The following is a 115,343-nucleotide window of genomic DNA, read 5'->3' as shown; positions in this document are numbered from 1 at the left end:
ACATCCTGATTCCCTTCATCGATCGTCTGCGTCCCCTCATCGACATGAGAGAACAGGTGGTGTCGTTCCCACCTCAGCCCGTAATCACCGAAGACAACCTGGTTGTCTCCATCGACACCGTCGTGTACTTTCAGGTGACGGATGCCCGTGCAGCCACGTACGAGATCAACAACTATTTGGGGGCAGTTGAGCAGCTGACCACCACCACGCTACGTAACGTCGTCGGTGGCCTCAACCTTGAAGAGGCCCTCACCAGCCGCGATAACATCAACGGCCAGCTGAGAATTGTGCTGGATGAGGCCACGGGCAAGTGGGGAATCCGAGTGGGACGCGTCGAGTTGAAGGCCATTGACCCGCCCATATCCATTCAGGACTCCATGGAGAAGCAGATGCGTGCCGAGCGAGACCGCCGTGCCCTCATCCTCACCGCGGAGGGAACAAAGCAATCGGCCATTCTCACCGCCGAGGGAGCCAGGCAGGCCTCGATTCTCGAGGCCGAAGGATTCGCCAAAGCTGCCGTGCTCCGCGCACAGGGCGAGGCGGAAGCAATCACAACCGTCTTCAAGGCAATTCACGACGGGGATCCCGATCCGAAGCTGCTGGCCTATCAATACCTGCTTACGCTGCCTAAGCTCGCCCAGGGCAGTGCGAACAAGCTCTGGATTGTTCCGAGTGAACTCACCGAAGCCATGAAGGGCATCGGCAACGCTTTTGGCCCGAAGGGTGGTGCGCCGGAGTCCCCCGGGCGCGTTCCCCCCGCGCCTCCGGCGTAGCGGGTGTCCGCAGGTGCCCCGTCCCGCTTTCTCGCGCAGCCGGGAACACGCATTCTCGCCCACCGCGGCTTGGCGCGGGAGGCCCCGGAGAATACACTCCTCGCATTCCTGTCTGCCCTGGCGTCTGGGGCGACCCATCTCGAAACGGATGTCCACGCCAGCAGTGATGCTGTGGCCGTCATTAGTCATGACCCTGACCTGGCACGTCTCGGTCTGAAAACCCGCATCGATCAGTCAACCGTGGCGGAGCTGAAACGCTGTGGCCTCGGCAACGGGCAGTTCATGCCCTCCCTGTCTGAGGCTCTCGACGCCTTTCCGGATGCCCTCTTCAACATTGATATCAAGGCCGACGACGCGGTGGTCCCCACGGTCACGGCGATTTTGGAGGCACGGGCCATACCTCGGGTGCTGATCACGTCTTTTTCTGAGGAGCGGCGCCATCGCGCGTGCGATCTCTTGCCCGGCGTTGCCACATCCGCCTCCTCGCTGCGTGTTGTGAAAGCGGTTCTCGCCGCGACGCTGGCTCCCACGGTCATGGTTCGTCGGTCTCTGCGTGGCCTTGCGGCCGTCCAGGTGCCGGAGACTGCTGGCCCACTGCGGATTGTCACCCCGCGGTTCGTTCGCCGAATGCATGATGTTGGTGTCGAGGTACACGTGTGGACCGTGAATGATGTGTCCACCATGCGCCGTCTACTCGACATCGGAGTCGATGGACTCGTCACGGATCGCACCGATATCGCCGTTGCGCTGGTGGCAGAGCGCGGTTAACAGGTCTAACCTGAGAGTTGCCCCCTAAAATGGGGGAACTGGAAAGGTAACGCCCAGCTTGATGGTTTACAACTGGGAATGCATCGCGAGAACTGTGATTGCATCGCGAGAGGAGACCACACGATGGCTGACCGCAGTTTACGTGGCATGAGATTAGGCGCACAAAGCCTGCAGAGCGAAGAGGGCGTCACTTTTTCCGCACGAGTAACGCACACCTACCGGTGTGCAACGTGCAGCAAAGAGACCGTCATGATTTTTTCGGCCGACGCCGAAGCCCCCGACGAATGGGAGTGCAAGTACTGCTCCCGAGTCGCCACCCGACTTGTGGACTCGACACCGGTGATCGTTGATCACTCCGGTGAAAAGATCGCCCGTAGTCACTGGGATATGTTGCTGGAACGCCGGACGCGCGCCGAACTCGAGGAACTCCTTCAGGAGCGCCTCACAGTTCTGCGCGAACGTCGCGGCCAGCAGAAGATTGGTGCCTAACCGCACCACTGTGACGCACTAACGAGCGGTCCCGAGCCTCACGGCTGCGGGACCGTTTCTTGTTAACGCTCGGGTGACGACAACCTCTGTCGACTGAGCCGGGTTCCGAGTGCGCAGAGAAGAAACCCCGCTAGTCCCAGCCCCGAGACAAACCATTCAATCTGGCGTCCGCCGGCCATTGCCGGGGTGATGGTGGAGCTGAGTGGCACCGTCTGCACCATGGCACCCGGCTCCCAGGTAGGCAGACGATCGATGGTTTGACCGTCAGGCCCGATGATGGCACTCGTGCCCACCGTGGAGATGTTCACGACCGTACGGCCAGACTCAAGAGCACGCAGCCGAGCAATGGCCAGCTGCTGAACACTCTCGTCGGTGTACCCGAAGTCCGCGTTGTTTGTCTGGCCGAGAATAATCTCGGCGTGATCATCAATCATGTTGTGAATGAGCTGATCATCGGCGATATCAAAGCAGATCGCGATGCCCGCTATGACGCCGTCGATGTCAAAAATATTGTCGCGCGTGCCGATGCCATAGTCGCGGCCGATGAGATCAATGAGATCAGGTGCAAACGGACGCCAAAATGCCCGGTCGGGCATGTACTCCGCAAATGGGACCGGATGTACCTTGTCGTAGATATCGACTGCGCCCTGGTCCGCCTTCCAGAGCAAAGAACTGTTGAAGTAGGTTCCGTCCTGAAGGGTGATCGTTCCAGCAAGGACCGGTGCGCTCATTTCCCGGCTGATGTAATCGAGCACCCGGGCAGCCTGCGGGTAGCGCAAGGGGTCGATATCACTGGCGTTTTCTGGCCACACCACAAAATCAACGTCCTCGCCAATGATGGGAAGGGTGGCCGAGACATGGTCATTGAGAATCTGCCCGGGCTCATACTGGGCGTTCAGCCCTGCATCCGAGGCGCCCTGGATGGCGGCAAGGCGGGTTGTGCCACTCTCCAGTACCGGAAATGCAGGAACGAGGAGGAGGAGCAGAATGGTGGCGACGGCAATGGCGGCGTGTTGAACGTGGTCGAGCTGCACGCTGCGGAGAAGCTGAATCGTGAGGGCGCTCAGGAAAACAATCAGAAAGCTAAGGCCGGACATTCCCACCCAGGCCACCAACGAGGCAAAGGGCCCCTCGGACTGACTCAATGCCACTCGACCCCACGCGAAACCGCCGTAGGGCCACACTGCGGAGATAGCTTCTCGTGCCGTCCACAGCCCGGCCACAACCACCGGCACGACCAGAAGCCGGCCGAGCCGGCTTGGCCATAGTCGCGGTCCCATCCGCAGCACCACAGCTGTCAGGGACAGTCCCACCGCGAAGAAGATGCTTTGAAGCCCGCCGAGCGCGATCCACGGGACCGGACCCAGGTACAGGGTGATCCAGTAGATGTGGGTGAGCCAGAACGAGAGACCCGCAACCAGACCGATGATGAGCCCGGTCCAGGGCCCCCGGCCAAGAAGCGACACAAACATAAGGGCGACACCCACGGGGGCGAGAACCCACATGTCACGATCCGGATATCCGGCGTCCAGCACCACTCCGGCAAGGCCTGCGAGCACAAGGGCCGCCCAGAACGGAAGCGTGAGGGCACGCTCACTCCCCTGTTGGTTCAGTGACGGCATCTAGGAAACCGAAGAATACGCAACAATGCCGCGCCGAACGTCTTGCATCGCCTGACGGGCCGCACGGCCCACCGGCCCATCCGCCACGACGGAGAGCTGATCGAGGAGGTCGATCGTTTGCTTGGTCCAGCGCACAAAGTCTCCCGCGGCCATCTCCGCCTCGAGGAGAACATCACCCAGTGATCCGCCCCGCGCCCAGTTCCACATCGGAAGGCTCAAGCCCACCGAGAGTGGCTTACTGCCAGGAAGCTTGTGTTCGCGTTCAAGGTCGTCAATACGACTCCACAGATCCTGCGTCTCCTCGAGCGCGGGTCGGAACGCCCCCCGCGGCAAATAACGTGCATCGAGCATCCCCTCGTCGCGTCGCGGTTCGAAAACGAGCGCGCACGCCATCGCGGCCAGGCCCGCGGGATCAAGATCGTTCCACAGCCCTCTGCGCAGCGCCTCGGCCACGAGCAGGTCGCGTTCGGCATAGATGCGACGGAGAATACGACCGCTGTCGCTCAGCTCAACGCGTCCGTTAAGATTCTTCGTGAGGTATCCGTAGCCGAGAAGAACGTCACTGACGCGGTCAAAGACCCGAGCAATGGCACCGGTACGCGCGCTAATCTGCTCACTCAGTGCCTCCGTCTGACGCGACAGCTTCCACCACCGCTCGGCCCAGCGAGCATGTTGCTCCCGCTCGGGGCAGTGATGGCAGGCATGAGCGCGCATGGCATTGCGAAGGTTGGCGATTTCGCGTTGCCGCTTGTCCCGCTCGCCACGCAGAGATTTATCGCTTTTCGAGACGGCACGCTCACACTCGGTAAGTTGCCGCCTGATCGTCGTGTACGCAGCGAAGTCACCGAGGTGGCAGGTCATCGCCTCGGCGAACCCCGACAGAGACTCCTCCTGCGCTCGCACCGTTCGGGCTAGATCGACGACGGAACGATCCGCCTGAAACTGAGCAAAGGAGGACTCGAGCACGGCTCGGGTGCGTTCCCGGCCAAACTGATCGATGAGGTTCACGGCCATGTTGTACGTGGGCTTGAAGCTGGAGTTGAGAGGGTACGTGCGCCGGGAAGCAAGGGCTGCCACGGCGTGCGGGTCAAGTCCCTGCTGCCACTGAATAACGGAGTGGCCGAGGGTGTCGATCCCGCGGCGACCCGCACGTCCGGTGAGCTGGGTGTACTCCCCGGGGGTGATGGGAACGCGTGCCTCGCCATTGAATTTCTCGAGCTTGTCGAGCACGACCGTGCGCGCGGGCATATTTATGCCGAGTGCCAGTGTTTCCGTCGCGAAGACCGCCTTGACGAGCTTCTTCTGAAAGAGCTCTTCGACCACCTCTTTGAAGGCGGGCAGCATGCCGGCGTGGTGCGCGGCGACGCCCCGTTCCAATCCGTCCAACCACTCAAAGTAGCCCAGCACGCCGAGGTCTTCATCCAGGAGCGTCCGGCAGCGCTCGTCCACGATCTCGCGGATCTCATCGCGCTCGTGTTCATTGGTCAGGCGCACACCGGCGCGCAACACTTGGCGAACGGCCTGGTCGCAGCCCACGCGACTGAATATGAAGAAGATCGCCGGAAGCAGATGCTTGCCCTCGAGCATGCGCACGATCTCCGCGCGGTCCATGCGCGTGGTTTCCGAGCGCTGCGGAACGAAGTCAGGCCTGTTCTGGTGGCGTCCGCGGTAATCCGTGCGGCGGTCTTCCCCGCTGCGTGTGCCCCGCCCGCCGCGCCCACTGCTGCCCCGAGACCCCGCCTGCGACAACCGCACAAGTTCCGGATTGACCCGGTGCGTCCCCACGAGCCCTGCGGCATCAAAAAGATCCAGCATGTTGTTCTTGACGAGCACATGCTGTTCCAGGGGAACAGGCCGCTCCTCGGAGACAATGACATCGGTTTCACCACGAACAGCCTGCAACCAATCACCAAACTCCTCAGCGTTCGACACCGTCGCGCTCAGGGAGACCATCCGCACGTGCTGTGGAAGATGGATGATCACTTCTTCCCAGACCGCTCCGCGGAATCGATCTGCGAGATAGTGCACCTCATCCATGACGACGAAGGCAAGATTCGTGAGCAGGTCAGAGTCCGCGTAGAGCATGTTGCGGAGAACCTCTGTGGTCATCACCACGATGCGCGCCTTGGCATTAATGTTGGTGTCGCCGGTAAGAAGCCCTACCTCGTCTGCGCCGTATTCGGCCACAAACTCTTGAAACTTCTGGTTACTCAGTGCCTTCATCGGGGCCGTGTAAAAGACCTTCTTCGACGGATGCTGCATTGCCAGAAAAATAGCGAACTCGGCCACGATCGTCTTGCCCGCACCGGTTGGCGCTGCCACAAGCACACTGTTTCCGGACTCGATCGAGGCACAGGCCTCAAGTTGAAAGGGATCAAGCTCAAAGCGGCGTGCGGCACGAAAGGCTTGCAGAATCGGCTGGGTCACGCGTTTGCGTGCTGCGGCATAGCGTTCAGCCGGGGATTGGAGAGAAGTCACGTGATCCTAAAGCGCCAGTTCGATATCGACGGCGCGAGCCCGCTTAGCGGCTCGTCGGTCGTGCAGGAAAGCGATGCCGTAGGCGGCGAAGTACAGCACCACCATGGGGATCGCCAGAAGGAACATTGACACGACATCAGCGGCGGGGGTAGCGATCGCCGTGAAAAGGGTGATCACGAGAATTGCAATACGCCAGGATTTGATGATCGATTCTGCGCTGACCACGCCCGCAAAGTTGAGGAGAACAATGAAGACGGGGAGCACGAAGGCGATGCCAATCGCGACGACAAGTTTGAGAACAAAGTCAAAGTAATTCTGGGCATTGATGAACGCAGAATCTTCGGCTGGCGCGAAGCTCGTCATGAGCTCTACAACGTTCGGAAGTACGAACCAACCTGCAGCGCAACCGGCCAAAAAGAGCGGAATGGCGGTAAAGAAAAACCCAAACGTATAGGCCTTTTCTGTGCGGGTAAGCCCCGGCACAAGAAACGCGAAGATTTGATACAACCACACCGGGCTCGAGACGATGAGGCCCACATAGAAGGAGATCTTCAGCTTGAGATCGAATGCCGACGTGATGTCGGGGTAATTAATCTGAGCATCGCGGTGCTGGGCGTAGATGATCGCGTAAATGGGCTCACGGAGCTGGTCCCAGACGAAGTCCGACAACATCCAGCCCGCCGCAGCACCGAGAAGAATGCCGAGCCCAGCCAGAAACAGCCGCTTGCGCAGCTCGATCAGATGCTGACCGAGCGACATCTTGCCTTCCGTCGAAGTGCGCCGACGGTTTCGAACCGCCATCTGCTTAGGGCTTGGTCGAGGGATCGACCGGGCCGTCAGACTTCGGGCTGTCGGCGGGTGCGTCGTCGGCCTTGTCGCTCTTAATCTCGGTCTTGAAGATCTTCATGGATTGGCCGAGGCTTCGAGCGAGTCCGGGAAGCTTGGGTGCACCGAAAAGGAGGAGCACGATGAACAGGACGATGACCAGGTGCCATCCGTTGAGATTACCGAGCATGAGGTTTAGTCCTCTGAATCATTGAGCATGTTGAATCAGTTTACCGTGGACGATCCGTCGATCGCGACGGACCTGAGCGCGGTGCTTTCGCACAACAGCCGCCCGCTCCACGGTCAGCCGCAGTTCTTCCGCATCACGAAAGACTGCCGGATGGAACTGCTGTGCCCCAGCATACGCATCGCTGGTTTCGGGTACAGGATGCAGAGCTGCGAGTTGACTCCCAAGATGCTGAAGAGCGTCGGCTGTGCGCATCAGCTTGCGAAAGAGAGTGAACGCGATGCCCACCACGAGGCTCAGCGGAACAAGCAACGCACCGGCCCAGATGAGTCCCCAGGACCACCACGGCACGCTAGTCACCCTCATACTGGGTTGCGCCCGATGCGGCCCAGAGCGCAACAGCCGTGCGCGCGTCTACAGGTTCGATCACCGTGATGAGTCCCGGAAGCGAGGCAACCAGACGCGTGAGTGAGTTGTAGTGAGCGACCCGCACCGCCACGCGCACCAGAGACGCATCAGTGCGCGCACCGGCGAGACGTCTTTCCGGCCGATAGTCCATGATCAGATCCAGCGCAGCTTCGGGAATTTCAAGCACAACTGACAGGTCATCACTCGAGGGCTCAAACAAAACGTCGGGGAGTGGTGTGTCGGCCGAATGCGACGTTGTCGGTTTCGTTGTCACAGCCGCCTCACTCATTCGATCCAGCCGAAAGGTGCGCACCGCGCCCCTGAGATGGCACCAGCCTCGCAGATACCAGTCACGATCAACAGACTCGACGCGCAGGGGGTCAACGTGCCGAAGCACACGTTCCCCTCGGGCATTGAGATAGTCGAATCTGATCTGCACGCGCTCGCGCACGGCCTCTTGAATCAGTGACAGCGTTTGAGGAAATTTCCGGTTCGCCACAACAACTTGACTCGGTGCAGCGGATGCGCCGCGCGTGAGCTTGGCCATCAGCGTTGCGATCGCTTCACGATCGGCGTTTTCGGGCAGCGCGGACAGGTATTGCAGGCCGGCGATGAGCGCTGCCGCTTCCCGGGCGGAGAAGCGCGGGGAGTCGTCGATGGCCACACCGTGGGTGAGGACGATGCGGTCATTGTCTTCGAACTCATCCCACAGAATGTCAAAGAGATCGCCGTGCAGGTACTGATTGGTCTCCCCCGGAACTCCGGACACGGCGATGAGACGCACGGCTGTACGAACGCGCGCGGCGGACATTCCAAATCTCTCGGCAACCTCGGTAACCGTCACATTGTCATGGTCGATGAGGTAGGGAACAAGGGATAACAGAAAGGTCAGCTTGTCAGCGGCGACGGGCGGTGGGAGATCACTCATGCTGTACCCCCGTGCGCTCGGGCGACCCCCAACAGGCGGGTGCGCACTGCCGCTCGGAGGAGCGGCGGCGAGTGCACGAGCACCTCGGGACCATAGCCGGCTAGTTCGTCGGCGAAAATGTTGAGATCGCTGTAGTGCAGGGTGATCACGACGGCGTCAACGGACGGGCCACCCGATGTCTGCATCGGTGTGGAGCCCTCCAGCAGCGAGGTGTCGCGTTTGCTGAGCCGGATGGCCGCATCGCTGAAGGCCCGAACCGAGAGCGTTGCCGTCTGGGCGTTCCAGAGGGTGTCAAGCTCGGCCAGGGCGTCTTGCCCAGGATGTGCGCCCGACGCCGTGGGAACGGCGGTATCTGCGCTGCCCGGAACGGGAAGAACGGGCCCCACAATGCGTGACAGGAGAAATGTTCGCGGTGCGGCTGCCACCTGATCGGTGGCAAAGAGATGCCAACGACCATCGTGCAGCACAATGGCGCGTGGCGCCACTCGACGCGGCTGCGGGGTGGTGTCCCCCGGCTTCAGATAGAGGAAGGACACCACATGATTTCTATCCATCGCCTTACTCAGGGGTTCGAAGGATGATTCCCTCGCGCGCAGAGACGGTGCATAACCGAGAAGGGGGTCACCTGACTCAAGGCCCAGAGAGTTGAGTTTGGTGAGTGCCCGGCGAGACTCCGCAGACAGGGAACCCTCGCGCCAGACAGTGGCCGCAAGCCGCAGCAGCATGACCTCATTCGGGGAGAACGTCACGTCCGCGGGTAGGTTGTACAGGCCCTTGGGGATCCGATAGCGAAGGTTGTGGTTGCTGCCCGGATCATCGGCCGGCTCAACCATTTCCAGTGGAATTCCCAGCTCCCGGATGTCGTCCTTGTCGCGCTCGAACTGACGCTCCAGACTCGCATTGCTGGCGCTGGCAGAATACCGCTGGCGGTAACCCTGAACGGTCTCAAGGATCTCGGCCTTGGTCAGTCCGATCTCAGTTGCAATGAGAGCGAGTACAAAGCTGAAGAGGCGTTCCTCAACCGTGACAGGTCGGGGCGAGGACCGTGCGGTGGGGGGCTGGTGCGAAAGGGGCGACACTGTGCGATTCTATCGCGCGGTGCCGCCCCACTCTGAATGCTGCTGGACCTAGTTGATACCCAACACGTCAAAAACAAAGACGAGCGTTGACCCCGCAGGGATGCCCGACACTTCGCGGTCACCGTAACCCTGGTCGGACGGAATGACGGCGATGACCTGAGATCCAACGGTCTGCCCAATCATTGCTTCAGCGAAACCGGGGATGGTGCCGCCCTGTACCTGGGATCCGTCGGCAGCAAGCAGCGGTGCCGGCGTCCCGGTCGTCCAGGTGGAGTCGAAGACCTCCTTGGTCTCCCAGACCACTCCGGTGTACGCGACGGTGACGGTGTCGCCCTCTTCAACCTGTGGCCCCGTGCCCTTCTTCAACACGGCGACCTTCAGGTCGGTGGGCGCAGCACCCGAGGGAATGCTGATGCCGGGCGTGCCGTTCTCGGAGAGAACAACTCCGGGCAGCCCATTCACGCTCGGCTGGTCGGCACCATCTGCACGGGTCAGGTACGACCTGACGACGTCGATGACAAACACCAGGGTGTCCGTCGCTCCGATACCCAGGTCAGCGCTACCACCCTGGGGTCCGAAGGCGTCATCGGGAGCAACGGTCACGGCGAGACGCGAACCGACCTGAGCACACACGAGAGCCTGGGACAGACCCCGGATCGTCTGATCATTCACGATGAGGGTGGCCAGTGACGTGCCGTCATAGGCCGATTCCTGCACAACAGCTCCGGTCGTGCCGTTATACACGCTGAGGTCAACCTTGACTTGCTGGCCTTCAACGATGGGTGCACCGTCGCCAGGAACAACCACATTGAGTTCCGTGCTCGTCGTCTTGAGCGGAGTGGGGAAATCAACGATGGGCTTGGCCCCCACGTCTCCCGTCACGCTCACCAGCTTCGACGAGGCGCCGGCGTTGAACGGCGGCGTGCACTCCGTCGCGGTTGCACCCGGGGTGCTGCAGGCCGTCAAGGATGCCAGGAGTAGTCCGGCGGTAACAATCAGCGCGGATGCTTTGCGCACAAGTCCTCTTTCTCAATACGGTGTGCCGCGCGTGCGCGGCAGATACTGGCCGGGTCGGCGGCCGAAATTTAGTCTATCTGGGGTTCAACGGGCGATTCGAGGTCGCGTGCCTTCGACAAGCCCGCACTGGTGCTGGCGGCACGCACACGCTTGCGCATGCTCTTTGAGCTGACATTCCGTTCGCCCAGAGCGCCGGGTGTCCACGCTTCCACGTCAGCGTCGTCAAAGTCGGTCTTGGACGGCCGACGCTTCAACTCGGGCAGGACCGTGTTGGGGGCGAGACGCCGGGCCGTGATCAGGAAGCCGGTGTGGCCGATCATGCGGTGGTCCGGGCGAACAGCGAGCCCCTCCACATGCCAGCCACGAATCATGGTCTCGTTGGAATCGGGGTTTGTGTACATCCCCGTTCCTCGAATAGCCTCTGCCACACGGGAGAGCTGAGTCACGGTGGCCACATAGCACAGCAACACGCCGCCCGGCTTCAACGCATCCGAGACGACACCGAGGCATTCCCAGGGGGCCAGCATGTCGAGCACCACACGGTCAACACTGTGCGGGGCAGCAACGTCCGGAAGAGTGTCGGTCAGGTCGCCCAGGGTGATCGTCCAATTCCCGGGGTCTGAACCGAGAAAGGTCGCCACATTGTCGCGAGCGACGTCGGCGAACTCGTCGCGCCGCTCGAAGGAGGCAAGTCGCCCGGCTGGCCCAATGGCGCGCAGCAACCAGAGGGACAGAGCTCCGGAACCCACTCCGGCCTCGACCACGGTTGCACCGGGGAAAATATCGGCCTGAGCAATGATCTGAGCGGCGTCCTTGGGATAAATGATTGCGGCACCACGAGGCATCGACATCACAAAATCACTCAGCAGCGGTCGCAACGCCAGATGTTCAACACCCACATTGTTCGTCACCACCGATCCATCCGGCTGACCAATGATGTCATCGTGCGCGAGGATTCCGCGGTGCGTGTGAAATCCCTGGCCGGGGATCAGTGCGATCGTGTTCATGCGTCCCTTTGGACCCGTGAGCTGCACCCGGTCGCCGGCACGGAACGGCCCGCTGTTTTGAACGACCTGGCTATTTGTGTCTGTTGCGCTCATGTTCATGTGACTACTGGATCCTCGTGGTTGATGGGCTCACTGCGCAGGCTAGTGCGTGCGAGTCGGCGTCAAGTCTAATTCGATCTCGGTGAGGCGAGCGCTGTAGAGCGCAGAAACGTCAGCGAGGGTGTGCCCGTCGAGCGTTGACCACCGGGTGTACTCGGAACTTTCGGGCAGGTCAATTTGATGAGGTACGGCAATGGTGATGGTGCCGGCGGCCACGGCGCTGGCAACGCCGGGAGTGGAATCCTCGATCGCGACACAGTGCGTGGGGTCTACACCGAGCGTGGCGGCTGCCGTCAGGTACGGCTCAGGGTGAGGTTTACTGTTCGTCACCATGTCTCCGGCAATGATCAGGTCGAAGGCCGGGAAATCGATCAGGTCCACAATTTGACGGGCCATTCGTTTGACGGACATGGTGACCAGAGCAGTCGGGATCCCGGCGGCTTTCAGCTGGGCCAGGAGCTCGCGCGATCCCGGGCGCCACGGCACTCCGTGCTCCGCCAGCTGCTCCTGCACGCGGTCGGTCAGCCACTGCACAATGGCATCGGCTTCCATGTCGACACCACGAGCCTGCAGAATACCGGCTGAGTTCCACAGTCCGCTCCCCACGAGGAGCATGCAATCCTCGTGAGTCCACACTCCCCCGTAGGAGGCCACCAACTCGGTTTCGGCACGCATCCAGTAGGGCTCCGTGTCAACGAGAGTCCCATCCATGTCCCAAAGTACGGCGGCGGGCAGGGGGGAAACGTTCTGGAACTCACTCACGGGGTTCAAGTGTAGAGGGCACGGCCTATCCTTAACTGATGGTGCACGACACAGCCACGCGAAATCGAGGTTTTACACGGTGACAGACGGAAAAGGTTTTCTTGGCGGACGACTCATGGTCGTGGCGTTCGAGGGCTGGAATGATGCGGGAGAAGCCGCCACAGGCGCCGTGCGTGCGCTCAAGGAGTTGCTCGACGTTCGCGAGATTATGACGGTCGATCCTGAGCTGTACTTCGACTACCAGTTCAACCGACCCACGGTATCGACCAATGACGAGGGTCTGCGCGTAATCGAGTGGCCGAGTGCCACGCTCTACGCTCCGGTCTCCCCCGGCGCGGAAGGTATCCCGCTGGCCGAAGATGCCGAGTTACGGGTGAGCGGCACGAATGCCGGCAACATTTATCTGCTGCTGGGCACCGAACCCTCGCGCAGCTGGAAAAGCTTCGCTGCCGAAGTTTTTGATGCCGCTCTGGCAGCTGATGTGACGGGTGTTGTCTTCCTCGGAGCCATGCTTGCCGACGTGCCGCACACCCGACCGATTTCCATCTTCGTCTCCAGCGACAACGCCGGTGTGCGGGGCGAACTTCAGATTGAACGCAGCACCTATGAGGGTCCGGTTGGAATACTCAGCATTCTCTCTGATGCCGCGGAAACGGCGGGTATTCCGACGCTGTCGATCTGGGCATCCGTCCCGCACTATGTGCACAACGCGCCCTCGCCCAAGGCCATGCTGGCGCTCATCGACAAGCTGGAGGAGGTCATCGACGTATCGATTCCCCGGGGCACCTTGGTGACCGAAGCGGCCGAATGGGAATCAGGTATTGACACTCTTGCCGGTGACGACGACGAGATGGCTGCCTATATTGCGCAGCTCGAGCAGGCCCGAGACACCGTGGACTCACCGGAGGCCAGTGGCGAAGCCATTGCCCAGGAATTCGAGAAGTACCTGCGCAAGCGCAACGATGGCCGGGACGGCCGAGCCGATGGCCGTTCCGGCCCTGATGGACCGAGGCAGTAGCCCTAGCTCCCGCGCAGGTTGACGCCGAGGAGTGCGTCGATGGCGGTGGTTACCAGCGCCGGGTCGTCGACACCGTGAGCGGCCTCGTCAAGCACAACCAACGCGGCCGGCGAGTCGAGGTCATCGTTCAGGCTGGTGCGAAGCGCCTCGACCACCGTGGCGGCTGAGAGAGTCCCGACTGGCGCGGCTCCCGAGGCCGGCGCAAAGGCCGCCCGATACCGGGCCAGGCGATGTTCAGCTGCACCGAGCAGGGCATCGGTCCACGCCCAGTTGGAGCGGTAGTGCTGCGCTAAAAGCGCGAGCCGAATGGCTCGGGGGTCGACGCCCTGACTGCGCAGTCCGGAGACGAGCACCAGGTTTCCGAGCGACTTGCTCATCTTCTCGCCCTGGTAGGCCACCATCCCCGTGTGGCTGTACACGCCGGCGAGTGGATGCCCTGACAGCGCAGACGCATGCCCCGCGCTCATGTCGTGGTGGGGAAAAATCAGGTCTGAGCCGCCACCCTGAACCGTGAAGTCGGTGCCCAGCTCCTTGAGTGCGATAACCGAACACTCAATGTGCCAGCCGGGGCGCCCCGCACCGACGGCGGATGGCCACTGCGGCTCACCGGCGCGGGCTGCCCGCCACAGGAGAGGGTCGAGGGCGTCACGCTTGCCGACCCGGTCGGGATCCCCGCCCCGCTCGGCAAAAAGCGCCAGCATGGTGTCACGGTTGAGGTTGCTCTCGTCGCCGAGCCGCCAATCCGTCTGTGTCTCCGCCGCCAGAATATCGAAGTACAGGTCTGATCCACTCATCCCGTCAGCGCCGACGACGGCGTCCGGGGTCGGAACCTCGTAGGCCAGGCCCGCGGTCATCAACTGCGCGACCGCCTCGGCCACCTCGTCGATGACCTCGGTCACAGCAACGTAGTCGTTGGGCGGGATGATGCCGAGGGCTTCCATGTCGGTGCGAAAGAGCTGCACCTGAGACTCGGCGAGCTCTTGCCATTCGACTCCCGTTTGTGTGGCCCGCTCCAGGAGCGGATCATCCACGTCGGTCACGTTCTGGGCGTAGTGCACCTGATAGCCGGCATCGAGCCAGACTCGCTGCAGCGTGTCGAAGGCCAGGTAGGTGGCCGCATGGCCCAGGTGGGTGGCATCGTAGGGCGTGATTCCGCACACATACAGTCGGGCGACATCTGTTGGCCTCGCCTCGACGAGAGAGTCAGTGGCGGTGTCGTGTAGCCAGGGTGCGCCTGAGCTACCCGGTATAGACGGAATTTCTGGTCGCTTCCAAGCACGCATGGTTCAAGCCTAACTAGGCGTGAAGCACGTTCGTTCCCAGAAGCACGAAAACCACGATTCCGAGGAGGATGCGGTAGATCACGAAAGGCAGGAAGCTGCGCTTGGAGATGTAGTTCATGAAGAAACCAATAACGAACAACGCGACGATAAAAGCGACGACCGTTGCCACGAGCGTCTCGAGAGGCCCAAAGATCTCCGGCTTGCAGCCCAGGGCACCATCGATGCACGGCTTCGCGATGGATTTGTAGACCTGATAGAAGCCGCTGCCCAGGACCGCCGGAATGGCGAGCAGGAAGGCGTACCGGGCTGCCGCCCGGCGCTCATAGCCCATGAAGAGCCCGAGTGTGATTGTTCCCCCCGAGCGGGATACCCCGGGAATGAGGGCGAGCGACTGGGCGAATCCGTACACGATGCCGTCGGCAACCGTGAGATCCTCCAGCTTGCGGCGCTTGGCACCCACGTAGTCCGCGATACCCAGCAGAATGCCGAAGGCGATGAGCATGGTTGCCGTGATCCACAGATTGCGCAGAACCGTTTCAATCTGGTCTTGAAACAGCAGGCCCAAAACGACGATCGGCAGGGAGCCGATGATGATGAGCCAGCCCATGCGTGCATCGGGGTCGGCTCGCGGAACACGACCCACCAGAGACCGTGACCACTGCCCAATGATGCGAACAATGTCTTTCCAGAAGAAGAGCACAACGGCGAGCTCGGTGCCGATCTGGGTAATCGCCGTGAATTGAGCTCCGGGGTCATCACCGGTACCCAAAAACTGCCCCACGATTGCAATGTGGGCACTCGAGGACACCGGGATGAACTCGGTCAGCCCCTGCACAAGGCCCAAGATAATGGCATTAATGAAATCCACGCGCGTCACTTCCGCTTGGTTGGTCTCAAGTGTTTGCTAGTACTTCGAGAGCAGGTCCGTCAGAACCCGCCTGCCAAACACTAATGCTTCCAACGGGACGCGCTCATCCACTCCGTGAAACAGTGCCGGAAAATCCAGTTCGGCCGGCAGCCTGAGCGGGGCAAATCCGTATCCCTTGATTCCGAGCGTGCTGAGCGCCTTGTTGTCTGTCCCCGCCGACAGCAGGTAGGGCAGCACGGGCGCGCCCGGATCATGGCGTCCGAGGGTCTCAACCATGGCATCCACGAGAGGGCCGGCAAAGTCCGTTTCGAGGCCGATGTCACGGTGCATGACCACGATCTCAATGTCTGGCCCCACGAGGTCGGCGATCTCGGCCAGCACAGCGTCCTCCTCGCCGGGAAGAGAACGGATGTCGATGAGAGCCTCGGCCGTGTCGGGGATGACATTGTGCTTGTACCCGGCCGTGAGCCCGGTGGGGTTGGTCGTGGTGCGCAGGCTCGCCTGGATGAAGCCGGAGGCGGTCCCGGTTGCGAGGGCAAGCTCATCCGGGCCGACCTGCTCCGGGTTCACATCGAGGATGCGTGCCAGCTCCGCCAGAAGCTGCGTGGTCGTGTCCGTCAGCCGAATGGGCCACGTGTGTCGCCCCACCTTCGCCACCGCCTCAGCCAGTCGTGTGACGGCGTTGTCATGGTGCACCCGTGAGCCGTGCCCCGCACTGCCGGTGGCCACAAGCTTCACCCAGATGAGAGCCTTTTCCCCGGTCTGAAGCAGGTAGGCACGTTTTCCGGCCAGAGTGATGGAATATCCGCCCACTTCGCTGATCGCTTCCGTGGCGCCGGCGAAGAGCTCCGGACGCGTGCGGGCTAGGTATCCCGAACCCAGGACTCCCCCGGCCTCTTCGTCGGCGAAGAACGCGATCACCAGGTCTCGTTCGGGTTCGCCTCCAGAGCCAATGATGTCCGTGAGGGACGCAAGGATCATTGCATCCATATTCTTCATATCGACGGCACCACGGCCCCACAGCATTCCGTCTGCGATGACACCGCCAAACGGGTCAACCGACCAGTTGGCTGGGTCCGCCGGAACCACGTCAAGGTGACCGTGAACCACGAGAGCGGGAAGGCTGCTGTTGCGGCCTCGGACGCGAGCAACAACACTGGTGCGGCCCGGTTCGGAATCAAAGAGCTGCGGAGTGAGGCCCAGACCACGCAGGTGGGTTGCCACGTACTCGGCGGCATCCGTTTCACCGTTGGAACGACCCTCCCCGTAGTTGGACGTGTCATAGCGAATCAGGTCGCGGGCAAGCCGCGCTGTGAGGTCAAGTTCGCTGTCGAGGGGCTGGTCTGGTGCGATGGAAGCCATGCACTCACGCTACCTGCATCACCCGACCGTTGGCGTTGGTGCAGCAGGCTGCGATATCCGTGCTAAGTTATTACCTCGGCAGCCGGTTTTGTTCGGCGGTCGTTTCACCCGGTCCGGGTGGCGGAATTGGTAGACGCGCTGGCTTGAGGTGCCAGTGCCCGTTAAGGGCGTGTGGGTTCAATTCCCATCTCGGACACGAAGATTACTCGAGAAGTAATCATCGAGGACTGGTTGAGACAGTTCAGAGGGCCGGATCTTAGGATCCGGCCTTCTCTCGTTAAGCTGCAGCGCAGAACGTTGCTGAGCGTCTATTTCCCCTCCTGCTTCGGGAATATGACTTTTTGAATGACGATGATGGCGGATGCTGCCAGGGGAATGGCCACGAGGGCACCCAGCACACCGCCGATCGAGCCACCGGCAACGGCACCGATCACGACGATCGACCCTGGTACCGCCACCGCCCGGTTCATGATGCGTGGACTCAGAACGTATGCCTCGACCTGCATGTAGATCACATAGTAGATGGCCGCGACGAGTCCCGTAAGCGGTGACGCCAGCAAGCAGACCACGACGATAAGGATCGAGCCGGTCAGCGTTCCCACCAGGGGTATCAGGGACAGCAAGAACGCAATGAATGCCAGAAGCAGCGGCAGCGGCGCCCCAATGATACTGAGAAAGATAAAACTCAGCACGCCGTTGACGCCCGCAAGAGACACCTGCCCCACCACGTAGCGCCCCACGGCCTGCACGATCTGTTCCGAGATCACAATGAAGGTCTCACGCTGAGTTCTCGGCACAAAACGGTAAACGACTTTCTTTATGGACGAGAGGGACGCCAGAAAGTACAGCGTCAGAATGAGCACGATCGCGGCGCCGGTGAGGCCACTCGCGATTCCGACACCGACGGCGAGGAGTCCGCCGCCCAGGGTGGCGAGACTGTCAGCATTGAGCAGGTTCTGGGCCTGCTGCGCCAGGTCGCTGATATTCAGAAAGCCGCCGAACTGCTGGTCGAAATTCGCCACCCAATCAAGGCGGGAGATATCTCTCACGGTCTCGGGAAAATTATCGATGACATTCGTGGCCTGCCTCACAATGACCGGCACGATTGCGAACAGGAGTCCCACGAAGATGAGCACCACCGCACCAAATACAATGCCGATGGCCAGACCTCGCCTCATGCGTGTGGACATCCAGGTGACGAGGGGGTCGAGGCCGAGTGCGAGGAACAGCGCGATGCCAATGTAGACCAGCACGGTCCCCAGCTGGGAGACGACCCCGCCGAGCACCAGCGCAATCAGCACACCAAGGCCACCGAGGAACCCGATCTTGAAAGCATTGATCTGTGCGTAGGACACCGAATTCCGCTCCGGCGCCTGCGCTACTGAGCCCACGGCCAAGGCGACCGGAGCCGCGGGAGTGGTTTGCGGCCGGCGGCCGCGGAGAACTCGTCTTCGGTACGTCATGACATGATCCCGTTCTGCTCGCGGTGTCACTGGAACGTTTACGAGACCCCAATCGCTGCAGTCGGGGTCCTCTGCGGCGAGCATAGTACGTTCGCTGCGGACACAGTTATGGGCCGCCAGAACAAGTCCTGACGGCCCGGCACTGTTCGTGCAGAAGGAGAAGCTAGACGGCGACGGACTCGTCGTCCTCCGCGGGAGCGACCTGTGCGGGTCCCACCGTGAGAATTTCCTTGAGCAGCAGGTCACTGGCTTCCTGGTCGGTCAGGCCCTGCGCCAGAGCCAGCTCCGATACGAGGATCTGACGTGCCTTTTCCAGCATCCGCTTCTCGCCTGCGGAGACGCCCTTGTCCTGGTCACGACGCCACAGGTCGCGAACAACCTCACTTACGCGGTACACGCTGCCGCTGGCCATCTTTTCCTGGTTGGACTTGTACCGGCGTGACCAGTTACCGGGTTCTTCCGTGAACGGGTTCTGCAGCACGGCGTACACGGCCTGCACACCCTCGGCGTCGATCACATCGCGAACGCCAACGAGCTCAACGTTGTCTACGGGCAACTGAATCGTGAGTGCGCTCGTGTGCACGTTGAGGGTCATGAACTGCTTCTCCTCACCCTTCACCGTGCGCGACGTGAGCGCCGTAATGGTAACCGCACCGTGGTGGGGGTAAACGAGAGTTTCGCCGATTTCAATGTTCATAGGAAATACGCCTTGTCTTCAATTGGATTATTCATGGTGCAGGGGTCGAAAAATGTCTCGAGGTCAGGGACTCGGTGCCGGGGGTGCCATCAGCCACTCAGGTAACAGGGTCACCAGTTGGTCGACAAGTTCATCGTCGGACACATCAATGTGGCCACGCATCCACGCGCTGATCAGCGTGAGCGCTCCGCCCGCCACATAGGTGGTGACGAGTTCCGCGTCGACCTGAGGGGGAACATCTTCACCCTCGAAGATCGACTCAAGCATGCGGCTCGCGTAGGCATCGACGATCTGGTCGAAGGCACTGCGCGTGAGGGGAAGCTCGGCCACGGTTGAATAGAGCGGAAAGTTCTCCAGCATGTGTCCCACCAGTCGGGTGTACCCGCGCCGCGCGCGGCCTCGTCCCTCGATGGCATCGTCGCTGTCGTCCGGCAGATCAATGTCGCCCACGCTGATTTCCGCGAATTGCACACGCAGTAACTCTGCCGCCACATCGTCGAGACTTGCAAAATGTGCATAAAACGAACTGCGGCTAATTCCGCCCATGCGCACAATGTCGGCCACGGAAACGGATGCCGTCGGATCGGCCATGAGAGCACGTGTAGCCGTGAAGATAAGTTGTCGCGTGCGCTCGGCACGGGGATCGTGCGTGAACAAGCGAGCTTCCGGCTCCTGAATGTGGAAGCCGTTCGCAACTGTCATTACGCTAGTGTACCACTTCTCGGACATGTGTCCTAGAAGCGAATAGTGCGCCGAGTAGACCGTGGAAATGGGGACGACGTCGTACTCGGGACGGCGCAAATTGCGGGAGACTAGAACCTTCACTCTCGATAAAGGATTCACATGATCACGCTCAATCAGGACGTTGACGGCTTCATTCGTATGAACAGGCATTTCCCCGAAAGCGCCAGCATCACCATCAACTTCACCGCCAGTGCACCGGAACTCTTCACGGGTACCCAACTGAACGCGATCTTTGACGCTGCGGTGGCCGAGTTTCGGTCGCAGAATCGACTCGACGCCAAGGGTTTCTCCCGCGCTCCAGCCGCGACAGTACAGCGTCAGACCAACATTCAATTCGTGCCGGTGCATGCCGGGATGACCGCACCGCAGTAACACCACAACCGCTCAGGACAGAATGTCCTTGGTGGTGAAGCGGCTATAGGCGAGGGCGCCGAAGACGAGAATGTAGCCGGCCTGCAGCAACGCGTTTGACACGAAACTCGTCACGTCGACGGGTTGCCGCAGCAGGTCGGCAAATCCGAGCCAGTAGTGACTGAAAAGGAACGGATGAAGCCACGACAGCTGCGGGAGCGCGTCGAGAATCTGTGCCACAACCGAGACGACCACCGTGGCCGCCATCGCTCCCACGGGTACATCGGTGAGGGTGGAGATGAAGAGGCCGATCATGGTCAGCCCCAGGAGCGAGACGGTGACGTAGGCGGCGATCAGCGCGGAGCGAACCAGTGACTCCGCCACGGTGATGGTGTCTCCCGACAGCAGTGTCACCGGTCCAACAGGAAAGAGTGCGGCGCCGATCAGCACGCCGGTAATGGTGGGCGTGAGCGTGGCGGCGAGACAGAACGCGGCGGCTCCGAGGTATTTCACCAGCAGGAGACGCACTCTGCCAGCGGGAGCAACCAGCAGGTATCGAAGGGTGCCGAGCCCGGCCTCCCCCGCAATGGTGTCCCCCGCCACGACGCCAATCGTGAGTGGAAGAAAGAGTGGAATCGCCACGACCATGGCGGTGAACCCGACGAACAGGCCGTTCTGCGTGACGCGGTCGAGGAATGGTGGCCCCTGTCCCGGGGAGAGCTCATTGCTGGAGAGCCGCACAGCAACCGCGAGCAGTATGGGTATCATCGCGACGGCAACCAGCATGGCCCACGTGCGCCGCCGGCGAAACAAGACAGACAACTCAGAGCCCAGCAGGTCCCAGCCGAACGATCCGCGCGGAATTGACGATCCGCGGCCCCCGTTGGTCTGCGCCGGCGCGGCCTGAACGGAATTATTGAACGACATCGAAACCTTCTCCCGTCAGGGCGACAAACCGTTCCTCGAGGCTGGGTTCCTCCAGTGCAAAACCACGAATCCGCACGCCCGCGTGTACGAGTGACGTCACAATAGTCTCCGGCGGCAGGCCGTCGCTAGCGTAGGCCGCCACAATGACCGGATCCTCATCAGCAGCGCCACCCGTGGTGACCAGCTCGGGCGTGAACCCTACCTCGTGGAGAACCTGGCTGGCGGTAGCGACGTCGGGGGTGGTGAGTCGGACCCGACGTTCACTCCCCCGACCAAGATCGGCCAGGGTCCCCTGTGCCACCAGAGTTCCCGCGCTCATGACAGCCGCGTGAGTGCACATCTGCTCCACCTCGGCGAGCAGGTGGCTCGACACGAAAATTGTTGTGCCCTCGGAGGCGAGGGAGCGGATGAGCGCGCGCACCTCCCGGGTCCCCTGCGGGTCGAGTCCGTTGGTGGGTTCGTCCAGCACCAGAAGTTCGCGCTCGGTCAGAAGTGCATTGGCGATACCGAGTCGTTGCTTCATGCCGAGGGAATAGGCGTGCACCTTCTTGTTGGCCGCATGGCTGAGGCCTACCCGGTCAAGTGCCCGGGCCACTCGGGCCGACCGCGTGCGGGAGGTTACGTGGCGGTCCGCCGCGTCCAATCGCGCGAGGTTCGCGCGACCGGAGAGGAACGGGTAGAAGGCGGGGCCCTCAACGAGCGCGCCCACGCGGGGCAACACCTCGTGGAGGCGCCCGGGCATCGACGCCCCCAGAACGCTGATGTCACCGCTGGTTGCTGAGGTGAGGCCGAGGAGCATACGAATGCTTGTGGTTTTGCCCGAACCGTTGGGTCCGAGAAAACCGAACACGGCACCGCGGGGAACGTGGAGGTCAATCCCGTTCACCGCAGTCTGACGACCGAAGCGTTTGGTGAGCCCACGTGTCTCGATCGCCAAGGCACCCGAGGAGAGCACACCACCGTCCGATGTCACGAAGCGCTGGCGACGGCCTGAAGTCGTTCCACGGACACCGCTCCGGTAAACACTCGACCGTCAGCGGTGATGAAAACGTTGACCAGTGATGTCGACAGTGCTCGGCCGCCGGCAACCTCGCTCGTGAACTGGGTGAACAGCGGTGAGGTGGTCAGTTCAGACGGAACGGAGGCTGCAGGAACTTCGACCACCGCGTCCCAACCGGAACCGGTTATGACGGCGTCTTCCCGCCCGGGGACGTCGGCTTCTGCAGCGGACCAATCGGAGTTCGCGTCTGTGGCCGCGGGAAGGGTCTGCTCCGTGACCGTGGCGTTTGCAGGCGGCGTGAAGCTGAAGAGGTCAGCCGACGGGGCACTGAAGTCCACGGAGGTGAAGGCTACGTCGAAGGCAGGATCGTCCTGTGCCCCAGCCTGAACCCGCACGCGGAGCGGAAGACCTGTCTCGGAGTCAACAGCGATGGATATCGACTGAACGAGGGTCTCCGTTGATGTGGGCGTGAGGACGAGGTCGTACACGGAGCGACCGGCAACCCGGGAGTCTTTCCCGACCGACACCGTTGTGCTGGAGTCCAGGGTGCTGAGCAGCCGATCGGCGACGTCTGCCGGGGTACTCAGCCCGCCAGCCGCCAGCTCGTCCAGGGCAGCAGCCTTGCGGTCCGAGTCGACGTCTGTGCGGGCCGGAAGTGCAACGTGAGTGGCCGAGTTGGTGTCAGATTCGTAATACCAGGCGTCAGTTCCATTGGTGATCACATTGCGCTCATCAAGACGGTCAAGAACCTGGATCCGCGTATTGCCCGCTCCACCCGCGTACACGCGCAGGGTGTGAGAACCGGTGAGGAGTTCCAGCGCGTTCATAACGCTCGCGGATGAGTCAGGCGTGCTGCCCTCGGCTTCCGCGGAGGACGGCGTCACGCGTGCACCGAGATCAATATCGGGCAGTCCCAAATTGGATGACTGCTCCACCGTTCCAGAAAATGAGTCTGCACGAGAGTCACTCACCATCAGAAGCACCTGCTTCGGTGTTTTGTCAGGCAGATCTACTGCGGCACCCGCTTGGAGTGGAACAGCGATGACCCCGGCAACGATGACGGCGGGAACGACAATGGCGGGTAGCCATTTGAAGGACTTGTTCGGCACGATTAACGACCTATCTCGCGAAGATTGATGTCTCAAATTCTACGCCTCGAGGCTGAGAATTGTCCCGGTCAGGCGCTGCTGGGTGGCGCGTCCGAGATACCGATGAACTGACTTCCAATTCCATCGCACTCGGTGCGACCCAGACCCGCAGCTGGTGCGGGCACCTCATCAAACGCGTGGTGCGCACAGCTGATATAGGTGAAAGCAGGCCACCACTTCTTGGGGCGAACGGCTTCGGAGAAGCCACAGACGTCACACGTTAACTGCACCCACACGGGCTTCTTTCCGGTGCGATTGGCGCGCGACTGAAGAAGCCAGGCCGGTGGGTCTTCTTCGAGCCTGGCCAGCTGGGCCTCGCCCATTTTGGTGGGAATGCCATGACGCGTGGCCATTTCCAGCGGAATGTCCAGGCGCAGGGCAACTTCTCGTCTCGTAATCATCTTCATCAAGAATACGCGGTGCAGGCTCCTGAGGCACGCCCGCTGAACCCTTCGGCATGGTCACGTCGTGAAATACTCAGAGCATGCCCCTCACCGCCTCCCCGCTCGGCCTTCTTCTCGATGTTGATGGTCCCATCGCCAGTCCCGTCACGCGCACCATCGCTACCGCCAGCATCCTGACCGATTTGATCACCCTCGCAGCGGCGAACGTTCCCATCGCCTTCATTACCGGACGATCCGCGGCCTTCATCCGTGAACAGGTCGTGGCGCCGCTGCTGGCTGAAGGTCTGCCCGCGACTTTTCGCATGTACGGCGTGTGCGAAAAGGGTGCCGTATGGTTTCCCATCGACAGTCGCGGCATGGGTGACGTGGTGGTTGACGACAGCGTCGCCGTGCCCACAGTCGTGGTTGACGCGCTGCGTGATCTGGTTCACGATCACTTTGCAGACACCATGTTTTTCGACGAGACCAAGCAGGCCATGGTGTCGGTGGAACAGCGAACGGATGTCGATAGCGCCACGTTCAAGGCCCGCCAGCCGGCTTTCGACGCGGCGGCGTATGCAATTCTGGTGCGCCATGGCCTCGGTGTGGCCTTCGGGGACCAGGTCACGCCGGATATCAGCGGCCAGGTGCCGTTCCGGCTGGATTCCACCATCATCTCGACGGATATCGAGTCTGTTCGACTCGACAAGAACGCAGCAGCCGAACGCGCACTCGCCTTCTTTGCAGAGGGTGGGCCGCTTCCTCGGACGTGGCGCTCGGTTGGGGACTCGCGCAGCGATTACCTCATGGCCGACCACTTACACGAAGCCGGTTACGACGTTTCCCACGTGGATGTGCGGCCCCTCGATGGCATCCTGGAACGTCCCTACCCCATCATCGTGATGGGTGAACAAATACATGACGAGGCCGGTGCAAGCTTTCTCGACTATTGGGTCAGCAAGCTCGGGCTGCGCTAGCGATCACGAGGCGACAAACCGAATCTCGTTCTGAAGCGTGCTGCGTAGCTCGAAGACCTTTTCAAAGCTTCCTCGCTCCATGCCCGGGAAACCGTCGCGGAGTAGGCCGTTGAGACGAGAGCGACCAATGACGGTCACCATGGGGTGACGGCCGCGTTTCGGAACCGAGAGTGGTGCCTCAAGGGCGCCGTCGGGGAGCACCACGATGAGGCCGGTGAATCGAACCCGCACGTGGCGGGTGAAGGCCTTCGCGCTGGCTTGGAGGCGATGAATGGGTTCCTCGTCGTCGGCGATCTCGTCAGAGACGAGCTCGCCGCGACGCAGCTGAACCGCGCCTCCCCAGTCCTCCGACAATACGGCAAAGAGACCGGCCGGCCCCAGCACGACGTGATCGAGCTTGTCGGTTCCGTTGGCGGCATCCACGTCGTGCCAGGCGGTGAATCCGATGCCGAGACCAGAGACCAGATGTGCCGTCGCCTCCTCGGCCAGGGCCTTGGCAAGCAGATGACGAATGGCCCGAGGCGCCGATCGCACTAACGACGGGGCGTAGGGGTCGTCAATGACGGTGCCCCTCCCCGCCCATTCCCGAATCAAATTGAGGTATTGCTGCCGCACCAAGCCACCAGGGTGACCGTGCATGCGTGTTTTGAGACCGGTTGTCGACGCGCGACTGGACGCCGAGGATCCCGGTGTCGCGGACGTGTGAAAGGGGTCGTCCGGCATGGTCGGTTCCGGGCCGCCAAAGCGCGTGCGGTCGTAGACCGCTCGACTTTCGGGGCTCCCCACGCGTTCCCACGCGATTTGCACAGCATGAAACTGTGCTGCGGTTCCCCCAACATCGGGGTGTGTCCGGCGCAACTGGAGTCGATAGGCACGCCGCAAGGCATCATCACTCGCGGAGGGAGCGACCCCCAGGACTTCGTAGGGGGTGGACGCGGCGGGACTGTCGGGCATCCGGAGTCGTACCTTTCCTGCTCTCGGACAAACTGTGGATCAGTGGGCCAACATACCGTCACTGGCTGGAATACCGCCGAATGCCACGGTCTTGTCGGCTCCGCAAGCCGCTCCAGCACCCGAGTGGACGTGATGACCGTTGTCGGAATCCTCTAACCCGCTTGTGTGGCCCGTGCCCGCGCGTAGGCCCTCTCACTGATTGCGGGGCTTCGGCCCTCAGTACCGCGCCAATCAGGCGCGGCAATAGCGGGTGGAAGCCTAGTTGCGCAGAAAGTGGAACGGAATGGCGAGCGACAGGGCGATAGCCAAAATACCCGCAATGAAGATGGCACCCTGAAAAACCGTCACGGTGAAGGCGAGGCCAAAGAGAAACATGCCCAGGACGAAGATCGCCATCGCAATGACATAGGGAACGATTTTCATGCTGTGGTCCTCTCGAAGTGAAACCCGCGTAAATTCTCCGGGTCCCTCCTCTCAGGGTACCGGTCGCGACGCCGGCGCCGTCACCATACCCGGCAGACTGGCGGAGAAAATGCCAGGGAACGACTACCTAGTCGGAGTCTCCGTGGAGGGGTTCGATCAGCTCGGCACCATTACCCACCAGCGGTGCTACTTCATAGAACCGCAGGGTCTCCGCAAGAGCCCGCGATGCCCCGACAGCGGCATCCACGAAGCCTTGGTTTCCGATCGTGTGCGGGTCTAGCCACTGATCCCAGGCGTCGTCCGGAAGTGCCACCGGAATACGATCGTGTATGGTCGCAAGCGGTCCCTGTGCGTCGGCCGTGAGAATGGTGGCCGAGAGCACCCATCGGGACGGGTCATCGTCGGCGACGGCAGGATTTCGCCACCAGGAGTACAGTCCTGCGAAGGCGAGCGGGAGGCCGTCATCGGAATGCACAAAGTACGGTGTCTTCTTCGCGCCCTCGGTGTGCCACTCGTAGTACCCCGTTGCCGGAATCAGAGCCCGACGAGATTCAACTGATTTCTTGAACGTCGGTTTTTCTGCGGCGGACTCGGAGCGGGCGTTGAACGTGGCAAAGGTGGACGTCATGTCGCTCGCAAAGGATGGAATCAGCGACCAGCGCGCGGCCTCGAGCCGCCGCACGGTCGGTTCCTGCTTCGCCGACTCCAGCACGATCGGAATCTGCTCGGTCGGCTTGATATTCCACGACGGCTCCGGAAGGTTCACCCCCTCATGCTCTACGTCGAACATGGCGGCGAGATCCGCAGCCGTATCGGTAATGATGTATCGACCACACATGATGACCAGATTACCCTGCTCGCGGTCGTGGCGGCCGGGGTACTGCCTACACCGTGAGCTAGCGTCTATTCAATGGACGACCGATACAGCGCTGACGTACTCTCCCCCGGCTGGCAAAAGGCCGGCCGGATCATTATTCCCACGCAGGAGGCTTCCCGCGATCTTGTGGTCGAGGAGGTGGCTACAGGTTTCTGCGGCGCAGTGGTGCGGGTCGAACGAAAGACCGTGACGCTCGAAGATCGGCACGGGAAACATCGACTCTTTCCGCTCGGTGGCGGGTTTCTCCTGGAGGGCCAGCCCGTGGTGCTTGTCGCACCCACTATGGCTGGGGCTCTGGGCCTGGCCCGCACCGCTTCTGGATCGATGGCCGTGGCCGATGTTCCGGCGCGGGTCGCCCGAGCGAGCCGCATCTTCGTCGAGGGTCGCCATGACGCTGAACTGGTGGAAAAGGTGTGGGGCGCAGACCTTCGCATTGAAGGTGTTGTCGTGGAATACCTTGAAGGTATTGACCACCTTGAGGAGATTCTCACGGACTTCGGGCCGAGTTCCACCCGCAGGATTGGTGTGCTCGTGGACCATCTGGTCCCCCACTCCAAGGAAAGTCGTATCGCCGAGGCCGTTGCACGAGGAAAACACCGCGACTCCGTTCTTGTGGTGGGACATCCCTATATCGACGTGTGGCAGGCCGTCAAGCCGTCGCGCGTGGGACTTTCTGCCTGGCCTCAGATCCCGCGAAACGTGGAGTGGAAGCACGGTATCTGTGCGGCGCTCGGCTGGCCCCATGACGAGCAGGCGGACATCGCGCGCGCGTGGCAACGAATCCTTGGCCAGGTGCACAGCTACGCCGATCTGGAACCCGCGCTTCTGGGACGGGTTGAACACCTGATCGACTTCGTGACCGAGGATGACCGCTCAGGGGTCCCCCTTTAGGGGGACCTGGGGCTGAGAAGACGCGGGGTTTTGTTGCGAAACACCGGCCGATTTCGAAACCATCCATGGATGTGGGCTAGTGTTGATTCTGAAGTTGTAGTGCTTGCACGTCTTAAACGCATTGACCTCGGTTGATGCGCCACATTCCTTTCGGAAGCGGACGACGAATACCGCGACGAACGGCCCCGACAGTCGGGGTCGGTCTAACACTCCTGGAGGAGTTTTACAAATGGCAACAGGTACCGTGAAATGGTTCAACGCTGAAAAGGGCTTCGGCTTCATCGCACCCGACGACGGAAGCGCCGATGTTTTCGCGCACTACTCCGCGATCGCGTCGAATGGCTACAAGTCCCTCGATGAGAACCAGAAGGTCGAGTTCGAGGTAACCCAGGGCCCCAAGGGTCCCCAGGCCGAGAACATCCGCGCCCTCTAAATAGAGCTTTGTAACGCCCTCGCTTCTGGCGGGGGCGTTACGTCGTTAAGTGGTTATTTGACGAGGTCCTGCCAGCCATCGCCGTCGACATACTCAAAGATGAGGTTTGTCTCGGTGTGTGCCACGGCCGGGTGCTCGGCCAAATGCTCCAGCACAAAGTCGCGCAGGTCGGAGGCGTCGGCCGCCGCAACGTGCAGCAGATAATCATCTGCTCCGGCGGTGTGGAACAGGCCAATGACACCGGGCCAGTGCGGTGCCGCATTGCGGAAGTCATCAATTTGCACTCGGGCGTGCTTGGCCAGCCGAACGGAGATGAGTGCTTGCAGAGACGCGCCCAGAGCCGCGAGGTCAATATTGGCTCGATAGCCGCGAATGTGGCCGAGCTGCTGCAAGCGGCGCAAACGCAGCGACACCGTCGACTCGGCCACTCCGATTTCGGCGGCGAGAGCTGCACCGGATGCCCGAGCATTTACGGACAGCGCCCGCAGCAGCGCACGATCGACTCGGTCTAGTTCTGGCTTCTTCGATTCCATCGCAGTACTCCCTCGTTGCAGAGCAGTTTATGCGATATTCGCCTAACGTTGTGGCAGGGTCTGCAGACCCCCTTGCGACAAGGAGCAGAATCTGTTTTTCTCAGATTATGTTGCCACCGTTGTCACACATTGAAACCCGCGCAGTGCACTCCGGAATGGACGGAGTCTCCGAGATGGGGTCCCACGTTCCCGTTATTGATTTGTCCACAACAAACCCTTTGACCGGCGTCGAATCTGGAGGTGATTCCTACGAGAATCTGGCCACCGGTGGACACCTGCAGCCCGGCGATTCTGCTGTGTACCAACGGCTGTGGCAACCCGGAGTCGCGCGGTTTGAAGAGGCGCTGTCCGCTCTCGAGGGGTCCGAGTCATCCGTTGCTTTTGCCACCGGGATGGCCGCACTCACGGCAACGCTGATTGCTACGGTCACTGCCGGGAAGCCGCACATCGTTGCACTACGGCCGATCTACGGAGGAACAGACCACGTGCTCGCGAGCGGCCTGCTCGGCACCGAGATTACCTGGACCGATGTTGCGGGCGTGGCGAGTGCCATCCGCTCCAACACTGGACTGGTCATTCTGGAATCTCCCGCCAATCCGACCCTGCAATTGACCGACATCCGCGTTGTGGTCGAGGCAGCCGGGAACGTACCCGTGCTCGTCGACAACACCTTCGCGACGCCCGTGCTTCAACGACCGATCGAATGCGGTGCCACACTCGTGCTGCACAGCGCCACCAAGTACATTGGCGGGCACGGTGATGCGATGGGGGGTACGGTCTCCGGGCCCGACGAGTGGATGGTGCGGCTGCGGCAGGTCCGGGCACTCACTGGCGGGCTGCTGCATCCGCTGAGCGCGTATCTGCTGCACCGAGGGCTTCGCACCCTACCCGTGCGTGTGCGGGCACAGCAGGAGACGGCCGGCGAGATTGCCCGGCGATTGGTCGATCACCCGGATCTACGACGAATGCTCTATCCCGCGCTCCCGGGCCAGGACCCCGAAGCACTCATCGGTCGGCAGACCGCTGGTGCGGGTTCGCTAATCGCCCTGGATTTCGGCAGCTTTGATGCAGCCGTGCGTTTCACGGAGTCTCTGCGTTTGATCTCGCACGCCGTCTCTCTCGGCGGTGTTGACTCGCTCGTGCAGCACCCGGCATCGCTCACGCATCGCCCGGTGGAGGCAAGCGCCCGGCCCGCTGCGGGCGTCGTGCGCATTTCCGTGGGTCTGGAACACGTGGACGACCTCATGCACGACATCCTCAGCGCCCTCGACGCCAGCCGTGTTGTGAGCGCCTCCCTGAGCAGCGTGCGCTAACTGCGGCCGAGACGGCGGCGAAGGAGATCGATCCGCATTTGCAGCTGGGTGACGCTCGCTTGAGCCACAGCCGGCCCACCGCAGATGCGTCGAAGCTCCGCGTGAATCATTCCATGGGGTTCCTCGGCGAGCTTGGACCACATGCCGACGAGGCTCGCGAGCAACGTTCGCTGCTCCTTGAGCGTGCGATAGAGGGGCGGAGGGTCCTCGGCTGCCACCTCGCCCGTAACGGGGTCTTTACGGCGGTCAGTGGAGCGTTTGGCTTGCCGTGACTGGCGCTGACGCAGCAGTTCGGAGACCTGCTCGGGTTCGAGGAGACCCGGAATGCCAATAAAGTCGAATTCCTCGTCTGTTCCGGGTTCTGCCAGTTCGCCGAACTCATCACCGTCAAACATGACCATGTCAAAGGTGGCCTGTGAGTCGAGGGCTTGCCAGGTGAATTCCTCTTCACCCAGGTTGTCGGACGCTTTGTCTTCCTTGTTCGCGGAGGCGACCATGGCGTCTTCCGGGTTATACATGCCGTCATCGCCATCGTCACGATTGCTTCGATCGAGAGCGTGGTCGCGCTCGATCTCCATAGCGTTGGCGAGGCTCAGCAGGCCGGGAACGTTGGGCAGAAAAATGGAGGCGGTTTCACCGCGACGCCTCGCCCGAACGAAGCGGCCAATGGCCTGGGCAAAGTACAGCGGGGTGGATGCGCTCGTAGCATAGACCCCCACGGCAAGCCTCGGTACGTCCACTCCCTCCGATACCATCCGCACGGCCACCATCCAGCGACGAGTGTTCTTGGCAAATTCGTCGATGCGGTCGCTGGCCTCTTTTTCATCGGAGAGAACGATCGTGACGGGTTCACCAGCAATCTCCTCGAGAATCACCGCGTAGGCGCGTGCCGTGCTCTGATCGGTGGCGATGACGAGACCACCGGCATCCGGAATCCCGTGCCGAACCTCGGTGAGACGTTGGTTGGCGGCGCGCAGCACGTCCGGAATCCACTGTCCGGTGGGCTCCAGGGCCGTGCGCCACGCCTGACTGGTGATGTCCTTAGTGTTGCCCTCCCCCAGCTTGGCCTCCATCTCGTCCCCGGTGCGGGTGCGCCACTTCATGTGCCCGGCGTAAACCATGAACATCACCGGTCGCACCACGCCGTCGGCCAGAGCCCGCCCGTAGCCATAGGCGTAGTCGCTCTGGGACATGCGGATACCGTGCTTGTCGGGCAGGTAGCTTACGAAGGGAATCGGTGACGTGTCCGAGCGAAAGGGGGTTCCGGTGAGCGACAGTCGGCGCGTTGCCGGCCCGAAGGCCTCGCGAATGGCGTCACCCCAGCTGAGCGCGTCGCCCCCGTGGTGAATCTCGTCGAGAATCACGAGAGTCCGGCTCGACTGTGTCATTTCCTGGTGCAGGGCGGCCCTCGCGGCCACCTGCGCGTAGGTGACGACCACGCCATGGTAGTGACTGCCGTAGATGCGGTCGCTGTTCTTGAACATCGGGTCCAGGCGAATTCCTGCGCGCGCAGCAGCATCGGCCCACTGTGTCTTCAGGTGCTCGGTGGGCGCCACGACGGTGATGCGGTCGATTGTACGGCGGGAGCGCAGCTCAGCAGCGAGTCGCAGCGCGAACGTGGTCTTTCCGGCTCCCGGTGTGGCGGCCGCGAGAAAGTCCCGTGGTTCATGCACGAAGTAGGACTCAAGTGCCTCGGCCTGCCAGGCACGTAGTTTGCTTGCCGTGCCCCACGCAGCTCGCTCGGGGAAAGACGGGGAGAGGTGTTCGGCTGCACTCGTTCCCTGTGCGGGACCGAAAACAGATGGAGTATTCACTTCTGTTAAAGATACCAAGTTGTGCAGCACCGTGCGCGGACCGACAGACTGTGACCATGACGAATCAGCAGCATCCGTGGTCCCGCTATGTCGCCATCGGCGATTCCTTTACCGAGGGAATCGGCGACCCCGAACCGGAATCTCCCGGTGGCAGCCGTGGGTGGGCCGATCGCGTGGCCGAGGTACTGAGTGGCGGGTCAGACGACTTCGCTTACGCGAACCTCGCCGTACGGGGCAAACTCATCCGACAAATCAGCCACGAGCAAATTCAACCAGCTCTCGACCTGCGGCCCGACCTGATGACGTTCTCAGCGGGCGGCAATGACGTGCTTCGTCCCGGAGCGGACCCGGATGAGATTTCCGCCCGGTGTGAGGAGGCCGTGCAACGGCTGTACCGGGATGGCGCCACGATTGTGCTGTTCACCGGTGCCGATGTGGGCTTCTCCCCCGTGTTTCGCGGTATTCGCGGCAAGGTCGCGATTTACAACGAGAACTTGCGTGCGGTCGCCGCACGGTATGACTGCATCGTGGCCGACCTGTGGTCACTTCGGGAGATTCAGGACCCTCGCTTGTGGGCGCCCGACCGCCTGCACCTGAATGCGCTGGGGCACCACACGGTGGCCAGAATGGTTCTGGACGCACTGAATGTGCAGAACTCCCTGGAGCCGCAGAGCCCCGAGCCGATGCCAGACACCACCTGGCGAGCAGCTCGCACCGAGGATTTTGCCTGGGCGAAGGACTACCTCGTTCCGTGGGTACTGCGGCGCGTTCGGCATCAATCCTCGGGGGACAACGTGTTACCCAAGCGCCCGGCGGCGGGCCCATTCCTGCCGAGCGACTAGTTGGTGGTCACACGTCGAGATCAGCCGGCTGTGAGCTCCCCCGGGTGGCTGAATCGCCAACCGGCACCCGGGTCCGTGAGCGGTGCATCGAGCACGAGCGGCACGCTCACCTGCTGGTCACCCGCGGCAAAGGACACGACACCGACAGAATCGCCCGCCTGACCGAGGGACACCGTTCGTGCCGTGGTCACACCGGTGATGGCCGCGTCCGACCAGACCAGAACGGAGGCATCCTCGGCCGCCACTGCCTCTGCGCTCTGCCCCCAGGCTGTGGTGTAGGAGCCAAAGGAATCGCCCTTGGCTACCAGGTTGACGTTCTGGAAGCCCCCCGTGACACTTCCGATCAGCGCCGAAACGGCGTCATTGAGCTCGCTGTGGGTGTTCCCGCCCAGCACCACACCAACCACGGTGACGGTCTCTGTGCCCACCGTGAGCTCGGTCGAGAACAGCAGGCACGCGCCGGCAACATCGGTGGTTCCCGTCTTGATGCCGTCAACTCCGGCCCGACCGAGGAGCCGGTTAGTATTCGTGACCACACCGATGGTCGGGAGAACAGCTTGGGGCATGGCAACGATCTCGGCCAGAACCGGATTGGCCACCACAAGCTTGGCGATGTCGACCAGGTTGGCGGGGCTGCTGACACTGTTCGACGAGATGCCACTCGTGTCGGCTACAATAGTTTCGGTGAGCCCGGTCGATTGAAGCCACGCGTTGGCGGCGCGGAGGTACTCACTCTCGCTGCCGTAAGCCCAGACCGCGAGAGACGCGGCGTAGTTGTTGGCCGACGGCAGCAGCATCACCTCGAAGGCTTCCCGCTGGCTGAGCACCATGCCGGAGACAACAGGGGCAACGGAACCGTTCTCCGCGAGGGACTTGTAGTACAGGTCGATATCGGCGTCCGTGAACGTGATCGCGGGACCTGCCTCGCCGGCCGCAAGCGGCCGGGCTTCGAGCACCACGAGCGCGGTGATCATCTTGGTGATGCTGGCAATCGGTACGGGTGCCTGGTTTCCGTGGGAGGCGAGGACGCCGGTGAAGCCAACGGCGCCGATCGCGCCCTGCCCAAAGCTTGGCCAGGTGGGCTGTGCCGTCGGCTGCGTCAGGTTGTCGGGTTGCCTGACCTCGGCAGAGGACGCCGGTACCGGCGCGAGACCGGTGGCACCGAGGTAGCCAATGCCCAGCAGGACAACGAGGAGGGAGCCAAAGACGGCTAGGCGCCTCCGGCGGAGGGTCACACGGCGGCTCTGGGACATCCGTCAATCGTAGCGGCCCACCCCGCAACACTCGGTTGGAAAAAAGTGCGGGACAACGCGTCGCCGGCGCGCATCCGCTTCAACCGTGCAGGTGTGCGATCTCCCAGCCGGTGGCTCGGTGCAGAACGTCCAGGAGTGTCGCAGCGGCTGCCCGTGCCTCCGACGCTCCCCGGGTATTCACAACGTCAATGGTCAGGGGCAGGCTCTCGCCGAACTTTGGAATTTCCACCTCAATGCGGCCACCGTCTGCGAGGGCGATGTACGCGTTCGCGCCTGACGGGTTGTGCACCTCGGTGTGGAGCGCCGCAGCGATGGCCTGCAGGGCATCAGGCTTGGTGGACTGAATCTGAGCAACGATCGTGGCCGTGAAGATCATGGGTCTCCGAACTTGGTGTGATGTCAATGTGCTCAGTAAACCAGTCTCCGCGCTTCTAGACGCGCAGTGCATAGAGCGCGACGGCACTCGCCGAAGCCACGTTGAGGGAATCCACGCCGTGCAACATGGGAATGGTGACCACGGTGTCTGCGGCGCGGAGTGCATGCGCGCTCAACCCGTCGCCCTCCGCGCCGAGCACGAGTGCCACCCGTTCCGGCGCGCTCGCGGCAAACCGGTCGAGCGAGACGGCCTCGTCGCTCAGGGCGAGAGCTGCGAGGTGAAACCCGGCGGCGTGAAGCAGTGGCGTGGCCTCATCCCATTCGGGCAGGCGAGTCCATGGCACCTGCAACACCGTGCCCATGCTGACGCGAACGCTGCGTCGATACAGTGGGTCTGCGCAGCGCGGCGTTATCAGAACGGCGTCGGCACCGAGGCCGGCCACCGACCGGAAAATGGCACCTACATTCGTGTGATCAACAATGTCCTCAAGAATCACAATCCGGCGTGCGTCGGCAATGAGTTCGGCAACGGAGGGCAGCGCCGGACGATGCATGGCGGCAAGGGCTCCGCGGTGCAGGTTGTACCCGGTGAGCGTCTCCAGCACTCGCGATTCCCCCACGTACACGGGCACATCAGGCCAGTCAGCGAGCAGCCGCTCAGCGTCCGGGAGCCACTGCTCCTGCACCAGGAGGGAGCGCGGCTGGTGGCCAGCTGCGATTGCACGGGCAATGACCTTGGGTGATTCGGCAATATACAGTCCACCGGCGGGCTCGGAGACACGGCGCAACGCAACATCCGTGAGCCGTGAGTAGTCGCTCAGGTCGGGCAGATCACGGTCGGTAATGGGGATGATCTGCACGAGAAGAGCGCCTTTCGAGGGGAAGTTACGTTTAGCCTGACAGGTCTGCAGTCATTTCAAAAACAGACGAGTTTAGAATCAATCTGTGGGGAAACATCAGCCCGCGGTTTCACCCTGCCGGGTGGCACACACGAAAAACGACGGGAGCGTTCATGACAGCCGATCTGTTCCCGAATGCCGGCGCTCTGACCGAAGCACTGCTAGCCCCCGATGTCGAAACGAGCGACGCGACGGAATCGAGTGCACAGTCCCAACTTGATGCTGTTGCCGAGGTACTTCGCGGTCGGCTGACCGTGGTGCTGACCGGCGCGGGGCTGAGCACCGATTCCGGCATCCCGGACTATCGCGGCGAGGGCGCACCGGTGCGCACTCCGATGACTTTCCAGACCTTTGTGAGCAACGAGCGCGCGCGCAAACGTTACTGGGCCGGCAGCCATCTGGGCTGGCGGCATTTTCGTGCGGCGACGCCCAATGTAGGACATGCCTCCCTCGTGCGGCTTGAAACCAGCGGCGCTATTTCGGGTGTTGTCACGCAGAATGTGGACGGCCTGCACACCAGAGCCGGGTCCCGGCATGTCGTTGAGCTTCACGGATCGATGGACCGGGTCATCTGCCTCGTGTGCGGTCAGGCTTTCGGTCGAGACAGCATCGCGGCGCGCCTCGAAGCCGCGAATCCGTCGTTGAACACGCCGGAAGCCGTGCGGATCGCGCCGGATGGTGACGCCGACGTGGAAGACATCGACGGGTTCACCATCCCCGCCTGCACGGTGTGTGACGGAATGCTCAAGCCCAACGTCGTGTTCTTTGGGGAACTCGTTCCCACCGAAAGGTTTACGGCGGCTCAGTCGCTCGTGCAGGCTGCCGAGGCATTCGTGGTGGCGGGTTCCTCGCTCGCCGTCAATTCCGGCATCCGGTTGCTGGAGCAGGCTCGCCGCCGCAAGCTCCCCATCATCGTGATCAACCGCGGCGCGACAAAGGGGGACGGTCGGGCCATTCTCAAACTGGAGGCTGGCACGTCGGAGTCTCTGGCCGGATTGGCGGACCGCCTGTGCTGATAAAACCTGTGCTGATAAAACCTGTGCCGATAAAACCTGATGCTGCGGAGGACGGCGGCGCCCGAATCACTCGGATCTCGATCGTGCGCCATGGCCAGACCGAATGGAACCTGGCTCAACGCATTCAGGGCACCACCGACATTCCCCTGAACTTTACGGGGCGCGCCCAAGCCGCCGAGACCGGCGCACGGTTACGCCAACGACACTGGGACGTCATCATCAGCAGCCCCCTCTCTCGGGCCGAGGAGACGGCTCGCATCATCGCCGGCGAACTGGGTTTGACCCGCCCCGAGTTGGACGAGGCGATGACCGAACGTCACCACGGACAGATGGAGGGCCTCACGTTCACGGAACGCCAGAAGAGCTTTCCCAACGGAGTTCCGGTGCCGGGCCTGGAGACCCGCCAGCATGTGCTGGACCGCGTGCTTCCGGCACTCGCCCGGCTGGCCCAGTTTCATGAGGGCAAATCCGTGCTGGTTGTGAGCCACGGCGGCATCATTGGGACACTCCTTCGACATTTCACCGATGGTGAGCGCCCCCGGCACGACGAGATTATCGCCAACGGTTCGGTGCACGACTTCGTGTGGCAGGAGGATCACATCACACTCACGCACTGTGACGCTACCCAGCGTGCGGTCACGGAGTCCTTCGACGTATTGCGCTGAGCCACGACGCGTGCCTAGTCGCGCAGGCTCGGCTGCACCTGTTCGGTGATTGCGGCCAGAAGTTTCGTCGCAGAGGCCTGCCACGTGTAGCGCGCCGCGGCTGTCAACGATCGCGCGGATCGCATCATCCACTCCCCCGGTACGGCCAAACGTGTCACAGCAGCAATGAGGTCTGCGGGGTCCGTCGGATCGAAGAACAGCGCCGCGTCAGCACCAATTTCCCGAAAGATGGGAATGTCACTCACCACGATGGGGATGCCGAGACTCATGGCTTCGACGAGTGGAATACCAAACCCCTCATCGAGAGATGCGGTCACCAGCGCTGTCGCCGAGCGCAGTACGGTGGTGTATTCGTCATCGGTTACACCATTGTGAAAGACCAGTCGCGCCTGCGGGGCCAGAAGCGTGAGCCTGATTCTCTCGGCCTCCGGTACCCGGCTCATGAGGTGCAGTTCGTGGTGGGGCAGTTCGGCCGCAGCCCGAACGAGGGTATCCACGTTCTTGTACGGCATGAAGGACCCCATGTATACGAGACGGCCGGTTTCGGGTGCCGAGCGTGTACGTGCGTCGGTGCCGACGGCGGGCGTTGCCGCGTTGGGGACCACGCGCACCGGTTTGTGTGTGAGTTGGTGCTGCGCAATGAGGGACCCCGTTGTCTCGGAGACCGTCACCACCGCGTCGGCGCGATTGAGAAGCATCCGTTGTGGCCACCAGGACAGGTGGTAGAGGCGCCACAGAAGGCGAATCGGCCACGCGAACTCCCGCGGAGGCGTGCGATTGCGGTAATAGATGAGATCGTGCACGGTAAGCAGCAACCGGTAGTTGCGCCCCCACGAGCCCATGGTCTGCATGGGACTGAACACGACATCCGGGTTGAGCCGGTTCACCTGACGGGCCACGAGCGGCTCCCGAATGCTGGTGGGAGCACTGACCAGTTGCCAGGGCAGCGTCGGGAGCATGGCCAGCTGGCGGTGGTCGCTGATCAGCATGGTGAGCGGATGCAGCGCTGCCAACTCGGTGACGAGTCCCGCCGTGTAGCGACTGATGCCGTCGTGCGTATCCGTTCTGGTGTACCGGCAGTCGAAGACGATCTTCACGGAGTCGCCACCAGACCCAGAAAGGCACGCAGCTCGGCCGCCGCGGGCGCGGGCATTTCGTAGTGAATCAGGTGGCCCACATCGGCGATGACCGTGAGGGACGCATCCGGGAAAAGCGTCTGTAGCCGATACTGCGCGGCGAGCGGAGTAATGTCATCTTTTTCCGCAGCCAGGAGCAGGGTGTGTTGCGGAATACGGGCAGCGAATTCGCTGACATCGTGTGACACCGATGCTCGGAAGGCCTCCAGAACGACACGGCGATCGGAGAAGGCCGAAAAGAATCGGTCATGCTGGTTGTGGATCCACCGGCGAAGCTCGGGCTGTCGGGTCTTGGTCATCGTGACACTCATGATGCGCACAATGGCTCGGTTCCGCAGCAGGGCGAAACCAAGCCGCTCGGGTAGTGTTGCGGCAGCCCAGTAGTAGAAAACGGCCAACCGAGTGAGCGCGCCCCGCGGCCCGGCCAGTGCCGGTGCTGCAATGGGGTTCACCAGAACAACCTCATCGGCAGCCAGGCCGTCGGCCAGCGCCGCCGCAACGACGATCGAGCCAAAGGAGTGGCCGAGGATCACGACGCGACCAGTTGGCGCCAGAGCCAACAGGAATTCCCCCAACCACACGGCATAGCCGTCAAGGTTATGACTGCGACCGACAAGAGGGTCTGAGCCACCAAACCCCGGCAGATCGGGAGACACGATCCGCACGCCGGAGAGATGGGCCACCACCGGTTCGAGACCATGGTGGTCACCGCGAAAGCCGTGCACCATCACGATTGTCGTCGTCGACTCGGGATCACCATAATCCCAGAATGCGGTCCGCCCACCACAGACGGTCAGGGTACGGGCCGTCACCGGGATGCGATTGAGCAGGTCGGCGTAGGGGGAAGGAACGATCACCGTCCACAGTTTATCCGCCAGACTCACCGTCGCCTCGACAGACATCGATGGCATCGATCTAGACTCGGCCTATCATTGTTTTCAGATCGATCAGGTTCGAACCCAATCGCTTGCTGACCAGTGCCCCGTGGGGCCGGGAGGATCGCCGTGAGCTTCACCGCACCTATTCAGCTTCCTGGCTTGACGTTAAACCCGCTCTGGTATCGGCGCTCGGTGTTTTACGAGGTGATGGTGCGCTCATTCGTCGACAGCAATGCCGACGGGTCCGGTGATCTTGCCGGACTGGTCTCCAAACTCGACTACCTGCAGTGGCTGGGAATCGACGCCGTGTGGATTCCACCATTTTTCACGTCGCCGCTCAAAGACGGAGGCTACGACGTCTCGGACTATCGGTCGATTCTTCCGGAGTTTGGAACGCTGGAGGAATTCAAGGATCTGGTGACGAGGGCACATGAGCGCAATATGCGCATCGTTATTGACCTGCCGCTGAACCACACCTCGGACCAGCACGACTGGTTCCAGCAGTCGAGAGAAGACCCGAAAGGTCCGTACGGGGACTTCTACGTGTGGAGCGACACGGATGAGAAGTATCCCAATGTTCGAATTATCTTCACGGACACCGAGGACTCAAACTGGGCGTTTGACCCCGTGCGTCGGCAATTCTTCTTTCACCGTTTTTTCTCCCACCAGCCGGATCTGAATTTTGAGAATCCAGCGGTGCATGACGCCATCCTCGAGGTGGTTCGCTTCTGGCTCGATCTCGGCGTTGACGGATTCCGGCTTGATGCCATTCCCTACCTGTATGAGTCCGACGAGGGCAACGGTGAGGGCGAACCGCCCACGCATGAGTTCATCCGGCGTCTGCGGGCCATCGTTGATCGGGACTACCCCGGCCGCGTGATGATTGCCGAGGCGAACCAGTGGCCACGCGAGGTGGCCGCGTTCTTCGGTTCGGAAGAGGAACCCGAATGTCACATGGCCTTCGATTTTCCGCTCATGCCCCGCATCTTCTACTCCCTCCGTTCTCAACAGGCCAACGAGCTCGTGCGGGTGCTGTCTGAGACCACCGATATTCCCGACGGCGCGGGATGGGCTGTCTTCCTGCGCAACCACGATGAACTCACACTGGAGATGGTGAGCGAGGAGTATCGGCAAGCCATGTATGGCTGGTACGCCTACGATCCCCGGATGCGTGCCAATATCGGTATTCGCCGCCGGCTGGCCCCGTTGCTCGACAATTCGCGATCCGAATTGGAATTAGCGCATGCTCTGCTCTTCGCTCTGCCGGGAAGTCCGTTTCTCTATTACGGTGATGAAATTGGCATGGGTGACAACATCTGGCTTCCTGACCGGGATAGTTCCCGCACACCGATGCAGTGGACCCCCGACCGCAACGCCGGCTTTTCCGACGCGGACCCCGGCAAACTGTACCTGCCGGTCGTGCAGTCGCTCGTCTACAACTACACGCAGACCAACGTGGAAACGCAGCTGGCCCAGTCCGGATCACTGCTGCACTGGATTCGAAATGTCATTCACGTGCGCAAGGCGCATCCCACTTTCGGGCTGGGCTCGATCACGGTGCTGACCACGAACCACGAGTCCGTCCTGGCTTTTACTCGCTTCTACGCCGGAACCGGAACAATGTTCGGCGACCAGCCCGAGACGATCCTCTGCGTGTTCAGCTTCTCCCACAACCCGGTGGCTTTTCAGATCAGTGACCCGAGTCTTGCGGGCACCCGCCTGTACGATCTCTTCGGCGGTGCAGTCTTCCCCAGCTTCGACGCGGACGGCTCGCTCACCCTCACGCTCGGCGCCCAAAGCTTCTACTGGTTGCACTGCGGGTAGCGAACGCCCTGCTGGTCGCCGCCCTCGTGGGCTGCCCTGCCCCGGAGTGTCGGTGCGCGGCCGTAGGGTGGGAGTATGAGCAACTGGAGCGATCGACTCGCCGTCTTTGATTTGGAAACCACCGGCATCGATGTGGAAACCTGCCGCATCGTTTCGGCAACCGTGGCGGTTCTCGATGCCAACGGTGATGTTGAGCAGCGCAGTGACTGGCTGCTGAATCCAGGGATCGATATCCCCGCTGGTGCCACAAATGTGCATGGCATCACGACCGAGCAAGCCGTGCTGAACGGGCAAAATGCGGCCGAGGGTGTGGCAGAGATTGTTGCCGCCCTGCGTACGCATTTGAAGAACGGCCTTCCTGTCGTTGCGTATAACGCGCCGTATGACCTCACTCTCCTCAATCGTGAGGCCACGCGGCACGGGATCGCACCGTTGGTGTCACCGCGCCCGGTCATTGATCCTCTGGTGATCGATAAGGGAGTCGACAAGTACCGAAAAGGAAAGCGCACCCTCGAGGTCACGTCGGCGTTCTACGGCGTCACCCTCGATGATGCCCACGATGCCGGAGCTGACGCGATTGCTGCGGGCCGCGTGGCGCAGGCCATCCACCGAGCTCACGCCCGCGCCCTTCCGAACACCCTGGAGGAACTGCATACGGTACAGGTCACCTGGTACCGCCAGCAGGCGGAAAGCTTCCAGGAGTACATGCGTCGTGGTCGTGATCCAGAGTTTGTGGCAGACGTGAACTGGCCGGAGCGCTAGCGTACACAAAAAAAGGCGACCAGCTTCAGCTGGTCGCCTTTTCGTCTGTCTGCGGCTACTACTTGCCGAAACCCTTGTAACGCGAGTTGAACTTCTCGACGCGTCCGGCGGAGTCCATGATGCGCTGCTTACCCGTGTAGAACGGGTGCGACTCGGAGGAGATTTCCACGTCGATCACCGGGTAGGTCGTGCCGTCTTCCCACTCGATGGTCTTCTTGCTCGACACGGTGGAGCGGGTGAGGAAGGTCGCGCCGGAGGCAAGGTCACGGAAAACGACGGCCGCGTACTCGGGGTGAATGTCAGACTTCATGAGGAGATCCTTATCGCACTTCAGGTGAACAGACTTTTAACTGGTCACAGTGCCGTTAGTGGTGCAAAACTTGGCGACCAAATGGCCACCGTCTACGTTAGCAGAAAGCCATGCCGATAGACGGCAGGCGACGCGACGATTAAAGCGCCCGAGCAGCGTAACGGTCGTCGGTTTCCGTGAGTTCGATGGTGAGATCAAAAGTCTCACTCAACGCCTCGGCCGTGAGTGCCTCGGCGAGGGGGCCGGCCGCGACGACGCGTCCGCCCTTCACCAGCAGAACGTGGGTGAAGCCCACAGGAATTTCCTCCACATGGTGCGTCACCATGATGATCGCCGGGGAGTGAGCCTCCTGGGCATATCCGCTCAGCAGGTGCAGCAACGCCTCACGCGCCCCCAGGTCCAGGCTTGCGGCAGGCTCATCCAGCAGCAGGATCTCGGGATCGGTCATGACCGCCCGAGCAATCTGAACCCGCTTCTGCTCTCCATCACTCAGCGTTCCAAATTTGCGCTGGGCTAGGTGGTCCAGTCTCCACTCAGTGAGAACTCGCTGGGCACGTCGCTCATCGATGTCTTCATACTCTTCGTTCCACCGGCCGGTAACGGAATACGCGGCCGTCATCACCACATCAAGGACCTTCTCGTCCGCCGGAACACGACGAGCCATCGCGGTCGAGGCGAATCCAATGCGTGGGCGCAGCTCGAAGAGGTCCGTTCCTCCCAGAGGCTCCTCAAGAATCTCGACTGACCCGCGCGAGGGGTGAATGAGTGCTGCCGCAATCTGCAGGAGCGTCGTCTTGCCCGCACCGTTCGGGCCAAGAACCACCCAGCGCTGATCATCATCGACGCTCCAATTCACTGAGTCGAGGATGGTTGTGCCAGCCCGAACGACGGATACGTCGGTGAATTGAAGAACGTTGACCATTAGGCCATGTTATCGGGCGCGGCCCGGTCGCCATGTACCGCACGGCCGGGCGAACCTCGCTTTAGAGCAGTGAGGCGTAGATATCTCGTGTTCGCGCCGCAATTTGAGCCCAACCAAATTCCCGTTCCGCACGGATGCGCCCCAACCGTCCCATCTCCGCCGCGCGTACGGGGTCGGTCACGACCTCGGTCAGCACGCGAGACAAATCTGCCACGAACGTATCCGGATCAAGTGGCGTTCCCGTTCCATCCGTCATCTGCTCAATGGGGACAAGGCGCCCGGTCTCGCCGTCCGCGACGACCTCGGGGATACCGCCGGTGGCAGTCCCCACGACAGCCAGGCCACACGCCATGGCCTCGAGGTTCACAATACCGAGCGGTTCGTAAATCGACGGACAGACGAAGACGGTGCCCTGGGTGAGTACAGCGGAGAGTTCCGGCTGCGACAAAAGCCTGTTAATCCAGACCACGCCCGAACGCTGTTTCTGCAGTGCCTCCACACCGGCGGTCACCTCGGCGAGGATACCCGGGGTGTCCGGTGCACCGGCGCACAGCACCAGCTGAACATCTGCTGGCAATGTTGCGGCCGCGCGGAGAAGATATGGCAGTCCCTTCTGCCGGGTGATGCGCCCCACGAACACCACCGACGGGCGATCGGGATCGATTCCCAGTGATCGCACGAAGTCCAGGTCGTTGGTGGGCTTCCACGTGTCAAGGTCAATGCCGTTGTAAACGACATGCACCCGGGACTCATCGAGCGCGGGATAGCTGCGCAGAATATCTCGACGCATGCCATCGCTGACGGCAATCACGGCATCCGCTGCCTCAAAAGCTGTCCGCTCGATCCAGCTCGACACGCGGTAGCCGCCGCCGAGCTGCTCAGCTTTCCACGGCCGGAGCGGCTCGAGGCTGTGAGCGGTGACAACGTGCGGGACGCCGTGCAGCAGCTTGGCAAGGTGCCCAGCACCGTTTGCATACCAGGTGTGCGAATGCACGAGATTCGCCCCCTCCACGTCCTGGGCCATCTGAAGGTCAACCCCGAGCGTTGCCAGCGTCGGGTTGGCACTCGTGAGCGTGGCTGGCACACCGTAGGCGTACGTGTCTGCGGTTGTACGCGGTGCCCCAAAGCATCGCACCGTGACATCGATGTCTTCTCGGAGGGCTTTGACGAGCTCTGTCACGTGCACGCCGGCTCCGCCATAGATCTCCGGCGGGTATTCCTTGGTAAGTATGTCCACTCGCATCCAGCAAAGCTAGCGCAACCGGCGGGTCACGCGCGCAACTGGCGCGCGAACTCACGTATTGGCCCTACTCTGAACACATGAAGGCCAAGAAAATCTTTGGAATAGTTCTCGCTGGTGGTGAGGGAAAGCGGCTGATGCCGCTCACCGAAGACCGCGCAAAGCCCGCCGTGCCCTTTGGTGGGCACTACCGGTTGGTTGATTTTGCGCTTTCCAACCTCATCAATTCCGGACTGACGCAGGTTGTCGTTCTGACCCAGTACAAATCCCACAGTCTTGACCGTCACGTGTCGCAGACGTGGCATGTGTCGGGTGGCCTGTCGAACTCCTACATTGCCTCCGTACCGGCGCAGCAGCGCCTCGGTAAACGGTGGTTCAGCGGGTCTGCCGATGCCATTCTGCAGAGCCTCAACCTGATCCACGATGAGAAGCCCGACATTGTTGTCGTGGTCGGTGCCGACCACGTGTACCGCATGGACTTTAGCCAGATGATCGCGGCGCACATCGCCTCGGGTGCCCAGGCGACGGTGGCTGCTATCCGCCAGCCGATCGGCCTGGCCGATCAATTCGGAGTGATCGAAGTCGACCCGGCCACACCGGACCGAATCTCCGAATTCCGCGAAAAGCCCACGGACGCCGTGGGCCTCGCTGATGCACCCCACGAGGTCTTCGCCTCCATGGGCAATTACGTGTTCAACACCGATGCGCTGATTGAAGCCGTTCTCCGCGACGGTGAGCGCACCGACTCCAGCCACGACATGGGCGGGGACATCGTCCCCGACTTCGTGGGACGTGGCGAAGCCGGTGTCTATGACCTTCAGCGTAATGACGTTCCAGGCTCCACGGACCGGGATCGCTACTACTGGCGCGACGTGGGGACCATCGACTCGTTCTTCGAGGCCCACCAAGACTTGATCTCAGCCCTTCCCGTTTTCAACCTGTACAACCAGGAGTGGCCGATCTTCAGCCAGCAGCTGAACTCGCCCCCCGCCAAGTTCGTGCGGGATGCGCGCGGGTCGCTGGGAACCATGATCGATTCCATTGTTTCGCTCGGATGTGTCATCTCGGGCGCCCACATTGAACGCAGTGTTCTGGGGCCGTGGACTGTTATTGGCTCAGGCGCCGAGGTTGTCGATTCGATCGTGTTCGACCGCGTGCAGATCCTGGCTGGCGCTGTGGTGCACCGGGCGATCCTGGACAAGGAAGTGGTTGTTGAGCCCGGCGCGTCGATCGGGGTCGACCGGGACCGGGACCTTGCTCGCGGCTTCAGTGTCACCGATTCCGGCATCACCGTTGTCGGCAAGGGCGTGCGCGTCCAACCGTGAGCCCCGCACCTCGCTTTCTCGTCGTGCTCGACGTGGACTCCACACTTATTCAGGACGAAGTCATCGAGCTGTTAGCGGATGCCGCGGGCTCACGCGCGCTCGTCTCCACGATCACCGAGCAGGCCATGCTCGGTGAGATTGATTTCGCCGACAGTCTCCGCGCCCGTGTCGCAACGCTTGAAGGACTGCCCGAGACGGTTTTCGCCGACGTGAGTCAGATCGTGCGGCTCACTCTCGGCGCGCAGGAACTCATCACCGGGCTCCATGAACACAACTGCCGAGTTGGACTGGTTTCCGGCGGGTTTCATGAACTATTGGATCCTCTTGCCGCAGATATCGGCATCGACCACTGGCGGGCAAACCGACTGGAAGTGCGCCACGAGCGCCTAACGGGACGAGTTGTGGGGCCCATTATTGATGCCGCCGCCAAAGCCAGCGCCCTGCGGGAATGGGCGCTGGCCAACGGCCTGCCTCTGGCCCGCACCATCGCTGTCGGTGACGGCGCCAATGATCTGCACATGATGCAGGAGGCAGGCCTAGCGGTGGCGTTCAACGCCAAGCCGCGTGTTCGCGCCGCCGCCGATCTCGCCATCGACGTACCCGACCTCAGCCAGGTGTTGCCGCTCCTCGGCCTGCGTGGCTAACACCGCGCCGACCGTCTTCGACGTGCTTTAGTGACCCATTCCGAGGCCACCGTCAACGGGGATGACGGCCCCAGAAATGTAACCAGCGTCGTCGCCAGCCAGCCAGGTGACGACACGGGCCACTTCGGTGGGCGTCGCAAAGCGACCGGCAGGAATGGAGCGTTTGTAGTCCGCTTGAGTGCTCTCTTCGAGCGTGGCCGTCATGTCGGTTTCGATGAAGCCCGGTGCCACAACGTTGGCGGTGATACCCCGCGAGCCGAGCTCGCGGGTAACGGATCGAGCCAACCCGATGAGACCGCTCTTCGACGCGGAATAATTCACCTGACCGGCGGAGCCGTAGAGTCCCACAACGCTCGAGATGAGCACGATGCGGCCGAATCGCTTTTTGAGCATGCCCTTGGACGCGCGCTTGACCACACGAAACGCGCCACTGAGATTGGTGTCGATCACTGACGTGAAATCGTCCTCAGACATTCGCATGAGCAACGTGTCCTTGGTAATGCCGGCGTTGGCGACTACGACGTCAACGGGACCGTACGACGCCTCAACCTCAGTGAAGGCAGCGTCAATACTGGCTGCATCCGTCACGTCTGCGTGAACGGTCAGGCTGCCCTCCGGGCCCTGGCCCGAACGTGACGTCACGGCCACCCGGTGTCCCTGAGCCACAAACTCTTCAGCTATGGCGAAACCGATGCCCCGGTTACCTCCGGTGACGAGGACGGTTCGTATCGTTGTCATGCACATTCCTTCAGTCAAAGCGCGGTCACACATTAGGCCGCTGATTCACAGCTTAAGGCGTCCCCCAGGACTCGTAGTGAGACGTAAACTAGACGGAGCGGATAGTCACCCGCTAAAGCGGAGCGTATCCCGACATGAAGCAGCAACAATCGATCACCTCACTCCCGGCCTCGCCCGAGGAGGAACGTCGCAGTCGCATGAACAAATACATGATTGCCATGGGAATTCGCATGGTGTGCATCATCTTGATGCTCTTTGTGAGTGGATGGTGGCTCCTTGTCTGCGCCATAGGTGCCATTGCGCTTCCCTATTTCGCGGTCGTGGCGGCAAACGTGCAGTCGCGCCCGCGTGCGGTTCCGGTTTTGCGCCCGGGTGGCCTTGAAATTTATCGGGGTGATGGTAACCCTGCGGATTCTTCAGCTCCGCACACGACGAACCGGCCCGATCAGTGATCGGTCTGGGTGCGACCCTCGAGTCGGCAACCTGTTCACGAGCCGACTGCCGAGCGGCAGCCCTCTGGCGTCTTGACTGGCGAAATCCGCGGATTCATGGGGAAGAGCGGGTAAAAACGTGGCTCGCATGCACGGAGCATGTGGACTACCTTCGCGAATTCTTGTCTGCGCGTGACTTCCCGCTGCGGGTTGCACCACTCTCGTCCATGAGCACCACGGACGCCTCGACACTGGATGTGCCAACATGACCGGCTGGAAATTCGCCTTCACCCGCCGCTGGGCGGGCTACCTGGCCCTCACCATTCTCTTTGCCGTGGTGTGCTCCGGTCTCGGTGTCTGGCAGTTAGCCCGCCGTACTGAAGCGCTTGTTGAGGTTTCCAAGATTGACGCCAATTACGATTCCTCGCCCGTTCCAATCACGGAGGCGCTTCCGACCCTCGATTCGTTCAGTGAATCGCAGAAGTGGCTGCCCATCTCACTCACGGGCACGTATTTGGTGGACGACGAACTTCTTGTACGGAATCGCCCTCTCAATATCAGCCCGGGCTTTGAGGTCCTGACTCCCCTGCGGCTGAACGACGGCACCGTCTTTGTCGTAAACCGCGGTTGGCTGCCAACCGGCGATCGGCAGGATGCGCCGGATGTGGTTCCGGCCGCTCCGGCCGGGCAAGTTACCGTCGTTGCGCGCTTGAAGGCTGGTGAGCCCACGTTGAATAACCGCACCGCCAGTGGCAACCAGATTGCCACGATCAACCTCACGGACGTTGCGGGGCGCGTTGGGCTGCCCACGTACACCGGTGCGTACGGCTTGTTGGCTAGCGAGAATCCAGCACCGATCGAAGCGCGTCCCACGGTGGTGACCAAACCGATCAGGGACGAGGGTCCACACCTGTCCTATGCTTTCCAGTGGTTTGTCTTCGGAATTATTGGTTTCGTTGGACTCGGCTGGGCGTTGCGCGAGGAATATCGGTCCGTGAATGCCGCTGATCCTGCGGAGCGCGAACGTGCCGACGAGCGGGAGCGGAAGCGGGCTGCCAAGCCCCGCAATGATGCCGAGATCGAGGACGAACTCCTCGATCGCCTGGAGCGTTAGGCACAACGTCGGTCACGGTGCGCCTAACTGCGTGCCGAGCACAGATAAAACCCAGAGGGCCCCGCGTAACCGCGGGGCCCTCTGGGTTTTATGTCGGACGGTTTACGACTGCGGCAGGGCTTAGGAGAGCTCGATCAGGTCGAGGTAGTCCTTGTTCCAATGATCCTCGGTGCCCTCAGGCATGATCAGGACACGTTCGGGATTCAGGGCCTGCACGGCACCCTCATCGTGGCTGACGAGCACGACAGCCCCGGCGTAGTGCGCGAGGGCGTCGAGGATCTCTTCACGGCTCGCTGGGTCCAGGTTGTTTGTGGGTTCGTCAAGCAGCAAGACGTTGGCGCCGGATACGACAATCATGGCGAGGGCGAGACGAGTCTTTTCCCCACCGGAGAGCACGCCGGCGAGTTTGTTGGAGTCATCCCCCGTGAAGAGGAAGGAACCCAGCACACGACGGGCTTCCATCTCGGTGATGCTCGGAGACGATGACACCATGTTCTGAAGGACCGAACGCTTCACATCGATGGTCTCGTGCTCCTGCGCGTAGTAGCCGATGCGCAGTCCGTGTCCGGGTTCAATGCGTCCGGTGTCGGGGATGTCGACTCCCGCAAGCATTCTGAGCAGGGTCGTCTTACCCGCACCGTTCAACCCCAGAATCACGACCTTGGAGCCCCGGTCGATGGCCAGGTCAACGGCCGTGAAGATCTCGAGGGAGCCGTAGCTCTTCGACAGGTCGGTGGCCATGAGCGGAGTTCGACCGCAGGGTGCCGGTTCGGGGAAGCGCAATTTCGCCACGCGTTCAACGGCGCGTACGGCATCAAGCCCCGACAGAAGCTTCTCGGCACGCGCCACCATCTGGTGGGCCGCGGCCGCCTTGCTCGCCTTGGCCCCGAACTTGGCGGCCTGCAGCTGCAGCGTTGACGCCTTCTTCTCGGCGTTTGACCGCTCCTTCTTGCGGCGGTCGGCGTCTGCCGCGCGCTGCAGAAGGTAGTTCTTCCAATTCATGTTGTAGATGTCGATCATCATGCGATTGGCATCGAGGTAGAAGACGCGGTTGACGGTCTCACCCACCAGTTCGATGTCGTGGCTGATGATGATGCATCCGCCCTTGTAGTTCTTGACGAATTCTCGCAGCCAGGCCACGGAATCCGCGTCGAGGTGGTTTGTGGGCTCGTCGAGAATCATCATCTCGGCAGCGGAGAACAGAATTCGTGCCAGCTCAATGCGACGTCGCTGACCACCAGACAGGGTGCTGAGTGGCTGGTCGAGGATGTGATCGGGCAGCTTGAGGTTGCTGGCGATCGAGGCGGCCTCGGCCTCGGCCGAGTACCCGCCCAGACCGTTGAACTCGTCGGTGAGTCGACCGTACTTCTTCATGGCTGCGGCGCTGACCTTCGGGTCAGGATCCGCCATGGCGAGGCTCGAATCCTGCATCCCCAGGGCGATCGTTCCGAGTCCGCGGGCGTCGAGAATTCGAGTACGAGCCAGCATGGTGGGGTCGCCGGCCCGGGGGTCCTGCGGAAGGTAACCGATTTCACCGGAGTGACTAATCGATCCCTTCGTGGGGTTTGTCTCCCCCGCGAGTGTTTTCGTCAGCGTCGTTTTTCCCGCACCGTTGCGTCCGACCAGGCCGATCTTGTCGCCGTGTGCGACACGGAAGTTCACGCCCTCCATGAGCACGCGAGCTCCAACGCGAATTTCGAGATCTTGCACGTTGAGCACAGCAATAGTCCGATCAGGGGGGTGGTGGGAGTGTTCGGATCAAGTGATCCAACTCATCAGTCTATTTCACTCCGCACCATGTGCGCGCACACCCCCCTACAGAAGAGCCGCGTGAAGGGACTTTTGCAGCCATTCCGTGTACGCATCCGCGGACCATCCAACCTCCAGCACGAGCGTGCGGTAGGCCTGCGGATGCCCGATCGCCCAGATGACAGCGGCTCCCTCGTGGTCGCTCAGCCCCGTGCGAAGACCACTCCGCACTCGCAGCACCCGAGCAACGTCTCCGTACCCACGCAGCCGGGTCACATCCTGTTTGCGCGCGAACTCTGCAACATCGGGGTCGCTCACACCCGCCTCGGTGACAATGCGCAGGATGCCCGCCGTGCGTTCATTCGCGAGGAAGCACCAGGTGGCCAGTATCCGGATAATTTCGGAGGGGTTTCGTGCCTCATCGATTTTCTGCCTCATCGTTGCCGACACGAGATCCGGCGCATCCGCTTGCTGAGCGACCCGCTCAAGAATGGCGGCAAGCACGTCAACCTTGGTTCCGACGGAGTTATAGATGGTTTGAATGGCTACGTTCGCTTCGTGAGCGATGTCACTGATGGATACGGCCACGTAACCACGAGCCAGCATCAGTCTGCCGGCAGCGGACACGATATCGGCTCGCGTTACTGCTGCCTGCCGTTCTCGGCGGGTGAGCACGTGTCCTGTCTCCATATCATTAGCATAGCCTTCCAGCGACTAGAACAACTATCTAATGAGTGGGGAAAAGGGCTGAGTGGCATTAAACGAAAAGACCCCGGCTGCGTGAGCAACCGGGGTACAACGCTAGAGCTGTGCTTTACATGGAGAAACCGAGCGCACGCATCATGTCGCGACCGTCGTCCGTGATCTTCTCCGGGCCCCACGGCGGCATCCAGACCCAGTTGATGCGGAACTGATCAACCACGCCGTCCAGTGCCTCTGCGGTCTGTTCCTCGAGCACGTCAGTGAGCGGGCAACCCGCCGAGGTGAGTGTCATGTGAATGATCAAGGCATTGTTCTCGTCATCCCAGCCCAGGTCGTAGATCAGGCCCAGATCGACGATGTTGATACCAAGCTCGGGATCCATCACATCTTTGAGCGCCTCTTCGATCTCGTCGAAGCGGGAGGGACTCAGGGTGGACACCATGTGTCTAGCCTACGTTCGACGAGGTCAGAAAGCGATCGTAACCCTCATCTTCCAGACGGTCCGCGAGTTCCGGTCCGCCCTGCTCGGCAATGCGACCATTGACGAACACGTGAACGAAGTCCGGGTGAATGTAGCGCAGGATCCGCGTGTAGTGGGTGATGAGGAGCAGTCCCAGACCCGTGTTGGCTTTGGCGCGGTTGACGCCCTCCGACACGATCTTGAGCGCATCCACGTCGAGGCCGGAGTCGGTCTCGTCGAGAACAGCGAACTTGGGCTCGAGGAGCTCAAGCTGCAAGATTTCGTTGCGTTTCTTCTCGCCACCGGAGAAGCCCTCGTTCACGTTGCGCTCGGCAAAGGACTTGTCCATCCGCAGGGCGGCCATGGACTCGCGAACGTCCTTGATCCAGGTGCGAATGGGCGGTGCCTCCCCCTCGACCGCCGTCTTGGCGGTGCGAAGGAAGTTTGTTACCGTCACCCCGGGGATCTCGACCGGGTACTGCATGGCCAGGAAGAGTCCGGCGCGGGCGCGCTGGTCTACGGTCATGGAGAGGACGTCGGCGCCATCCAGGGTGATGGATCCGCTTTCGACCTTGTACTTGGGGTGGCCGGCAATCGTGTAAGCCAGTGTGGACTTACCGGACCCGTTCGGGCCCATGATGGCGTGAATCTCGCCCTCGTTGATGGTGAGGTCAACACCGCGGAGGATCTGGGTGACGCCTTGGTCGGTTTGGACGCTGACGTGCAGGTCTTTAATCTCAAGAACTGACATGTGTGTTATTCGCTTTCTGAAGAGACTTTAGCGCGGTGGCGGTGCGTGACGCACGCGCCAGCTGGCAGGTGAGGAACCGTTAGACGGCCACGATGACGGAGGGATCGATGTAAACGTCTCCATCGATCAGTTCAATCTGATAGACGGGAACCGGATCGTAGGCCGGCAGAGTGAGCGGCTTTCCGGTGGTGAGCGAAAACATGGAGCCATGAGCCCAGCATTCCAAGGTCTCGCCGTCGACGAAGCCTTCCGACAGGGAGATGTCTCCGTGAGTGCAGGTGTCGCCAATGGCGAAAACCCCACCACTCGCGTCGCGCACCAGCGCAATTGCTACCCCGTCAATATCAACCTTTACGGCCTGATTGGGTTCGAGTTCATCAAAAGCACAAATCTTCGTGGCAGCCATGACTACTTCCCGTCCGTGGTGAGAAGTTCGGCCTCGATGGCCAACAACAGTCGCGCTTCGAGATCGGGTGACCCGATCTTCTGCACGATTTCCGTGAGGAATCCGCGCACCACGAGGCGTCGCGCTTCCTCGTCGGTGATGCCGCGGGACTGGAGGTAGAACAGCTGCTCGTCGTCAAATCGACCCGTGGCACTTGCGTGCCCGGCACCGACAATGTCGCCCGTTTCGATTTCGAGGTTCGGAACCGAATCGGCCCGCGTCCCCTCGGTCAGGACCAGGTTGCGGTTCTGCTCATAGCTGTCCGTGCCCGCTGCTTTGTTGCCGATCAGTACGTCGCCAATCCACACCGTGTGCGCACCTTTTCCCTGCAGCGCACCCTTGTAGTTGACTCGGCTGCGGCTTTTGGGAGCGTCATGGTTGACGTAAACCTGCTGCTCGAGGTGCTGTCCGGAATCTGCGAAGTACAGTCCCAGCAATTCGGTATCGGCGGCGGTACCAGCGAGGCATACCGACGGGCTGACGCGCACGATGCGCCCTCCGAGTGACACCACCACGTGCTTGAGGCGAGCGTCACGACCAACGGATGCGAAGTGGTTGCTGAGGTGCACCGCTTCGTCATCCCATTCCTGAACGGTGACGACGGTGAGGTTGGCGGAGTCGCCGAGAATGATTTCGACGTTTTCCGTCAGTCTCGCGTCACCCGAGTTTTGCAGGATGATGGTGGCCTGGCTGAACGGCTTGGCCTCGATGATCGTGTGGGCGCCGCGGGCGCTAGAACCGAGCAGCGATCGAGACAGTGTGATCTCTTTCGCCTCCTCGCCGCTGACCGTGATCGCGAGGGCCTTCTCGAAACCTGTCCACGCGTTAGCGGAGGCACGTTCCTCAGGGGCGCCGGCTCCACCGATGCGCGGGTCGGTGCGTTCAACCCACTCAACGGTGATGTCGGCTGCCGACGTCACGTCAAACTCGTACGGTGAACCGTTGAGATCCCCCGACAGCAGATCGGTGAACTTGGCAACGGGAATGTACTTCCAGACGGCTTCACGACCGGTGACGGTATCGAAGTCGCTTACATTCGTACTCTTGAAACGGGCTGATCGGGTCTGCACGGGAATGTACCCGAAACGACCGTCCGCGTGCTTGCTCACCCGGTCAGGCTGAGAGGATTCGGTGGTAAGTGCAGTGGGCATGGCTGTTGAAGCGCCCTGGGTTGGCGCAATGGCTGCGGACATTTAGCCGACAGATCCTTCCATGCCCATTTCAATGAGCTTGTTGAGTTCAAGGGCGTACTCCATTGGGAGTTCCCGGGCAATAGGTTCGATGAAGCCGCGCACGATCATGGCCATGGCTTCGTCCTCGGGCATACCGCGGCTCATCAGGTAGAACAATTGTTCTTCACTGACGCGCGAGACGGTCGCCTCGTGACCCAGCTGCACATCATCAACACGAATGTCGATCGAGGGGTAGGTATCGGAGCGGGACTTGGTGTCCACGAGCAGCGCATCACAGCGCACGGTGTTGGCGGAGTGGTGAGCCGTAGCATCCATTCGCACCTCGCCGCGGTACCCACTGCGTCCGCCACCGCGAGCGATGGACTTGGACACAATCGAAGACTGCGTGTAGGGAGCCATGTGGATCATCTTTGCGCCGGCATCCTGGTGCTGTCCGGGACCTGCGAAGGCCACCGACAGCGTCTCACCCTTGGCGTGCTCACCCATGAGGTAGATGGACGGGTACTTCATGGTGACCTTGGAGCCGATGTTGCCATCGATCCATTCCATGGTGGCACCCTCGGCGGCTGTGGCGCGCTTCGTGACGAGGTTGTACACGTTGTTCGACCAGTTCTGAATGGTCGTGTAGCGAACGCGTGCGTTCTTTTTCACGACAATCTCGACCACTGCGGAGTGCAGGGAGTCGGACTTGTAGATCGGGGCGGTGCAGCCCTCGATGTAGTGCACGTAGCTGCCCTCATCGGCGATGATCAGCGTGCGCTCAAACTGACCCATGTTTTCCGTGTTGATGCGGAAGTAGGCCTGAAGCGGGATCTCCACGTGCACGCCTGGGGGCACGTAGACGAACGATCCACCGGACCAGACGGCCGTGTTCAGTGCGGCGAACTTGTTGTCGCCGGACGGAATGATGGTGCCGAAATACTCTTCGAAGAATTCCGGGTGCTCACGAAGCGCCGTGTCGGTGTCCATGAAGATGACACCCTGAGCTTCGAGTTCGGCGTTGATCTGGTGGTAAACCACTTCGGACTCGTACTGGGCTGCAACGCCGGACACGAGGCGCTGGCGCTCAGCGTCGGGGATTCCGAGCTTCTCATAGGTGTTCTTGATGTCATCGGGCAGGTCTTCCCACGTCTGGGCCTGCTTCTCCGTGGAACGCACGAAGTACTTGATGTTGTCGAAGTCGATCTCCGACAGATCGGCGCCCCACGTGGGCATGGGCTTGCGCTCGAAGAGCTGCAGGGCCTTGAGGCGTCGCTGCAACATCCAGTCGGGTTCGGACTTCAGGTTGGAAATATCCGTTACGACCTCAGGAGAAATTCCTCGGCGAGCGGATGCCCCGGCCTTGTCCGAGTCGGCCCATCCAAATTCGTAGGTGCCCAACCCATCAAGATCGGGGCGGTCTAGCAGAACATCCGACATACTTACCTCTTCCCTATCCACGACAAACCCGGATATCAGTCCGGTCATTCTCGCCTCGAGCCACGTCAGAGAAACCTGACAATAAGCACGAAACGGAATGGATTGTGTGGACAGCTTCATTGCGAACCTAGAATATTCACGGACCATGTTTTTCCCTGGAAGAGCCAAACGGCTCGCACCTGTGAACAACGTGGTGAGCCTGATTCTACAGGTTGCCCACGGCGATTGTCGTGCTTGCCGGGGTATTCACATGTGCACGGCTCGATCAACGCGAAAACAGAAAGCTGAACCGGTGAATCGCATTTCGTCATGGTTACCCACCGTCATCACGTCCCGCACCCGAACGATTGCCTGGATCTACCTCGCGGCGCAGATCCTGCTCGTGGGCACGGGCGGTTTGGTACGACTGACCGGGTCTGGACTCGGCTGCCCAACCTGGCCGCGATGCACCGCGGATTCTTTTGTGAACACTCCGGAAATGGGTATTCATGGCGTCATCGAATTCGGTAACCGCGTGCTGGGTATCGCCCTGGGTCTTCTGGCTATTGTTGCTTTCCTTAGCGTCGTTCGCCTGCGCCGAAGTCGGCCGGATCTGTTTCGCCTGGCACTTTTTGCGGGACTCGGGATTCCGGCACAAGCGGTTATCGGCGGGGTCAGCGTTCTCATGGATCTGAATCCCTACGTGGTCGGTTTCCACTTCGTGATCTCGGTTCTGCTCGTGGCACTGTGCACGGTCTTTATTTATCGGATCTACACCGGAAACGGACCTCGTGCCCGGGTTGTGCCGGTGCGTGTGGTCGTTTTGGCCCACGCCACCAGCACGATTGTGTTCGTGACGATTCTGGTGGGAATTCTCACCACCGGGTCGGGGCCACACGCTGGCGACGCAGACGCCCCGCGAAACGGTTTAGATTCAGAGTTTCTGCAGCACATTCACAGCTGGCCTGCATACCTCACCCTCATTCTGACGCTCGCCCTCCTGGTTGTTTCGTTGCGCCAACGCCTTCCCATACTGGGGTGGGTCACTCTGCTCCTTGCAGTGGAAGTGATGCAGGTCCTCGGCGGCTTGCTGCAGGCCAACCTCGGACTCCCCCCATTCCTTGTGGGTCTGCACATGGTGTTGGCGTGCGCCCTTGCTGCGGCCATGACTGCCGTAATTCTGTATCTCAAGGCGCCAATAGCAACCGTAAGCACGGTCTCCGAGGCCGTCCGCCACGAGGTACCGCTCTCTCGCTGACACGGCGAAAATATCTCGCTACTTTTCACCTGATCTGGGGTCCACCGTAACGTGGTCCCGGTGTATTCTCCATGCATGCATCTCGTGGAAAGGGCCGTCTGGGAACCGCCGGACGATGAGGCCCGGCTCGTAGAATTCGGTCCCCCCGTTTTTGGGTTTGTCCCACAAACACGGCTTCAGGAGCGTGGTTGGGACTGGTATAGCTCTCACGGCGTCACCCTTGAGGCTGAGGCGCACTATTGGCTCGCGGACCGAACTGGAAATTTCTGGTTCGAGGATTCACCATCCGGCCCAGTTGGTTTGGCCGAGCTGCGCGGGTTCGTGTTTACCGACCGTCCCGGATCCACGAACCGCGGCGGAGATCCGATTCGTGACGCACTCAACCAACACCTGCAGTACGTGGTGATGAACCACACCAAGAATCCTCATGAATTCGGGTCTCGAGAGTGGGCCGATTTACACACACGTCAGCAACACCAGGTGGAGCAACAGATCGCGAACAAGTCCGAGTTACCGGTGGATCAGAAGCTGTTTCCGGCGATCACGGTCACGGTTGCCGACTTCCGAGCAACAACCGCAGCCATCAGCGGTCGTATTGTGACGGTTGTTCTCCACGAGGCAGAAGTGCAGAAAATCGAAGCCGTGCTGACCCGGCGGCTCTGACGACCTCGGGAGCACCCTTTACGGGGCGTCGGTGATGAATCCCTCGGACTTCATCCACTCGAAAGCCACATCTGCGGGCTCGTCGCCATCTACGTCGACCTTGCGGTTCAGCCCACGAAGGACTTCGTTTGTCAGGCTGGGCGAAATTTGTGCAAATATTTCCTCGAGCTCCGGGTGAGCGGTGAGCGTTTCGCTGAAGAAAACCGGTGCTACGTTATATGCCGGAAAGAAGCCCAGATCGTCCTCGAGAACAGCGAGGTCGAGGGCATCGAGGCGTCCGTCGGTCGTGAAGACCTCCCCGAAATTGCAGGCCCCCTGATCGGTGGCGCTGTAGATGGCACCCGTGTCGTAGATTCCCACATTGTCATCGGGAACTCCGTCGGCGGTTCCGCGGGCAAGCCCGTAATGCAAAAGCATCGGATTCATTCCATCGGGGCGGGAATTGAATTCCGCTTCGATACAGAATGTACGGTCCTCAACGGGGAGGGCCGCAAGCTCGGACATTGTGGTGATTCCGCCCAGATCGGCGACCGCTTCGCTGCGGATGGCGAGTGCGTAGGTGTTGTTCATCGGTGCCGGGGCTCCCCACGTGACACCGTTGTCGATGTCGATATCGTAGACGGCCTGCCACTGCTCCTGCTGATCAGGAATGGTTGTGGTTTGCCCCAGATAGGTGAGCCACGCCGTCCCCGTGTACTCCCACAGCACATCCGCCTGCCCTGACAAAATAAGTTCACGGGCCGGCTGGCTTCCGGGCACATTGCTCAGGTCGGTCACGGAGAAACCGGCTGCCGACGCGGCCAGGACGGCGATCTTGCCGAGGATCAGCTGCTCGGTGTAGTTCTTGGAGGTTACGGTAATTTCTGTACCGTTGAGACCCGTGACGGGGGCAATTGAACCCGGTCCGATCGCAGGCACGAACGATGTTGCCGGCTGGAGCCCACAACCCGACAGTGCAAGTCCCGTTGCGGTGAGGACGCCGGCGAGGACGGCAAAGCGGCGGTAGGGGGACGACATCTAAAGTCCTTTCGGGCGAGCGACGTGCTCTACGACACGCCCCACCCAGTCGATCAGCAGTGCAAGTAAAGCCACCAGAACAGCGCCGGTGACAAGCACAACGGTTAGTTTGAGGTTGACGCCCGTGGTGATGAGAATGCCCAGTCCCCCACCGTTGATGAAGGTAGCCAGTGCTGCTGTTCCCACGAGCAGCACGAGTGCCGTCCGGATGCCGGAGAGCATGACAGGGACGGCAAGGGGCAGTTCAACCTTCAGGAGCACTGCAGCTGCACTCATGCCCATGCCCCGCCCGGCCTCCACAAGACGGGGGTCCACCTGCTGCAATCCCACCATCGTGTTACGAAGAACCGGGAGAACGGCGTATAAAACAAGGCCCACGGTCGCTGCCCAGAATCCAAACCCCAGCCAGAAGGCAAGGAGGACCACCACGCCGATTGCGGGAGCAGCCTGACCAAGATTCGCCAGAACCAGAATGGGACCCGTCAGTCTCCGAAAGGGTCGCCGGGTGAGCAAAATACCGACAGGAATGGCGACAATCAAGACGATGATGGCCGCGGTCACGGTGAGCTGCAGGTGTTCGACGGTGTAACCCCACAGTGCTGCGGGAGCCAGTGTGTTGAGTTCAACGGGAGTGAGGCTCGCCGTGTTCAGCCAGATGACGAGCACCAAAAGGGCAGCCGCGATTCCAGCAAGCTGCAGAATAAGGCTCTGCCATTCCGCCCAGGCCAAGCGCAGACGGGTGGGCGATACCGGGTTGTTGGTGCCACTTCCGACGACGGAGGTACCCGTGGGAGTCAGGGCGGTCGTCACGCCTGCACCATTCCGCTTTCTTCCGCTGCGGAAGCGGCCTGAAAGACACCCGTGTTGAGTCCAACAGGAGCTCCGGTCGACGCTTCGGCTGCCGTCTGCTGTGACTTCGTGATGGCCTCCATGATCGTCTTCACGTCAATGACCCCTTTGAACATGTCACGACGTCCCGTGACCAGGGCAGCACCGGCGCTGGACACCAACATCGTGTCGAGCGCGTCGTTCAGGGTCGCGCGGTACCCGACAACGGGCAGCTTAGGGTCGGGAACGTTGGAAACGATGTCCAGACGCCCAAGCTGGCGCCGTGAGAGCCACTGAATCGGCCGCTCACGCTCATCCACGATGACGGCATGACCGTGTCCTGCCGTGGTCACGCGACTGAGCACCGCTGACGCCTGCTCCCCCGGCTTTCCCACAACGGCTTCCGAGAGAGCAACGTCCGCAACACGAGTGAGGGTGAGCTGCTTCAAACCGGCACCCGAGCCGATGAAATTCTCCACAAACTCGTTCGCCGGGTCACCGAGGATGCGTTCCGGCGTGTCGTACTGCACGAGTTGGGCGCCCTCGTTGAAAATAGCGATCCAGTCACCCAGCTTCACCGCCTCATCGAAGTCGTGGGTAACACACACGATGGTCTTTTGGAGTTCCTCCTGAATGCTGAGCAACTCGTCCTGCAGGCGCAACCGCGTAATGGGGTCTACCGCACCGAAAGGCTCGTCCATGAGCAGCACTGGCGGGTCTGCCGCCAACGCCCGCGCGACGCCCACGCGCTGCTGCTGTCCGCCGGAAAGTTCTTTCGGATAACGGTCGCGGTAGAGGGCGGGATCCAAAGACACCAACTCCAACAACTCATCGACGCGAGCTGCGATCCGGGCTTTATCCCAGCCCAGCATCTTGGGGACGATTCCGATGTTGGTGGCAACCGTCATATGGGGAAACAGTCCTCCCGCCTGGATGACATAACCGATGCCGCGACGGAGTTCGTCACCATTCATGTTGGTGACGTCGTCACCATCGACCACAATTTTGCCTTCAGACGGTTCGATCAAACGGTTGATCATCTTGAGCGTCGTCGTCTTACCGCAGCCGGAGGGGCCAACCAACATCACGATTTTGCCGGCTGGAATCTCCATAGTCAGGCCGTCCACGGCTGGTTTGAGTTGACCGGGGAATCTTTTGGTCACATGATCCAGCAGGATGCTTGCCCCGGTAATTTCTGAGGAGTGGGACGGTTCGTTCGCAGATTCAAACACGGATACCTCGAGGTGTTGTCAGTCGACCAAGGCCGACGAGAATGAGATCAAGAATGAGAGCCAGGACGACGACGCCGACCACACCGGTCACAACGGACTCCAGTGAGTTGGCTCCGCCGATTCTGGACAGGCCGGAGAAGATGAATCCGCCCAGTCCCGGACCGAGCGAGTAGGCGCTGATAGCGGCGATGCCCATGACCATCTGTGCGGAGACACGAATGCCGGTCAAAATAATGGGCCAGGCGATCGGAAGTTCGACTTGCAAAAACGTGCGGAATTGACTCATGCCGACGCCGCGCGCCGATTCGACGATCGTGGGTGCAACCCCGGAGAGACCGACGACGGCATTACGCAGAATGGGAAGAGTCGCAAAAAACGCCACGACGATGACAGCGGGTGCGACGCCAAAACCAATGGGGGCAATCATGAGCCCAATCAGGGCAAACGATGGGATGGTGAGACCGATGGCGGATACGGAGTTCGCTACGGCCGTGAGGACCGCACTTCGGTACACCAGCGCAGCGACGATGACGGCAAGTACCGTCGCGAGCAGTAGACATTGCACGACAAGGCTGAAATGTTGCCAACTTGAGAACAGAATTTGGTCAATCCTGCCCCCTATAAAATCCAACACATTCAAACCCACTTCGCTTTGATGACCCTCAGTCACCGACACCGACACTGGCGATTCGGGCCGCAAGTGCCGAGCTGTACGTGGTGCGGGCTCAAGTCCGCCGATGTGGGTGCTAGCTCAGTGTATAGGTAGGCCCATATTTAAGGGGTTGACAAAACTCTCACTTTTGCGTACTCAATAGCACCTGTTACGGACCGGAAACACGAGTGGTGAGACTTTTCGGCGGTCCTTTTAGAACGCGAGGAGCGGGTCAATCCCAACGGCCACGAAGAGCAGGGTGAGGTACGCGATCGAGCCATGGAACACGCGCATCGGTGAAACGCGCTCGTGGCGAATGGCGAGGTTGTAGAGGCGGTGGGTTTCATAGATAAACCAGCCGCCGGTGACCAACGCGACGAAGGTGTAGGTCAGGCCCATTCCAGCCACGGGGATCAACAGTAGAGAACAGGCAACCATGGCCCAGGCGTACAGAATGACCTGCAGCCCAACCTGCGCCCGGCCGCGAACGACAGCGAGCATCGGCACGCCGGCGGCCTGATAATCGGCACGGTACTTCATGGACAGCGGCCAGTAGTGCGGCGGAGTCCAGAGAAAAATAATCATGAAAAGCACAAATGGCGGCCACGACAGATCGCCGGTGACTGCGGCCCACCCGATCAGAACCGGCATGCACCCAGCGACCCCGCCCCAGACGATGTTTTGCGGGGTACGACGCTTGAGAATCATGGTGTAGAACACGACGTACAGCAGGATGGCGCCAAAGGACAGCGCGGCTGCGAGCCAGTTTGTGAAAACCCAGAGCCAGGCAATGGAACCCAGGCCGAGTGCATACGCGAAGATCACGGCCTCGCGATCACTGATCTCCCCGGTCACGAGCGGACGGTTCTGCGTACGGTGCATGACCCGATCAATATCACGATCGATGTAGCAGTTGAAGGCTCCGGCCGAGCCAGCGCTCAGGGCGCCGCCGATCAGAGTCGCGATCATCAGCCACAGGCTGGGGATCCCTCGCTCCGCAAGGAGCATCGTCGGAATTGTCACGACGAGCAGAAGCTCAACAACCCGGGGTTTAGTCAGGGACAGATAGGCCTTGAAAGTGCGCTTGAGGGTGCGCGGAGTTTTCTCGATGGTCTGAAGGGCGACGTCCATTAATCCTCGAATGCTAGGCAGTAATCCTAATTGTAGATCACCGACTGACCGTTCCCCGCCTGAGTCACGGAAGGTCATTTCGACCTTCGAGAACCTTTTTTACCTATACTGTTTAGTGCTCCCCACAGTGAATCAGTAGTTCGGCGAGCCCCCGGGTGGGAGATGGCCGCCTCATGCAGGCCAACTCGCCGGGGGTACACATTTCGCAGGTAGTGCGCACGCGTCGACGACGCGGCACCGCACAGCGCGGCGTTTGCTGACAATTGCACAACTATTACAGGATGGGTTGAGCTCAACCCGCCCTCGCAGATATGAAGGGTTACGTGACGTGGCAGTTTTCCAGTGGGATTCCATTGATGCTCAAGCGGTTGATACCGCACGAATTCTTGCGGCAGACGCCGTTGAAAAGGTGGGGAATGGTCACCCGGGAACGGCAATGAGCCTGGCTCCCGCCGCTTACCTACTTTTCCAGAAGGTCATGCGCCGCGATCCTGCCGACAACGATTGGCTTGGTCGCGACCGATTTATCTTGTCCGTCGGACATAGCTCGCTCACTCAGTACATTCAGTTGTACCTTGGCGGCTACGGACTTGAACTTGATGACCTGAAGGCACTTCGCACGTGGGGCTCGAAAACTCCCGGACACCCTGAATTCGGCCACACCGCCGGCGTGGAGATCACGACAGGGCCGCTCGGACAGGGTCTGGCTTCCGCCGTAGGTTTCGCCTACGCGTCGCGCTTTGAGCGGGGACTTTTTGACCCCGAGGCATCGGTCGGATCAAGCCCCTTCGATCACTTCGTGTACGTCATCGCGGGTGACGGCGACCTTCAGGAGGGCATCACCTCTGAAGCTTCCTCCCTCGCGGGTCACCAGCAGCTCGGTAACCTGATCGCAATTTACGACAGCAACCAGATTTCCATCGAGGACGACACCAACATCGCCTTCACCGAGGATGTGGCCGCCCGGTATGAGGCGTATGACTGGCACGTTCAGACCGTGGACTGGAAGAAAACCGGTGAGTACGTCGAAGACGTGGCCGCCCTCAACGATGCCATCACTGCTGCGCAGGGAGTGACGAACAAGCCGTCGCTGATCATCCTCAAGACCATCATCGGCTGGCCAAGTCCCAAGAAGCAGAACTCCGGCAAAATCCACGGTTCGGCGCTCGGCGCCGACGAACTGGCGGGCGTGAAGAGCGTTCTCGGCTTTGACCCGGAGCAAACCTTTGCGGTGGCAGACGACGTGATTGCTCACACGCGCCAGGCACTCGTGCGTGGTGCCGAGGAACACGCCGAGTGGAACCTGCGCTTCGACGCGTGGGCGGCAGCCAACCCCGAACGTAAGATTCTCCTCGACCGTGTCCTCAGCGGCGAGCTTCCCGACGGTGTGGAAGAGGCACTCCCCGTTTTCCCCGCCGGCACCGCGGTGTCCACGCGTGCCGCCTCTGGCTCGGTCCTGAACGCGCTCGGCCCGGTCATCCCGGAACTCTGGGGCGGATCGGCCGACCTGGCGGAATCAAACAACACCACCATCGCGGGCGCTGCCTCTTTCGTTCCGAGTGAGCACTCCACCGGTGCGTGGACAGGAAACACGTACGGCCGGGTTCTTCACTTCGGAATCCGCGAACACGCGATGGCCGCGATTCTGAACGGCATCGTCCTGCACGGGAACACCCGAGCTTTTGGCGGCACGTTCCTGATCTTCAGCGACTACATGCGCCCTGCCGTTCGCCTGGCCGCACTCATGAAGGTGCCGTCTATTTTCGTGTGGACCCACGATTCTGTCGCCCTCGGCGAAGACGGACCCACCCACCAGCCGGTGGAACAGCTCGCCACGCTGCGGGCCATTCCCGGACTCGACGTAGTTCGCCCCGGTGACGCAACCGAAACCGCCTGGGCATGGAAGACCATTCTTGAGCGTCGCAATGGACCGGCCGGTATCGCCCTCACACGTCAGAACATTCCGGTGTTCGAACGTGGTAACGGTGCGGCCTCGGGTGAGACCTTCGCCTCCGCGTCGTATGTTTCCCGCGGAGCCTACGTGCTTGCGGAAGCGGTGGGTGGCACACCCGACGTCATTCTGATCGCAACAGGCTCAGAGGTTCAACTAGCCGTTGACGCTCGCACGCAGCTGGCGACCGAAGGCATCAACGCTCGCGTCGTGTCAGCACCCTGCCTCGAATGGTTCGAAGAGCAGACGATCGAATACCGCGAATCGGTCTTGCCGACCAATATCACCGCTCGGGTATCGATTGAGGCGGGAATTGCGTTGTCATGGAATAGGTACGTGGGCGATCGCGGTCGCAGCATTTCCATCGAGCATTTTGGTGCCTCGGCGGACTACCAGACGCTGTTCCGTGAATTCGGAATTACAACCGAGGCAGTTATCGCCGCAGCCAAGGACTCCATCGCGAGCTAGCAGTTCCCCCACTACTTTGATTTACACGCCTTACAAGGAGATTTACGATCATGACCGAAACCACCACTCCCCTCGCCGCGCTCTCCGCAGCCGGCGTCAGCATCTGGCTTGACGACCTGTCCCGGGAACGCATCGCGTCCGGCGGGTTGACACAGCTCATCGACAACAGCAACGTTGTTGGCGTCACCACGAACCCCACGATCTTCGCCGGTGCCCTATCGAAGGGTGCCGCGTACACCCAGCAGGTTGCAGCCCTTGCCAGCTCAGGAGCCGCTGTGGCCGAGGCTGTCTTCGAAATCACCACCGACGATGTGACCGCTGCGAGCGATATCTTCCGTCCGGTCTACGACCGCACAAACGGTGTCGATGGCCGCGTCTCCATTGAGGTTGAGCCGGGACTTGCCCGGGACACGGCGGGAACCGTCGCGCAGGCACGCCAGCTGTGGGCCAAGGTCAATCGCCCGAACGCAATGATCAAGATCCCGGCCACGGTTGAGGGTCTGGAAGCCATCACGGCCACGATCGCACTCGGCATCAGCGTGAACGTGACCTTGATCTTCAGCCTCGAGCGTCACCGTCAGGTTATCAACGCGTACCTGACCGGCCTCGAGCAGGCCAAGGCTGCCGGGATCGACATTTCCACCATCCACTCCGTCGCGTCGTTCTTCGTCTCTCGAGTCGATACCGAAATTGACAAGCGTCTCGTGGCGATCGGGACGGATGCCGCCATCGCTCTCAAGAGCAAGGCTGGCGTCGCAAACGCTCAGCTGGCCTACGAGGTCTTCGAGCAGGCGTTCTCCACCGAACGTGCACTCGGCCTCATCAAGGCTGGCGCCAACAAGCAGCGTCCGCTCTGGGCCTCGACCGGCGTCAAGGATCCGAGCCTTCCCGACACTCTGTACGTGACCGAGCTGGTTGCTCCGGAGGTTGTCAACACGATGCCGGAAAAGACGATGCAGGCGGCAGCGGATCACGCCGTCGTGCGTGGCGATTCGATCACCGGATCCTACGCAGCAGCCAACGCCGTTCTCGACGCACTTGCTGCCGAGGGAATTTCCTACGACGACGTCACCCGAGTCCTCGAAGAGGAAGGTGTGTCGAAGTTTGTCATCTCCTGGGATGAGCTTCTCGAGACCGTCTCGGCAGCCCTGGCCGCTGCAACGACGTCGGTGACCCGTTGAGCTTCCGCATCTCGGTCAGCGGTTCCGCCGCTGACGCGGTCCGCCGTGTCGTGCCGACCCTGGTGGAAGACCTCGTCGCTTCGAGCATCACGGCTCAGAACCCTGCCCTGTGGGGAGCGGACGTGGAGTCCGAAGCGGGCAAACGCCTCGGCTGGACCGAATCGGTGGCCATCTCCCGTCCCCTCGTGGCCGAGATCAATGCCCTCCGAGAAACCCTGCACGCTGCCGGTGTGACACGCATCGCCCTCGCTGGAATGGGTGGGTCGTCGCTCGCTCCCGAAGTCATCACAAACACCGCGGGTGTGAACCTCACCGTTCTTGACGCCACCGACCCCGGCCAGGTGCTCGCCGCTCTCGCGGATCACCTTGACTCGACCGCACTTGTCGTGTCCTCCAAGTCCGGCTCCACGGTCGAGACCGATAGCCAGCGCCGCGTCTTTGAACGCGCGTTCATTGCGGCCGGAATCGACCCTGCTGAACGCATCATCGTCGTGACCGATCCCGGTTCGCCGCTGGAGGCATCCGCGCGTGCTGCCGGATACCGGGTCTTCAACGCTGACCCGAACGTTGGTGGTCGCTACTCTGCCCTGACTGCCTTTGGCCTGGTGCCCTCGGGACTTGCCGGGGTCGACATCGGCCAGCTGCTGGGCGAGGCGGAGTCTGTCCTTGCGACTCTCGCGATCGACACGCTCGAGAACCCCGGACTCGTTCTCGGAGCGGCAATGGCGGCTGCCAACCCGCGTCGAGACAAACTCGCCATCGTGGCCGACGGAACGCACATTGTGGGCTTCGCCGACTGGGTGGAGCAGCTCATTGCCGAATCCACTGGCAAGCTGGGGACCGGCATCCTTCCCGTCGTTCTCGACCTGAATGCCCCCGAGCTGTCCACCGATCTGCCTGATGTTCAGGTTGTTCGCGTTGTGGCCGATGCCGGGGATCAGGTCTTCAGTGATCAGGACGGTCGCGACGAAATTCGCGTCAGCGGTACCCTGGGCGCCCAGTTCATGGTGTGGGAATACGCAACCGTAGTGGCCGGACGCCTTCTCGGGATCAACCCGTTTGATCAGCCCGACGTGGAATCAGCCAAGATTGCAACCCGCGGCCTGCTTGACTCCCGGCCCACCCCCGAGCCGGCCGCGTTCATCGCGGATGGTATTGAGGTGCGTGGAACCGCGCATGTCATTGGTGCCGCCAGTGATCTGGCGTCGGCCATCGATGCCCTGCTGGAAGAACTCGGTCCTGATGGGTACGTTGCCGTCCAGGCGTACGTCAACCGTCTGGCACTCCCGCAGCTCGCTGAGGTTCGTTCGAAGCTCGCCACGCTGTCCAAGCGCCCGGTGACGTTCGGTTGGGGACCTCGGTTCCTGCACTCAACCGGTCAGTTCCACAAGGGCGGAACCGCCACTGGTGTGTTCCTGCAGATTCTGACGACGCCCGCGGAGGATCTCTCCATTCCGGAACGGCCCTTCACGTTCGGGGAACTCATTCAGGCTCAGGCCAGTGGTGACGCCAGCGTTTTGGCTGAACACGGCCGCCCTGTTCTCACGCTGACGCTCACCGCACCCGCAGAAAACCTCGATACGCTTTTCGAGGCGTTGGCCTAGTCCAGCACCTGCTCCCCTCTCCGCTTCCCACTTTCGTCCCTTTAGGAGCTGCATGTCCCCGGTGGAAATCACCCCGGAGTTCAATCCGTTGCGTTCACCCTCCGATTACCGTCTGAATCGCATTGCCGGGCCGTCCAGCCTGGTGATCTTCGGCGTGACCGGAGACCTCTCGCGGAAAAAACTCATGCCCGCCGTTTACGATCTCGCCAATCGCGGCTTACTACCTCCCGGCTTCGCGCTGGTTGGCTTTGCACGCCGCGACTGGGATGACCAAGATTTCATGAAGGTTGTCCACGATTCGGTCAAGCAGTACGCTCGCACCGAATTTCACGAGGACGTCTGGGCGCAGCTTGCCGAAGGCATCCGCTTCGTCCCCGGAACGTTCGATGATGACGCAGCCTTCGAGGTTCTCAAAGAGACCATTGCAGAGCTCGACCGCGAGCGTGGAACCATGGGAAACCACGCCTTCTACCTCGCGATCCCCCCGAAGGCGTTCCCACTCGTCACCGAGCAGTTGCGCCGTTCGGGCCTTGCCGAGCAGAAGGATGGTCAGTGGCGACGTGTTGTCATTGAGAAGCCGTTCGGAAGCGATCTGAAGACTGCACGCGAGCTGAACGATGTGGTCGAGTCCGTCTTCCCGGCCGACTCCGTCTTTCGCATCGACCACTACCTGGGGAAGGAGACGGTTCAGAACATCCTGGCGTTGCGTTTCGCCAATCAGATGTTCGAACCGCTCTGGAACGCCACGCATGTGGAGCACGTGCAGATCACCATGGCCGAAGATATCGGTGTGGGCGGACGAGCCGGATACTATGACGGCATTGGCGCTGCGCGGGACGTCATTCAAAACCACCTCTTACAACTGCTGGCACTGACCGCGATGGAGGAACCCATCTCCTTCGAGGCAGCGGACCTGCGTGCGGAAAAGGAAAAGGTCCTCGCATCGGTGCACCTCCCCGAAGATTTGGGGCTGGGCACTGCTCGCGGCCAGTACTCGGGCGGCTGGCAGGGCGGTGAGAAGGTCGTAGGATTCCTCGATGAAGACGGCATGGACTCCGAATCCATCACGGAAACCTATGCGGCCATTCGCCTGACCATTGATAACCGTCGCTGGTCGGGAGTGCCCTTCTACCTGCGCGCCGGTAAGCGTCTCGGCCGCCGGGTAACCGAAATTGCAGTGGTCTTCAAGCGTGCACCGCAGTACCTGTTCGCGGAGAGCCAAACCGCGGAGCTCGGTCACAACGCGTTGGTCATTCGCGTGCAGCCCGACGAGGGTGTCACCATCCGCTTCGGCTCGAAGGTGCCCGGGGCGGGCATGCAGGTGCGCGACGTCACGATGGACTTTGGCTACGGCCACGCCTTCACCGAGGCGAGCCCCGAAGCCTATGAGCGTCTCATTCTTGACGTTCTGCTCGGCGACCCGCCGCTCTTTCCCCGCCACGAAGAGGTCGAACTCTCCTGGAAGATCCTCGACCCGATCGAGGAATACTGGGCCACTCAGGGTCAGCCCGAGCAATACCGCCCGGGTACCTGGGGCCCGTCCTCTGCTGATGAACTGCTGGCCCGTGATGGCCGTACCTGGAGACGTCCATGATCGTAGACTTGCCCGACACCACGACCGCCAAGATTTCGAAGGCGCTCGTGCGAATTCGAGAAGAGGGTGGCGCGGTCGCCCTGGGTCGTGTTCTGACCCTCATCATCTCTTCCACCCTGGGTGAGGCAGAAGAGGCCATCACGGCGGCCAACGACGCATCCCGCGAGCACCCCATGCGCGTTATCGTGGTGTCGACCGAAAGCATGGATAGCCCGCACCGCTCGAGCACACCTCGGGTGGATGCGGAGATTCGGGTCGGTGGTGACGCCGGTGCCAGTGAGGTAATTGTCCTGCGCGTCTACGGTGAGGCGGCCAGCGACCCGGAGAGCCTCGTGACCGGGCTGCTCTTGCCGGATGCGCCCGTTGCAGCGTGGTGGCCCGGCGTCGCCCCGGCGGTTCCGGCGGACTCTCCGCTCGGACGCATCGCCTCTCGGCGAATAACGGATGCGTCAGCTCAGCCAGACCCTCAAGGTGCACTGCAGCGGCTGCGCTCCAGCTACCGCCCTGGCGACACGGACTTCGCGTGGACACGGCTCACACTGTGGCGCACTCAGTTGGCTGCCGTTTTGGACCAGCCTCCCTACGAACCGGTGACGGCAATCCATGTCACCGGGGCCGCTGACTCCCCCTCCACGACGCTGCTCGCGGCATGGTTGCACCTGCAGTTGAATGCACCGGTCGACTGTGAACTGACCAGCGGTCCCCACGCGAACGGGATGTATGGGGTGAACCTCACTCGCGCTGGCGGGGTTATCTCGCTGGAACGAGAGCACCTCGGTGTGGCAACCCTGATCCAGCCCGGCCAGCCCACTCAGGACCTGTCTTTGCGCCGACGTAGTCTGCGCGACTGCCTGGCTGATGAGCTCCGCCGGCTCGATCCCGACGACCTGTATGGCGAGGTCATCACGCGCGGCCTTCCGCTTCTCGAGAATGCGGTGCCGTCCAAGACCGGAGTGTCCGCGTGACCACGGAACGACGTGTTTTGGTGCATCAGAACAAGCAGGCTTTGGCCAGTTCGGTCGCTGCTCGTTTCATCACCAAACTCGTCGACATCCTGCACGAAGAAGCCGAGGCCAACATCGTGCTGACGGGTGGATCCGTGGGAATCGCTGTTCTGGAGGCGATCAATACATCCGCAGCTCGAGACACCATTGACTGGCGTCGGGTGAGTTTCTGGTGGGGTGACGAGCGCTGGGTCCCCCGAGCACACTCGGACAGAAACGAAGTCCAGGCCCGCGAGGCCCTTCTGGATCATATTGGCGTTCCGGCAACCAGCATTCATGCCTTTGCCGCGTCGGATGGTGACCTGACCCTTGATGAGGCGGCCGCTCAGTATGCGAAGGACCTCAGAGACGCTGCCCCGTATGGTGCCCTGTTGCCGCGTTTCGACATCACGTTCCTGGGTGTCGGTCCGGACGGGCACGTGGCGTCGCTGTTTCCGCACGGAAGCGGGATTCGGGAAAAAGAAGCCAGCGTCATCGCTGTGCGGAATTCACCGAAACCTCCGGCTGAGCGGCTGTCCCTCACCCGACCGGTCCTGAACTCGTCCGAGCGCGTGTGGATGGTCTTGGCAGGTTCTGACAAGGCCTCTGCGTTGGGGCTAGCTCTCGCCGGGGCCAGCCGCGACGAGGTTCCAGCGGCGGGTATCAAGGGCCGCAAGCGCACCGTTTTCTTCGTGGACAACGAGGCCGCTGCCGAGGTTCCAGAGAACCTGATCTCCCCCTCGTACTAACTTTCGATATCGCAACGCAAAAGGCTCAATCACCCCGGCGATTGAGCCTTTTGCGTTCTGCACTACTAGTTTGTTGGGGTCAACTTGCCCCGACGAACCCGAAGCTGGTTGAGCGCCTCCTCAAGAAGTGATTCGGCCTCTTCCTCGCTTCGGCGTTCCTTCACGTAAGCGAGGTGAGTCTTGTACGGCTCAAGCTTGACCACCGAGGGGGGGGTTCTCCTTGTCACGACCGGCGGGGAGTCCCGATGACGGGCAGTCAATGGTGACGGGGATCTCCTCGTCAGGCAGGGTGGCCGCGAAGTAGCGTACCGTCTCGTTGCCGAGGGCATCCCAGTAGGACACCTTAATGCGATCGGCGTGGAAGCCCCGGTCCTGCTCCCCCATTGGGCCGGCTCCTACGCGTGAACCCCGAATTGCACTACCACCAGATGCCATTTTGTTCCTCCCATTGAAAGCAGCTCAGCGTGCCACACAAAGCTCATGTGGCATACAACTAGTGGACGCCCGTGTAGCTAGGCGCCCGTGTCAAACTTGGTGATCAGGCCGAGAACCACGATGCACGTGATCCACAGCAGTCCAAGAATCACCGTAATGCGATTGAGGTTACGCTCCGCAACACCCGACGCGCCGAGATTCGATGTCACCCCACCACCGAACATGTCAGAGAGCCCACCTCCCCGACCCTTGTGCAACAGAATGAGCATGGTGAGCAAGAGACTCGTAATTCCTACGAGGACTTGCAACACAACCTGGAGAATCTCCACACGAAACCTTTCACAAATGCGGTGGGCACACGAGTACCCACCAAGACCTTGGCAATTATAGCGCGAAGGCGGGCCTTGAAGTGGGCACCTGTCTAGGTACCCACTACAAAACTACCGTCCGACGTGCTTCTGGAACCGAACGATGCTGGAGAACTCCGCAATGTCGAGGCTGGCCCCACCAACGAGTGCCCCGTCAACATTGGGCTCGCGCATGTAGGCCGCAATGTTGCCGCTCTTCACGGATCCGCCGTACAGGATTCGCGTTTTGTCGGCTACATCCTGTCCCAGTGTCTCGAGAAGAACTGCCCGAAGCTGGGCCGCAACCTGCTCTGCCTGCTCCGGGGTGGCTGCCTGTCCAGAGCCGATGGCCCAGACGGGCTCGTAGGCCACGACAATATCCGCCGCATTGCTGAGATCGGCAAGTGCTGCCCGCAACTGTGCAACGGGAACCGCACTGGGACCGTGCAATTCGAGGTCAGCCGCTGTTTCACCGACACAGATGATGGGCACAAGGTTGTGCTTCAGGGCTACGCTGATCTTGGCAGACACCTCGGCGTCTGTTTCGTTGTGCAGCGTACGACGCTCAGAGTGACCGATGATCACGTACTGGCATTCCAGCTGGGACAGGAATGCGCCCGAAATTTCACCCGTGTAGGCGCCGGAGTCGTGGGCTGACACGTCCTGGGCACCAAAGGCGAGTTCCAGCTTGTCCGCCGAGATCAGCGTCTGCACGGAGCGAAGATCGGTGAAGGGCGGGAAAACGGCAACTTCTACCGCCGTAAAGTCATGACGGGCATCCTTGAGGTTCCACGCAAGCTTCTGGACGAACGCGATGGCCTGAAGGTGGTCCAGGTTCATCTTCCAGTTACCTGCGATGAGCGGCGTGCGCCGAGCGAGACCGTTTACTACCATCCGAGGACCTCCAGTCCTGGCAGGCGCTTACCCTCAAGGAACTCAAGGCTGGCACCGCCTCCGGTTGAAATGTGACCGAATTGGTCATCTGTGAAACCGAGTATGCGCACGGCGGCGGCAGAGTCTCCGCCACCGACCACGCTGAGGCCGGAAACCTCGGTGAGTGCAGCGGCAACCGTGCGGGTTCCCTCTGCGAAAGCGGGGATCTCAAACACACCCATCGGACCATTCCAGAACACCGTCTGGGAGTCGCGAATGACCTGCGCAAAGGCAGCCGCAGTCTCCGGTCCGATGTCTAGTCCGAGTCCGGCCGCACCAAAGGGGGTCTCCTCGATCGCGTCGGCTGCCGTGATGACATGGTCCGCGTCGGCCCCGAACTTTGATGCGACGACAATATCTGTCGGCAGCACGATTTCCACGCCCAGACGTTCCGCCTCGGCAAGATAACCGCGCACGGTCTCCAACTGGTCGGTTTCCAGAAGGCTGGCACCAACGGCGTGTCCCTGTGCAGCCAGAAATGTGAAGAGCATGCCGCCGCCGATGAGGAGCGAGTTAACCCGTGGGAGAAGATGTCCGATGACGCCGAGCTTGTCCGAGACCTTCGAGCCGCCGAGCACAACCGTGTACGGCGCCTGTGGCTTTTCGGTGAGGCGCTCAAGAACCTCGAGTTCGGCCGCGATCAGCAGGCCGGCTGCGCTCGGCAGAAGTGCTGCGAGGTCAGAGACACTCGCCTGCTTGCGATGCACCACTCCAAACCCATCCGACACAAACGCATCACCGAGGTTTGCGAGTTCAGCGGCAAACGCTTCACGCTCGGCATCGACCGTGCTGGTCTCCCCCGGGTTGAAACGAAGATTCTCCAAAACGACAATGTCACCGTCACCCAGGCGAGACACGGCATCCGCTGCCGCGCTACCCACGGTGTCTGTTGCGAATGCAACGGGTTTGCCGACGAGTTCGGTCAGACGAGCTGCGACCGGGGCGAGGCTGTACCGGGCATCGACGACCCCATCGGGGCGCCCGAGGTGCGAAACGATCACGACACGGGCACCCTGATTCACAAGGGCGTTCAGAGTTGGCAGCGACGCCCGCACGCGGCCGTCGTCGGTGATCTCTGCGCCTTTCAACGGCACATTCAGATCGAAGCGGACGATGACCCGCTTGCCCCGGAGCGCGCCCAGGGAATCGATCGTGCGAAGTGTCACTGCGCGCCCCGTTAGAGGCGCTCGGCGACGAACTCGGTGAGGTCCACGAGTCGGTTGGAGTAGCCCCACTCGTTGTCGTACCAGGAGGCAACCTTGACCTGATCGCCGATGACCTTCGTGAGGCCGGCGTCGAAGATCGACGAGTGCGGGTCACCAACGATGTCACTGGACACGATCGGGTCCTCGGTGTAGCTCAGAATGCCCTTCAGGGGTCCCTCGGCGGCGGCCTTGTACGCGGCGTTGACCTCGGCGACGGTGACGGGACGGGAAACGGTCACGGTCAGGTCGGTGATGGAACCGGTCGGGACCGGAACGCGCAGTGCGTAACCATCGAGCTTGCCGACGAGTTCCGGAATGACGAGGCCCAGAGCCTTGGCGGCACCGGTCGACGTGGGGATAATGTTCGCGGCAGCGGCACGGGCACGGCGAAGGTCGCTGTGCGGGCCGTCCTGAAGGTTCTGGTCTGCCGTGTACGCGTGCACCGTGGTCATGAGTCCGCGCTCGATGCCGAAGTTGTCCAGGAGAACCTTGGAGAGCGGCGCGAGGCAGTTTGTGGTGCACGAGGCGTTCGAGATGATGTTGTGCAGGGCCGGGTTATAGGTGTTCTCGTTGACGCCGAGCACGAGCGTGGCGACGTCCGCACCCGTTGCGGGAGCGGAGACCAGAACCTTCTTGGCACCGGCATCGATGTGCTTCTGGGCATCCTCTGCCTTCGTGAAACGACCGGTGGACTCGATCACGATCTCGACACCCAGTTCGCCCCACGGCAGGTTTGCCGGGTCGCGTTCGGCGAGCACCTTGATGGGCTTTCCGTTGACGATGATGAGGTCACCATCCACCTCGACGGTGGCGTTCAAACGGCCACCAACGGAGTCGTACTTGAAAAGGTGTGCGAGCGATGCGGGGTCCGACAGGTCGTTGACGGCGACGATTTCAATGTCGCTGCCCTTCGCCAGCGCTGCGCGGAAATAGTTACGGCCGATGCGGCCGAATCCGTTGATGCCGATCTTTACGGTCACGAAAAGCTCCTGAAGGTACTGAGGGCGCGGTGCGCCGAGGGTCTGAGGTGGGGGTAGAGGATGTGCGGATGTAACAAAAGAGCATCGGCGCCCCCGCAGAGCGGAGACGCCGACCCACACGGGTTAGCACGCTACGAGAGTAGCAGCAGCCCGTTCGTCTTCTCGCGAGCGACGGTGAAACGCTCCTGGACGTTCGCCCAGTTCGCGATGTTCCAGAATGCCTTCACATAGTCCGCACGGACGTTACGGTAGTCGAGGTAGTACGCGTGCTCCCACACATCAAGCATGAGAACCGGGACGATGCCGGCAGCGAAGTTCGACTGCTGGTCGAAGAACTGCTGGATGATCAGCTGCTGGCCGATGGAGTCCCAGGCGAGAACTGCCCAGCCGGAGCCCTGCACGCCGAGGGCGGCTGCGGTGAAATGAGCCTGGAACTTCTCGAACGAGCCGAAGAAGTCATCAATGGCCGCGGCGAGTTCGCCCACGGGCTTGTCTCCGCCATTGGGAGACAGGTTGGTCCAGAAGATGGAGTGGTTAACGTGACCGCCGAGGTTGAAGGCGAGGTCCTTCTGCAGTTTGTTGACGTTTGCGAGGGCACCCGAGTCGCGGGCTTCGGCAAGCTGGGCGAGCGCGGTATTCGCACCCGTCACGTAGGCCTGGTGGTGCTTGCTGTGGTGCAGCTCCATGATGGTGGCGCTGATGCTGGGCTCCAGTGCCGAGTAGTCATAGTCGAGCTGGGGAAGGGTATATTCAGCCATTGCTTATCTCCTCTGAGTGTTGCCGGGGAACGATTTCGTTCCTCGGCCTTTCAAGCGACTTGTCCAGTCTAGTCAGGTCGTTTGAGGGGTCCCTGAATGCGTCGTCACACGTCATCCGGGTGCGGTGGGAACGGAACGTCTGTTCCCGGGATTCCACGGTCGACGGCCTTCTTGTCCGCCATGGCAAGCAGACGGCGAATTCGCCCGGCGACGGCATCCTTTGTCATGGGCGGATCAGCGTGGTGCCCCAGCTCGTCGAGGCTGGAGTCACGAAAACTCAGCCGTAGTTCACCGGCATAGCGGAGGTGCTCAGGAATGTCCGTGCCGAGAATGTCCATTGCCCGCTGCACGCGAGCGCACGCAGCGACAGCGGCTTCGGCGGAACGACGGAGGTTGGCATCGTCAAAATTGACCAACCTGTTCGCCGTGGCTCGAACTTCGCGTCGCTGACGCAGTTCTTCCCAGTTCAATACGGTGTTTGCCGCGCCCATGTGAACCAGCATCGCGCCAATCGCATCGCCGTCACGAATAACCACACGGTGCACTCCACGCACCTCACGAGCCTTTGCAGCGACGCCGAGGCGGCCCGCCGCACCAACAAGCGCCATTGCGGCTTCGTTTCCGGGGCAAATCACCTCAAGAGCGGCGGAGCGACCGGGATCAGTCAACGTGCCGTGAGCGAGGAATGCCCCGCGCCAAACGGCGGCAATCTCTTCCTTGGAACCCGTGGTGAGCCGGTTCGGGAGACCGCGAATGGGGCGCCGACGTGCGTCGAGCAGTCCGGTCTGGCGGGCAAGGGTCTCACCACCCTCGATGACACGAACAAGGTAGTGGTTGGTGCGGCGCAGGCCAGAGGCCGCGATCACCTGCACGTCACTGCGCACGCCGTAAAGCTCAGCGAGATCTTTACGGACACGCCGGGCCAAGATCTGGGTGTCCAGTTCCGATTCGATGGCAATGCGGCTGCTGATGATGTGCAGGCCACCGGAAAATCGGAGAATTGTTGCTAACTCCGCCGCGCGTACGGTGGTCTTTGAGACCTCTACGCGGGAGAGTTCTTCTTTAACGTCGGCGGTGAGTGCCAATCGTATTTCCATTCTGTTATTCGGGCATGCGATTGAAGTGGGCCGCCAATGCAGCGGCCGGCGAGGCGGATGAACCGCGGTTATTCACGTCCGAGGTCGCGGTGCTTAATCTTCACCACGACGCCGGGAAGTTTCTCCAGCCGAGACGCGAGTTCTCTGGCCATTGCGACGGAACGGTGTTTTCCGCCCGTGCAACCAATACCAATGGTTGCATGCCGTTTGTTCTCCCGCTGGTAACCAGAGAGAACGGGTTCCAGCGCGGCGGCATAACGATCAATAAAGTCCGATGCCCCCGGCTGGGACAGCACGAAGTCGCGCACCTCGGAATCCTGCCCGGTGTGGCCCCGGAGTTCGGGGATCCAAAAGGGGTTCGGGAGAAAACGTGCGTCAGCCACCATGTCAACGTCAGTCGGCAACCCGTACTTGAAACCGAAGCTCATAACCGTCACCTGAACGCCGGCCGTACCCTCGGCTGCGAAAAGCTCCGTTGTGGAGGTCGCGAGCTGATGCACGTTCAGGTCGGACGTATCAATAACGATGTCACTGGATTCCCGGACCGGGAGAAGACGTGCCCGTTCGGCCGCGATTCCGTCCAGGAGTGTACCTTCGCCCTGCAGCGGATGCGGGCGGCGCACAGATTCGAAGCGGCGCACGAGAACGTCGTCCCTGGCCTCCAGAAAGACAACGCGAACTTGAATCCCGCTCTGTAACGCCTGCACGGTTTCGCGGAAGTCACCAAAAAGATCTCGACCACGGATGTCCACCACGGCGGCGATTTTGGGCAGTGTGGTCCCTGCACGTTCCACCAGTTCAACCAGCGGGCGGAGGATCTGCGGCGGCAGGTTATCTACGACATACCAGCCGAGGTCCTCAAGAGCGTTCGCAACCGTGGAACGGCCAGCCCCGGACATTCCCGTCACTATCAGCAATTCTTGCTTATCGGGATCCGTTGTCATTCTAGAATGCGCCTTCTGTCGGAGTTGATCAGATAAGCAAGCCTACCGACCATGGGGAACCTTCACGCCCGAAGATGGTGATAAATGGTACCGGCGAGAAGCGGACCAATGCCCCGGACCTCGGAAATTGACTCTTCCGTGGCCTCTTTCAGACGGGCGACGGAACCAAAATGCTGCAGCAACACCTTCACCCGGGCCGGACCAAGCCCAGAAATCTCACCGAGGATGCTACTGATATCGCGTTTGCGTCTGGCTCGTTGATGAGTGATGGCAAACCGATGTGCCTCGTCACGGATGCGCTGAATGAGAAAGAGGGCATCGCTATTACGCGGGAGAATGACGGGATAGTCGGAGTCCGGGAGCCAGATTTCCTCGAGTCGCTTGGCGATGCCGCAGAGCTGAACACCCGTCACTCCAGAGTCGGCAAGAGCCCGGGCCGCGGCCGCGACCTGAGGCTGACCGCCGTCAACAATGAGCAGATTTGGCGAGTAGCGAAACTTCGCGCGCTTTTTCTCAGTCTCGTCAGGGGACGCGACCGCTGCACCGGGTTCACCGTGCACAGGTTCATCGACGGCTGGCGCGAGGTAGGCCAGGCGACGCATCAGCGTGCGGTAGATGGAATCCGTGTCGTCCGTGGACTCCGGAATGCTGAACCGCCGGTAGTCGTCCTTCCGAGGCAGACCGTCTTCGAAGACCACCATGGATGCAACGATGTTGGTTCCACTCAGATGCGAGACGTCGTAGCATTCCATGCGTAGGGGCGCCGCCGGCATACCGAGGGCCTCCTGAATATCTTCGAGCGCCTTGGAACGAGCCACGAAGTCCGAGCTTCGCCGGGTTTTGTACAGCATGAGGGCCTGTTTGGCATTCTGACTGGCCGTGGCCAGAAGTGCGGCTTTTTCGCCGCGCTGAGCAGCTACCAGGCGCACCTTGCGGTGTGCGATTTCTGCCAACCATAGTTCAAGCGCTTCAGCGTCGTCGGGCAATTCGGGGAGAACAATTTCCCGCGGCGGAATCGTCGTTCCCGTGTACGCGGTCTGCATCATGGAGTCAATGAGTTCTCCGATGGAGACATCGAGTTCTTTGTCCACCATCCAGCCACGCACACCGCGAATGCGTCCACCTCGAACATGAAAAAGTTGCACAGCCGCCGCGAGTTCGTCCTGTTCGATGGCAAACAGGTCAATGTCGACGTTGTCGCGCAGTACCACAGCGCTCTTTTCGAGGATCGCGGTCAACGCCAGAACCTGGTCGCGTCGCTTGCCGGCGAGCTCATACTTCTGCTCGGTGGCGGCGTCTTTCATTTCCGCGGTGAGTTTGTTGATCAGTTTCCGGTCCTGGCTTCCCATGAAGCTCACGAACTGCTCCACACGAGCTCGATGGTCCTCGATCGAGACGTTGTGCGAGCACGGGCCGAAGCAGCGGCCGATCTGGCTCGCAAAGCAGGGCTTTCCGCTCTGCATGGCCCGTTTATAGTTCGCGTTATTGCACGTGCGGATCGGAAAAGCCTTAAGCATGAGCTCGATGGTTTCGTGCACGGCCCAGACCTTGGGATACGGGCCGAAATACCGGGCCCCCTTGATACCCTCCGTGCGCGTCACCAGCGCCCGCGGTGCCTCGTCAGCGAGTGTCACGGCCAGGTACGGGTAGGACTTATCGTCCTTGAACTGAACGTTGAACGGCGGATCAAATTCGTTGATCCAGGTCCACTCCAGTTGCAGTGCTTCGACCTCGGTGCCGACAACGGTCCACTCCACGGATGCGGCCGTCGTGACCATGCGCCGGGTACGTTCGTGCAGGCTCGGAAGAGGGGCGAAGTAATTGGCAAGACGGGCGCGCAGGTTCTTGGCTTTGCCCACGTACAGCACACGGCCGGTCTCGTCTCGAAACCGATACACGCCGGGGGTCGTTGGAATCTCACCCGTCTTGGGGCGGTACGTCAAGGCATTAGACATGGTGTAATCCCACGGTTAGGCGTGTAGCGAGGTTCTTCTCGTCACGTGTCAACCCGCTGCAAGAACTTCCTTGAGGAACCTTCCGGTGTGGCTTTTCTTCACACCGGCCAGTTGTTCGGGTGTGCCGGCAGCGAGAATTTTACCTCCGCCGGATCCGCCCTCGGGACCCAGGTCGATGACCCAGTCCGAGGACTTGATTACGTCGAGATTGTGCTCAATGACAATGACCGTGTTGCCCTTATCCACAAGGCTATTGAGCACGAGGAGCAACTTGCGCACGTCCTCGAAGTGCAGCCCGGTTGTGGGTTCATCGAGCACATACACACTGCGCCCGTTTGAGCGCTTCTGCAGCTCCGTGGCGAGCTTCACTCGCTGGGCTTCGCCACCGGAGAGCGTCGTCGCACTCTGACCGAGACGAACGTAACCCAGCCCCACCTCGACGAGGGTCTTGAGAAAACGGTGGATAGACGAGATCGGTTCGAAGAAATCGGCCGCCTCACTGATCGGCATGTCGAGCACTTCCGCGATGTTCTTGCCTTTGTAGTGCACCGTCAGGGTGTCGCGGTTGTATCGCTCTCCCCCACAGACCTCACAGGCCACGTAGACGTCCGGCAGAAAGTTCATCTCAATCTTGATGGTGCCATCGCCGGAGCAGGCCTCACAGCGTCCACCCTTGACGTTGAAACTGAAACGGCCGGGCAGGTAACCGCGGGCTTTGGCTTCGATGGTCTCTGCAAAGAGGTTACGTATCTTGTCAAAAACGCCCGTGTAGGTTGCGGGGTTTGAGCGGGGCGTGCGCCCAATCGGTGCCTGGTCGACGTGAATGACCTTGTCGAGCTGCTCGAGGCCGGTGACCCGGGTGTGCTTTCCAGGAAGCTTGCGCGCCCCGTTCAGACGGTTGGCGAGAACGCGGTACAGGATGTCGTTGACGAGCGACGACTTGCCTGATCCGCTCACGCCCGTGACGGCGGTGAACGTGCCGAGCGGGAACGTGGCGGTGACCTTCTGGAGGTTGTTCGCGGACGCACCGGTCACGGTGATCAGGCGCTCGGGGTCGATCGGCCGTCGAGTGGTCGGCGTTTCAATGGACTTGCGACCGGCGAGGTAGTCCCCCGTGAGCGACTCCTTGTTGGCGAGTAGTTTCTCGTAAGAACCGGAGTGCACGACGTGCCCGCCGTTGACCCCGGCACCCGGTCCAATGTCCACAATCCAGTCGGCGGTCTTGATGGTGTCTTCGTCGTGCTCCACAACGATCAGAGTGTTGCCCAGATCCCGCAGTGAAATCAAGGTTTCGATGAGGCGGCGGTTGTCACGCTGATGCAAACCGATGCTGGGCTCGTCCAGAACGTACAGCACCCCGGTGAGGCCGGAGCCAATCTGGGTGGCCAAACGGATGCGTTGCGCCTCCCCACCCGAGAGCGTTGCTGCCGCCCGTGCGAGGTTGAGGTAGTTGAGGCCAACCCGAATCAGGAAGTCCAGTCGAGCGCGAATTTCTCGCAGAACCTGCGCCGCGATGGCCGCTTCACGATCGTTCAGCGTGAGCTCGTCCATAAACGCTCGAGCATCGGTCAGGCTCAGGCTGCAGACATCCGCGATGCTGGAGCCGTAGACGGTGACAGCGAGAACTTCGGGCTTGAGTCGGGTACCGCCACAAACGTGACAGTCCACCTCACGCAGGTACTCGGCCCAGCGCTGGCGCTGGGTATCACTCTCCGCCTGCAGGTACTGGCGCTCAATGTAGGGAACGACACCTTCAAAACCAGAGGTATAGCTCATTTCGCGGCCGTAGCGGTTCTTCCACTTGACCCGAACCTCAAAATTGTCACCGCGCATGACCGCGTTCTGCACCTCGGGTGTGAGCTCGGACCACGGTGTGTCCAGAGAGAAGTCGAGATCGTGTGACAGGCCGTCCAGCAGCTTTTCGTAGTACTGGAAAAGGCCCTTGCCCTGCGTGGTCCACGGCAAGACGACACCCTCGGCGATGCTGAGGTCTGGGTCGCCGAGCAGAAGGTCCTCATCGACAGACATCCGAGTTCCGAGGCCGGAGCATTCCGGGCAGGCTCCGAAAGGGGCATTGAAGGAGAACGTGCGGGGCTCAATCTCTGTCAGCTGCACGGGGTGGTTGTTCGGGCAGGACAGCTTCTCGGAGTAGCTCTGCCACGCTGCATCGCCCTCACGATCAATAAAGTTAATCTGCACGACACCGTCGGTGAGCTTCAGGGCTGTTTCGAGCGAATCGGTTAGTCTGCTCAGCAGGTCGGGCCCGGCCACAAGGCGGTCGACAACAACCGCGATATCGTGCTTCTGCTGCTTCTTCAGCGTGGGCGGTTCGCTGAGCTGAATCTGTTCGCCGTCCACAATCGCCCGCGAGTAGCCGCCACCGGCGAGTTCCTGGAAAAGATCAACGAATTCGCCCTTCTTTTGCGAGACGACGGGACTCACAACCTGGTAGCGGATGCCTGCATCCATTTCCATGAGTTGGTCCGCAATCTGCTGCACCGTCTGCGACTGAATGACCTCACCGCACTGAGCGCAGTGTGGAACGCCAATGCGGGCCCAGAGCAGGCGCATGTAGTCGTAGATCTCGGTGATGGTCCCTACCGTGGACCGAGGGTTGCGGTTCGTCGACTTCTGATCGATCGACACTGCCGGACTCAGACCCTCAATGAAATCAACGTCGGGACGGTCCACCTGGCCGAGGAACTGACGCGCGTACGCAGACAGAGACTCCACGTAGCGCCGCTGGCCTTCGGCGAAGATCGTGTCAAAAGCGAGAGAGGATTTGCCGGAACCCGAGAGTCCGGTGAACACCACAAGGGAGTCACGGGGAATCTCAAGATCCACGTTGTGGAGATTGTGGACGCGAGCACCGCGAACGCTGAGTTTTGAAGCGGAATTAACCTTCGTTATCGACACCTATCGAGTCTACGCAGCCTGACTGACACTCCTGAACGTGGGAAATACTTCAAGGTGAATACGGAGTATGTATATACTCACTAGCTACGACCTGTTATCGCTCAGTATGTCGCTCGTTTGTCGTTGCCGGAGGTTGCGTGTCCGTTCGTCAGAGTCTTCTTGCCATTCTTGATCAGGGTCCCTGCTACGGGTATCAACTGCGCGCGGAATTCGACCGCCGCACCGGGTCGACGTGGCCGCTCAATGTGGGACAGATCTACAGCACCCTCGATCGGTTAGAACGAGACGGTCTCGTGCAGAAGGCCGAGCGCGATAGCGAGCAAAATTATTTTGCAATCACGACGGCCGGCCACGACGCGGTCGGACGCTGGCTCAGGACCCCGGTTGTTCGCACCGGGGCTACCCGAGATGAGCTGGCCATCAAGCTGGCCATCGCGGTCACGCTGCCGGGGGTGGATATTGCGCAGGTTATTCAGGTGCAACGCACGGCGACAGGTCGTAACCTCGCGGAACTCACCCATTCCCGGGACACCAGCGATGGCGAGGACTCGTCCGAACGGCTGGCCTGGCTCCTCGTGATCGATTCCCTCATCTTCGCCACCGAAGCCGAAGCTCGCTGGCTCGATCACTGTGAAACTCGCCTAGCCCGTGCCGTGGCTGCGGGCGGCGCTGCGCCCCTGCCGCTGAACACGGAGGTTCCGAAGCGTGGTCGACCCGCCAAGGTCGACTTGACACCTACTGCAGGTGACCAGCTTTCTCCATTTGACGCAGTTCACGCTTGAGTTCGGAGAGCTCGTCACGCAGACGAGCAGCCAACTCAAATTTGAGTTCTCCGGCGGCCTCAAGCATTTGGCTGTTGAGATCGGTGATGATCGACTCGAGGTCGTTCGCCCCGTTGGCGGCCAGGCCGACGCGTCGTCCAGAGGTGGTGCCCTTGCGGCGGGCGTCGCGGCCAGCGAGCAGCTCGGCGGTATCCGCCTCTTCGCGAGCCAGTACGTCCGTGATGTCCGCAATGCGCTTGCGCAACGGCTGCGGGTCGATTCCGTGCAGCGTGTTGTAGGCCACCTGCTTCTCGCGGCGCCGGTCGGTCTCGTCGATGGCCTTCTCCATTGAGGCCGTCAGCCGGTCGGCGTACATGTGCACCTCTCCAGACACATTGCGGGCGGCTCGACCAATCGTCTGGATGAGGGAGGTCGCGCTGCGCAGGAAGCCCTCCTTGTCGGCGTCGAGAATAGCCACGAGCGACACCTCGGGTAGGTCGAGCCCTTCACGGAGCAGGTTGATACCCACGAGCACGTCGTAAATGCCCGCGCGCAGCTCGGTGAGCAGTTCCACGCGCCGCAACGTGTCGACATCGGAGTGCAGGTACCGCACCCGCACACCCGCCTCGGTGAGAAAGTCGGTGAGGTTCTCCGCCATCTTTTTCGTGAGGGTCGTAACCAGCACGCGCTCGTTGCGTTCGGTACGAAGCTTGATCTGCTCCAGCAGATCGTCGATCTGGCCCGCACTGGGCTTCACGATAATCTGCGGATCAATCAGGCCGGTGGGACGAATGATCTGCTCGACGATACCGTCGGCGATGCCCATCTCGTACTTTCCCGGAGTGGCTGAGAGGTACACGGTCTGGCCGACGCGGTTCTTGAACTCATTGAACTTGAGCGGTCGGTTGTCGAGGGCACTCGGCAGGCGAAAACCGTGTTCCACGAGAGTTCGCTTACGGGACGAATCACCCTCGTACATCGCGCCGATCTGCGGAACGGTCACGTGCGACTCATCAATGACCATAAGAAAGTCATCCGGAAAATAGTCCAGCAGGCAGTGGGGTGCCTCGCCGGCTTCACGTGCATCGATGTGCCGAGAGTAGTTTTCGATTCCGGAGCAGAAACCAATCTGTTCCATCATCTCCAGGTCGAAGGACGTGCGCATACGCAGCCGCTGGGCTTCCAGGAGCTTGCCTTCACGCTCGAGTTGCTCAAGCCGTTCGGCCAGCTCGTCCTGAATGGTACCAATGGCACGTTGCATCACATCAGTGCTCGCCACGTAGTGTGAGCCGGGAAAGACGGCTACCGAGTCGAGCTTGCGCACAATATCTCCAGTGAGCGGATGCAGGCTGTGCAAGGCCTCGATCTCGTCACCGAACATTTCAATGCGAATGGCAAGTTCCTCGTACATGGGGATGATTTCGATCGTATCGCCGCGGACCCGAAAGTTACCCCGCGAAAAATCGACATCGTTGCGCTGGTATTGCATGGCTACGAACTTGCGCACCAGCCAGTCACGACTGACCTTCTGACCCACCTGCAGGGCCACCATGGCTTCCATGTAGCCCTCGGGGGTACCCAGGCCATAGATGCAGGAGACCGTGGAGACCACAATCACGTCACGGCGGCTCAGGAGGGAGTTGGTGGTGGAGTGGCGCAGACGCTCGACCTCCTCGTTGATCGAGGAGTCTTTCTCGATGAAGGTGTCGGTCTGTGGAACATACGCTTCGGGCTGGTAGTAGTCATAGTAGGAGACGAAGTACTCGACGGCGTTGTTCGGCATGAGCTCGCGGAACTCGTTTACGAGCTGGGCTGCCAGGGTCTTATTGTGTGCGAGAACGAGGGTGGGGCGTTGCACCTGTTCGATCAGCCAGGCGGTCGTTGCCGACTTACCTGTTCCCGTGGCACCGAGCAAAACAATGTCGGTTTCACCGGCGTTGATGCGGGCCGTAAGATCGGCGATCGCCGACGGCTGGTCACCGCTTGGTGTGTACTCACTGACGACCTGAAACGGGTTGACCGAGCGGGTGGGTTCCATGTTTCCATCCTACAAAACCCCACCGACAAGAACGCTGACCGCGCACCATCGTCAGTCCAGTGAGCGGGGCATCAGTCGAGGGCAAGCAGCGCCCGGCGCCAGACCGCGTCGGCCTGCTCACGGGTGCGCTCGATGGTGCCCGTGTTGTCGATCACGATGTCCGCAATGGCCAGGCGCTCTGCATCGCTGGCCTGAGAGTTGATTCTGGCTGTCGCATCTGCCCGGCTCATCCCGCGGTCTCGCATCATCCGCTCAATGCGCGTTTGCGTATCGGCGTGCACGACAACGATGAGGTCGAAGGGCAGTCGACGATCAGCGGCAGCCTCGGCAAGGAGCGGAACGTCGTAGACGACAACGGCCCAGGGGTCGTTCTGCTCGGCCTCCTCGATCAGCTCCTGCGTGCGACTCCAGATCTCTGGATGCGTGATGGCATTCAGTGCCTCCCGCTGTGTCGCATCGCTGAAGATGATCGCGCCGAGCGCCGAGCGGTCCAGGCTGCCATCTTGCAACAGAACGGTGTTGCCAAATTTGGCAACGATGGCCGCCAGGCCCGGTGAGTCCGGTTCGACAACGTAGCGCGCGATCTTGTCGGCGTCGATATGAACGGCACCCTGTTCGGCCAGGCGCTTTGCTACGGTGCTCTTGCCAGAGGCGATGCCGCCGGTCAATCCAATGAGGTACATCGAAGTAATGCTAGCGGAAACGACAGCGTGCCCAACAAAAAACACCGGGCCGCATCCCGAAGGATACGGCCCGGTGTTTCTGGTTACTGCGTGATGCGTCGTGCGGTGGTGCTAGTTGCCGCCCGAGAGCTTCTCGCGAAGAGCCGCGAGTGCCTCGTCGTCAGCAAGCGTGCCGGCGCCAGCCGACTCGCTCGAGAAGGCAGAGCCGGCCGGAGCGACATCGCTGGGGGCAGCGATCTCGTCGTTCGCGGATGCGACCTGCTTCTTGTGGGCTTCCCAGCGAGCCTGGGCTGCAGCGTAGTCCTGCTCCCACTTTTCGCGCTGCTCGTCAAAGCCTTCGCGCCACTCGTTGGTCTCGGAGTCGAAGCCTTCGGGGTACTTGTACTGGCCCTTGTCGTCGTACTCGGTGAGCATTCCGTAGAGTGCCGGGTCGAACTCGGTGCCGTCGGGGTCGACGCCATCGTTGGCCTGCTTGAGGCTCAGCGAAATACGGCGACGCTCGAGGTCGATGTCGATGACCTTAACAAAGACCTCATCGCCCACAGAAACAACCTGCTCGGCGAGCTCAACGTGCTTGCCGGACAGTTCGCTGATGTGAACCAGGCCCTCGATGCCCTCGGCAACGCGAACGAACGCACCGAATGGAACGAGCTTGGTGACCTTACCCGGTGCAACCTGGCCGATGGCGTGGGTGCGAGCGAATACCTGCCACGGGTCTTCCTGCGTTGCCTTGAGCGACAGTGAGACGCGCTCGCGGTCCAGGTCGACCTCGAGGATCTCGACGGTGACTTCCTGGCCAACTTCAACGACTTCGCTGGCGTGCTCAATGTGCTTCCAGCTGAGTTCGGAAACGTGAACCAGACCGTCAACGCCACCCAGGTCGACGAACGCACCGAAGTTGACGATCGACGAGACGACGCCCTTACGGACCTGTCCCTTCTGGAGGTTGTTGAGGAACGTGGTGCGGCTCTCAGACTGAGTCTGCTCGAGCAGTGCACGACGCGAGAGCACAACGTTGTTGCGGTTCTTGTCGAGTTCGAGGATCTTGGCCTCGATCTCCTGACCCAGGTACGGGGTGAGGTCGCGAACGCGGCGAAGCTCGATGAGCGATGCGGGAAGGAAGCCACGAAGACCGATGTCAACGATGAGTCCACCCTTGACGACCTCGATGACCGAACCGGTGACAACACCGTCGGCCTCCTTGATCTTCTCAACGTCGCCCCATGCACGCTCGTACTGAGCGCGCTTCTTCGACAGGATGAGGCGGCCTTCTTTGTCTTCCTTCTGGAGGACGAGTGCCTCAACCACGTCGCCGACCTTGACAACCTCGGAAGGGTCAACGTCGTGCTTGATGGAGAGTTCGCGGGAGGGGATGACACCCTCGGTCTTGTAACCCACGTCGAGGAGAACCTCGTCGCGGTCGATCTTCACGACGGTGCCCTCGATGAGGTCGCCGTCGTTGAAGAATTTCAGAGTCTTTTCGACTGCGGCAAGAAAGTCTTCAGCAGATCCAATGTCGTTAATGGCGACCTGCTTGGGTGCCCGATCAGTCGTTGCGATTGTCATGTAGTAATAGCTCCAGGATGGGCATTATTGGGCCAGACACGGACAGCTACCGAACGTATTCCGGGCTGAGTGTTCCGCGCGTGGCAACGGATAATTCGTCACAAACGTGACACTTCATGCTAGCTGCTCCCCAGCGTCTGCGCCAACTTGGCGGGAGGTAATCCTGCCGGGGAGCAACCAGGCCGGGGCGCTAGTTCAGGAGCGCGGTTCGGAGGGTATCAAGACCCACACCGCCGAGGTTGAGCGCCGTGCGGTGGAAATCTTTGATCGAGAAGCCTGCACCCTGCCGGGCGGCAGCGGAATCCCGCAACTCCTCCCAGATGCGCTGACCAACCTTGTACGACGGCGCCTGTCCGGGCCAACCGAGATAGCGATTCACCTCAAACTTCACGAAGCTTGCGTTCATGTTCACATTCCGACCGAGAAATTCGAGGGCGTAGTCGGCGTCCCACACGCCCTGACCGTCCGGTCGCTTCTTCCCGAGGTGAACGCCGATGTCAAGCACCACACGGGCGGCACGCATCCGCTGCCCATCAAGCATGCCGAAGCGATCGGCCGGGTCATCGAGAAAACCCAACTGCTCCATCAGCCGTTCCGCGTAGAGCGCCCAACCCTCCGCGTGACCCGACGTGCCGGCCAACTGCCGACGCCACGTGTTGAGGGTCCCCCGGTTGTACACGGCCTGCCCGATCTGCAGGTGGTGTCCGGGCACGCCCTCATGGTAAACGGTGGTGAGTTCGCGCCAGGTGTCGAATTCCGTGACGCCGACGGGCACTGACCACCACATGCGACCGGGCCGGGAGAAATCGTCGGTGGGACCGGTGTAGTAGATTCCCCCCTCCTGGGTGGGGGCGATCATGCACTCGATCGTCTTGATCTCATCGGGAATATCAAACTGGGACTGCGAGAGTGCGGCGACGGCAGCGTCACTCGTTTTCTGCATCCATTCCTGGAGGGCCGTGGTGCCGTGCAGCTTGCGGCTGGTATCGGTGTCAAGGAAGGCGATGGCTTCCAGAACACTGGCTCCGGGCTTGATCTGATTCGCGATGCTTTCCTGCTCCGCGGTCATGCGAGCGAGCTCGTCAATGCCCCATTCATAGGTTTCATCGAGGTCGATGGTTGCGCCGAGAAAGCCCCGTGAGGCGAGGGAGTACAGTTCCCGACCAATGGCATCCTGCTCCGTTGCAGCGCTCTCCAGCTCATTGCTGAGGAAGTCGCCCAGTGTGCGGTATGCGGCCGCGGATGCCTGAGCACCCGCTTTGAGGTCGCTGGTCAGCGATGCGGGAAGAGTTCCCTCGTCGGGGCGGGCATCGGCAGCGAACTGGGCGAAGAAGCCGTCCATGGCCTGGTGACGTCGCGCCTGGGCCAGGACCTCCCTGACCTGACGTTTGGCGGGTGTGATTCCCTTCTCAATACCGAGCCGTAGCGTCTCTATGTAGCCGTCAATGGCGGCCGGAACGCTCCCCAGTCGGGATGAGATGTTGGCCCAGTCGGCCTCGCTCGACGTGGGCATGAGATCAAAAATATCGCGGATGCTCTGGGCCGGTGACGCGATCACGTTGAGGTCTCGGAGCGGAAGGCCCCGCTCCGAACTCTCGACCTCAAGGGCGAGGGTGCTTCGGAGGTCTGCGCGTGTCACGGTATCGACCGCATCGACGGTTTCCGCCTTGTCGAGGCGGGAGATGATCGCTGCTGCTTCGGCGACGAAGCGCTCCTGACCGGCGGGTGAGAAGTCTCCAAATCGTCCGTCCCCCTCCGTGCGGCCGATGTAGGTCCCGACCGTGGGATCCATGTCAACGAGGGTGTCTACCCAGTCTTCCGCGATCTGATCAATCGCGGTGACCGCTCTGTTCATTGGCTGTGTCATGCTCCGAGCCTAGGACACTGCGTGCGACCCCGCCTCGTTCGAGTAGGCGGGGTCGGTGCCTGAACTCAGTGCGCGGCGTCGTCCCAGTTGGAGCCCCGGCCAACCTGCACGTCCAGTGGAACGAGCAGTTCCACCGCGCTGCTCATGCGGTGCGTCACCACATCACGGAGGGTGTCCCATTCGCCGGGTGCGACATCGAAAATCAGTTCGTCATGCACCTGCAGAAGCATGCTGGATTGCATAGTGCGGGCGCTCAGATCGCTGGCGATCCCGTTCATGGCAATCTTCATGATGTCCGCGGCCGACCCCTGGATCGGCGCATTGAGCGCCGCGCGTTCCGCGTTCTCACGCAGCGCCCGGTTCGGGCTCTGCAGTTCGGGGAACGGCCGCCGTCGCCCGAAGATCGTCTCGGTGTAGCCGTCGACCTTCGCCTGCTCGACGACGTGCCGCAGATAGTCACGAACGGCTCCGAAACGCTCGAAGTAGTCGGTCATCAACTGCTTGGCTTCCTTGGTTTCGATCCGCAGTTGCTTCGACAGCCCGAACGCGCTCAAACCGTAGGCAAGACCGTAAGACATTGCCTTCACCTTGCTCCGCATCTCGGCGGAGACGTCCTCCGGCGACACTCCGAAGATGCGAGAGCCCACAAACCTGTGGAGGTCCTCCCCGGCGGCAAAAGCCTCAATCAGGCCGGCATCTTCGGACAGGTGCGCCATGATGCGCATTTCGATCTGTGAGTAGTCCGCTGTGAGGAGGCATTCGCTTCCCTCTCCCGCGTGGAACGCCGCGCGGATGCGGCGGCCTTCCTCGGTACGGACGGGAATGTTCTGCAGGTTGGGGTCGGCGGAGGAAATTCTTCCGGTGGCCGTGCCGATCTGCACATAGTTCGTGTGGATGCGGCCGGTATCGTCAATGGCGCGATCGAGCGTTTCCACAATCTGACGCAACTTGGTTGCGTCTCGGTGCTTCAGCAGCAGGTCGAGGAACGGATGCGGGTTGCTCGCCTGCAGATCGGCGAGAGCGCCGGCATCCGTTGAGTAACCGGTCTTGTTTGCGCGCGTCTTCGGCATTTCGAGCTGAGTGAAGAGCACGTCTTGCAGCTGTTTGGGTGAACCGAGATTCACCTCACGACCGATTTCGGCATACGCGCTGGCGGCAAGTGTCGTTGTCTTTGCACCGAGTTCGGCGGACAGCGCGGAGAGCTCGGCGTGGGAGACGGTGACCCCGGCCAGCTCCATGTCGACGAGCGCCATCAGCGTGGGCATCTCAATATCGCGCAACACGCGCCGGGATCCCTCATCAAGGACGTCGGTGATGGCAGCGGCGACGCGCAGGGTGTACCAAGCCTGCATCGGTACGCCCCCGGTGGCGGTCTCGTCAGGGACCAGCTGGTTCGGATCGCTCACCGGCAGTTCTTCCTGCAGATACCGGCTTACCAAATCTGCCAGGGTCTTGTCTGGTCCACCCGGTCGAACCAGCCAGCCCGCCACGAGGGTGTCGTTCACCAGCCCGGCGAATGTGACGCCACTGCGCCGTAAGGCTTTGATCTGACCCTTCGCGTCGTGCATGATCTTTGGCGCATCGCTGGCCAGCCAGGCCTCGACGGGGGCATAGTCTGCACGGCCGGCCTGCCACGGAAGGTTGATCGTTTCCGTCAGGCTCGACAGCCCGAAGCCGATGGCTTTACCGTCCGCTACCTCAACGGTGAAGGCGAGGCCCTGCGGCACCTGTGCCGTTGACCGGGCGATCCACGCGGCCAGCTCCTCGTCCAGCAGGTCTTGCGCCGGCGGCGCGACCGGGGCCACGGCAATTTCCTCGGCCACCGTGGCGACGCTGTCGCCGGCGGCCGCCGTCTCCACGACGCCGTCAAGCTTGAGTACGCGATCGAGCAGGCTCTTGAACTCGAGCCGGGAAAACACGTCGCGCACGGCTTCCGTATTCATGGCCGTGCGTTCGAGGTCTGTGGGACCGACGGGGAGGTCGACGGTGGTGACGAGTCGGTTCAAGCGGCGGTTACGGATCGCGTTGTCTTTCTGCTCACGCAGATTGTTACCGACGACGCCCTTGATCTCGTCGGCATGCTCCAGGATTCCATCGAGGCTGCCATAAATGCCCAGCCACTTGACGGCCGTTTTCTCACCGACCTTCGAAATGCCGATCAGGTTGTCACTGGTCTCGCCCACGAGGGCCGCGACATCTGGATACTGCTCAGGCTCGATACCGTAACGCTCGCGCACCCGCGCCGGGTCGTAGCGCGTGAGTGCCGACACACCCTGGCTGGAGGGGTAGAGCAGGGTGACACGTTCGTTGACGAGCTGGATGGCGTCACGGTCGCCCGAGACCACGAGCACGTCAAAGCCGGCTTCTGACCCCTGAACGGACAGGGTTGCGAGAATATCGTCGGCCTCGAAATCTTCTTTCGTGATCGTGATGATGTTCATCGCGGCCAGCGCTTCCTGCAGGAGCGGGATCTGACCGAGGAATTCCACCGGTGTCGCATTGCGCGTGCCCTTGTACTCCGGGTATTCCCGGGTGCGGAACGACGCACGCGAAATATCGAAGGCCACCGCAATGTGCGTGGGCTTCTCATTGCGCAACAGGCTGAGCAGCATGGACAGAAAGCCGTGAATGGCGTTCGTGTGCTGCCCGTCGCGGGTCTGGAAGCTATCCACGGGCAGGGCGAAGAACGCCCGAAATGCCAGGGAATGGCCATCGATGATCATGAGGGTAGGCTTTTCTGAATCCAACACGCTCCCAGCCTACAAGCGTCATCGAGGCGGAAGCGGGCACTTCGAGCAAAGGTGATCATGTTCAATCAAACCGAAGACGCACTCACGTGGGTTCAGAAGCAGGGCTGCGGTGAGCTGGCCGAAAAAATGGGCATCGAATTCACCGAGTTCACGATCGATCGAGCGGTTGCGCGGATGCCCGTCGACGGCAACACGCAACCCGCCATGCTGATGCACGGCGGGGCTTATGTCGTTCTCGGTGAATCGCTGGGATCGATGGCCGCTAATTTGCACGCCGGTATCGGCAAACTCGCTGTGGGGATCGAAATTAACGCCTCCCACAACCGATCGGCCACCTCCGGCTTTGTCACGGGAGTGTGCACACCCATTCACCTCGGCCGAACCTTGACCACGCACGAAATCGTCGTCTCTGACGATCAGGGGCGTCGTTGCTCCACGATTCGCATCACGAACATCATCAAGGACATGCCCGTCGCACGCTGAAACAGGGGTTGACCTCGCCACGTGGCGAGGTCAACCCCTGTTTCATAGCGAGAGCACTGAGCTATTTCTTAGCGCTGAGCTACTCGTTGGCGCTGAGCTACTTCTTAGCGCTGAGCTGCTCGATGATCGCCTGCGACACATCGTGCATGGTCAGACGGCGGTCCATGGAGGCCTTCTGGATCCAGCGGAACGCCTCGGGCTCAGTCAGGCCCATCTTCTCGTTCAGGAGGCCCTTGGCGCGGTCCACGAGCTTACGAGTCTCAAATCGCTCCACCAGGTCGGCAACCTCGGCCTCGAGTGTGATGATCTGGCTGTAGCGCGAGAGGGCAATCTCGATCGCGGGCAGCAGGTCGTTCGGGGTGAAGGGTTTCACCACGTAGGCCAGCGCCCCGGCCTCAGTGGCTCGCTCCACGAGCTCTTTCTGGCTAAACGCCGTCAGCAGCACGACGGGGGCGATGTGCTCCTTCGAGAGGCGCTCGGCGGCACTGATCCCGTCAAGCTGGGGCATCTTCACGTCCATGATCACGAGGTCAGGTCGCAGCTCGCGTGCCAGCGCGACGGCAGTCTCTCCGTCGCCAGCTTCGCCCACGACTTCGAAGCCGTTGTCACGGAGAATTTCGACGATGTCGAGACGGATAAGGGACTCGTCCTCCGCGACGACAACGCGGCGGGGAGGGGTGGGGGTGCTGTCTTGGTCGGTCACGCCCAAAAGCCTACGGTATTCTGGACAAGTAGATGTGAGCCGGTGTGGCGGAATGGCAGACGCGGAGCACTCAAAATGCTTTGTTCGCAAGGACGTGTGGGTTCGAGTCCCACCACCGGTACGACACAATAAGAAGAAAACCCCTGCTGAGGCGGGGGTTTTCTTTTTTTATTCACCAGCGTCTGAGGCGGGTCCGCCGGGCTTGTTCACCCTGACGACGTAAAAATTTGTCTGTTGATAACGCGTGCGTCCCGGCGAGTTTCGCGCAAAAAAGAGGTGCGGGCGAAGCGCCGACACGCGTTCGGCAGCAGGTTAGGCACTCTCACCAGAAATCCCCGCCTGCGTCTGGGACGCAGGCGGGGCTTTCTGTCGGGTGACGAGTGGGTGGCGCTACTGCTTCACATACGCGGGTGCTACCTCGTTGTGGGCGTCGCCCACGCGGTGCACGCGAATGTCATTGGTGGAACCCACGATTCCGGGAGGGGAACCGGAGATCACGACCACCTTGTCCCCCACCTCTGCCAGACCCTGGCCCAGCAGAATGTCGTCAACCTGACCAAACATCTCGTCCGTGTGGGTCACCCGGTCAACCAGGTACGTCTGCACGCCCCAGGTCAGGGCGAGACGACGACGGATACTCGGTTCGGGCGTGAAGGCCAGCATGGGAATCTTCGAACGCAAACGTGACATGCGGCGCGCCGAGTCACCGGACTCGGTGAAGATGCAGAGGAACTTGGCCTCAACGAATTCCGCGACCTCAATCGCGGCAAGAGTGATCGCCCCGCCCTGGGTGCGGGGACGGTTCGTGAGCTTGCCAATACGCTCCAGCCCGTGCTCCTCGGTGGATTCGACGATCCGTGCCATGGTCTGCACCGTGACAACCGGGTACTCCCCCACGCTTGTTTCACCGCTGAGCATGACGGCGTCGGCCCCATCGAGCACGGCGTTGGCCACGTCGGAGGTCTCAGCCCGCGTGGGAACAGGGCTCAAAATCATGGATTCGAGCATCTGCGTGGCCACGATAACGGGCTTCGCCATGCGCCGAGCAATCTCCACCGCGCGCTTCTGCACGATCGGGACGGCCTCCAGGGGCAGTTCCACGCCCAGATCTCCGCGAGCAACCATGATCGAGTCGAACGCGTCGATGATCTCCTCAAGGTTCTCAACGGCCTGCGGCTTTTCGATCTTTGCGATCACGGGAACACGACGACCTTCTTCGGCCATGATCTCGTGCACCCGAGTGATGTCGGCAGCGTCGCGAACGAAGGACAGCGCGATAAGATCGGCGCCCAGGCGGAGGCCCCAACGCAGGTCGGCTTCGTCCTTCTCCGACAGAGCCGGAACGTTGACCGCAACGCCGGGCAGGTTGATGCCCTTGTTGTTGGAGACGGGGCCGGCAACGATCACGGTGGTTGTCACCACGACGCCATCTGTTTCGACGACCTGAACCTTGACCTTGCCATCATCGATCAGCAGAAAGTCGCCGGGCTTCACGTCGTGGGGCAAGCCCTTGAACGTGGTTCCGGAGAGCTCCTTGGTACCCAGCACGTCTTCGGTGGTGATCTTGAAGATGTCGCCGACCGCGAGCAGGTACGGACCACCCTCGAACTTACCGAGGCGAATCTTCGGGCCCTGCAGGTCAACCATCACGGCCACAGCACGACCGGAGTCGTTGGCTGCCTTCCGCACGTTGGCGTAGACGCTCTCGTGCACCTGGTAGCTGCCGTGACTGAGGTTCATACGGCAGACGTCAACGCCCGCGTCGATGAGCGCCCTGATCTGCTCGTAGCTGGCAGCTGCCGGCCCGAGGGTGGCGACAATTTTCGCGCGTCTCATGCTTGAAGATCTCCGGTTTCCGCGCCGTGAGGCGCATTGTGACTCTGTTCTAAAAAAACGAAAGGACGGGGTGAGGCGGGGAAGGAATTACAGAGCGAAGGGCCGGTCAGTGGGCTTCACCGGCGACGGCAGCTGCGTCTTTCCCTCGAGGAAGGTGTCCACTGCTGCGGCCGCGGCGCGCCCTTCGGCAATTGCCCACACGATCAGTGACTGCCCACGACCGGCGTCTCCGGCGACGAAGACTCCCTCGTGGCTGGTCTGGTAGTCCGTTCCACGTTCGACAGTTCCGCGGTCCGAGAACGGGAGTTTGAGCTGATGCTGCAACTCGCTGGCCTCGGGGCCCGTGAATCCGAGCGCAAGAAGCACGAGATCAGCCGGAATTTCCCGTTCGGTTCCGGCCTTGGGGACCCGACGCCCATCCAGGTACTCGGTCTCGGCGATTCGGATTGCCCGCACCTCTCCGACATCGTTCGACAGGAATTCGACCGTCGATGCCAGGTATTCGCGGGTGCCACCCTCTTCGTGCGCGCTCGCCACTTCGAAGAGTGTCGGCGACATGGGCCAGGGCTGGCTGGCCGGACGCTCGTGTCCCGGCTGCTTGCCGATCGCGAGGTTCGTAACGGATGCCGCCATCTGACGATGCGCTGTTCCGATACAGTCCGCTCCGGTGTCGCCACCGCCCAACACCACCACATGCTTACCCTCGGCGGTGATCTGGTCTGCGATGCTGCCACCGGCACCGATCTTGTTCTGCTGAACAAGGTATTCCATGGCAAAGTGCACGCCCGGAAGGTCGCGTCCCGGAATCGGCAGGTCTCGGGGCACCATGGAACCCGTAGCCACCACGACTGCGTCGTAGCGCGCTCGAAGGTCGTCCCACGTGATGTCGACGCCGATATTGACGCCCGCGCGGAACCGGGTTCCTTCCGCGGTCATCTGCGCGAGGCGAAGCTCCACGTGCTTCTTTTCCATCTTGAAGTCGGGGATTCCGTAACGCAACAAGCCGCCGATGCGGTCTTCCCGTTCGAACACGGCCACCGTGTGACCGGCACGCGTGAGCTGCTGCGCGGCGGCGAGGCCGGCCGGGCCGGAGCCCACAACGGCAACCGTCTTTCCGGTCAGGCGGCCGGGCGGCTGAGGCTGCACCCACCCCTTAGCGAAGGCCTGATCAATGATCGACACCTCAACCTGCTTGATTGTGACGGCAGGCTGATTGATACCCAGCACGCAGGACGATTCGCAGGGAGCGGGGCAGAGCCGACCCGTGAATTCCGGGAAGTTGTTCGTGGCGTGCAAACGTTCGATGGCCTGACGGCCCTCGTCACGCCACACCAGATCGTTCCACTCCGGAATCAGGTTGCCCAGCGGGCATCCCTGGTGACAGAACGGGACGCCACAATCCATGCAGCGTCCGGCCTGACGCTTGAGCACAGCGGAATCACCCTGCTCGTAAACCTCTTTCCAGTCCATCAAGCGGATCGATACCGGCCGACGGGCCGGAAGCTCACGCTCGGCGGTTTTCAGGAATCCCTTCGGATCAGCCATTGGTTACCTCCAAAATTCGGTTCCACACAACGTCGCCGTCGGGATCAAGTCCTTCGTCAATGGCGGACTGTCGGGTCGCCAGCACGGCCGCGTAGTCACGCGGCAGCACCTTGACGAACGTGTTCATGGTCTCTTCTAGGTTGGAGAGCATCCGCACCGCCAGGGCTGACCCGGTCTGGTCGCGGTGTTGCTCCAACAGGTCTTGCACGATTTCTCGGTCCGCGCTTCCGAGCACCGACAGCATCAGCTCTCCAGAGTCGAGTGCTGTGGAGTTGACCAGCTGCGGGTCGAGCCCGTAAATGTACGCGGTGCCTCCCGACATGCCTGCTCCGAGGTTGCGCCCGGTGCTGCCGAGGATGACGGCCAGACCGCCGGTCATGTACTCCAGAGCGTGGTCACCCACACCCTCCACGACCGCGGTCGCACCGGAGTTACGCACCAGGAATCGCTCGCCCACCATGCCGCGAATAAACATGCTGCCCTGCGTGGCACCGTAGCCGATGACGTTTCCGGCAATCACGTTATCTTCGGCCGGGAACACGCTGCTGCGGTCCGGCAGGACAACGATCTGGCCGCCCGAGAGCCCCTTGCCCACATAGTCGTTGGAGTCGCCCTCGAGCCTCAAGGTGATGCCACTCGGAAGGAAAGCGCCGAACGATTGGCCAGCGGATCCGGTCAACGAAACCTCGATGGAGCCGCTCGGCAGTCCATGCTGACCGTAGCGCAGAGTGACCTCATGGCCGAGCATTGTTCCCACGGCACGCTCGGTGTTGCGGATCGGCAGATCAATCTTGACCTGTCCACCATGCTCGAGCACGCTGGCGCTTTGCCGAATCAGTTCATTATCGAAGTGAAGCTCCAGCTCATGCTCCTGATCGCGCTGGTGCTGGCGCGGCTCCGACTCGGAGAAGTCGGGGCCCACGAGGATGGGTGTGAGATCGAGTCCCGATGCCTTCCAGTGCTTCATGGCACGGTTGACGTCGAGCAGCTCACGGTGCCCAATCACGTCGTCAAGGCTGCGGAAGCCGAACTCCGCCAGATACTCGCGAACCTCCTGGGCGATGAACTCGAAGAAGTTAATGACATGCTCCGCCTGCCCGGTGAAGCGCTTGCGCAGTTCAGGGTTCTGCGTGGCAACGCCCACGGGGCAGGTGTCGAGGTGACAGACCCGCATCATGATGCAACCCTCAACCACCAGAGGAGCCGATGCGAAACCGAATTCCTCCGCACCGAGGAGGGCGCCGATGATGACGTCGCGACCGGTTTTCAGTTGGCCGTCGACCTGCACCACAACGCGGCTGCGCATGCCGTTGAGCATGAGTGTTTGCTGGGTTTCCGCCAGTCCGAGTTCCCACGGAGTACCAGCGTGCTTCAGCGAGTTCAGCGGACTCGCTCCCGTTCCACCGTCGTGTCCGCTGATGAGGATAACGTCCGACAGGGCTTTCGCAACGCCGGCTGCTACTGCACCGATACCGGACTGACTGACGAGTTTCGTGTGAATGCGGGCCTTGGGGTTGGCGCGTTTCAGGTCGAAGATCAGCTGTTTGAGGTCTTCAATGGAGTAGATGTCGTGGTGAGGAGGCGGCGAGATGAGTCCGACTCCGGGCGTTGCGTTACGCGTACGGGCGATCCACGGATACACCTTGGTGGGGGGAAGCTGACCGCCTTCGCCCGGCTTGGCACCCTGAGCGAGTTTGATCTGAATGTCGTCCGCGTGGGTCAAATACATGCTGGTGACGCCGAAACGACCGGACGCAACCTGCTTGACGGCGCTCCGACGTTCCGGGTCGAGCAGTCGATCCAGATCTTCGCCGCCCTCTCCGGTGTTGGAACGACCGCCGAGCCTGTTCATGGCGATGGCAAGCGTTTCATGGGCCTCGGGTGAAATGGAACCGTAGCTCATCGCGCCCGTGGAGAAGCGCTTCACAATGGATGCCACGGACTCGACCTCATCGAGCGGAATCGGACGACGCGCACCGGTGTTGAAGGTGAACATGCCCCGCAGGGTCATCAACGATTCGGACTGATCGTCGATCAGCTTCGTGTACTCACGAAAAATGTCATAACTGCGCGTGCGCGTGGAGTGCTGCAGCCGGAAAATGGTTTCCGGGTTGAAGAGGTGAGGCGCACCGTCACGACGCCACTGGTACTCGCCACCGCTGAGAAGCCGCTCATGCACGGTCACAGCCGCGTCCATCGGATAGGCAATGGCGTGACGCTGCAGGTTCTCAGCCGCGATGACGTCGATGCCCACTCCGCCGAGCTTGCTGGTAGTACCGGTGAAGTACTGGTCAATGAAGGCCTGGCCAAGCCCCACCGCTTCGAATGCCTGCGCACCCGCATACGAGGAGACAGTGGAGATCCCCATCTTGGACATGATCTTGAGCACACCCTTGCCGAGCGCCTTGATCACGTTCGTCACGGCCTTTTCCGGCGTGACGTTGGTGATGATTCCGCTGCGCACCAGGTCCTCGCAGGTTTCCATGGCGAGGTAGGGGTTGACCGCACTTGCGCCGTAACCAATAAGAGTTGCCACGTGGTGCACTTCGCGTACATCGCCGGCCTCCACGATCAGGCCGACCTTCATGCGGTTTTCGGTGCGGATGAGGTGGTGATGAACTGCCGCGATCATGAGCAGCGACGGGATTGGCGCGAGGTCCTTATTGGAGTCGCGGTCCGACAGCACGATGAACAGGGCGCCGGCCTCGATGGCATCATCCACTTCGCGGCAGAGGGCATCGAGGCGGTTGGCGAGAGCATCAGGACCCTCTTCGAAGCGATACAGCCCACGAACGGTTGTGGTCGTGCGTGCACCAATCGCAGGGTCGATGTGCTGAATTTTGGCGAGTTCGTCATTGTCGATCACCGGAAAATCAAGCACAACCTGGCGAGCGTGTTCGGGTCCGGCCAGCAGAAGGTTGCGCTCCGGCCCCAGGCCCAGTTTGAGTGAGGTCACGACCTCCTCGCGAATCGAGTCGAGCGGTGGGTTGGTCACCTGCGCGAACTGCTGGGCGAAGTAGTCGAACATGAGCCGCGGTCGCTCGCTCAGCACGGCAATGGGAGCGTCGGAGCCCATCGCGCCGAGGGGTTCTCCTCCCGTACGTGCCATGGGTGCCAGCAGGATGCGAACTTCTTCCTCGGTATAGCCGAATGTGCGCTGACGACGCACAACGGATGCCGGCGGGTGCACAATGTGCTCGCGCTCGGGAAGGTCTTTCAAGTTGATGCGTCCGGCGTCAAGCCATTCCCCCCATGGCTTGCTGGCGGAGAGCTCGTCCTTGATCTCGTCATCTTCAATGATGCGACCGGCAACCGTGTCCACGAGGAACATTTTGCCGGGACGCAACCGGCCCTTGCGAACGACGCGGCTGGGGTCGATGTCCAGCACACCGATTTCGCTGGCGAGAACAACGAGTCCGTCATCGGTGATGAGATAGCGACCGGGACGAAGACCATTGCGGTCAAGGGTGGCACCGACGAGTGCACCGTCGGTAAACACGATCGCGGCGGGTCCGTCCCACGGCTCCATCAGCATGGAGTGATATTCGTAGAAGTCGCGGCGCTGCGGGTCGAGATCGGGCTGGTTCTCCCACGCTTCCGGCATCATCATCATGACCGCGTGCGGGAGTGAACGCCCCGACAGGCTCAGCAGCTCCACCACCTCGTCGAAGGACGCGGAGTCGCTGCCTCCGGGGGTGACGATCGGGAGCAGTGGCGTCAGGTCACCCAGTTCAACGGATTCAAGTTGTGACTGGCGGGCACTCATCCAGTTGCGGTTTCCCTGCACCGTGTTGATCTCACCGTTGTGCGCAATCATGCGGAACGGCTGCGCGAGCGGCCAGGAGGGGAACGTGTTGGTTGAGTAGCGTGAATGAACGAGCGCGAGCGTGGAAGCAAACCGCGCGTCGGAGAGATCAGGGTAGAACGGCTCCAGCTGCAGCGACGTCACCATGCCCTTGTACACCAGGGTGCGACACGACAGGGACGGGAAATACATGTCCAGTTCGCGCTCGGCCCGCTTGCGGAGGCGCAGGGTCTGGCGGTCAAGGGCGATTCCGCTGACCGTCTCACCGCTTTCGTCCGTGAGACGGCTCTGCACGAAGAGTTGCTGGATGGCCGGCATTGCGGCCCGGGCAAGGTTTCCGAGCTGATCGGGTCGAACCGGGACCTCACGCCAGCCGAGCACGTCGAGGTTTTCCTCGCCCGCCTTGCGGTTAATCGCACGCTTGATCTCGGTGCGCGTCGTTGGGTCGATCGGGAGAAAGACGTTTCCGACGGCGTACTGTCCTGCAGCGGGTAGGTCAAAGTCGGTGACCGCACGCAGGAAGGCGTCCGGAACCTGCGTGACAATCCCAGCGCCGTCACCGGTGCCCGCATCGGAGCCCACGGCTCCGCGGTGCTCGAGGTTGCGGAGGGCGTCCAGAGCCAACACAATAATGTCGTGCCCGGGAGTACCACGCAGCGTGGCCACCATGGCCAGACCGCAGGCGTCACGCTCAGCAGCAGGATCGTACAGACCCTGCTTGGCAGGCATCAGACTGAATTTTGAAGAGAGAGCTTTCTGCGTCATGGAGACCGTCCTCACGAAGTGACTGGCAGGGAGGGACAACGCTGGCCCGCTGAAAAAATAATGCACGGTAATCCTGGCCAAAGAGCGCAGGTGCACCGGCGTCAGGTTTAGCCTGGCCGGAGTGGCGTGGGTGCTGAGGCGCTACCCGCGGGTGCTTGTGGCGGTGGGTGCGTTCAGAGTATCGGCCCCAGCGGAATCATCGCCGTGATTCTCAAGGTCCGAATCAGTATCCTGCGATCCTACCTCAGGAACAACGGCTGTCCATTCGCGACCCGGCACATAGACACTCAGTTCCAGTCCCAGATGAGCCCGACGCTGAACCAGGAAAATAATGATTCCGAGCAGGATTGCACCGTAGGCAGCCCACACGTTGGTGCGGATACCGAAGAAGATTTCACTCGGGTCGATGCGGATCGTCTCGAAGAAGCTCCGACCCAAGCCGTACCAGATGAGGTAAACAGCGAAGGCCTTGCCCCAGCGCATGTTAATGCGGCGTTCGATCAGGAGAATGACGAACACGCCAACGACGTTCCAGATCATCTCGTAGAGGAAGGTCGGGTGAAACAGGGTCTCAGGCGGCAGTCCGACGGGATAGGCCGGGTTGGTCGCCTCGATCTGTAGCCCCCACGGAAGTGTGGTCGGTACGCCGAAGAGCTCATGGTTGAACCAGTTACCGAGGCGGCCGGTTGCCTGAGCAATGAGCATCGCCGGTGCGACCGCGTCTACAAAGGACCAGAATCGAATGCCGGTCTGTCGGCAACCGATGTACGCGCCGATGGCACCACCGATGAGGGACCCGAAGATGGCGTTGCCGCCCTCCCAAATCTTCACCGTGTCCCAGAGATCAGCACCGTCGTAGAAGTAGTCTCCGGGGTGCGTCAGCACGTGGTACACCCGGGCACCGACGATACCGAGCGGGACCGCCCACAGAATAATATCCAACACGACGCCCGGCTCGCCGCCGCGGGAGCTGAGCCGACGGGAGGTGATCATTGTCGCCAGAATGATTCCGGCCAGAATGCACAGGGCATACGCGTGAATGCGGAACCACCCCAGGTCAACGTAGCTCCACTCGGGACTCGGGATGCTCAGGGGCATAAACAACTCAGTATTACCTTCCGGGGGGTGCGAGATCGCACGGCTGTGCACAACCAGCGGGAGCCGGTGTCGACCAATTCTTTTATTCTAGAGCGTGCGAATGTCGCGAGTACCTTCAGAAAGCGCCTGGGCGAGTTCGCCCACGGCCGCGACGCCACCATCGGCAAGAGCCTTCACCAGGGCAGAACCCACGATGGCGCCATCGGCGTAACCCAGGATTTCGCGCACCTGGTCCGGAGTGGAAATTCCGAGTCCGACACAGGCGCTCGTTGATCCAGCGGCGCGCAAACGCTCAATCAGGATGCGTGCGGCCGAGTCCACGCCGGCGCGAGCACCGGTGGTTCCCATCGTGGACACCGCGTAGACGAATCCGCGGCTCGCGGCAAGTGCCTGCTCGATTCTGGCGTCGGAGGATGATGGCGCGGCCAGGAAAACCCGGTCGAGTCCGGATCGTTCACTCGCGGCCAACCAACTGCTCGCCTCGTCAGGAATGAGGTCGGGCGTGATGAGGCCGGCCCCGCCCGCGGCCAGTAGATCATCGGCAAACCGCTCAACGCCGTACTGCACCACCGGATTCCAGTAGGTCATCACGAGGACCGGTGCTGACACCTGCGCGGTAATGGCAGCGACGGCTTCAAATCCCTGGCTCAGCTTGAACCCGCCGGCGAGTGCGGCCTGAGTGGCAACTTGAATGACCGGACCGTCCATGACGGGGTCGGAGTAGGGCAGACCGAGTTCGATGATGTCGACACCGTTCGCAGCGAGTGCGACAGCGGCATCGATGCTCTGGCTCAGGTTAGGAAATCCAACCGGGAGGTACCCAATGAGGGCACCACTGCCGGCATCGCGGCGAGTAGCAATGGTGCGTTCAACGGCGCTCATCGTGGTCTGTCCGTGCTTTGTGTGTGCTGCGGTGTTGGTCATGACTGCTGTGCACCTTCGTCAACGAGATTGAAATACTGTGCTGCTGTTGCCATGTCCTTGTCGCCGCGACCACTGAGGTTCACGAGGATCGTGGCGTCCGGCCCCAGCTTGCGTCCCAGCTCGAGGGTACCCGCGAGGCCGTGTGCAGATTCGATGGCGGGAATGATTCCCTCGGTGCGGCTCAGCAGACGCAGGGCAGACATGGCGTCGGCGTCGGTGATGGGCAGGTACGTTGCGCGTCCGATACTGGACAACCAGGCGTGCTCCGGTCCCACGCCCGGGTAGTCCATGCCGGCGGATATCGAGTAGGACTCGACAGTTTGGCCGTCTTCGTCCTGCAACAGAAAGCTGCGGGCCCCGTGGAGAACACCGGGACGTCCCTTGGTGATGGTCGCAGCGTGGTGAGGAGTGTCGATGCCTTCACCGGCAGCCTCATAGCCGTACAGTGCCACATCGGCGTCATCAAGGAAGGCGTGGAAGATGCCCATGGCGTTTGAACCGCCGCCGACACACGCCGTGACGGCATCGGGCAGCTTGCCGGTGAGATCGAGAACCTGCTGGCGGGCCTCGTCTCCGATGATTCGCTGGAAGTCCCGCACCATGCTCGGGAACGGATGCGGCCCGGCCACGGTTCCAAAGATGTAGTTGGTGGTTTCGACGTTCGTCACCCAGTCGCGCATGGCATCGTTGATCGCGTCCTTGAGGGTTCGCGAGCCGCTCTTCACGGGTATGACCTCTGCGCCGAGCAGGCGCATTCGGGCCACGTTCAGGGCCTGGCGTTCGGTGTCGACCTCGCCCATGTACACCACACACTCCAGACCAAAGAGAGCGGCAACCGTGGCCGTGGCCACGCCGTGCTGACCGGCTCCGGTCTCGGCGATCACGCGGCTCTTGCCGATTCGCTTGGTGAGAAGCGCCTGGCCGAGGGCATTGTTGATCTTGTGTGAACCGGTGTGGTTGAGATCTTCCCGCTTGAGGATGATTCGTGCGCCACCGGCATGCTCAGCGAAACGCGGCACCTCGGTGATGATCGACGGTCGACCGGTGTAGCTCCGGTGCAGCTCCATGAGCTCCGCCGCGAAAGCAGGGTCCTTCTTGGCGAGGTCGTATTCAGCGGTGAGCTCATCCAGAGCGGCAACGAGTGATTCGGGGACGAAGCGACCGCCGAACTCACCGAAGTAAGGTCCGGACTGGGCGCTCAGAGGCTGGGAAATTACAGACATAACTTATACCGCCAAAAATTCAGAAAGGGTACGAATGGGGTCGCTGGTCACGAGCGCTTCACCGACAAGCACAACATCGGCGCCGGCTGCACGGTAGTGAGCGACGTCAGCGGCCGTCTTGACGGCCGACTCGGCAACGCGAACCACTCCGGAGGGAATGCGGTCGGCTAGGGAACCAAACAGGTCTTGGTCGAGCGAGAAGTCGGACAGATCTCGAGCATTCACGCCCACGAGGCTGGCGCCGATATCGAGGGCGCGTCCCACCTCATCGCCACTGTGCGTTTCGACCAGCGCTGTCATGCCGAGTTCGCGAATGAGTTCGTGCAGGGAGAGCAGCGTTGTCTGATCGAGTGCAGCCACAATGAGCAGCACCAAATCGGCTCCCGCGGCACGAGCCTCGAGAACCTGGTACGGCGTGCCAATGAAGTCCTTGCGGAGAACGGGGATGGTCGCGGCGGCGCGTACCTGATCAAGGTCGGCGAGTGTTCCGAGGAAACGTCGGCCCTCGGTGAGGACACTGATCGCGCTCGCACCCCCGGCCTCATAGGACACTGCCAGTGCTGCGGGGTCAACGATGTCGGCGAGTGATCCGCGGGAGGGACTTGCACGCTTGATTTCGGCAATGATTTTGACACGATCAGCGGGAGCAAGCGCCGCCATCGCATCAAGAGCACTCGGGCGCGCTAGCGCAGCTGCTTCAACAGAGGCAAAAGGGCGAGCGAGACGGCGTTCTTCGGCATCGGCGATTGCGCCGGCCAGGAGTCCGGAGAGCACTCGGTCAGTGACCGTGCGGTGCTGCGGTCAGGTCACCGACGCCGTAACCGGCCTTGGTCATGATCCAGCCCACGATGAGGCCGACGACAAGAAGAACCACGGAAGCCCACACGAGCCACGGCACAGCGAAGAAGAATGCGGTCGTGCCGATCGTGAACGCCAACAACATGATGACAACTGAAGTCCAAGCGGCCGGTGAGTGGCCGTGGCCCGGGTCTGAAACGTCGATGCTCATAAATCTCCTTTGTGCGATGACGAACACTCCTATTCTAGCGGGCGAGCCTGAGAGATCTAGGCGGTGGGGTCCTGGCCTCGGCTGAGGTCATCCCAGTCCACGACCGCGTCCGGCTCACCAGACGATGCAGGCGCCGCAGCCGATGTGCCGGCCGCCGCGACCAGACGAGTCGTCTGGTATTTCGTTGTGGGTCCGGGCCAGCGCGAAGCCGTGAGAACAATGCCGAGACCGGTGGCACCCATGAGAACGGATGCCGCCAGCGCCACCCACGGCCAGGGTGTCACCGAGGCGCTGGTGACCGCTGCCAGAATCGATTCTGTTCCGGCGACGCCGGTGGCTTTCGTGACCGCGGGAGCGCTGGCGAGGGCGGGATTGTCCAGAACGAGGTAGGCGGCCAGAAAGACCGACACGCCCAGGAGAATCTCCAGAGCACCGAGTACCACTCGAATCACCCGGCCAGCGATGGTCAGCGCGCCGGCCAGGGCGAATCCGGCTAGCGCGAGGGCGGTCACCGCCGGTGATGCCTCGGACCCATCAACGGCCAGAGTGAGAGGATCCGCGCCGCTTCCGGCAACGACGGAATACACCCATACCTGGGTCCACGCGAGAAGCGCGAGACCGCTAGCAGCCAGAACAACCAGGATGAAGTTCAATTTCAGTTTGCGAGGCGTCGTGCGTGCGAGAATCCCGGCCATGACCTAGTGCACCCGCCGCATCGCGTTGGCGATGGCCACTGCTCGCAGCGGAGCGGCCGCCTTGTTTTGCGATTCCTGATATTCGGAGGCTGGGTCCGAGTCGAGAACGAGTCCTCCACCGGCCTGCACGCGAGCGATGCCGTCCTTGATGGTGGCCGTGCGAATCGCAATCGCGAGATCGGCGTCACCGGCGAAACCAAAGTAGCCCACGACTCCCCCATACACTCCGCGTTGAGCGGGCTCGAGGGAATCAATGATCTGCAGGGCACGCGGCTTGGGTGCCCCGGAGAGGGTCCCCGCCGGGAACGTGGCGCGGAACACGTCAATCGCCGTCTTGCCCGGCAGGAGGTTGCCTTCAACCGACGAGACGATGTGCATGATGTGGCTGAAACGCTCGATCCGTTTGAACTCCGTCACCTCGACGGAACCGGCCGCGCACACCTTCAGCAGATCATTTCGCGCCAGGTCAACGAGCATCAGGTGCTCGGCTCCCTCTTTTGCGTCGGCGGCGAGTTCAGCAGCGAAATCTGCGTCGGCCTCGGGCGTGTTCCCCCGCGGCTTCGATCCGGCGATCGGGTGCGTGAACACGCGGTCGTTCTGCACCTTCACCAGTGCTTCCGGTGAGGAACCCACGATCCAGTAGGCCTCGCCCGTGGGTGATTCCAGACTGAGCAGATACATGTACGGGCTGGGGTTGAGGCTTCGAAGCACGCGGTACACATCAATCGGGTGCGCGGTGCACTCCTGGTCGAATCGTTGCGAGATGACAACCTGAAAAACGTCCCCGGCCACAATGTGTTCCTTGGCGGTCTCCACGGAGGCCAGGAAGTCGTCGCGGGTCGTGCGATTGTCAGGGACAGCGGGTGTGGTCAGATCGACCTCGGCGAGCCAGGCCGCACTGGGAGCGGCGAGGCGCGCCTGAAGGGAATCCAGTCGCGACTGTGCCTGCGCAAACAGGTCATCTGCCGTGTCGGTACCGTCATTGAGTACGTTGGCGATGAGCTGCACGGTGCCGTACTTGTGATCAATGGCCACAAGATCAGCGACGAAGCTGAACGACTGGCCCGGCACGTCGTAATCTGCCGGTGGCTGGTGCGGAAGGTTCTCGATCTGTCGAATCGCTTCCCAGCCGATGAACCCCACGAGGCCACCGGTGAGGGGCGGGTGTTCGGGCAGCCGCGGGGTCTGCCACCGCTCAAAAAGATGAGCCAGCGCGGCCAGTGGTCCCCTGGCAGCGGTGGTGCCGAACGCACGTTCTTCAGACACGCCGTAATCAATCCACCGGGTCTCATCACCCTCTTGTGTGATGACACCAAACGACGACACCCCCACGAAGGAGAAGCGAGACCAGATCCCGCCCTGCTCGGCGGATTCGAGGAGAAAGCTCCCGGGCGTTCCGCCCGCGAGTTTGCGGTAGATGCCGACCGGGGTTTCACCGTCAGCGAAGAGCTCCCGAATGACCGGGATCACCCGATGTTCCGTCAGGAGACCGGTGAACTGTGCACGCGTGGTGGTCCCGGCGGTCACTGTGCCGGCCGATCCATCGTGACGACGTCGAGGTCGCGGCCATCGAAGCACGTGTGCGTTCCGGTGTGACACGCCCCACCCACCTGATCAACCTGCACGAGCAGCGTGTCGTTGTCGCAGTCCAGTGCCGCGGCCCGCACATACTGAGCGTGGCCGGAGGTGTCACCCTTGCGCCAGTATTCCTGCCGGCTCCGTGACCAGAAGGTTACGCGGCCCTCGGTGATCGTGCGGCGCAGCGCTTCCTTGTCCATCCAGCCGAGCATGAGCACCTCGAGCGTGTCCCACTGCTGAATCACCGCGGGAAGCAGGCCGTCGGAGTTGTACACCGCGGCATCAAATCGACGTTCGTTTGTCATCAGCGCACCAGCATTCCGGCATCCGCCAGCTCGCGCTTGACGTCGCCTATTGTAAGGATCTCGTCGTGAAAGACGGATGCCGCCAGCACGGCGTCCGCGCCCGCGCGCACCGCGGGCGGAAAGTCCTGTACCCGCCCGGCACCACCGGAGGCGATGACCGGCACCCGGCTGTTGGCGCGCATCAGGCTGATGAGCTCGGTATCAAATCCGCTCTTCGTGCCGTCGGCATCGATCGAGTTGATCAGGAGCTCCCCCGCACCCAGCTCAATGGCCTGACGTGCCCAGGCAACGGCGTCGATGTCGGTTTCGGTGCGCCCACCGTGCGTGGTGACAATAAAGCCGGATTCGGTGCGAGTGCTGCGCTTTACATCGAGGGAGAGCACGATGACCTGCGCACCGAAGCGGTTGGCGATCTCGGTGATGAGCGCGGGCCGAGCAATGGCCGCGCTGTTGATTCCCACCTTGTCCGCGCCACTGGCCTGCAGCCGCGACACATCCTCCACGCTGCGGATACCCCCGCCAACCGTGAGGGGAATGAAGACCTGCTCCGCCGTGGCGCGCACGACGTCGTACGTGGTGGCCCGATTGTCGACCGTTGCCGTGACATCGAGGAACGTGAGTTCGTCGGCGCCCTGCTCGTAGTAGAGCTTGGCCAGCTCCACCGGGTCACCGGCGTCACGCAGGTTTTTGAAGTTGACACCCTTCACGACGCGCCCGTTGGCCACGTCAAGACAGGGAATGACTCTCACCGAGAGGCTCATGATGTGCTCCGGGGGCTACAGACGGGCGTTGTGGATCGTTGTGATGAGAATAGCCCGGGCTCCGAGAGCGTAGAGCGAATCCATCACATTGTTCATGTCCAGTCGTTGGATCATCACTCGAACGGCTACCCAGTCGGGGTCGTGCAGCGAGGACACCGTGGGCGACTCTATCCCGGGCGCCAGCTCACAGGCCGCATCGAGCAGGGCGGAGGGAATGTCGTAGTCCATGAGCACGTACTGGCGGGCGACGAGCACTCCCTGCAGACGACGCAGCAGGGTGTCCAGGCCCGGCTTCTCCGTGTGGGAACTGATCAGCACCGCGGTGGATTCCAAGATGACCGGGCCGAAAATTTCGAGGCCGGCCTTGCGCAGTGTCGTGCCGGTGGACACGACGTCGGCGACGGCATCCGCTACCCCGAGCTGCACGGCGGACTCGACGGCACCGTCGAGCGGGACAAGAGTGACCGTCACGTCGTAGCCGGCGAGGAAGGTTTCGACCAGGCCGGGATAGCTCGTGGCCACGCGCAGACCGGTGAGATCGGAGAGGGAACTGAACCGACCAGCGGGGCCGGCAAAGCGGAACGTGGAGTCTCCGAAGTCGAGGCTGGCGATTTCGACGGCGCTCGAGCCGGAGTCCAGAAGCAGATCACGACCGGTGATTCCCACATCCAGCGCGCCGGAACCCACGTAGGTGGCAATGTCCCGGGGGCGCAGGTAGAAGAACTCAACATCGTTACTCGGGTCGGCGGCAACCAGGTCTCGGGGGTCGCGGCGACCCCGGTAGCCGGCTTCCGACAGCATCTGGGCGGCGGTTTCGGACAGTGAGCCCTTGTTGGGCACAGCAATTCTTAGCATGGGGACGCTCTCTGGTGGTGTGGAATCGGGTTCTGGATGACGCGCAGATGGCGCGTCGCAGTTCTCGGATCAGATCTTTGGACTCAGAGATGTCGGTACACGTCGGCGGGCGACAGGCCCTTCGCGATCAGCAGAACCTGCAGGTGGTAGAGCAGCTGCGAAATCTCGGCTGCCGTCTCCTCATCGCTCTGGAACTCGGCGGCCATCCACACTTCGGCAGCTTCTTCGACAATTTTCTTGCCAATGGCATGTACTCCGGCGTCCAGCTCACGCACGGTACCGGAGCCTTCGGGGCGGTTCAGCGCCTTGTCGCTCAGTTCAGCAAAAAGGTCATCAAAAGTCTTCACCTGTTGAGTTTACTCGTGCCCGTGACGGTGACGGGCCGCGCTGGCCCGCAGGAGGGCGATCTGGGCCGCCGGATCCGCGGCCCCAAACACGCTGGAGCCCGCAACGAAGGTGTCAGCACCGGCCTCAGCGGCAATCTCGATCGTCTTTTCGGTGATGCCGCCATCCACCTGAAGCCACACGTCGAGACCGCTCTGCGCGACGGCGCTGCGGAGGGCGCGCAGCTTGGGCATGGTGGTGGCCATGAAACTCTGGCCGCCAAAACCGGGTTCCACCGTCATCACGAGGATCTGGTCGAATTCGGGCAGGAGCTCGAGATAGGGCTCCACCGCGGTGTCCGGCTTCAACGCCAGACCCGCCCGCGCGCCGATGGATCGGAGCCTGCGCGCCAGCGCCACGGCATCCGCTGCCGCTTCGGCGTGAAAGGTGACCGAGTACGCACCGGCCTCCGCGTAGTCGGGGGCCCACCGGTCGGGGTCATCGATCATGAGGTGAATGTCGAGCGGAATCGGGGACACCTGCTGCAGGCGCTGCACCATGGCCAGGCCGAAGGTGAGGTTGAGGACGAAATGGTTGTCCATGATGTCCACGTGCACCAGATCGGCCGAGCGGATGCGCCCGAGCTCCCGTTCAAAGTTCGCGAAGTCGGCGGCAAGAATGCTCGGGTTGATTCTGGTAACCATCCGTCGAGCCTACCGACTCCGCCCCTACCGACTCCGCCGTTAGTGGCTGCGCGGTTAGTGGCTCCGCTCGATCAGGCTGATGAACATAGCGTCGGTGCCGTGACGGTGCGGCCAGAGCTGCACACTGCCGGAATCGCCCGCGAGGTCGAGGGGCGAGGTGGACACGGACTGCAGCACTGCGGCGGTGTCGAGCTGTGTCACTTTGCCGGCCCACTGCTTCAGCGCCGACGCGACAATGCTGCGGGTTTCGGCGGTGTGCGGTGAGCAGGTGACGTAGGCCAGGATCCCGCCGGGTTTCAGGGCACCGAGTGCCGCGTCGATCAACCCCAGCTGCAGTCCGGCCAGTTCGGCCACGTCCTTGGGCTGTTTGCGCCAGCGAGCCTCGGGCCGACGGCGCAGCGCGCCGAGCCCGGTGCAGGGTGCATCGAGCAGAATCCGGTCAAACTCGCCCGGGTGCAGCTCGGCGATCCGGGTACCGTCCAGCTCCCACACCTCCACGTTTTCGGGGATTGCGGCGAGGGCGTTTCGTACCAGGGTCGCTCGGGAGTGCACGAGTTCGTTGGCCACCAGTTCGGCGCCCTGAGTGCGCGCTTCGGCAGCGAGGAGCGCTGCCTTGCCGCCGGGTCCGGCGCACAGGTCGAGCCAGCGCTCTCCGGTTTCGATGGGGCGGGCCCGCGACAGCGCGAGGGCTGCCAGCTGCGAACCCTCGTCCTGAACGCGAATGCGCCCCTTCGCCCTGGTCATCAGGTGGTACGGGTCGCCTCCGGCGAGCACATAGCCGGTGGGGGCGTAGACATCCGCTTCACCGAGCAGCGTGGCGTCGGCGTCGGTGGCCAACCCGGGCAGGGCCACCATGTTCACCTTGGCCGGCACGTTGTCGGCCTCGAGCAGCGCCTCAATCTCCTCTTCGCGGCCCTCGGCCTTGAGCGACTGGCGGAACGCTCGCACGACCCACGCCGGGTGGGAGTGTTCGGCGGCGAGGCGATCATCGACACCGGCGGCGCCCTCGAGAACGCGCTCGCGCCATTCCTCGGTGCTGGAGCGTGAAATGGTGCGCAACACACCGTTCGTAAACCCGGTGGCGGAACGTGAACCCACCTGCTTGGCGATGGACACAGATTCGTTCACCGCAGCGTGGGTGGCTACCCGTGTCGCGAGCAGCTGATGCGTGCCGAGGCGCAGCACGTCGAGGATGGCGGGATCGATCGCGTCCACGGAACGGTTCGCGGCCAGGGCGATGACCCGGTCGTAGAAGCCCTGCATGCGCAGGGTGCCGTAGGTAAGTTCGGTGGCGAGGGCGGCATCCGCGGTGTTCAGAGCCGCGCGCTGAATACGCGTGGGGAGCAGCAGGTTGGCGTACGCATCCGATTCGCGCACGGCCGCAATCACCTCGTAGGCCACTCGGCGGGCCGGTTGCACGAAGTCCGTGGTTGCCGTCCTCGATTTGGGAAGGTGTGCGCGGTCGTTCATGAGGCGACCACCTCGTCCGCTGCCACTCCGCGCCACCAGTCGATTGCTGTCATTGCTGTCTTTCCTGCCGGCTGCACGGAGACGAGCTCAAGAGCGTCCGTCTTCGTTCCAACCAGCACATGCTTGTCACGCTGCAGGATCGTGCCTGCGGGAATCTGTGCACCGTAGGCCGGTGCCACCTGAAGAAGTTTAAGCCGTGCGCCGTCCACGAGGGTAAACGCACCCGGCTCGGGCGTGACCCCGCGTATCTGGTTGTAGATTTCTGTCGCCGTTGTGGTCCAGTCCACGCGGGCATCGTCAAGGGTGAGCTTGGGCGCAAGAGTCACCTCGCCGCTCTGTGGAACGGCACGCGCGGTGTCGGCGGCGAGCCGGGCGACAACCTGCCCGAGAAGGTCGGCACCGCTATAGCTCAAGGCGGAGAGAAGCATGCCCGATGTGGCATGAGCATCGAGGGGTTCGCTGAAACTTCCGAAAACGTCGCCCGCATCAAGTTCTCTTACCAGCTGGAAGACGGCAGCCCCGATCTCTGCGTCGCCGGCCATGACGGCGCGCTGCACGGGTGACGCGCCCCGCCACCGTGGCAGCAGAGAGAAGTGCAGGTTGATCCAGCCCAGTCGGGGAACGGACAGCAGCGGCTCCCGCACAATGCCGCCATAGGCCACAATCACACCGAGGTCGGGTTGCAGGGCCGCGATCTGTGCCGTGGCCGCGTCGTCGAGGCGGTTGGTCTTCAGCACCGGCAGGCCGAGGCTGTCGGCCACAACAGCAACGGGCGACGGGGTGAGCACCCGCTTTCGCCCCATTGGAGCATCCGAGCGTGTGATCACGGTGGAAATCGAGTGATCCGTCGCGCTCAGCGCCAGGAGGCTCGGCACGGCGACGTCGGGCGTACCGGCAAAAATGAGTTTCATTACAGCAGCTCCGGGTCGTCGAATCGAACTTTAAGTGTAGGCGTCGGCTGGAAACCTCCGGACTTCGGCCGGCGACGCTTCGCGGCGTTCCGCACCACGGCGGCTTTGAGGGCGCGCGCCACGTCGGCACCCGCCCCGTACGGGAACCGAATAATCGCCCGGACGAGGGACTCGTCGGTGCTGACCGGCCCCAGGACGTCGACACCGGCGGTGCCCTGGAATTCCGACACTGCCACGTCAACATCGGCAGCCGAACCCGTGACCGAGGCCACCCGCACGGCCGGTGGAAAGCGCAACTGGCGCCGGTCTCTCAGCTCGGAGCTCGCGAAAGCCTCCGGTTGCCAGGTGTTCAGCGCCCGGGCCAGCGCTCCCCCAACACCCACGAGCACAACAGGTGCCCCCGGCGCGGCGAGGGCAGCCGCATTTGACCACCACCGCAGGCAGTCTTCGCCCACTCGCAGGGACTCGCGGGCCAGCATCCGCTCACCGTCGAGAATAAGAATGGCACGATATCCGCCGCTGGGGATCGGTTCCGCGCCGCGGGTGGCGACGACGAGTGCGGCTTCGGGGCCCAGCGTTTGGATGGTGTGGTCACCGTCGGCCACAATGATGCGCGCCCCGGGGAACGCGCGCCCCAGTTCCTCGGCGGTACGCCCGGTTCCCATGGTGACGACGCGAAGTTTGTGACCCTCACAGTGGATGCATTGCCACGCGGCCGCGAGGGCGCCGCACCACCGACAGGACGGTACCGCTCGCGCCGAGGTGAGCCCGAGCGGACCCTGACACGTTGTGCACCGGGCCGCTTTCTTGCAGGTCTGGCAGGACAGCATGGGGGCATATCCGGGGCTGGCCACCTGCACGAGCACGGGCCCCACCGTCAGCGCCTCGCGTGCCGCGTTCCACGCCGCCGTGGGAATGCGTGCGGCGCGCACCTGCTGGTCGGATTCCGACTGAAAATCAGTGGGGATGATGCGCGGATGTCGATTCACCGCGGGATGCACCTCCCCCAGCCATCCCAGCTCGACGAGGCGCTGTGTCTCGACACTGCGGGAATGACTGAGCAAAACCAGGGCGCACTCGGCGTCTTCCCGCCGCACGAGGGCGGCGTCTCGGGCATGAACGTACGGCGAGAGTGGCTCGGCGTACAGCGGATCCCCGTCGTCCCAGAGCGCGACAAGGCCGAGGTTTCCGGCCGGCGCATACACGGCGGAGCGGTTTCCGAGGATGATTCGGGGTTCGTTACCGAGGCAGGCCAGGAAAGCCCGGTAACGATCCGGGTTGCTCTGGCGCGCATCGACGCGGCTGACGGTGTGTGCAGGTGCGATTTCATCGAGTACCGCCTGCACCTGGTCCTGATCGCGATAGTCCGGCACGCAGAGAATCGCGCTCTGACCGGTTGCGAGGGTTGCCACTCCCAGTTCAGCGAGGGTCTGCGCCCACCGGCCGATTGTGGCACCGTTTTTCAGCTGAATAAGTTCGGGAATGGCAGCAACGGCCACGCGCTGGCGGTCCATGATCACCATGTCCAGGCGACCGGTGGGGTACCCCGTGAAGGCCGCAGCAGTCACGAGGGTGTTCCGGGCGGCGGGTACCACCGTGTCTGAGGCGGGCACGGACTCGGAGACGGGCTCGTCCTGTGCCGCGAGCCAGGCCTTTTCGACGCGCACCTGTCGAGGCGGCACGGCTAGTCGAATGATGTCGCTCGCGTTTCCGGCGGCACGGTCGGCGACCCGGCGGGCGAGACGGGACACCTCCGGAGACAGCACCTGCGCTGCCGACACCACCGCATCGAGGGGACTCAACGTGCCCGAAAATTGTTCGCCCTGTGTCACCGCCGGATCGATGACCTCGATCAGGTAGCCATCCACAATGCGTCCACCGGATCGAAACGGGACTCGAACCCGCACACCGGCACGGGCCAGGCCGGCGAGCTCCGCAGGGATGGCGTAGTCAAAAAGATGGTCCAGCTGGGGAAGCGGCGATTCGATCAAAACGCGGGCGACGAGACCGGAGCGAGTCACCCGTACCACTCTCCCCTGCCGAAAACGCCGAGCTTACTGACTGCTGTGCTGTTGCGGGTGCTCTCCGGCCGCGATCAGAGTCCTGCGGCGCTTCTCAGGTCGGCGACGCGGTCGAGGCGCTCCCAGGTGAAGTCGGGTAGCTCCCGACCGAAGTGGCCGTAGGTGGCCGTCTGCTGGTAAATGGGCCGCAAAAGATCGAGCGAGTTGATGATGGCGGCCGGCCGGAGGTCAAAGACCTCGCGAATGGCGGCCGTGATCTCCCTGTCGGGGAGCACCCCGGTGCCGAAGGTCTCGACATAGAGCCCCACCGGGGAAGCCTTGCCAATGGCGTAGGCCACCTGAACCTCGAGTCGGTCCGCCAACCCGGCGGCAACGGCGTTCTTGGCGACCCAGCGCATGGCGTAGGCGGCCGAGCGGTCAACCTTGGACGGGTCCTTGCCGCTGAACGCACCACCGCCGTGCCGGCTGGATCCGCCGTAGGTATCAATGATGATCTTGCGCCCGGTCAGTCCGGCATCACCCTGGGGGCCACCGATCTCGAACCGACCGGTGGGGTTGATGAGAGTGTTGAGGTTCGAAGAATCAAGGTCGATACCGTCCAACACGGGGCGGATCACGAGTTCGTTCACCTCGGCGCGCAACCGAGCGGTGGTCACCGAGGGGGCGTGCTGCGTGGAGAGCACAACCGTCTCAACCGTGCGTGGCACAATGCCGTCGTAGCCAATCGTCACCTGCGTCTTGCCGTCCGGGCGCAGGTAATCCAGCTCCCCCGACTTGCGAACGTACGCCAGTCGCTCGGCCAAGCGGTG

109 protein-coding genes, 3 tRNA genes and 1 pseudogene (2 of these 113 cut by a window edge) are annotated in these 115,343 nt (G+C 61.8%); 31 read left to right on the top strand and 82 right to left on the bottom strand.

Annotated elements, in window-relative coordinates:
• The 3 genes from H4V99_RS08640 to H4V99_RS08630 all read left to right on the top strand — a co-directional run.
• A protein-coding gene (locus tag H4V99_RS08640) for an SPFH domain-containing protein (RefSeq protein ID WP_280677343.1) crosses the window boundary here: on the top strand, positions 1-773 show its 3' portion. Its footprint begins 172 nt before the window's first position; the window shows 773 of its 945 coding nt (coding positions 173-945); its start codon lies beyond the left edge, outside the window; its stop codon occupies positions 771-773.
• A gap of 3 nt (positions 774-776) precedes the next feature.
• Positions 777-1,541 (top strand): glycerophosphodiester phosphodiesterase family protein, encoded by a 765-nt coding sequence (locus H4V99_RS08635; protein ID WP_280677341.1) that lies wholly within the window; start codon positions 777-779, stop codon positions 1,539-1,541.
• Positions 1,542-1,664: 123 nt separating this feature from the next.
• Positions 1,665-2,030: an RNA polymerase-binding protein RbpA gene (locus tag H4V99_RS08630; RefSeq protein WP_280677338.1), complete on the top strand. Its 366-nt coding sequence runs from the start codon at positions 1,665-1,667 to the stop codon at positions 2,028-2,030.
• 62 nt (positions 2,031-2,092) lie between these two features.
• Here H4V99_RS08630 and lnt read toward each other — a convergent pair whose 3' ends face one another.
• The 10 genes from lnt to H4V99_RS08580 all read right to left on the bottom strand — a co-directional run bounded on the left by lnt (position 2,093) and on the right by H4V99_RS08580 (position 12,442).
• Positions 2,093-3,652, bottom strand: coding sequence for an apolipoprotein N-acyltransferase (lnt, locus tag H4V99_RS08625; RefSeq protein WP_280677336.1), 1,560 nt, complete (start codon positions 3,650-3,652; stop codon positions 2,093-2,095).
• Positions 3,653-6,130, bottom strand: a complete 2,478-nt coding sequence (locus H4V99_RS08620; RefSeq protein WP_280677334.1) for a DEAD/DEAH box helicase — start codon at positions 6,128-6,130, stop codon at positions 3,653-3,655.
• A gap of 6 nt (positions 6,131-6,136) precedes the next feature.
• On the bottom strand, positions 6,137-6,889 hold the full coding sequence (tatC, locus tag H4V99_RS08615; RefSeq protein WP_280677332.1) for a twin-arginine translocase subunit TatC: 753 nt from the start codon (positions 6,887-6,889) through the stop codon (positions 6,137-6,139).
• 46 nt (positions 6,890-6,935) lie between these two features.
• On the bottom strand, positions 6,936-7,145 hold the full coding sequence (gene tatA / locus H4V99_RS08610; RefSeq protein WP_280677330.1) for a Sec-independent protein translocase subunit TatA: 210 nt from the start codon (positions 7,143-7,145) through the stop codon (positions 6,936-6,938).
• An 18-nt stretch (positions 7,146-7,163) separates the two neighbouring features.
• Entirely contained in the window at positions 7,164-7,493 is a 330-nt protein-coding gene (locus tag H4V99_RS08605) for a hypothetical protein (protein WP_280677328.1), read from the bottom strand.
• 1 nt (position 7,494) lies between these two features.
• Positions 7,495-8,478 carry a WYL domain-containing protein gene (locus H4V99_RS08600; RefSeq protein WP_280677326.1) on the bottom strand — a complete coding sequence of 328 codons (984 nt, stop codon included), beginning with the start codon at positions 8,476-8,478 and terminating at the stop codon, positions 7,495-7,497.
• Entirely contained in the window at positions 8,475-9,557 is a 1,083-nt protein-coding gene (locus tag H4V99_RS08595) for a WYL domain-containing protein (RefSeq protein WP_280677324.1), read from the bottom strand. Before H4V99_RS08595 ends, H4V99_RS08600 begins: the two co-directional genes overlap by 4 nt.
• 48 nt (positions 9,558-9,605) lie before the next feature.
• The gene (locus H4V99_RS08590; RefSeq protein ID WP_280677322.1) at positions 9,606-10,574 is read right to left on the bottom strand and encodes an FKBP-type peptidyl-prolyl cis-trans isomerase; all 969 of its coding nucleotides are present in this window, start codon (positions 10,572-10,574) and stop codon (positions 9,606-9,608) included.
• Positions 10,575-10,642: 68 nt separating this feature from the next.
• Complete coding sequence (locus H4V99_RS08585) at positions 10,643-11,674, bottom strand: tRNA (adenine-N1)-methyltransferase (protein WP_280677320.1); 1,032 nt, start codon at positions 11,672-11,674, stop codon at positions 10,643-10,645.
• A 48-nt stretch (positions 11,675-11,722) separates the two neighbouring features.
• Entirely contained in the window at positions 11,723-12,442 is a 720-nt protein-coding gene (locus H4V99_RS08580; RefSeq protein ID WP_280677318.1) for an HAD family hydrolase, read from the bottom strand.
• 79 nt (positions 12,443-12,521) lie between these two features.
• Here H4V99_RS08580 and H4V99_RS08575 point away from each other — a divergent pair, with 79 nt between their 5' ends.
• The gene (locus tag H4V99_RS08575; RefSeq protein ID WP_280677316.1) at positions 12,522-13,460 is read left to right on the top strand and encodes a PAC2 family protein; all 939 of its coding nucleotides are present in this window, start codon (positions 12,522-12,524) and stop codon (positions 13,458-13,460) included.
• A 2-nt stretch (positions 13,461-13,462) separates the two neighbouring features.
• On the opposite strand, the gene mshC is transcribed toward H4V99_RS08575, so the two are convergent.
• Genes mshC through H4V99_RS08560 form a run of 3 tightly spaced genes read right to left on the bottom strand, consistent with a single transcriptional unit; the run spans position 13,463 to position 16,973 of the window.
• A complete protein-coding gene (mshC, locus tag H4V99_RS08570; protein ID WP_280677314.1) occupies positions 13,463-14,743 on the bottom strand; it encodes a cysteine--1-D-myo-inosityl 2-amino-2-deoxy-alpha-D-glucopyranoside ligase in 1,281 nt (426 codons plus the stop codon).
• A gap of 13 nt (positions 14,744-14,756) precedes the next feature.
• Positions 14,757-15,611 (bottom strand): undecaprenyl-diphosphate phosphatase, encoded by an 855-nt coding sequence (locus H4V99_RS08565; RefSeq protein ID WP_280677311.1) that lies wholly within the window; start codon positions 15,609-15,611, stop codon positions 14,757-14,759.
• 36 nt (positions 15,612-15,647) lie between these two features.
• Entirely contained in the window at positions 15,648-16,973 is a 1,326-nt protein-coding gene (locus tag H4V99_RS08560; protein ID WP_280677309.1) for a M20/M25/M40 family metallo-hydrolase, read from the bottom strand.
• Positions 16,974-17,084: 111 nt separating this feature from the next.
• Between H4V99_RS08560 and H4V99_RS08555 the strand changes: the two genes are divergently transcribed.
• Positions 17,085-17,169, top strand: a tRNA-Leu gene (locus H4V99_RS08555).
• A 112-nt stretch (positions 17,170-17,281) separates the two neighbouring features.
• On the opposite strand, the gene H4V99_RS08550 is transcribed toward H4V99_RS08555, so the two are convergent.
• From H4V99_RS08550 to H4V99_RS08540, 3 genes are all read right to left on the bottom strand, one after another.
• Positions 17,282-18,436, bottom strand: coding sequence for an AI-2E family transporter (locus tag H4V99_RS08550; RefSeq protein WP_280677307.1), 1,155 nt, complete (start codon positions 18,434-18,436; stop codon positions 17,282-17,284).
• A gap of 163 nt (positions 18,437-18,599) precedes the next feature.
• The gene (locus H4V99_RS08545) at positions 18,600-19,133 is read right to left on the bottom strand and encodes a CarD family transcriptional regulator (RefSeq protein WP_280677305.1); all 534 of its coding nucleotides are present in this window, start codon (positions 19,131-19,133) and stop codon (positions 18,600-18,602) included.
• A gap of 63 nt (positions 19,134-19,196) precedes the next feature.
• Positions 19,197-19,835 carry a TetR/AcrR family transcriptional regulator gene (locus H4V99_RS08540; protein ID WP_280677303.1) on the bottom strand — a complete coding sequence of 213 codons (639 nt, stop codon included), beginning with the start codon at positions 19,833-19,835 and terminating at the stop codon, positions 19,197-19,199.
• A gap of 141 nt (positions 19,836-19,976) precedes the next feature.
• Between H4V99_RS08540 and H4V99_RS08535 the strand changes: the two genes are divergently transcribed.
• Complete coding sequence (locus H4V99_RS08535) at positions 19,977-20,249, top strand: hypothetical protein (protein ID WP_280677301.1); 273 nt, start codon at positions 19,977-19,979, stop codon at positions 20,247-20,249.
• A gap of 12 nt (positions 20,250-20,261) precedes the next feature.
• On the opposite strand, the gene H4V99_RS08530 is transcribed toward H4V99_RS08535, so the two are convergent.
• From H4V99_RS08530 to H4V99_RS08515, 4 genes are all read right to left on the bottom strand, one after another.
• Positions 20,262-21,155 (bottom strand): ABC transporter permease subunit, encoded by an 894-nt coding sequence (locus H4V99_RS08530; RefSeq protein ID WP_280677299.1) that lies wholly within the window; start codon positions 21,153-21,155, stop codon positions 20,262-20,264.
• Positions 21,142-22,128: an ABC transporter ATP-binding protein gene (locus H4V99_RS08525; protein ID WP_280677297.1), complete on the bottom strand. Its 987-nt coding sequence runs from the start codon at positions 22,126-22,128 to the stop codon at positions 21,142-21,144. The genes H4V99_RS08530 and H4V99_RS08525 overlap by 14 nt, the downstream gene beginning before the upstream one ends.
• Positions 22,125-23,264: a DUF2092 domain-containing protein gene (locus H4V99_RS08520; protein ID WP_280677295.1), complete on the bottom strand. Its 1,140-nt coding sequence runs from the start codon at positions 23,262-23,264 to the stop codon at positions 22,125-22,127. The genes H4V99_RS08525 and H4V99_RS08520 overlap by 4 nt, the downstream gene beginning before the upstream one ends.
• Positions 23,265-23,332: 68 nt before the next feature.
• The gene (locus tag H4V99_RS08515) at positions 23,333-23,704 is read right to left on the bottom strand and encodes a hypothetical protein (RefSeq protein WP_280677293.1); all 372 of its coding nucleotides are present in this window, start codon (positions 23,702-23,704) and stop codon (positions 23,333-23,335) included.
• 83 nt (positions 23,705-23,787) lie between these two features.
• Between H4V99_RS08515 and H4V99_RS08510 the strand changes: the two genes are divergently transcribed.
• On the top strand, positions 23,788-24,663 hold the full coding sequence (locus H4V99_RS08510; protein ID WP_280677291.1) for a hypothetical protein: 876 nt from the start codon (positions 23,788-23,790) through the stop codon (positions 24,661-24,663).
• A gap of 3 nt (positions 24,664-24,666) precedes the next feature.
• Here the strand turns inward: H4V99_RS08510 and H4V99_RS08505 are convergent, their stop codons facing one another.
• The 3 genes from H4V99_RS08505 to H4V99_RS08495 all read right to left on the bottom strand — a co-directional run bounded on the left by H4V99_RS08505 (position 24,667) and on the right by H4V99_RS08495 (position 26,878).
• A complete protein-coding gene (locus H4V99_RS08505) occupies positions 24,667-25,617 on the bottom strand; it encodes a DnaJ domain-containing protein (protein WP_280677289.1) in 951 nt (316 codons plus the stop codon).
• A gap of 258 nt (positions 25,618-25,875) precedes the next feature.
• On the bottom strand, positions 25,876-26,040 hold the full coding sequence (locus H4V99_RS08500) for a hypothetical protein (protein ID WP_280677287.1): 165 nt from the start codon (positions 26,038-26,040) through the stop codon (positions 25,876-25,878).
• Between the two features lie 127 nt (positions 26,041-26,167).
• Complete coding sequence (locus H4V99_RS08495; protein WP_280677285.1) at positions 26,168-26,878, bottom strand: SOS response-associated peptidase; 711 nt, start codon at positions 26,876-26,878, stop codon at positions 26,168-26,170.
• 72 nt (positions 26,879-26,950) lie between these two features.
• Between H4V99_RS08495 and H4V99_RS08490 the strand changes: the two genes are divergently transcribed.
• Both H4V99_RS08490 and H4V99_RS08485 read left to right on the top strand, forming a co-directional pair.
• Complete coding sequence (locus H4V99_RS08490; protein ID WP_280677283.1) at positions 26,951-27,808, top strand: DUF3097 domain-containing protein; 858 nt, start codon at positions 26,951-26,953, stop codon at positions 27,806-27,808.
• 229 nt (positions 27,809-28,037) lie between these two features.
• Positions 28,038-28,241: a cold-shock protein gene (locus H4V99_RS08485; RefSeq protein WP_035840308.1), complete on the top strand. Its 204-nt coding sequence runs from the start codon at positions 28,038-28,040 to the stop codon at positions 28,239-28,241.
• Between the two features lie 53 nt (positions 28,242-28,294).
• Here H4V99_RS08485 and H4V99_RS08480 read toward each other — a convergent pair whose 3' ends face one another.
• Positions 28,295-28,774, bottom strand: coding sequence for an Lrp/AsnC family transcriptional regulator (locus H4V99_RS08480; RefSeq protein ID WP_280677281.1), 480 nt, complete (start codon positions 28,772-28,774; stop codon positions 28,295-28,297).
• Positions 28,775-28,893: 119 nt separating this feature from the next.
• Between H4V99_RS08480 and H4V99_RS08475 the strand changes: the two genes are divergently transcribed.
• Positions 28,894-30,087, top strand: coding sequence for a PLP-dependent aspartate aminotransferase family protein (locus H4V99_RS08475; protein ID WP_348522359.1), 1,194 nt, complete (start codon positions 28,894-28,896; stop codon positions 30,085-30,087).
• Here H4V99_RS08475 and H4V99_RS08470 read toward each other — a convergent pair.
• Entirely contained in the window at positions 30,084-31,901 is a 1,818-nt protein-coding gene (locus H4V99_RS08470; RefSeq protein WP_280677277.1) for a DEAD/DEAH box helicase, read from the bottom strand. The two genes, H4V99_RS08475 and H4V99_RS08470, sit on opposite strands and share 4 nt — an antisense overlap.
• A 56-nt stretch (positions 31,902-31,957) precedes the next feature.
• On the opposite strand from H4V99_RS08470, the gene H4V99_RS08465 reads away from it, so the two are divergent.
• Entirely contained in the window at positions 31,958-32,743 is a 786-nt protein-coding gene (locus H4V99_RS08465; RefSeq protein ID WP_280677275.1) for an SGNH/GDSL hydrolase family protein, read from the top strand.
• 20 nt (positions 32,744-32,763) lie between these two features.
• Here the strand turns inward: H4V99_RS08465 and H4V99_RS08460 are convergent, their stop codons facing one another.
• From H4V99_RS08460 to H4V99_RS08450, 3 genes are all read right to left on the bottom strand, one after another.
• A complete protein-coding gene (locus tag H4V99_RS08460) occupies positions 32,764-33,996 on the bottom strand; it encodes a D-alanyl-D-alanine carboxypeptidase (RefSeq protein ID WP_280677273.1) in 1,233 nt (410 codons plus the stop codon).
• A 79-nt stretch (positions 33,997-34,075) separates the two neighbouring features.
• Complete coding sequence (locus tag H4V99_RS08455) at positions 34,076-34,372, bottom strand: hypothetical protein (RefSeq protein ID WP_280677272.1); 297 nt, start codon at positions 34,370-34,372, stop codon at positions 34,076-34,078.
• Between the two features lie 55 nt (positions 34,373-34,427).
• Positions 34,428-35,231, bottom strand: a complete 804-nt coding sequence (locus H4V99_RS08450; protein WP_280677269.1) for an RNA methyltransferase — start codon at positions 35,229-35,231, stop codon at positions 34,428-34,430.
• 152 nt (positions 35,232-35,383) lie between these two features.
• On the opposite strand from H4V99_RS08450, the gene H4V99_RS08445 reads away from it, so the two are divergent.
• Together H4V99_RS08445 and H4V99_RS08440 are read left to right on the top strand one after the other, a co-directional pair.
• Positions 35,384-36,286: a Sir2 family NAD-dependent protein deacetylase gene (locus H4V99_RS08445; protein ID WP_280677267.1), complete on the top strand. Its 903-nt coding sequence runs from the start codon at positions 35,384-35,386 to the stop codon at positions 36,284-36,286.
• Between the two features lie 23 nt (positions 36,287-36,309).
• Positions 36,310-36,951 carry a histidine phosphatase family protein gene (locus H4V99_RS08440; protein WP_280677265.1) on the top strand — a complete coding sequence of 214 codons (642 nt, stop codon included), beginning with the start codon at positions 36,310-36,312 and terminating at the stop codon, positions 36,949-36,951.
• A 14-nt stretch (positions 36,952-36,965) separates the two neighbouring features.
• On the opposite strand, the gene H4V99_RS08435 is transcribed toward H4V99_RS08440, so the two are convergent.
• Together H4V99_RS08435 and H4V99_RS08430 are read right to left on the bottom strand one after the other, a co-directional pair.
• Positions 36,966-38,048, bottom strand: a complete 1,083-nt coding sequence (locus H4V99_RS08435) for a glycosyltransferase family 1 protein (protein ID WP_280677263.1) — start codon at positions 38,046-38,048, stop codon at positions 36,966-36,968.
• Positions 38,045-38,944 carry an alpha/beta hydrolase gene (locus tag H4V99_RS08430; protein WP_280677261.1) on the bottom strand — a complete coding sequence of 300 codons (900 nt, stop codon included), beginning with the start codon at positions 38,942-38,944 and terminating at the stop codon, positions 38,045-38,047. Before H4V99_RS08430 ends, H4V99_RS08435 begins: the two co-directional genes overlap by 4 nt.
• A 147-nt stretch (positions 38,945-39,091) precedes the next feature.
• Here H4V99_RS08430 and treS point away from each other — a divergent pair, with 147 nt between their 5' ends.
• Positions 39,092-40,789 carry a maltose alpha-D-glucosyltransferase gene (gene treS / locus H4V99_RS08425; protein WP_280677259.1) on the top strand — a complete coding sequence of 566 codons (1,698 nt, stop codon included), beginning with the start codon at positions 39,092-39,094 and terminating at the stop codon, positions 40,787-40,789.
• Between the two features lie 75 nt (positions 40,790-40,864).
• Entirely contained in the window at positions 40,865-41,551 is a 687-nt protein-coding gene (locus H4V99_RS08420) for an exonuclease domain-containing protein (RefSeq protein ID WP_280677257.1), read from the top strand.
• Between the two features lie 58 nt (positions 41,552-41,609).
• Here the strand turns inward: H4V99_RS08420 and H4V99_RS08415 are convergent, their stop codons facing one another.
• The 3 genes from H4V99_RS08415 to glgA form a co-directional block, all read right to left on the bottom strand.
• Entirely contained in the window at positions 41,610-41,861 is a 252-nt protein-coding gene (locus H4V99_RS08415; RefSeq protein WP_092107894.1) for a type B 50S ribosomal protein L31, read from the bottom strand.
• 139 nt (positions 41,862-42,000) lie between these two features.
• Positions 42,001-42,783 (bottom strand): ABC transporter ATP-binding protein, encoded by a 783-nt coding sequence (locus tag H4V99_RS08410; RefSeq protein WP_280677254.1) that lies wholly within the window; start codon positions 42,781-42,783, stop codon positions 42,001-42,003.
• Between the two features lie 61 nt (positions 42,784-42,844).
• Positions 42,845-44,026, bottom strand: a complete 1,182-nt coding sequence (glgA, locus tag H4V99_RS08405; protein ID WP_280677253.1) for a glycogen synthase — start codon at positions 44,024-44,026, stop codon at positions 42,845-42,847.
• 77 nt (positions 44,027-44,103) lie between these two features.
• Here glgA and H4V99_RS08400 point away from each other — a divergent pair, with 77 nt between their 5' ends.
• Together H4V99_RS08400 and serB are read left to right on the top strand one after the other, a co-directional pair.
• Positions 44,104-45,348 (top strand): glucose-1-phosphate adenylyltransferase, encoded by a 1,245-nt coding sequence (locus tag H4V99_RS08400; RefSeq protein WP_280677252.1) that lies wholly within the window; start codon positions 44,104-44,106, stop codon positions 45,346-45,348.
• Positions 45,345-45,992, top strand: a complete 648-nt coding sequence (serB, locus tag H4V99_RS08395; RefSeq protein ID WP_280677251.1) for a phosphoserine phosphatase SerB — start codon at positions 45,345-45,347, stop codon at positions 45,990-45,992. The genes H4V99_RS08400 and serB overlap by 4 nt, the downstream gene beginning before the upstream one ends.
• A 27-nt stretch (positions 45,993-46,019) precedes the next feature.
• Here the strand turns inward: serB and fabG are convergent, their stop codons facing one another.
• Positions 46,020-46,730, bottom strand: a complete 711-nt coding sequence (gene fabG, locus H4V99_RS08390) for a 3-oxoacyl-ACP reductase FabG (protein ID WP_280677250.1) — start codon at positions 46,728-46,730, stop codon at positions 46,020-46,022.
• Between the two features lie 134 nt (positions 46,731-46,864).
• Between fabG and H4V99_RS08385 the strand changes: the two genes are divergently transcribed.
• Genes H4V99_RS08385 through H4V99_RS08375 form a run of 3 tightly spaced genes read left to right on the top strand, consistent with a single transcriptional unit; the run spans position 46,865 to position 48,275 of the window.
• A complete protein-coding gene (locus H4V99_RS08385) occupies positions 46,865-47,182 on the top strand; it encodes a DUF3099 domain-containing protein (protein WP_280677249.1) in 318 nt (105 codons plus the stop codon).
• The gene (locus H4V99_RS08380) at positions 47,179-47,430 is read left to right on the top strand and encodes a hypothetical protein (protein ID WP_280677247.1); all 252 of its coding nucleotides are present in this window, start codon (positions 47,179-47,181) and stop codon (positions 47,428-47,430) included. The genes H4V99_RS08385 and H4V99_RS08380 overlap by 4 nt, the downstream gene beginning before the upstream one ends.
• Positions 47,427-48,275, top strand: a complete 849-nt coding sequence (locus H4V99_RS08375; protein WP_280677245.1) for an SURF1 family protein — start codon at positions 47,427-47,429, stop codon at positions 48,273-48,275. The genes H4V99_RS08380 and H4V99_RS08375 overlap by 4 nt, the downstream gene beginning before the upstream one ends.
• Positions 48,276-48,395: 120 nt before the next feature.
• On the opposite strand, the gene H4V99_RS08370 is transcribed toward H4V99_RS08375, so the two are convergent.
• From H4V99_RS08370 to sufB, 7 genes are all read right to left on the bottom strand, one after another.
• Positions 48,396-49,994 (bottom strand): ABC-F family ATP-binding cassette domain-containing protein, encoded by a 1,599-nt coding sequence (locus H4V99_RS08370; protein ID WP_280677243.1) that lies wholly within the window; start codon positions 49,992-49,994, stop codon positions 48,396-48,398.
• Positions 49,995-50,090: 96 nt separating this feature from the next.
• The gene (locus tag H4V99_RS08365) at positions 50,091-50,714 is read right to left on the bottom strand and encodes a TetR/AcrR family transcriptional regulator (RefSeq protein WP_280677241.1); all 624 of its coding nucleotides are present in this window, start codon (positions 50,712-50,714) and stop codon (positions 50,091-50,093) included.
• Between the two features lie 124 nt (positions 50,715-50,838).
• The gene (locus H4V99_RS08360) at positions 50,839-51,168 is read right to left on the bottom strand and encodes a metal-sulfur cluster assembly factor (protein ID WP_280677239.1); all 330 of its coding nucleotides are present in this window, start codon (positions 51,166-51,168) and stop codon (positions 50,839-50,841) included.
• Positions 51,169-51,172: 4 nt separating this feature from the next.
• Positions 51,173-51,937: a Fe-S cluster assembly ATPase SufC gene (gene sufC, locus H4V99_RS08355; RefSeq protein ID WP_280677237.1), complete on the bottom strand. Its 765-nt coding sequence runs from the start codon at positions 51,935-51,937 to the stop codon at positions 51,173-51,175.
• A 79-nt stretch (positions 51,938-52,016) separates the two neighbouring features.
• Positions 52,017-52,343, bottom strand: coding sequence for a non-heme iron oxygenase ferredoxin subunit (locus H4V99_RS08350; RefSeq protein WP_280677235.1), 327 nt, complete (start codon positions 52,341-52,343; stop codon positions 52,017-52,019).
• Between the two features lie 2 nt (positions 52,344-52,345).
• Entirely contained in the window at positions 52,346-53,533 is a 1,188-nt protein-coding gene (sufD, locus tag H4V99_RS08345; RefSeq protein WP_280677233.1) for a Fe-S cluster assembly protein SufD, read from the bottom strand.
• A 42-nt stretch (positions 53,534-53,575) separates the two neighbouring features.
• The gene (gene sufB, locus H4V99_RS08340; RefSeq protein ID WP_280680040.1) at positions 53,576-54,994 is read right to left on the bottom strand and encodes a Fe-S cluster assembly protein SufB; all 1,419 of its coding nucleotides are present in this window, start codon (positions 54,992-54,994) and stop codon (positions 53,576-53,578) included.
• 292 nt (positions 54,995-55,286) lie between these two features.
• Between sufB and H4V99_RS08335 the strand changes: the two genes are divergently transcribed.
• Together H4V99_RS08335 and H4V99_RS08330 are read left to right on the top strand one after the other, a co-directional pair.
• Entirely contained in the window at positions 55,287-56,231 is a 945-nt protein-coding gene (locus tag H4V99_RS08335) for a COX15/CtaA family protein (protein WP_280677231.1), read from the top strand.
• A 75-nt stretch (positions 56,232-56,306) separates the two neighbouring features.
• Complete coding sequence (locus H4V99_RS08330) at positions 56,307-56,894, top strand: hypothetical protein (protein ID WP_280677229.1); 588 nt, start codon at positions 56,307-56,309, stop codon at positions 56,892-56,894.
• An 18-nt stretch (positions 56,895-56,912) separates the two neighbouring features.
• Here the strand turns inward: H4V99_RS08330 and H4V99_RS08325 are convergent, their stop codons facing one another.
• The 5 genes from H4V99_RS08325 to H4V99_RS08305 form a co-directional block, all read right to left on the bottom strand.
• On the bottom strand, positions 56,913-57,911 hold the full coding sequence (locus tag H4V99_RS08325; protein ID WP_280677227.1) for a glycine betaine ABC transporter substrate-binding protein: 999 nt from the start codon (positions 57,909-57,911) through the stop codon (positions 56,913-56,915).
• Entirely contained in the window at positions 57,912-58,613 is a 702-nt protein-coding gene (locus H4V99_RS08320; protein ID WP_280680038.1) for an ABC transporter permease, read from the bottom strand. It lies immediately after the preceding gene.
• A 104-nt stretch (positions 58,614-58,717) separates the two neighbouring features.
• Positions 58,718-59,902: an ATP-binding cassette domain-containing protein gene (locus H4V99_RS08315; protein WP_280677225.1), complete on the bottom strand. Its 1,185-nt coding sequence runs from the start codon at positions 59,900-59,902 to the stop codon at positions 58,718-58,720.
• A 61-nt stretch (positions 59,903-59,963) separates the two neighbouring features.
• Complete coding sequence (locus tag H4V99_RS08310) at positions 59,964-60,605, bottom strand: ABC transporter permease (protein WP_280677223.1); 642 nt, start codon at positions 60,603-60,605, stop codon at positions 59,964-59,966.
• A gap of 231 nt (positions 60,606-60,836) precedes the next feature.
• Complete coding sequence (locus tag H4V99_RS08305; RefSeq protein WP_280677221.1) at positions 60,837-61,754, bottom strand: heme o synthase; 918 nt, start codon at positions 61,752-61,754, stop codon at positions 60,837-60,839.
• Positions 61,755-62,082: 328 nt separating this feature from the next.
• Between H4V99_RS08305 and tkt the strand changes: the two genes are divergently transcribed.
• From tkt to pgl, 6 genes are read left to right on the top strand one after another with little or no spacing between them, the layout of a single operon-like run.
• Complete coding sequence (gene tkt, locus H4V99_RS08300) at positions 62,083-64,173, top strand: transketolase (RefSeq protein ID WP_280677219.1); 2,091 nt, start codon at positions 62,083-62,085, stop codon at positions 64,171-64,173.
• Between the two features lie 50 nt (positions 64,174-64,223).
• Complete coding sequence (gene tal / locus H4V99_RS08295) at positions 64,224-65,354, top strand: transaldolase (protein ID WP_280677217.1); 1,131 nt, start codon at positions 64,224-64,226, stop codon at positions 65,352-65,354.
• Complete coding sequence (locus H4V99_RS08290; RefSeq protein ID WP_280677215.1) at positions 65,351-66,958, top strand: glucose-6-phosphate isomerase; 1,608 nt, start codon at positions 65,351-65,353, stop codon at positions 66,956-66,958. Before tal ends, H4V99_RS08290 begins: the two co-directional genes overlap by 4 nt.
• A 52-nt stretch (positions 66,959-67,010) precedes the next feature.
• On the top strand, positions 67,011-68,552 hold the full coding sequence (gene zwf / locus H4V99_RS08285) for a glucose-6-phosphate dehydrogenase (RefSeq protein ID WP_280677213.1): 1,542 nt from the start codon (positions 67,011-67,013) through the stop codon (positions 68,550-68,552).
• On the top strand, positions 68,549-69,517 hold the full coding sequence (locus H4V99_RS08280; RefSeq protein ID WP_280677211.1) for a glucose-6-phosphate dehydrogenase assembly protein OpcA: 969 nt from the start codon (positions 68,549-68,551) through the stop codon (positions 69,515-69,517). Before zwf ends, H4V99_RS08280 begins: the two co-directional genes overlap by 4 nt.
• Positions 69,514-70,284 (top strand): 6-phosphogluconolactonase, encoded by a 771-nt coding sequence (gene pgl / locus H4V99_RS08275; protein WP_280677210.1) that lies wholly within the window; start codon positions 69,514-69,516, stop codon positions 70,282-70,284. Before H4V99_RS08280 ends, pgl begins: the two co-directional genes overlap by 4 nt.
• A 65-nt stretch (positions 70,285-70,349) precedes the next feature.
• On the opposite strand, the pseudogene H4V99_RS08270 reads toward pgl, so the two are convergent.
• From H4V99_RS08270 to uvrA, 10 genes and pseudogenes are all read right to left on the bottom strand, one after another.
• Positions 70,350-70,719: pseudogene (locus H4V99_RS08270) on the bottom strand (RNA polymerase-binding protein RbpA).
• Between the two features lie 77 nt (positions 70,720-70,796).
• Entirely contained in the window at positions 70,797-71,048 is a 252-nt protein-coding gene (gene secG, locus H4V99_RS08265) for a preprotein translocase subunit SecG (RefSeq protein WP_035835950.1), read from the bottom strand.
• Between the two features lie 111 nt (positions 71,049-71,159).
• Entirely contained in the window at positions 71,160-71,960 is an 801-nt protein-coding gene (gene tpiA / locus H4V99_RS08260; RefSeq protein WP_280677207.1) for a triose-phosphate isomerase, read from the bottom strand.
• Entirely contained in the window at positions 71,954-73,165 is a 1,212-nt protein-coding gene (locus tag H4V99_RS08255) for a phosphoglycerate kinase (protein WP_280677205.1), read from the bottom strand. The genes tpiA and H4V99_RS08255 overlap by 7 nt, the downstream gene beginning before the upstream one ends.
• An 11-nt stretch (positions 73,166-73,176) precedes the next feature.
• Positions 73,177-74,184 (bottom strand): type I glyceraldehyde-3-phosphate dehydrogenase, encoded by a 1,008-nt coding sequence (gap, locus tag H4V99_RS08250; protein ID WP_280677204.1) that lies wholly within the window; start codon positions 74,182-74,184, stop codon positions 73,177-73,179.
• Positions 74,185-74,315: 131 nt separating this feature from the next.
• A complete protein-coding gene (locus tag H4V99_RS08245; protein ID WP_280677203.1) occupies positions 74,316-74,942 on the bottom strand; it encodes a superoxide dismutase in 627 nt (208 codons plus the stop codon).
• Between the two features lie 104 nt (positions 74,943-75,046).
• Positions 75,047-76,027, bottom strand: coding sequence for a DNA-binding protein WhiA (gene whiA / locus H4V99_RS08240; RefSeq protein ID WP_280680036.1), 981 nt, complete (start codon positions 76,025-76,027; stop codon positions 75,047-75,049).
• 80 nt (positions 76,028-76,107) lie between these two features.
• On the bottom strand, positions 76,108-76,983 hold the full coding sequence (gene rapZ / locus H4V99_RS08235) for an RNase adapter RapZ (RefSeq protein WP_280677201.1): 876 nt from the start codon (positions 76,981-76,983) through the stop codon (positions 76,108-76,110).
• Between the two features lie 62 nt (positions 76,984-77,045).
• On the bottom strand, positions 77,046-78,938 hold the full coding sequence (uvrC, locus tag H4V99_RS08230) for an excinuclease ABC subunit UvrC (protein WP_280677199.1): 1,893 nt from the start codon (positions 78,936-78,938) through the stop codon (positions 77,046-77,048).
• Positions 78,939-78,986: 48 nt separating this feature from the next.
• On the bottom strand, positions 78,987-81,854 hold the full coding sequence (gene uvrA, locus H4V99_RS08225; RefSeq protein ID WP_280677197.1) for an excinuclease ABC subunit UvrA: 2,868 nt from the start codon (positions 81,852-81,854) through the stop codon (positions 78,987-78,989).
• A 137-nt stretch (positions 81,855-81,991) separates the two neighbouring features.
• Here uvrA and H4V99_RS08220 point away from each other — a divergent pair, with 137 nt between their 5' ends.
• Entirely contained in the window at positions 81,992-82,636 is a 645-nt protein-coding gene (locus H4V99_RS08220; protein WP_280677195.1) for a PadR family transcriptional regulator, read from the top strand.
• On the opposite strand, the gene uvrB is transcribed toward H4V99_RS08220, so the two are convergent.
• From uvrB to polA, 5 genes are all read right to left on the bottom strand, one after another.
• The gene (gene uvrB, locus H4V99_RS08215) at positions 82,590-84,653 is read right to left on the bottom strand and encodes an excinuclease ABC subunit UvrB (protein ID WP_280677193.1); all 2,064 of its coding nucleotides are present in this window, start codon (positions 84,651-84,653) and stop codon (positions 82,590-82,592) included. The genes H4V99_RS08220 and uvrB overlap by 47 nt on opposite strands.
• A 71-nt stretch (positions 84,654-84,724) precedes the next feature.
• Complete coding sequence (gene coaE, locus H4V99_RS08210) at positions 84,725-85,336, bottom strand: dephospho-CoA kinase (protein WP_280677190.1); 612 nt, start codon at positions 85,334-85,336, stop codon at positions 84,725-84,727.
• Positions 85,337-85,447: 111 nt separating this feature from the next.
• Positions 85,448-86,902, bottom strand: a complete 1,455-nt coding sequence (gene rpsA / locus H4V99_RS08205) for a 30S ribosomal protein S1 (RefSeq protein ID WP_280677188.1) — start codon at positions 86,900-86,902, stop codon at positions 85,448-85,450.
• 190 nt (positions 86,903-87,092) lie between these two features.
• Positions 87,093-88,769, bottom strand: coding sequence for a DUF885 domain-containing protein (locus H4V99_RS08200; RefSeq protein ID WP_280677186.1), 1,677 nt, complete (start codon positions 88,767-88,769; stop codon positions 87,093-87,095).
• 65 nt (positions 88,770-88,834) lie between these two features.
• The gene (polA, locus tag H4V99_RS08195) at positions 88,835-91,519 is read right to left on the bottom strand and encodes a DNA polymerase I (RefSeq protein WP_280677184.1); all 2,685 of its coding nucleotides are present in this window, start codon (positions 91,517-91,519) and stop codon (positions 88,835-88,837) included.
• Positions 91,520-91,576: 57 nt separating this feature from the next.
• Between polA and H4V99_RS08190 the strand changes: the two genes are divergently transcribed.
• Complete coding sequence (locus H4V99_RS08190) at positions 91,577-92,002, top strand: hotdog fold thioesterase (protein WP_280677182.1); 426 nt, start codon at positions 91,577-91,579, stop codon at positions 92,000-92,002.
• Between the two features lie 97 nt (positions 92,003-92,099).
• On the opposite strand, the gene H4V99_RS08185 is transcribed toward H4V99_RS08190, so the two are convergent.
• On the bottom strand, positions 92,100-92,705 hold the full coding sequence (locus tag H4V99_RS08185) for a response regulator (RefSeq protein ID WP_035879545.1): 606 nt from the start codon (positions 92,703-92,705) through the stop codon (positions 92,100-92,102).
• A 38-nt stretch (positions 92,706-92,743) separates the two neighbouring features.
• On the opposite strand from H4V99_RS08185, the gene H4V99_RS08180 reads away from it, so the two are divergent.
• Positions 92,744-92,826, top strand: a tRNA-Leu gene (locus H4V99_RS08180).
• A gap of 269 nt (positions 92,827-93,095) precedes the next feature.
• On the opposite strand, the gene pyk is transcribed toward H4V99_RS08180, so the two are convergent.
• The 20 genes from pyk to metK all read right to left on the bottom strand — a co-directional run.
• The gene (gene pyk, locus H4V99_RS08175; RefSeq protein WP_280677180.1) at positions 93,096-94,541 is read right to left on the bottom strand and encodes a pyruvate kinase; all 1,446 of its coding nucleotides are present in this window, start codon (positions 94,539-94,541) and stop codon (positions 93,096-93,098) included.
• A gap of 87 nt (positions 94,542-94,628) precedes the next feature.
• On the bottom strand, positions 94,629-96,086 hold the full coding sequence (locus H4V99_RS08170) for a glutamate synthase subunit beta (protein WP_280677178.1): 1,458 nt from the start codon (positions 96,084-96,086) through the stop codon (positions 94,629-94,631).
• Complete coding sequence (gene gltB / locus H4V99_RS08165) at positions 96,079-100,620, bottom strand: glutamate synthase large subunit (RefSeq protein WP_280677176.1); 4,542 nt, start codon at positions 100,618-100,620, stop codon at positions 96,079-96,081. The genes H4V99_RS08170 and gltB overlap by 8 nt, the downstream gene beginning before the upstream one ends.
• A gap of 177 nt (positions 100,621-100,797) precedes the next feature.
• Positions 100,798-101,754 (bottom strand): prolipoprotein diacylglyceryl transferase, encoded by a 957-nt coding sequence (lgt, locus tag H4V99_RS08160; RefSeq protein ID WP_280677174.1) that lies wholly within the window; start codon positions 101,752-101,754, stop codon positions 100,798-100,800.
• 87 nt (positions 101,755-101,841) lie between these two features.
• Complete coding sequence (gene trpA / locus H4V99_RS08155) at positions 101,842-102,636, bottom strand: tryptophan synthase subunit alpha (protein WP_280680034.1); 795 nt, start codon at positions 102,634-102,636, stop codon at positions 101,842-101,844.
• Between the two features lie 38 nt (positions 102,637-102,674).
• Entirely contained in the window at positions 102,675-103,901 is a 1,227-nt protein-coding gene (gene trpB / locus H4V99_RS08150) for a tryptophan synthase subunit beta (protein ID WP_280677172.1), read from the bottom strand.
• Positions 103,902-103,904: 3 nt separating this feature from the next.
• Complete coding sequence (trpC, locus tag H4V99_RS08145; protein WP_280677170.1) at positions 103,905-104,675, bottom strand: indole-3-glycerol phosphate synthase TrpC; 771 nt, start codon at positions 104,673-104,675, stop codon at positions 103,905-103,907.
• A 4-nt stretch (positions 104,676-104,679) separates the two neighbouring features.
• The gene (locus tag H4V99_RS08140) at positions 104,680-104,910 is read right to left on the bottom strand and encodes a DUF6704 family protein (RefSeq protein WP_280677168.1); all 231 of its coding nucleotides are present in this window, start codon (positions 104,908-104,910) and stop codon (positions 104,680-104,682) included.
• Between the two features lie 56 nt (positions 104,911-104,966).
• Entirely contained in the window at positions 104,967-105,605 is a 639-nt protein-coding gene (locus tag H4V99_RS08135) for a Trp biosynthesis-associated membrane protein (RefSeq protein WP_280677166.1), read from the bottom strand.
• A 3-nt stretch (positions 105,606-105,608) separates the two neighbouring features.
• Positions 105,609-107,132, bottom strand: coding sequence for an anthranilate synthase component I (locus H4V99_RS08130; protein ID WP_280677164.1), 1,524 nt, complete (start codon positions 107,130-107,132; stop codon positions 105,609-105,611).
• Positions 107,129-107,488, bottom strand: a complete 360-nt coding sequence (gene hisI, locus H4V99_RS08125) for a phosphoribosyl-AMP cyclohydrolase (protein WP_280677162.1) — start codon at positions 107,486-107,488, stop codon at positions 107,129-107,131. Before hisI ends, H4V99_RS08130 begins: the two co-directional genes overlap by 4 nt.
• Positions 107,488-108,249, bottom strand: a complete 762-nt coding sequence (gene hisF, locus H4V99_RS08120; RefSeq protein WP_280677160.1) for an imidazole glycerol phosphate synthase subunit HisF — start codon at positions 108,247-108,249, stop codon at positions 107,488-107,490. Before hisF ends, hisI begins: the two co-directional genes overlap by 1 nt.
• A 15-nt stretch (positions 108,250-108,264) precedes the next feature.
• Entirely contained in the window at positions 108,265-109,104 is an 840-nt protein-coding gene (hisG, locus tag H4V99_RS08115; protein WP_280677158.1) for an ATP phosphoribosyltransferase, read from the bottom strand.
• An 83-nt stretch (positions 109,105-109,187) separates the two neighbouring features.
• Entirely contained in the window at positions 109,188-109,451 is a 264-nt protein-coding gene (locus H4V99_RS08110; RefSeq protein ID WP_134171662.1) for a phosphoribosyl-ATP diphosphatase, read from the bottom strand.
• Positions 109,452-109,460: 9 nt separating this feature from the next.
• The gene (gene rpe, locus H4V99_RS08105) at positions 109,461-110,132 is read right to left on the bottom strand and encodes a ribulose-phosphate 3-epimerase (protein WP_280677157.1); all 672 of its coding nucleotides are present in this window, start codon (positions 110,130-110,132) and stop codon (positions 109,461-109,463) included.
• A 54-nt stretch (positions 110,133-110,186) separates the two neighbouring features.
• A complete protein-coding gene (locus H4V99_RS08100) occupies positions 110,187-111,602 on the bottom strand; it encodes a transcription antitermination factor NusB (protein ID WP_280677156.1) in 1,416 nt (471 codons plus the stop codon).
• A complete protein-coding gene (gene fmt, locus H4V99_RS08095) occupies positions 111,599-112,513 on the bottom strand; it encodes a methionyl-tRNA formyltransferase (RefSeq protein ID WP_280677154.1) in 915 nt (304 codons plus the stop codon). The genes H4V99_RS08100 and fmt overlap by 4 nt, the downstream gene beginning before the upstream one ends.
• Positions 112,513-114,420 (bottom strand): primosomal protein N', encoded by a 1,908-nt coding sequence (locus H4V99_RS08090; RefSeq protein ID WP_280677153.1) that lies wholly within the window; start codon positions 114,418-114,420, stop codon positions 112,513-112,515. Before H4V99_RS08090 ends, fmt begins: the two co-directional genes overlap by 1 nt.
• Positions 114,394-114,502: transfer RNA gene (locus H4V99_RS08085), tRNA-Ala, on the bottom strand. Before H4V99_RS08085 ends, H4V99_RS08090 begins: the two co-directional genes overlap by 27 nt.
• A 106-nt stretch (positions 114,503-114,608) precedes the next feature.
• Positions 114,609-115,343 carry the 3' portion of a methionine adenosyltransferase gene (metK, locus tag H4V99_RS08080; RefSeq protein ID WP_280677152.1) on the bottom strand. It continues 459 nt past the right edge of the window, so only the last 735 of its 1,194 coding nucleotides appear in the window; its start codon lies off the right edge, out of view; the stop codon is at positions 114,609-114,611.

Source organism: Cryobacterium sp. CG_9.6, assembly GCF_029893365.1.
In the GTDB taxonomy this organism is placed as follows: Bacteria; Actinomycetota; Actinomycetes; order Actinomycetales; family Microbacteriaceae; genus Cryobacterium.
Note: the sequence above shows the minus strand (reverse complement) of the source record. Positions and strands in the feature narration are given on the sequence as shown.

Coding starts and splice junctions, on each gene's coding strand:
- H4V99_RS08630 (WP_280677338.1), top strand. CDS start 1,665: ATGGCTGACCGCAGTTTACGTGGCATGAGATTAGGCGCACAAAGCCTG.
- lnt (WP_280677336.1), bottom strand. CDS start 3,652: ATGCCGTCACTGAACCAACAGGGGAGTGAGCGTGCCCTCACGCTTCCG.
- tatC (WP_280677332.1), bottom strand. CDS start 6,889: ATGTCGCTCGGTCAGCATCTGATCGAGCTGCGCAAGCGGCTGTTTCTG.
- tatA (WP_280677330.1), bottom strand. CDS start 7,145: ATGCTCGGTAATCTCAACGGATGGCACCTGGTCATCGTCCTGTTCATC.
- H4V99_RS08600 (WP_280677326.1), bottom strand. CDS start 8,478: ATGAGTGATCTCCCACCGCCCGTCGCCGCTGACAAGCTGACCTTTCTG.
- H4V99_RS08585 (WP_280677320.1), bottom strand. CDS start 11,674: ATGAGCGCAACAGACACAAATAGCCAGGTCGTTCAAAACAGCGGGCCG.
- mshC (WP_280677314.1), bottom strand. CDS start 14,743: ATGCGTGCTTGGAAGCGACCAGAAATTCCGTCTATACCGGGTAGCTCA.
- H4V99_RS08560 (WP_280677309.1), bottom strand. CDS start 16,973: ATGGCTTCCATCGCACCAGACCAGCCCCTCGACAGCGAACTTGACCTC.
- H4V99_RS08550 (WP_280677307.1), bottom strand. CDS start 18,436: ATGACGTACCGAAGACGAGTTCTCCGCGGCCGCCGGCCGCAAACCACT.
- H4V99_RS08545 (WP_280677305.1), bottom strand. CDS start 19,133: ATGAACATTGAAATCGGCGAAACTCTCGTTTACCCCCACCACGGTGCG.
- H4V99_RS08540 (WP_280677303.1), bottom strand. CDS start 19,835: ATGACAGTTGCGAACGGCTTCCACATTCAGGAGCCGGAAGCTCGCTTG.
- H4V99_RS08535 (WP_280677301.1), top strand. CDS start 19,977: ATGATCACGCTCAATCAGGACGTTGACGGCTTCATTCGTATGAACAGG.
- H4V99_RS08530 (WP_280677299.1), bottom strand. CDS start 21,155: ATGTCGTTCAATAATTCCGTTCAGGCCGCGCCGGCGCAGACCAACGGG.
- H4V99_RS08515 (WP_280677293.1), bottom strand. CDS start 23,704: ATGATTACGAGACGAGAAGTTGCCCTGCGCCTGGACATTCCGCTGGAA.
- H4V99_RS08510 (WP_280677291.1), top strand. CDS start 23,788: ATGCCCCTCACCGCCTCCCCGCTCGGCCTTCTTCTCGATGTTGATGGT.
- H4V99_RS08505 (WP_280677289.1), bottom strand. CDS start 25,617: ATGCCCGACAGTCCCGCCGCGTCCACCCCCTACGAAGTCCTGGGGGTC.
- H4V99_RS08500 (WP_280677287.1), bottom strand. CDS start 26,040: ATGAAAATCGTTCCCTATGTCATTGCGATGGCGATCTTCGTCCTGGGC.
- H4V99_RS08495 (WP_280677285.1), bottom strand. CDS start 26,878: ATGTGTGGTCGATACATCATTACCGATACGGCTGCGGATCTCGCCGCC.
- H4V99_RS08490 (WP_280677283.1), top strand. CDS start 26,951: ATGGACGACCGATACAGCGCTGACGTACTCTCCCCCGGCTGGCAAAAG.
- H4V99_RS08485 (WP_035840308.1), top strand. CDS start 28,038: ATGGCAACAGGTACCGTGAAATGGTTCAACGCTGAAAAGGGCTTCGGC.
- H4V99_RS08480 (WP_280677281.1), bottom strand. CDS start 28,774: ATGGAATCGAAGAAGCCAGAACTAGACCGAGTCGATCGTGCGCTGCTG.
- H4V99_RS08465 (WP_280677275.1), top strand. CDS start 31,958: ATGACGAATCAGCAGCATCCGTGGTCCCGCTATGTCGCCATCGGCGAT.
- H4V99_RS08460 (WP_280677273.1), bottom strand. CDS start 33,996: ATGTCCCAGAGCCGCCGTGTGACCCTCCGCCGGAGGCGCCTAGCCGTC.
- H4V99_RS08455 (WP_280677272.1), bottom strand. CDS start 34,372: ATGATCTTCACGGCCACGATCGTTGCTCAGATTCAGTCCACCAAGCCT.
- H4V99_RS08445 (WP_280677267.1), top strand. CDS start 35,384: ATGACAGCCGATCTGTTCCCGAATGCCGGCGCTCTGACCGAAGCACTG.
- H4V99_RS08420 (WP_280677257.1), top strand. CDS start 40,865: ATGAGCAACTGGAGCGATCGACTCGCCGTCTTTGATTTGGAAACCACC.
- H4V99_RS08415 (WP_092107894.1), bottom strand. CDS start 41,861: ATGAAGTCTGACATTCACCCCGAGTACGCGGCCGTCGTTTTCCGTGAC.
- H4V99_RS08410 (WP_280677254.1), bottom strand. CDS start 42,783: ATGGTCAACGTTCTTCAATTCACCGACGTATCCGTCGTTCGGGCTGGC.
- glgA (WP_280677253.1), bottom strand. CDS start 44,026: ATGCGAGTGGACATACTTACCAAGGAATACCCGCCGGAGATCTATGGC.
- H4V99_RS08400 (WP_280677252.1), top strand. CDS start 44,104: ATGAAGGCCAAGAAAATCTTTGGAATAGTTCTCGCTGGTGGTGAGGGA.
- fabG (WP_280677250.1), bottom strand. CDS start 46,730: ATGACAACGATACGAACCGTCCTCGTCACCGGAGGTAACCGGGGCATC.
- H4V99_RS08385 (WP_280677249.1), top strand. CDS start 46,865: ATGAAGCAGCAACAATCGATCACCTCACTCCCGGCCTCGCCCGAGGAG.
- H4V99_RS08375 (WP_280677245.1), top strand. CDS start 47,427: ATGACCGGCTGGAAATTCGCCTTCACCCGCCGCTGGGCGGGCTACCTG.
- H4V99_RS08365 (WP_280677241.1), bottom strand. CDS start 50,714: ATGGAGACAGGACACGTGCTCACCCGCCGAGAACGGCAGGCAGCAGTA.
- H4V99_RS08360 (WP_280677239.1), bottom strand. CDS start 51,168: ATGGTGTCCACCCTGAGTCCCTCCCGCTTCGACGAGATCGAAGAGGCG.
- sufC (WP_280677237.1), bottom strand. CDS start 51,937: ATGTCAGTTCTTGAGATTAAAGACCTGCACGTCAGCGTCCAAACCGAC.
- H4V99_RS08350 (WP_280677235.1), bottom strand. CDS start 52,343: ATGGCTGCCACGAAGATTTGTGCTTTTGATGAACTCGAACCCAATCAG.
- sufD (WP_280677233.1), bottom strand. CDS start 53,533: ATGCCCACTGCACTTACCACCGAATCCTCTCAGCCTGACCGGGTGAGC.
- sufB (WP_280680040.1), bottom strand. CDS start 54,994: ATGTCGGATGTTCTGCTAGACCGCCCCGATCTTGATGGGTTGGGCACC.
- H4V99_RS08330 (WP_280677229.1), top strand. CDS start 56,307: ATGCATCTCGTGGAAAGGGCCGTCTGGGAACCGCCGGACGATGAGGCC.
- H4V99_RS08325 (WP_280677227.1), bottom strand. CDS start 57,911: ATGTCGTCCCCCTACCGCCGCTTTGCCGTCCTCGCCGGCGTCCTCACC.
- H4V99_RS08305 (WP_280677221.1), bottom strand. CDS start 61,754: ATGGACGTCGCCCTTCAGACCATCGAGAAAACTCCGCGCACCCTCAAG.
- tal (WP_280677217.1), top strand. CDS start 64,224: ATGACCGAAACCACCACTCCCCTCGCCGCGCTCTCCGCAGCCGGCGTC.
- zwf (WP_280677213.1), top strand. CDS start 67,011: ATGTCCCCGGTGGAAATCACCCCGGAGTTCAATCCGTTGCGTTCACCC.
- H4V99_RS08280 (WP_280677211.1), top strand. CDS start 68,549: ATGATCGTAGACTTGCCCGACACCACGACCGCCAAGATTTCGAAGGCG.
- tpiA (WP_280677207.1), bottom strand. CDS start 71,960: ATGGTAGTAAACGGTCTCGCTCGGCGCACGCCGCTCATCGCAGGTAAC.
- H4V99_RS08245 (WP_280677203.1), bottom strand. CDS start 74,942: ATGGCTGAATATACCCTTCCCCAGCTCGACTATGACTACTCGGCACTG.
- rapZ (WP_280677201.1), bottom strand. CDS start 76,983: ATGACAACGGATCCCGATAAGCAAGAATTGCTGATAGTGACGGGAATG.
- uvrC (WP_280677199.1), bottom strand. CDS start 78,938: ATGTCTAATGCCTTGACGTACCGCCCCAAGACGGGTGAGATTCCAACG.
- uvrB (WP_280677193.1), bottom strand. CDS start 84,653: ATGGAACCCACCCGCTCGGTCAACCCGTTTCAGGTCGTCAGTGAGTAC.
- coaE (WP_280677190.1), bottom strand. CDS start 85,336: ATGTACCTCATTGGATTGACCGGCGGCATCGCCTCTGGCAAGAGCACC.
- rpsA (WP_280677188.1), bottom strand. CDS start 86,902: ATGACAATCGCAACGACTGATCGGGCACCCAAGCAGGTCGCCATTAAC.
- H4V99_RS08200 (WP_280677186.1), bottom strand. CDS start 88,769: ATGACACAGCCAATGAACAGAGCGGTCACCGCGATTGATCAGATCGCG.
- H4V99_RS08190 (WP_280677182.1), top strand. CDS start 91,577: ATGTTCAATCAAACCGAAGACGCACTCACGTGGGTTCAGAAGCAGGGC.
- pyk (WP_280677180.1), bottom strand. CDS start 94,541: ATGAGACGCGCGAAAATTGTCGCCACCCTCGGGCCGGCAGCTGCCAGC.
- H4V99_RS08170 (WP_280677178.1), bottom strand. CDS start 96,086: ATGGCTGATCCGAAGGGATTCCTGAAAACCGCCGAGCGTGAGCTTCCG.
- gltB (WP_280677176.1), bottom strand. CDS start 100,620: ATGCCTGCCAAGCAGGGTCTGTACGATCCTGCTGCTGAGCGTGACGCC.
- lgt (WP_280677174.1), bottom strand. CDS start 101,754: ATGCCCCTGAGCATCCCGAGTCCCGAGTGGAGCTACGTTGACCTGGGG.
- trpA (WP_280680034.1), bottom strand. CDS start 102,636: ATGAGCGCCGTTGAACGCACCATTGCTACTCGCCGCGATGCCGGCAGT.
- trpB (WP_280677172.1), bottom strand. CDS start 103,901: ATGTCTGTAATTTCCCAGCCTCTGAGCGCCCAGTCCGGACCTTACTTC.
- H4V99_RS08140 (WP_280677168.1), bottom strand. CDS start 104,910: ATGAGCATCGACGTTTCAGACCCGGGCCACGGCCACTCACCGGCCGCT.
- H4V99_RS08135 (WP_280677166.1), bottom strand. CDS start 105,605: ATGGCCGGGATTCTCGCACGCACGACGCCTCGCAAACTGAAATTGAAC.
- hisI (WP_280677162.1), bottom strand. CDS start 107,488: ATGACAAACGAACGTCGATTTGATGCCGCGGTGTACAACTCCGACGGC.
- hisF (WP_280677160.1), bottom strand. CDS start 108,249: ATGAGCCTCTCGGTGAGAGTCATTCCCTGTCTTGACGTGGCCAACGGG.
- hisG (WP_280677158.1), bottom strand. CDS start 109,104: ATGCTAAGAATTGCTGTGCCCAACAAGGGCTCACTGTCCGAAACCGCC.
- rpe (WP_280677157.1), bottom strand. CDS start 110,132: ATGGTTACCAGAATCAACCCGAGCATTCTTGCCGCCGACTTCGCGAAC.
- H4V99_RS08100 (WP_280677156.1), bottom strand. CDS start 111,602: ATGAACGACCGCGCACACCTTCCCAAATCGAGGACGGCAACCACGGAC.
- fmt (WP_280677154.1), bottom strand. CDS start 112,513: ATGAAACTCATTTTTGCCGGTACGCCCGACGTCGCCGTGCCGAGCCTC.